Source organism: Escherichia sp. WS33 (assembly GCF_046486385.1).
Lineage (GTDB): Bacteria > Pseudomonadota > Gammaproteobacteria > Enterobacterales > Enterobacteriaceae > ECMA0423.
The window spans coordinates 1-115,343 of record NZ_JBJQLJ010000011.1 but is presented as its reverse complement, the minus strand read 5'-3'; the positions used below and the strand labels follow the sequence as shown (position 1 = coordinate 115,343).

The following is a 115,343-nucleotide window of genomic DNA, read 5'->3' as shown; positions in this document are numbered from 1 at the left end:
CTGGCAGTGGCTAAAAGGTTCGTCAGGCGAGCCACGGCAAGAGTGATTTTGATGCCAGATCGAAGTTGCGCCGACTAAATCGTCCGGTATTAACCAGTTGCGCAACTTCATCCCATAACACATACAACCAACGCCGCCAGATGAACGACTCCGCCACTGGCGCGCGTTGCAGGTAACTCCAGAGCAAATCTTCCGCCAGAGAATTATCCATTAGTCGGAACAGTTCGTATTCTCGCGGTGCCCAAAGCATTAGTCCCGGCCCGACCATCGCCAGTAACTGATCGCTGCGCGAATCTTTCAACATGCTGCGTAAACAGAAGTTACCGTGAATCAGCACACAATTGTCGTTAAAGCCTTCAAATAATGCCGGGAGACATTCGCGAGTGCGAAACAGGATCCGCTTATCCTGCATCGTCAGACCGGTGTTATTGAACTGATTGAGCGTGGTCCATAGCACTTCAACATGTTGCCGGTACCATGAGGGCCAGAAATTTTCCTGAGTATTGTCGACCGCGCCGACGCAACCGCGACTGTCCTGACGGTGCCAGGCCAGTAAGGCTTCAACGATTTGGTCTTTGAGTTGTTCCCAGCGTTCTGGTGTTCGGGCTGGTGCCTCCACCGAAACACCACGCATCCGCTCCAGTAGCAGGACATCGGGGCCGGGGTGTTCTTCATGCGTCATCACACCATAAATAGTCGGCATACGGACAGTCCCACTTCTTGCCAGCATGGTGGTTTTCCATGCCAGTTGTCGGGCTTTTCCGGGCGTACTAAAGCTTCTTGCCATTAACGGCATTGGGTTTCCCTGGCTGTCATACAAAGCCCACAACGCCGTATCCGCTTTTTCATTGACGCACTCAATACGACTGAGTTTTTCGCCCAGTAAATGGCTTAATTCGGCACGCAGCTGTTCCATTCAGATTACCCTCATAAAAGCTACTGCTTTCATAATGAGCGCCAATATAAAAGATGTCACCTGAATGAGATCAATTGTTGAAAAGAAAAATTGAGGAAAATCGTAACGGTACGACACTCCTCCCAAAATTGGCTGAAGTGTCGTGAAGTGAAATTAGCGCATTTCAGCGCGAACGCGCTCAAGATCTTCAGGGGTATCCACACCTGTGCCAGGAACTTCCTGAGCAACAGCAACATGGATTTTTTCGCCGTACCACAGAACACGAAGCTGCTCTAACATTTCGATGTGTTCTAACGGACTTGGCTGCCAGTTGACGTAACGACGGATAAAGCCTGCACGGTAGCCATAAATACCAAGATGACGCAGGAAGTTATCGCCAACGGTTTCAAGGCCTTCTGCAAAACGATCACGATCCCAAGGAATGGTGGCGCGAGAGAAGTACAGTGCATACCCTTCAGCGTCGAGAACCACTTTCACCGCATTCGGGTTAAACGCTTCTTCCGCATTGTGGATTGGCACCGCCAGAGTCGCCATACCCACCTGACGCTGAGCGAGGTTATCAGCAACCTGACGAATGATTGTCGCAGGGATCATCGGTTCATCACCCTGCACATTAACGATCACCGTGTCGTCGCTGAATGCGCATTTTTCGACAACTTCCGCCAGGCGTTCTGTCCCTGACTGGTGATCGGCGCGCGTCATACATACTTCACCGCCAGCGGCTTCAACGGCGCGGGCGACATCCTCATGATCGGTTGCCACGATGATGCGATCGGCACCTGATTCGCGAGCACGTTCAAGAACATGAACAATCATGGGTTTGCCATTAATATCAACCAATGGTTTACCGGGCAGACGCGTTGACGCGTAGCGCGCGGGAATAATGACCACAAAACTCATGATTTACTCTCATCAGCAGTCAGCACGCGGGCTTCCGTTTCCAGCAACACTGGAATGCCATCACGCAGCGGGAAAGCCAGGTTGTCCAGTTTGCAAATAAGTTCTTGTTTTTCTTGGTTATACCAAAGTTTTCCGTTGCAAACCGGGCAGGCAATGATTTCAAGCAGACGATGATCCATAGTTCCTCCAGATGGATCGGGTTATGAATGCATAAATCTTATCATAATCATTTATGCGACGGGGTCTATTTCCCAGCCAGTGCGGCAATCAGTAAAGAGACCTTGCGGGCAGCGTCCTAATGTCACCCGCGTTGCCTGCTGCCAGCTCGCGAAATCAGTAATCGCCTGACGTAACCCTTTTTGCAGCATTGTCGTTGGTTTAATGCCTTCCTGTAACCACAGAGAGATAACTTCAAGGATGCCTGTCTGGCGATGCATTTTGGCATCCATTCGCCCAACTAATTGCCCACGATGTAATAATGGCAGAACAAAATAGCCATACTGGCGTTTCGGCGCTGGGGTATAGCACTCCAGCCGGTAGCTAAAATCAAAAAGCTGCTCTGCGCGTTTGCGATCCCAGACAACAGGATCAAAAGGCGAAAGTACCGCGCTGTGCGTTGCAGTGAGCTTTCCGGCCAGCGCACGCTCGAGTAGCGGCAGCAAATCAGCATGCAGCCAAAGATTGCCCAATTTTTCAACATGCACAGCAATGATTTGCTGCTGTTCAGCCCTCGCTTCGCGCCACGCCGCCAGTGCCGGACGTTTCAGCCGATAGTAATCTGCCAGCCACTGTTCGCGGAATATTCCCAGGCTACGCGCACTGTTATCCAGCATGATGATTTCTGCTTCTGTTTGCGAAACGAGATCGCGCTCATCATCCCAGTCAGGCATGACACGGTGGGTTAAATCATAAACGCGCTGGAAGTTGCGCCGTTCAATCACCATCACCTTTCCGGCAGTAAATAAACCTTCCAGATGCCGTTTATGCGGCTTCCATTCCCACCAGCCGCTTGCACCTTTACGAGGATGCTCAAAATCGGCTGAATGTACCGGCCCCTTATCATGAATATGCTGAATTAACTGTGCAATTTCCGCCTCATGTTCCTGCATCCAGGCGTCTTTGTATTTCCAGCCCATTTTTTCAGGTGCCAGCATGCGGTGGCGAATAAGACGAAAGTCGCTACGCGGCATAAAGCAGGCTTCATGCGCCCAGTATTCCATTAATTCGCCACGCGCCAGAGACTCATCCAGCCACTGGGCAGGATAATTTCCCAGACGACTGAAAAGCACCAGATATGGACTACGGGCAACAATATTGATGGTATCGATTTGCAGCAAGGACATGCGGGAGATCGTTGCCGGAATATCCTCCAACGACGCTTGACGGCGGGGTTTGTTTAACAGGCCTTGTGCGGCAAGGTGAAGATTACGCGCATCAGCAAGGGAGAGGTGCGGCAGCGACATTCATGACTCCATCAATCGAACGCTGCCGCGGCGTAACTAGTTGCCAGAAGCCAGCGAGGTTAGTTGCGTAAGCAGTTTCGCTGGTTCATCACCTGAAAGCTGTGCGTCTACAGGCAAATACCACCAATTTTCTTCTGCAAAGGCCCGGCATTTCACCGCATCTTTTTCAGTCATTACCAGCGTTTGCCCGGCGCTTACCAACGCACTGACATCCGCATGGTTCAAAGACTGATGATCGGCCAGCGGTACACATTTTTCCGGTTGTACGCCACACATCTTCAGCGTGGCAAAAAAGCGCGGCGGATGCCCAATCCCCGCCATCGCCACTACATGTTCAAGCTGAGCAACGTCACAACGCGTACCGGTACGTAAATTCACCGCCTGACCCGGCAGCAGATGCATGGGGATTTCACCGCTGCGAGGGACACCACCGTTGACGATTACCGCATCAACCGACTTTAAGCGCCCCGCTCGCTCACGCATTGGCCCCGCCGGCAACCACCAGCCATTGCCAAAGCGACGCACACCATCAATAACGACAATTTCCACATCACGCGCCAGACGGTAATGCTGTAAACCGTCGTCGGTTACGATGATCTGCACATCAGGGTGTTGCGCCAGAATGGCTTTTACCGCATCAGAACGAACGGGAGAAACCGCAACAGGCGCATCAGTGCGTTGATAAATCAACACAGGTTCATCACCCGCCTGTGCTGTTGTGGTATCTGCCGACAATAACAGCGGATAAGATTCAGCCTTACCACCATATCCCCGCGATACGACCCCCACGCGAATACCGCGCTGTTGCAACTGTTCCACCAGCCAGACAACGACCGGGGTTTTTCCGTTGCCGCCTGCGGTGAGATTACCAACCACGACAACCGGTACGGGGGCACGCCAGGCGCGCTTCAGTTTTAGTTTATAGCAAAGACGGATCGCGCCACTTACCAGGCCATACAACCAGGAGAGTGGCAGCAATAGCCGCCACAAAGGGGATTCACCAGACCAGATTTTTTCGATCATTGGCCAAACTGCATTTTGTGAAGTTGCGCGTAAACGCCGCGGTGCTCAAGCAAATCGTTATGCGTACCGCGTTCCACAATGACACCATCCTCGACGACCACGATTTCGTCTGCCTTTTCAATGGTAGACAAGCGGTGGGCAATCACCAGAGAGGTACGGTTTTTCTGCAACTCATCCAGTGCCGCCTGAATCGCACGTTCGGATTCGGTATCCAGAGCCGAGGTAGCTTCATCCAGAATCAGAATCGGGCTATCACGCAGCAAGGCTCGAGCGATAGCAATACGCTGACGCTGACCGCCAGAGAGCAGCACGCCGTTTTCACCAATCACTGTATCGAGACCGTTATCCATCTTATTGATGAAGTCCATGGCGTAGGCCATACGCGCCGCTTCTTCAATTTGCTCACGGCTGTACTGTTCAGTCCGTGCGTAAGCAATGTTGTTAGCAACCGTATCGTTAAACAGATGGACATTCTGCGACACCAGAGCAACCTGGTTACGTAACGACGCCAGGGTATACTCGCGCAGATCGTGACCATCCATCAGGATTTCGCCTTCATCAATATCGTAAAAACGCGTGATCAGGCTGGCGATGGTTGATTTACCCGAACCAGAGCGTCCAACCAGAGCAACCGTCTTCCCTGCCGGAATTTTCAGGTTGATGTTACGCAATGCAGGTACGTCACGTCCCGGATAAGTAAAGGTGACATTGCGGAATTCCACGTCGCCAGTCGCACGCTCGATCACGCGCTTACCTTCATCTTTCTCCTGCTCACTGTCCAGAATGGTAAACAGCGTCTGACAAGCCGCCATACCGCGCTGGAACTGGGCGTTAACGTTGGTCAGCGATTTCAGCGGACGCATCAGTGCAATCATTGAAGAGAAAACAACGGTAATCGTACCGGCAGTCAGGCTATCCATGACACTTGGGAAGCTCGCCGCATACAGAACAAACGCCAGCGCCAAAGAGGCGATCAGCTGAATGATCGGATCAGAGATGGAAGAGGCTGAAACCATTTTCATCCCCTGAAGACGCATTCGGTTGCTGACTTTATCAAAGCGTTTCGTTTCCACTTCCTGACCACCGAAAATCAATACTTCTTTGTGGCCCTTCAGCATTTGTTCGGCGCTGGTGGTCACCTGCCCCATGGTGTTCTGCATGTTTTTACTGATGTTGCGAAAACGCTTCGATACTACGCGAATCGCAATCGAAACAATCGGTGCCAGCACAATCAAAATGATCGACAGTTGCCAACTGTAATAGAACATCATGATGAACAGGCCGATGATTGACGCACCTTCACGCACAACCGTTATCAGTGCGCCGGAAGAAGAAGAAGCAACCTGTTCGGAATCGTAGGTGATACGTGACAACAGCGTCCCCGTTGACTGTTTGTCAAAAAATGAAACCGGCATTCCCATCATGTGACCAAACAGGCGGCGACGCATGGTCATTACCACCTTTCCTGATACCCAGGAGATACAGTAGCTGGAGACATAGCTGGTGATACCACGTAAAATCATCAGCCCGATCACCACCAGCGGCATCCACACCAGCACGGAGCGATCTGTTTTACCAAAGCCATCATCAAGAAGTGGCTTAAGGAGCGATAACATGAAGGTATCGCTGGCTGCGTTGAGGATTAACGCTACGCCCGCCACGATCAGACCCGCTTTAAAAGGCGCAATGGTTGGCCACAGTCGGCGGAACGTCTGCCACGTAGAGAGATCTTTGTCGTTATGCATTCAAAAAACCAGCATTTGTTGAAATAGCCGCATATTCTACCCGTTATCCACTGGCACGCCAAACCACTGATGATACCAACGAGGTAAAATTTGCTCTCTGAGGCTGCTAATCCGCCAGCCTTGCGCTGAAAAATTGACCGTCACTTGACCCTGATGTGGAGTATCAAGCCATTGATATCCTTGCTGTTGATAGCGATGCTTAACTTTATTAGAGGGCAATCGCCATGCGTTATAGCGCGATGCCGATGCGAGTGCCACTTTTCCATTCACTCGCTGAATTAATGGCAACGATGATGAGGTATTACTGCCATGGTGAGGTACCTGAAGCAATGTTGTCTGCACTTGCTGCCAGTAACGGCTTAGCATCTTTTGTTCAGCGGGGACTTCAATATCACCGGTTAGAAGAATGCTATTCGTCCCGTCATCAACCTTAACCACACAGGAATGGTTATTTCCTTTATCGTTGCTAGCTTGTAAAGGCCAGTGCACGCTGAAACGCAATCCTTGCCATTGCCACGCTTCGCCACGCACACAGGGCTGATGATGTTCCCAGTTTAACGGACTTCTGATCCATAACATCGGCCATGTGTGCAATATTGAGTCCAGCCCTCCCCGGTGATCCAGATGTTCATGACTCAGAATAACGCCTTCCGGTTCAAGATTATGCCAGTGGAGCCAGGGGATAATCAGTTGTTGCCCACTATCCCCTTCGGGCCAGGCCAGTCCTGTGTCATAGAGAATCGCTTTGCCGTTTCTGGCTATCACCATTGCCAGCCCTTGCCCGACATCAAGCATGTACACCTGCCACTCGTCAGGTCGAGGTTTTTGCCACAGCGGCCAGCACATCAGCAAGCCTACAGCCACACACATTGCTGGCAACGTTCGCCAGGCGTTTAATCGCCATACCACCAGTAAGAACCATGGGGAAAATGATAGCCATTGCCAACGTTCAGCAATGTTGATCCACCCTTCTGGCAAACTCTTTAACCCCCAGAAAAGTAAAGCCAAAGACCGGTCGGCAAGAAACCATAACCCTTGCTCCAGGATTAACGGCCCGCTTAAATGCACAACCATCGCGGCGAGGATCAACGGAACCGTGATAAATGTCACCAAGGGAATTGCTAATAGATTTGCAATAAACGAGGTCAGACTAATGCCATGAAATATGACGATTTGCACAGGCATAAGCAGGAGTGTGATTCCCAGTTGCAAATGAATGAGGGAAACAACTGCACGCAATACCGGCGGCAGTTGCCACTCAGGACAGGGAAACCACTGGTACCAAAAAATCAGTGCCGCGACCGCAGCGGCAGAGAGCCATAAACTTTGCGAGAGAATGGCAACAGGATCCATCAGCAAAATTGCCGCCAGACAACATATCCATACATCCCAGCCACTCCACTGTCGCCCACTTAACTTAAGCATTCCCCACGTAGCAAGCGCCACCACGGTACGCAATGCAGGAGGTTGCATTCCCGTCAACCAGGCATAAAAAGCAGCACAGCAGATCCCACCAATTAATGGTATTTGCCAGTGGATCCAGCGCCCAGGCAGAAAAATTTGTCCACTGCGAATGAGTCCGGCAGCCAGCAACGCCGCAAAAGCGATGTGCAATCCCGATATCGCCATTAAATGCGCCGTTCCAGTATCGCGCATGATATTTTTGATTTCTTTGGGGACGGATAACCGTTCCCCCATACCTAAACCAAGAATAACCGCATTCCACGGATAGGGTTGCAGCGTTGTTTGTAGTGACGCCAGATACTGTGCACGCAGGCTACAATTCGGTTCAATAACACTTGCCTGCAGAAAGCGGCCGGTGAGCGGTTGATGCTGGGCAATGGCATAACGCTGGCTATCAAAGCCGCCATCATTAAGTTGGCCATGAACCGCACGAACTTTGAGTTTCATTGACCATTGTTGTCCAGCACAAACCGCTTGCGGAAGATATTCGCCATACAGCACAAGGCCTGGCGCAGGGAATATACGTCGACCTTGTAGATGAGTAATTTGACCGTAATGAGTGGTCATGCCGTCAGTTGCAGTGATCTCAACAATTGCATCCTGCGTCGCGCCAGTTAAGGTTTCTCCTGCCCACAAAATTTGCTTTGCTGATAATATGCCCCAAACGAAAAACAGCAACGTCAGCGCGATATAACGGACGGTTTTAACAGGGATAAATGCCAGTACGCAGGCGAAGAGAGTCAGAAACGCAAGGGTTAATGTCCCAGGCAATTGGGGCAAAATCAGCAACGGAAAAATTCCGCAAATTATGCATACGCCGACTGTCGTTATTTTCATGCCCCCCTCCCTGTTTATGGAAAGTGTGCAACTTTGTTGAGCGGTTGTCTGGTGGGAATTTTGCGTTCCCCGAGGCACATTCAGAAGAATTTAACGAAAGGGTGAAAACTGCTCAAAACTCTGCGAGGCAGCTTCCAGTTCCTGATTAGAGAAATGAAAAAAGCACCCGACAGGTGCTTTTCTCGCGTTCAAGTTTGAGTAAAAACTTAACCGTAAATATTGGCGCGATCGCGCAGTTCTTTACCAGGTTTAAAGTGAGGAACGTATTTTCCTTCCAGTTCTACTTTATCGCCAGTCTTCGGATTACGTCCGGTACGTGGTGCGCGGTAGTGCAAAGAGAAACTGCCGAAACCGCGGATTTCAATACGCTCGCCCTGCGCAAGAGTCGAGGCCATATGCTCCAGCATCTCTTTTACTGCATCTTCAACCGTCTTGGCGGGAATGTGCGATTGCTGGGTGGCAAGTCTTTCTATCAATTCTGACTTGGTCATGATTCCTCCGGTTCCTTAAAGGCAAATTAAGCGGCTGCTGTTGCTGCATTGATTAAGGGCGGCCGTAGCCGCCCTTAGTGCTTGATTACAGGACGAAACCTGCAATCTGTCAAGTAAACTCAACAAACTTCGGAATAAAAATCCCGAAGAGTCAGAGAATTACTCGCCTTTAGCTGCTTTGAAAGCTTCAGCCATTGCGTTGTTGGAGAAGTTTGCATCTTCCTGTTTGTTAACAGTTGCGATTGCATCTTTCTCGTCAGCTTCGTCTTTCGCACGAACAGACAGGCTGATTGCGCGGTTTTTACGATCAACGCCGGTGAATTTAGCTTCAACTTCGTCGCCAACGCTCAGAACCAGGGTAGCGTCTTCAACGCGGTCACGGGATGCTTCAGAAGCACGCAGGTAACCTTCAACGCCGTCAGCCAGTTCTACGGTTGCGCCTTTAGCGTCAACTGCAGTTACTTTACCGGTTACGATAGCGCCTTTCTTGTTCAGAGCAACCCAGTTGTTGAACGGATCTTCTGCGAGCTGTTTAACGCCCAGGGAGATACGTTCACGTTCTGCGTCAACCTGCAGAACAACTGCAGCGATTTCGTCGCCTTTTTTGTATTCACGAACTGCTTCTTCGCCTGCAACGTTCCAGGAGATGTCAGACAGGTGAACCAGGCCGTCGATGCCGCCGTCCAGGCCGATGAAGATACCGAAGTCAGTGATAGACTTGATTTTACCTTCAACACGGTCGCCCTTGTTGTGGGTTTCCGCGAACTGCTGCCACGGGTTAGCTTTGCACTGTTTCAGACCCAGGGAGATACGACGACGTTCTTCGTCGATATCCAGAACCATAACTTCCACTACATCGCCAACGTTAACAACTTTGGACGGGTGGATGTTTTTGTTGGTCCAATCCATTTCGGAAACGTGTACCAGGCCTTCAACGCCTTCTTCGATTTCAACGAAGCAGCCGTAGTCGGTCAGGTTGGTCACGCGACCAGTCAGTTTGGTACCTTCCGGATAACGTTTAGCGATAGCTACCCACGGATCTTCGCCCAACTGTTTCAGGCCCAGGGATACACGGGTACGTTCGCGGTCGAACTTCAGCACTTTAACAGTGATTTCGTCGCCCACGTTGACGATTTCGCTCGGATGCTTAACGCGTTTCCAGGCCATGTCAGTGATGTGCAGCAGGCCGTCAACGCCGCCCAGATCAACGAATGCACCGTAGTCAGTGAGGTTCTTAACGATACCTTTAACTTCCATGCCTTCCTGCAGGTTTTCCAGCAGCTGATCGCGCTCTGCGCTGTTTTCGGATTCGATAACGGCACGACGAGAAACAACAACGTTGTTGCGCTTCTGATCCAGCTTGATTACTTTAAATTCAAGCTCTTTGCCTTCCAGGTGCAGAGTGTCACGCACCGGACGAACGTCTACCAGAGAACCTGGCAGGAACGCACGAATACCGTTCAGCTCAACAGTGAAGCCGCCCTTAACTTTGCCGTTGATAACACCGGTAACAGTTTCAGCATCTTCGTAAGCTTTTTCCAGCGTGATCCAGGCTTCGTGACGTTTAGCTTTCTCACGGGACAGCAGAGTTTCACCGAAGCCGTCTTCTACTGCGTCCAGAGCAACGTCAACTTCGTCACCTACCTGGATTTCCAGCTCGCCCTGGGCGTTTTTGAACTGCTCAGCCGGGATGGCGGACTCAGATTTCAGACCAGCGTCAACCAGTACTACGTCTTTGTCGATAGCAACAACAACGCCACGAACGATAGAACCCGGGCGGGTTTCGATTTCTTTTAAGGACTCTTCAAAGAGTTGAGCAAAAGATTCAGTCATGTTTAATCTTCAGGTTTATATTTAACGTCCACCTGGCTCCATGCCGGATGGGGTTGTTTAACATACCCGCTGTCATTCCATTGCAACGGGGGTACTGCAAATTCGGTCGCTTATGCGAGAGCCAATTTCTGGCGCGCGTATTGTAGCGCTTTTTCAATCACTTGCTCAATGCTTAAGGTGGTGGAATCCAACACTAAAGCATCGGCTGCCGGAACCAGTGGCGCTACCGCTCGGTTACGATCGCGGTCGTCGCGTTCTTTGATCTCGGCCAAAAGGCGCTCAAAGTTAACACTAAAGCCCTTCTCCTGCAACTGTAGCATGCGGCGATGCGCACGTTCTTCCGAGGAGGCGTCAAGGAAAATTTTCACTGGCGCATCAGGGAATACCACCGTTCCCATGTCGCGGCCATCGGCAATCAGGCCTGGTAATTCGCGAAACGCGCGTTGGCGACGCAATAATGCTTCACGAACGCGTGGGAATGCCGCGACTTGTGAAGCTGCATTCGCCACTTCCTGAGTACGAATTTCGCCGCTGACATCTTCCCCTTCGAGGATCACTTCCAGATTGCCATTGGTTGACACAAAACGTACATCCAGATGGGATGCCAGCGGTACCAGCGCATCTTCTGACGCAACATCAACATGGTGATGTAATGCCGCCAATGCCAGTACGCGATAAATTGCACCCGAATCCAGCAGATGCCATTGCAATGCTTCCGCCATAGCCTTACACAAGGTGCCTTTCCCTGCACCGCTTGGGCCATCAATGGTAATAACCGGGGCAATTGCCGTCATCTTTATCTCCTTAAAACAGGCGTACCGTTAACATAACCGCGCGCATTATACGCGCCGACGCCACAAATCGTTAACGTTGTGTGCAAAAACCAGTTTTGTCTGTATTCAGATGGGGATTTATTGCGCAATTATAGCGGGCTGGCAGAAGACCAGCCCGAAAGATGACAATGATTTACTTACCAGAGGCGATACGATCACGGATGTGTTGCGCACGCTCTGTTGATGGTGGGTGAGAGTCAAACATGGACTGGGTGCGACCGCCATCCAGACTAGCCAGTTTTTCAAAGCTGCCAACCAGCCCCTGGGTGCTGATGCCACGTTTCTTCAACAGATCAAAGGAGAAATCATCTGCTTCGGACTCTTTATCACGGGAGTATTTAGCATTAATAGCGCCTTCTGCGATATCACCCAATTGTGAGCGGGAAAGCTGGGAAGCCACTCCGCTGGTAGCTGAAATGGCATCGCGTGCGGCAACGATCGCATAAGAAGCTTTCATTTCAGCCAGCGAGTGACCCAACGCGACGTGGCCCAGTTCATGGCCCAGAACACCTTCAATTTCGTTGTCATTCATCATGTCCATCAGGCCACTGTAGACACGGACACAGCCGTTCGCCATCGCCCATGCGTTGACGTCGCTGGTCATATAAACCTTATAGTTGACCGGCGTGCCATTAATATTGTTACCCAATGCTTTGGCGATTTTTGCCAGACGTTTACCGTACTTGCTGGATTTACTTGCGACTTGATTGCCGCTGTCCATTTCGGCACAGCCCTGATTGGCAATCGCTTTTGCATCGGCATCGCTTAATGTTGCTGCTTTATAGGCATTTAAACCGGAGCTGATAGCCATATTGGTATCAATACCGTGGGTATTTTGACACCCTGTCAGTAATGCTGCAGAGGTCGCAATCGCCAGCAGTAATTTAGTATTCTTCATGTGAATCATCCGTTGATTAATCATATATAAATATTATGTATCAACAACTTACATTGACAAGCGACGCTACCATTAATCAAAATGACTCACAAGGTCCGAAAAAAAACGCCGACAATGTGCCGACGTTTTGATAAAGAAAGATTTGGCTATTTATTGCCCGTTGTTCATTCAGGCTGCCTGGCTAATCCGCGCCAACTGCTCGAAATAATCCGGAAATGTTTTGGCCGTACATTTGGGATCAAGAATCGTCACTGGTGTATCTGACAACGCCACCAGCGAGAAACACATCGCCATCCGGTGATCATTGTATGTCGCGATCTCGGCAAAGTTCAGTTTTTCCGGTGGAGTGATACGAATGTAATCGTGCCCCTCTTCTACTTCCGCACCGACTTTACGCAGTTCTGTTGCCATCGCAAACAGGCGATCGGTCTCTTTAACACGCCAGTTATAGATATTGCGCAGCGTGGTGGTGCCTTTTGCAAATAACGCCGCCGTGGCAATGGTCATCGCCGCATCAGGAATATGGTTCATATCCATATCAATAGCGTTCAGTTCACCACGCGTGCAGGAAATATAATCATCGCCCCAGCAAATGGTCGCGCCCATTTTTTCCAGCACATCAGCAAAGCGAATATCACCCTGCATACTGTTACGTCCAATACCGGTCACTTTTACAGTGCCGCCTTTGATTGCTGCTGCTGCCAGAAAGTAAGAAGCCGAAGATGCATCGCCTTCGACCAAATAAGTACCCGGAGACTGATAAGACTGCCCGCCTTTTACGACAAATTGTTGATAGTGCTGATTTTCAATTTCAACACCAAACGTCTTCATCAGATTGAGTGTGATGTCGATATAAGGTTTAGAAACCAGATCGCCTTTAATACGAATCACCGTATCTTCCGGCGCAAGAGGCGCAGTCATTAACAGTGCGGTGAGGAATTGGCTGGAAACGGAGCCATCAACGTCAACGTTGCCGCCAGTAAAGCCGCCCTGTAAACGCAACGGCGGATAATTTTCTTGTTCCAGGTAAGTGATCTTCGCCCCGCCCAGGCGCAGCGCATCCACCAGATGACCAATCGGGCGTTCTTTCATACGCGGCTCACCGGTCAGCACAATATCATTGCTACCCAGACAAAGAGCTGCCGCCAGCGGACGCATTGCCGTTCCGGCGTTACCGAGGAACAACTCCAGGGCACCTTCTGCGTGTAATGGACCGCCGTTACCGATAATTTCGCAACGCGTACGATCGGCTGAAAGCGTATAGCTTACCCCTAACGCTGTTAATGCATTCAGCATATGGCGCACGTCATCGCTATCCAGCAGATTGGTTAATACTGTTTTGCCGTGTGCTAATGCCGCCAGCAATAAAGCGCGGTTAGAAACGCTCTTGGAACCGGGCAGATTAATAGTGCCATCGACACTAGCGATGGGTTGTAACGTCAGGGATTCCATGAACTCAACTCTCTACAACAGAAATAAAAACCCCACAGGCTGGCTGTGGGGATTAAGCAAAATTTCGGCATTAACCGTGACGGCGTTCGAACTCAACCATGAAGTCTGTCAGCGCTTTAACGCCTTCCAGCGGCATGGCGTTATAAATAGAAGCGCGCATTCCGCCGACCACACGGTGACCTTTCAGTGCATGAAGGCCAGCAGCAAAAGACTCTTCAAGGAACAATTTGTCAAGCGCACTGTCCGCCAACTGGAACGGCACGTTCATCCGCGAACGGTTAGCTTTCGCCACGTCATTGCGGTAGAAATCGCTGTTATCAATCACCCCATATAGCAGTTCTGCTTTTTGCTGATTGATTTTATCCATTTCAGCTACACCGCCGTTCGCTTTCAGCCATTTAAAGACCAGACCAGATAGATACCAGGCAAATGTCGGCGGCGTGTTAAACATGGAGCCGTTATCGTTGAGGATGGAATAATCCAGAATCGACGGACACGCGATATTCGCTTTGCCCAGCAAATCTTCACGAACGATGACGATTGTCAGGCCAGCCGGGCCGATATTTTTCTGCGCGCCAGCGTAAATCACGCCATAACGGCTGACGTCAATCGGACGGGAAAGAATGGTTGAAGAGAAGTCGGCGGCGACCACCACATCTTTGCCGAAGTCTGGCGTTTCGTCGATGGCGATACCGTCGATGGTTTCATTCGGGCAGTAATGCATATAAGCAGCATTATCAGAGAGTTGCCATTCACGCATTGGCTTAACCGCGCGCAGACCATCAACAGTCACTTTGGCGTCAAAGACATTAGGCGTGCAGTATTTTTTCGCTTCTTTAATGGCACTTGCCGCCCAGTAACCGGCATCAACATAATCTGCGGTGGTTTTATCACCGAGAATATTCAGCGGTACCGCAGCAAACTGACCGCGACCACCGCCATGGCAGAATAATACCTTGTAGTTGGAGGGGACATTAAGAAGATCGCGAAAATCCTTCTCGGCTTCCTCTGCAACCTGAATGAACTCTTTGCCACGGTGACTCACTTCCATCACCGACGTACCAAGACCGTTCCAGTCGCGCAGTTCCTGTTGAGCCTGTTTAAGCACCTCTGCCGGTAGCATTGCCGGACCAGAACTAAAATTGAAGATTTGAGCCATTTCCCCTCACCACGTTGCGTTGCTATTAACCCGCGGTCAATCGATTGCGACCACAGGTAATACATTATTCCTGTGGCTATCGGTTTTATCATTCAGTGACACACATCGCAATGAGTAAAACCGTTGAGGGCAAAAATGTGGCTTGCATCACACAAAAGAATCTCTCGGATTATTAGCAAAAAGCCGATGTTTTTACTGTCAGGTCACCCGTTTTGCCCGACTTGCCTTCGTCCATTCTGGATTTGCACAGCGCGGACATAATTGTTTTTCCCCCGCTTTCATATGAATGATTTCACTACAACGAATACAGGCATAGTCCGCCGACTCCGGCACCACTTTGTAACGCTGCGTACAATCACTGGGTAAAATAAGTAAACCCGGTTTCACCTTGTCATCTTCAAAGAAATAGACACTGATTTGCCCGTTGGTTTCGAGAATCGCCAGACGTACCTGCCCCAGCTGCTCCACGCCACGCAATCGTAGCTCCATAAAGAACTCAAATTCCGTCATGTTGGAGTTATTGAGTTTCGACCAGGCCAGCTCGCCATCTTCAATAATAACAACCGGCTTACCTTCCAGTAAATCTTCCAGTTTTTCACTGTGCGCCATCAACCACATTACCAGGCGGTATAACAACGCCAGAGTGATAAAGACGATAAGTACCGGCACCATCGGCACATCATCATAAAACGCCACATCTCCCGCCGCTGAACCCAGCGTGAGAATGATTAACACTTCAAACAGCGACATCTGTCGCACACCGCGTCTTCCGGTCATTTTGAGGAACAGAAAAACCAGTACAAAGGTATAAAGACTACGTAGTGCAACTTCGCCAAGGAAATCAAAAGGCACTTTATCAAATGCCATACGGTGGAGATCGAACGCCTTCATTTTTATGCTCTTATCGTGGTTTATCCGCTAAAAGCATAGTCAACAGTTCATCGGCATGGCGGCGGTGATAGCGCCTTTGAGATAAAACCCGTATTATTGCGCGCTTTCCGTACGACTAAAGTGATTTTCATGACGCAAACATTTATCCCCGGCAAAGATGCCGCTCTGGAAGATTCCATCGCTCGCTTCCAGCAAAAACTTTCAGACCTCGGCTTTCAGATTGAAGAGGCCTCCTGGCTGAATCCTGTGCCTAACGTCTGGTCTGTACATATTCGCGACAAAGAGTGCGCACTGTGTTTTACCAACGGTAAAGGCGCAACCAAAAAAGCGGCGCTGGCTTCTGCACTTGGTGAATATTTCGAGCGTCTCTCAACCAACTACTTTTTTGCTGATTTCTGGCTGGGCGAAACCATCGCCAACGGTCCGTTCGTGCATTATCCCAACGAAAAATGGTTCCCACTGACCGAAAATGACGATGTGCCAGAAGGACTACTCGATGACCGTCTGCGCGCGTTTTATGATCCGGAGAATGAACTGACCGGCAGCATGCTGATTGACCTACAATCCGGTAACGAAGATCGTGGTATTTGCGGCCTGCCGTTTACGCGTCAGTCCGACAATCAGACCGTTTATATTCCGATGAATATCATTGGTAACCTGTACGTCTCCAACGGTATGTCCGCAGGTAATACCCGCAACGAAGCACGCGTTCAGGGATTGTCTGAAGTTTTCGAACGCTACGTGAAAAACCGCATTATTGCTGAAAGCATCAGCCTGCCAGAGATCCCGGCAGACGTGCTGGCGCGTTACCCAGCAGTAGTTGAAGCCATCGAAACGCTGGAAGCGGAGGGTTTCCCAATCTTCGCTTATGACGGTTCGCTTGGCGGCCAGTATCCGGTGATTTGCGTGGTACTGTTCAATCCTGCTAACGGTACCTGCTTTGCCTCTTTCGGTGCGCATCCTGATTTTGGCGTAGCACTGGAACGTACCGTGACCGAGCTGCTGCAAGGTCGTGGCCTGAAAGATTTGGATGTGTTTACTCCGCCAACCTTCGATGATGAAGAAGTCGCTGAACATACCAACCTCGAAACGCACTTTATCGATTCCAGCGGTTTAATCTCCTGGGACCTGTTCAAGCAGGATGCCGATTATCCGTTTGTGGACTGGAATTTCTCCGGCACCACGGAAGAAGAGTTCGCCACACTGATGGCTATCTTCAACAAAGAAGATAAAGAAGTTTATATTGCCGATTACGAGCATCTGGGCGTTTATGCTTGCCGTATTATCGTGCCTGGCATGTCCGATATTTATCCGGCTGAAGATCTGTGGCTCGCGAATAACAGTATGGGCAGCCATTTACGTGAAACGATTCTTTCGCTACCAGGCAGCGAGTGGGAAAAAGAAGATTACCTGAACCTCATCGAGCAACTGGATGAAGAAGGTTTTGATGACTTTACCCGCGTGCGTGAGCTGTTGGGTCTGGCGACCGGGTCGGATAACGGTTGGTACACCCTGCGTATCGGTGAATTAAAAGCCATGCTGGCGCTGGCTGGTGGCGATCTGGAACAGGCTCTGGTCTGGACCGAATGGACGATGGAGTTTAACTCATCAGTATTTAGTCCGGAACGCGCCAACTATTATCGCTGCCTGCAAACGTTGTTATTACTGGCACAGGAAGAAGATCGCCAGCCGCTGCAATATCTGAATGCGTTTGTTCGCATGTACGGCGCAGATGCCGTAGAAGCCGCCAGTGCGGCAATGAGCGGCGAAGCGGCGTTTTACGGCCTGCAACCGGTAGATAGCGATCTGCACGCGTTTGCTGCACATCAGTCGTTGTTGAAGGCCTACGAAAAGCTGCAGCGCGCCAAAGCAGCATTCTGGGCAAAATAAAATCAAATAGCCTACGCAATGTAGGCTTAATGATTAGTCTGAGTTATATTACGGGGCGTTTTTTTAATGCCCCGCTTTACATATATTTGCATTAATAAAATAATTGTAATTATAAGGTTAAATATCGGTAATTTGTATTTAATAAATACGATCGATATTGTTACTTTATTCGCCTGATGCTCCCTTTTAATTAACTGTTTTAGCGGAGGATGCGGAAAAAATTCAACTCATTTGTTAATTTTTAAAATTTATTTTTATTTGGATAATCAAATATTTACTCCGTATTTGCATAAAAACCATGCGAGTTACGGGCCTATAAGCCAGGCGAGATATGATCTATATCAATTTCTCATCTATAATGCTTTGTTAGTATCTCGTCGCCGACTTAATAAAGAGAGAGTTAGTGTGAAAGCTGACAACCCTTTTGATCTTTTACTTCCTGCTGCAATGGCCAAAGTGGCCGAAGAGGCGGGTGTCTATAAAGCAACGAAACATCCGCTTAAGACTTTCTATCTGGCGATTACCGCCGGTGTTTTCATCTCAATCGCATTCGTCTTCTATATCACAGCAACCACTGGCACAGGCACAATGCCCTTCGGCATGGCAAAACTGGTTGGCGGCATTTGCTTCTCTCTGGGGCTGATTCTTTGTGTTGTCTGCGGAGCCGATCTCTTTACTTCCACAGTGTTGATTGTTGTTGCTAAGGCGAGTGGGCGCATCACCTGGGGTCAGTTGGCGAAAAACTGGCTAAATGTCTATTTTGGCAACCTGGTCGGCGCACTGCTGTTTGTACTTTTAATGTGGCTTTCCGGCGAGTATATGACCGCAAATGGTCAATGGGGACTAAACGTCCTACAAACCGCCGACCACAAAGTGCACCATACTTTTATTGAGGCCGTCTGCCTTGGTATCCTGGCAAACCTGATGGTATGTCTGGCAGTATGGATGAGTTATTCTGGCCGTAGCCTGATGGACAAAGCGTTCATTATGGTGCTGCCGGTCGCGATGTTTGTTGCCAGCGGTTTTGAGCACAGTATCGCAAACATGTTTATGATCCCGATGGGTATTGTAATCCGCGACTTCGCATCTCCGGAATTCTGGACCGCTGTCGGTTCTGCACCCGAAAATTTTTCTCACCTGACCGTGATGAACTTCATCACTGATAACCTGATTCCGGTTACGATCGGTAATATTATCGGCGGTGGTTTGTTGGTTGGGTTGACATACTGGGTCATTTACCTGCGTGAAAACGATCACCATTAATGGTTGTCGAAGTACGCAGTAAATAAAAAATCCACTTAAGAAGGTAGGTGTTACATGTCCGAGCTTAATGAAAAGTTAGCCACAGCCTGGGAAGGTTTTACCAAAGGTGACTGGCAGAATGAAGTAAACGTCCGTGACTTCATTCAGAAAAACTACACTCCGTACGAGGGTGACGAGTCCTTCCTGGCTGGCGCTACTGAAGCGACCACCACCCTGTGGGACAAAGTAATGGAAGGCGTTAAACTGGAAAACCGCACTCACGCGCCAGTTGACTTTGACACCGCTGTTGCTTCCACCATCACCTCTCACGACGCTGGCTACATCAACAAAGCGTTGGAAAAAGTTGTTGGTCTACAGACTGAAGCTCCGCTGAAACGTGCTCTTATCCCGTTCGGTGGTATCAAAATGATCGAAGGTTCCTGCAAAGCGTACAACCGCGAACTGGATCCGATGATCAAAAAAATCTTCACTGAATACCGTAAAACTCACAACCAGGGCGTGTTCGACGTTTACACTCCGGACATCCTGCGTTGCCGTAAATCTGGTGTTCTGACCGGTCTGCCAGATGCATATGGCCGTGGCCGTATCATCGGTGACTACCGTCGCGTTGCGCTGTACGGTATCGACTACCTGATGAAAGACAAACTGGCACAGTTCACTTCTCTGCAGGCTGATCTGGAAAACGGCGTAAACCTGGAACAGACTATCCGTCTGCGCGAAGAAATCGCTGAACAGCACCGCGCTCTGGGTCAGATGAAAGAAATGGCTGCGAAATACGGCTACGACATCTCTGGTCCGGCTACCAACGCTCAGGAAGCTATCCAGTGGACTTACTTCGGCTACCTGGCTGCTGTTAAGTCTCAGAACGGTGCTGCAATGTCCTTCGGTCGTACCTCCACCTTCCTGGATGTGTACATCGAACGTGACCTGAAAGCTGGCAAGATCACCGAACAAGAAGCGCAGGAAATGGTTGACCACCTGGTCATGAAACTGCGTATGGTTCGCTTCCTGCGTACTCCGGAATACGATGAACTGTTCTCTGGCGACCCGATCTGGGCAACCGAATCTATCGGTGGTATGGGCCTCGACGGTCGTACCCTGGTTACCAAAAACAGCTTCCGTTTCCTGAACACCCTGTACACCATGGGTCCGTCTCCGGAACCGAACATGACCATTCTGTGGTCTGAAAAACTGCCGCTGAACTTCAAGAAATTCGCCGCTAAAGTGTCCATCGACACCTCTTCTCTGCAGTATGAGAACGATGACCTGATGCGTCCGGACTTCAACAACGATGACTACGCTATTGCTTGCTGCGTAAGCCCGATGATCGTTGGTAAACAAATGCAGTTCTTCGGTGCGCGTGCAAACCTGGCGAAAACCATGCTGTACGCAATCAACGGCGGCGTTGACGAAAAACTGAAAATGCAGGTTGGTCCGAAGTCTGAACCGATCAAAGGCGATGTCCTGAACTATGATGAAGTGATGGAGCGCATGGATCACTTCATGGACTGGCTGGCTAAACAGTACATCACTGCACTGAACATCATCCACTACATGCACGACAAGTACAGCTACGAAGCCTCTCTGATGGCGCTGCACGACCGTGACGTTATCCGCACCATGGCGTGTGGTATCGCTGGTCTGTCCGTTGCTGCTGACTCCCTGTCTGCAATCAAATATGCGAAAGTTAAACCGATTCGTGACGAAGACGGTCTGGCTATCGACTTCGAAATCGAAGGCGAATACCCGCAGTTTGGTAACAATGATCCGCGTGTAGATGACCTGGCTGTTGACCTGGTAGAACGTTTCATGAAGAAAATTCAGAAACTGCACACCTACCGTGACGCTATCCCGACTCAGTCTGTTCTGACCATCACTTCTAACGTTGTGTATGGTAAGAAAACTGGTAACACCCCAGACGGTCGTCGTGCTGGCGCGCCGTTCGGACCGGGTGCTAACCCGATGCACGGTCGTGACCAGAAAGGTGCTGTAGCGTCTCTGACTTCCGTTGCTAAACTGCCGTTTGCTTACGCTAAAGATGGTATCTCCTACACCTTCTCTATCGTTCCGAACGCACTGGGTAAAGACGACGAAGTTCGTAAGACCAACCTGGCTGGTCTGATGGATGGTTACTTCCACCACGAAGCATCCATCGAAGGTGGTCAGCACCTGAACGTTAACGTGATGAACCGTGAAATGCTGCTCGACGCGATGGAAAACCCGGAAAAATATCCGCAGCTGACCATCCGTGTATCTGGCTACGCAGTACGTTTCAACTCGCTGACTAAAGAACAGCAGCAGGACGTTATTACTCGTACCTTCACTCAATCTATGTAATTAGATTTGACTGAAATCGTACAGTAAAAAGCGTACAATAAAGGCTCCACGAAAGTGGGGCCTTTTTTAGCACGAGAGCCTTTTTTGTCAGCTATCTATACTTTAAGGTGACTGCCAAAACAGACTCGACGTAGCCTTCGAGCTGCGCACCAACACGGCCTCAGATGGGCCACATCTGGAGAAACACCGCAATGTCAGTTATTGGTCGCATTCACTCCTTTGAATCCTGTGGAACCGTAGACGGCCCAGGTATTCGCTTTATCACCTTTTTCCAGGGCTGCCTGATGCGCTGCCTGTATTGTCATAACCGCGACACCTGGGATACGCATGGCGGTAAAGAAGTTACCGTTGAAGATTTAATGAAAGAGGTGGTGACCTATCGCCACTTTATGAACGCTTCCGGCGGCGGCGTTACCGCATCCGGCGGTGAGGCAATCCTACAAGCTGAGTTTGTTCGTGACTGGTTCCGCGCCTGCAAAAAAGAAGGCATTCATACCTGTCTGGACACCAACGGTTTTGTTCGTCGTTACGATCCGGTGATTGATGAACTGCTGGAAGTAACCGACCTGGTAATGCTCGATCTCAAACAGATGAACGACGAGATCCACCAAAATCTGGTTGGAGTTTCCAACCACCGCACGCTGGAGTTCGCCAAATATCTGGCGAACAAAAATGTGAAGGTGTGGATCCGCTACGTTGTTGTCCCAGGCTGGTCTGACGATGACGATTCAGCGCATCGCCTCGGTGAATTTACCCGTGATATGGGCAACGTTGAGAAAATCGAACTCCTCCCCTACCACGAGCTGGGCAAACACAAATGGGTGGCAATGGGTGAAGAGTACAAACTCGACGGTGTTAAACCACCTAAGAAAGAGACCATGGAACGCGTGAAAGGCATTCTTGAGCAGTACGGTCATAAGGTAATGTTCTAATTTCCCCGTAAAGCGGCAACTTTATTGAGTTGCCGCTTTTTTATTCCGCACTTCATTCTGCTACAGCGTTTTTAACACATCTTATAGTGCATCTACCATATCCCGTACCTGAGATAATAACGACTGATAATAGCTCGCGTGAAGTTCTTCCCCATCGAATACCACTGTATTACACAAGAAAGTGACATCGGCATCTTCAATACCAAGATAACTGCACATATTTTTTAAATAATCGCTTATATTTTTTTCCCAGCCTATCTGGACAAATGATTCTTTGTCTCCTCCAACCAGCGCCACCCAACGAACTTTATTGAATGGTAATTTGTGCCCATCTCCATAAGCCAGCCCATTATTCCATACTCTGTCAATATATCCTTTTAGCATTGCCGGGAAGCTGTACCACCAGAGAGGAAAAACCACCACTAACGTGTCATGCTCAAGCAGCTCTGAATAAAGCTGATGAACCTCTGGAGAATAACGTTTATCCATATTCTTCCAGTCTGGTTCATCTTCCGACGTCATCACCGGGTTGAAATTACGCCGATATAAATCGAGTTCCGTCACCTGTATTTTCCGCTCCATTGCCCGCTGATGGATCGCATCAGCAATATGTGCGGTCAATGAATCATGACGAGGATGGGCCCATACCAAATAAATACGTTCAGACTGCATAATTTTACCTCCACGTTAAGTTCTGGAGCGCACTTTACGCAGGCGGCATAATCCTGTAAACGTGATGATTCAGGATGAGTTAATGAAGGATTTTCACTAATGCGGATGAATATGTCTGACTTTGCCACTTTCTTTGCCGTGGCCCGTAATCAAAGCTTTCGTGCAGCGGGCGATGAATTAGGCTTATCCTCGTCCGCCATTAGCCATAGTATTAAAACACTGGAACAACGTCTTAAAATTCGCTTATTCAATCGGACAACCCGAAGCGTATCGTTAACGGAAGCGGGTTCTAATCTCTATGAACGATTGCGCCCAGCTTTCGACGAAATTCAGATCATGTTAGATGAGATGAATGATTTTCGTCTGACACCGACAGGAACGCTCAAAATCAATGCCGCCCGGGTAGCTGCACGTATATTTTTAATGCCTTTACTGGTTGGTTTCACACGTGAATATCCTGATATTAAAGTCGAGCTCACAACTGACGATTCTCTTGTCGATATCGTCCAACAGGGCTTTGACGCTGGCGTTCGACTTAGTGGCATCGTCGAAAAAGATATGATCAGCGTGGCGATCGGCCCACCAGTGAAATTATGTGTAGCAGCAACGCCAGAGTACTTTGCAAGATATGGCAAACCCCGCCATCCTCATGATCTGCTTAATCATCAATGTGTTGTTTTTCGTTATCCCAGCGGCAAACCTTTCCACTGGCAATTTGCAAAGGAGCTGGAAATTGCTGTCGCAGGAAATATCATTCTGGATGATGTTGATGCTGAACTGGAGGCCGTTTTGATGGGTGCTGGTATCGGGTATCTGCTCTATGAACAGATCAAGGAGTACCTTGATACTGGTCGTTTAGAATGTGTACTGGGAGACTGGAGCACAGAGCGTCCAGGCTTCCAGATCTATTATCCAAACCGCCAGTATATGTCCTGCGGCTTGCGCGCATTTCTCGATTATGTAAAAACGGGTCAGATCTGCCAGAGTCAGCGTCACCGACCACAATAATTATTTACTATTCGCTTTACGCGCCAGCAGCGGGAAAATCAGTCCTAATCCTACCAGCACAAACGGCGTTGCAACATTCAGCGCCAACTGGAAGGTCCACTCTGCAGTGAAGGCTTCCATTTTCGGGAAGATCCCCGTCAAACAGGCAAAGGCGGTAAAGGCAAAACACCAAATCCCGACGGTCATTGCCAGAGGCTTATTACGAATAAAGACATATTCTGGTTTATATTTCTGCGCCAGGCGAACGACTGCAATAAATGCAACAAATACCCATAAATAACGCAGCGGCATCACTACCGAGTTAAGATTCAACAGCCATTTATAGAGATTGTTCATATCACCGATGCCGAGAGTCGGCAGCATAATCAGAATTGCCACCAGCACCAGGGTCAGAAAATAGCCATTAACGGGCGTACCAGAAGCGTTGGTACGACATAAACTGGCTGGAATATATTTGCTGTCAGCATCACCTAATAGCACTTTAAGCGGGGCATCAATCGAGAATACCAGCGCAGCTACTTGTCCCAGGGTATTCGCAATGGCGTAAATCACCATTAAAGTATTACCTATGTTGTAATACTCGCCCAGCTTCTGAAAGGCGTAATATTGACCGTTAGTCATTAAGTCATCCGGGATATTACGCGAGTCAAACATCATCCCCATCGCCAGTGAGCCCAGAATGGCACAAACCGCAACCATCACCGCCAGGCATAGCATCCCTTTTGGAAATTCTTTTCCTGGGTTGCGCGTTTGATTAACGTAAGGAGAAATCTTCTCTGCTCCGCCAACCGCGAAAACCAGCATTGAAATAGTGGTAATGTAGGTAAAGTCGATATGAGGAATGAACGTTTCCCAGGTAATGTTTGTGGTCGCAATATGCACTTCAGTAATCGCAGGCGCGGTTACCGCCATTGCCACATACAGGAGCGACATAACAAACATCGCAATCCCTGCCACAGAACCGACGATTTTCAGCGATTTCATACCGCGTGAAGCAACCCACATAAAGAAGATAAACAGCACCAGCGTTAACCCCTGTAACGCTACGACTGAATATTCTTTGATTAGCGAACCGTCGCCTTTCATCGCCCAACCGAGCGCAATCAGAATTGCCTGGGGTTTTTGTGCCAGATAGGGAATATGCACCACCCAGTAGGTCCACGCGGCGAGATAAGCCAGTCCGGGTCCCATCGTGTGTTTAATCCAGGTACTGACCCCGCCCTTCCCATCTTTGAAGGTCGAGCCTAACTGACCAACAATTAGCGCATAAGGTGTGAAATAGAGTGCAAAGATAAACACCCATGAAAAAACAACCACCAGCCCCTGGTTGGCATAGTTATTAACAACGTTGCCAAAACCCCAGACAGTGATAAAAGACATCAGCGCAATGTTGTACCATCGCAGCTGTTTTTCCTGAACATTCCCAGCCATAGACAAATCCTTCGCCAAAATTAAAGGGGCATCTGTAAAACGTGGGATTATGCGCGGCAAATAAGAAGTGCGGAAATAGCGAAATGCAAAATTATAACCTGCTGCACATTTTATTTTTAAACGAATAAAATTTGGAATAAAGCAAGTCAGATAGAAGAAACAAAAAAGCAGAGTGTGAAACAGTAAGTTCACACTCTGCTTGAATTCATTTACACGTGAGCAACGGGTTTCGGCGTATGACCGGCGTTGCGCAGCAGCATCAGCAAATAGATAAACGATACGCTGGCGATCATGATAAACAATAAATTATCGGAGAAATTCTGCATTAGCATAGCGGTAAATGACGGGCCAAGCAGACTTCCCACGGTATAGCTCAACAGTAAGGCCTGGTTCATCGCCACCAGTTGATGATGTTCAACTTTCTCACAAGCCCAGGCCATCGCCACCGGATATAGCGTAAAGCCAGCGGCACCGAGGATGAATAACGCAGGGGCCATCGCCGCCTGGCTAAGCATCGCGATACTGCCGAGAATGACGACAAAGACCTGAACACGCAACACCAGCAGTCGACCAAACTTATCCGCCAGACGTCCAATCGGCCATTGTCCGAGGATACCCGCACTGACCAGTACCGCCATCCAGAAACCAATACTGGCATTGCTCACCCCTTTGTGATTGAGGTACAACGGCATCAGGCCATATAGAGATCCCAGAACGATTCCTGAGATAATGCAGCCATTCACGCCAAGCCGCGCCTGACGGAGTTTTAGCATTGCCGTAATTGACGTCGAATCATGGTTTTCAGCCTGCTGATTCAGCACACGCGTAAACAACAGCGGTAAGATCCCTGCCAATGTCAAACCTGTAACCCACGGCAATACGCTCATCAGCTCGGTTGAGACCTTGCTGACCAGTAACTGGCCTAAAAACGTTCCCACGTAATAAACCATCATGTATGCAGCAAGCAAACGCCCACGGTTACGTGACGTCCCACTGCACATCAGCGCGCTCTCAACAACCACCCAAATCATGGCACAGCCGACGCCAGCGACAAAACGCCACGCCAACCAGCTCCAGAAACCAATCATCAGGCCAAGGCCGGCACAGCCAGCGGCAAAAATGAAGGAGGCCAGATAATAGCTGCGGTTAAAGCCAATGCGTTTAATGACATACCCTGTCAGCAATGTACCGACAAGGTTGCCGGTAAAATAGGATGAGCTGACAACGCCTACCTGCCATGTGGACATGTGTTCCTGGGCGAGCCAAAGCGGCACGAGTGTATTTAACACCGCAATCGCCAGAGTCAACAAAAGCAGGCCAGACAGCAAAAGCATGACAGGCCGGGTATACGTGGACATGAATTAAAACCGTGAGGAAGTTCAAATTTCATGCGCATCATGCCACCGCCAAAAACATTGTCAATGGGTGAAAATACGCGATATCCCAGCGGCGGTATTATCGATTTATATTACTCATTCATAACGCTAATGCTGAAGAGATGATTAGTCTCATCTGATTGTTTTTATTGAACTAACACAAATTTCATACGCTTCGTTCAGTCGAAAAATTTCATGGTCACAGCAAACTCATATTTCCCGTCTATGCTTTCAGAGCAATGCATCGCATCTGATCGATTTCAGACGTACCACTGACTCTCGAAAGGAGAAGAGGATGACCAAACCGTATGTTCGTCTTGATAAAAATGATGCTGCCGTTTTGCTTGTTGATCACCAGGCTGGTTTACTTTCCCTTGTACGGGATATCGAACCTGATAAGTTTAAAAATAACGTGCTGGCGCTGGGTGACCTGGCTAAGTATTTCAACTTACCAACTATTCTTACCACCAGTTTTGAAACCGGTCCTAACGGCCCATTAGTTCCAGAACTGAAAGCACAATTCCCCGATACACCTTACATTGCTCGCCCGGGAAATATTAACGCCTGGGATAACGAAGATTTTGTAAAAGCTGTCAAAGCGACAGGTAAAAAACAGTTAATTATTGCCGGTGTGGTAACCGAAGTTTGCGTGGCATTCCCGGCGCTTTCAGCCATTGAAGAAGGGTTTGACGTCTTTGTCGTGACTGACGCGTCAGGGACCTTTAATGAAATTACCCGGCATTCGGCATGGGATCGCATGTCGCAAGCTGGTGCGCAATTGATGACATGGTTCGGCGTGGCGTGCGAGCTGCATCGCGACTGGCGTAATGATATTGAAGGACTGGCGACGTTGTTCTCTAACCACATTCCTGATTATCGTAATTTGATGACCAGTTATGACACGTTAACGAAGCAGAAATAAAAGAGAACCGGGGCCGAAACCCCGGTTGTTACTGATTAGCTTGCGACGGCCATCCCCACGGTCATATGCAAACCATAGAATACGCCGCGACCGATTAATTCCCCTGCCAGAAGCAGAATGAATGAGACGGATAGTAGCGGAACCGCAGGCTGATAACCTTTTAGCTGTGGTGCAATCCACAAGCACAGGGCAACGGCCAAAAGCACGATCCGCCAGGACATCAGCGCACCATAGTCCGGCACCAGCGCTGCGGCCTGCTGCACAGAACTATGAATAGTCGCCAGCTCTGCGCCCTGCATCACTGACACCACGCCACTCACTACCAGTGCCAGTACAGAAATTGCTGGCAGCAGACGCATCGCCCAGCCATCGACGCCAGCCAGACTCAACAACAGGTAACCCAGTAACGGGCCGCCCATAAACATCGTCAGGAAGAAGCCCATCGGCGTCCAGATGCTGTACCAGGTCGGAACGGTATCAATGCTGTTATACACACGCACCATCATCCAGACAAAGATGACGCCAAGAACCATCGTCACTATCAGCCACAGCGTACGCAATGCCGGTGACAGCTTTTTCAGCATTGCCAGCAACCAGCCGATGCCGCCTACGGCAAAAAAGATCGAACCGCTGGCGATTTCGTTACTGAGTGCTGAAGCCCCTACCCGGTTGAGCGAGTTAAAAGCGCGCATTGGTGAACCAAGATGGAGCATAGAGGCGATAAAGCCAATGCCCATCAGCACCCATAAACCAAACATGCAGGCGATAACACGCTGCTGGGCTTCTGCTCGCAGGTCGCCTTTGAGCAGCGCCAAAGCCAGAACGATAAAACCACCTGCTACACATTGCCCGAAGACCGTGAAGATCATCAGCGGCCATTCATGCCATCCACTTCCCATCTCACACCTCCTTCGGGTTTGCCAGATAGCCAGTGGTATCCCCGGTCGGGCGGCTATTGGCATTGGGTTTGATCACAATATTCGGTTTGGTAAAGTGAGCTCGCGGCAACGGCGCAACGGCCGCCAGATCGCCATGTTTTTTACGCAGCTCGTCGATAGGGCCGAAATCCAGCGCCCGCAGCGGACAAGATTCAACACAGATCGGCTTTTTACCCTCCGCAACACGGTCATAACAACCATCGCATTTGGTCATATGGCCTTTCGTTTCGTTATATTGCGGTGCGCCATACGGGCAAGCCATATGGCAGTAGCGGCAGCCAATGCACACATCTTCATCGACCACAACAAAACCATCTTCACGTTTATGCATCGCACCGCTCGGGCAGACTTTAGTACAAGCCGGATCTTCGCAGTGGTTACATGAAATCGACAGATAGTAGGCAAACACGTTCTGGTGCCAGACACCGTTATCTTCCTGCCAGTCGCCGCCAGCATATTCATAAATGCGGCGGAAGCTGACTTCTGGCGTCAAATCTTTGTAGTCTTTACAGGCCAGCTCGCAGGTTTTGCAACCGGTGCAACGGCTGGAATCAATAAAAAATCCATACTGGGTTGTCATCGGTTACTCCTTACACCTTTTCAACCTGAACAAGGTTTGTATGTGACGGATTCCCCTTAGCGAGAGGAGACGGACGTTGAGTGGTCAGTACGTTGATACAACCGCCCTTATCGACACGTTTTGTATCCGGGTCATACCAGGCACCTTCACCCAGTGCGACCACACCCGGCATCATTCGTGGCGTCACTTTCGCCTCAATATGAACCTCACCACGATCGTTAAAGATCCTGACTTTATCGCCGTTGTTGATACCGCGTTTTTGCGCATCAAGCGGGTTGATCCACATTTCCTGACGGCAAGCTGCTTTCAGCACATCAACGTTGCCGTAAGTTGAGTGAACGCGAGATTTATAGTGGAAACCCGTAAGCTGCAGCGGATACTGTTTGTTCAACGGATCCTGATAACTTTCAAAGCCCGGCGTGTAGATCGGCAGTGGATCGATTACATCGCCTTCTGGCAATTCCCAGGTAGCGGCAATGTCAGCCAGCGCCTGCGAATAAATCTCAATTTTGCCCGATGGCGTGGTCAGTGGATTTGCCTGAGGATCTTCACGGAAAGCTTTATAAGCAACGTGGTGCCCTTGTGGGTCGCGCTTTTTAAAGATCCCCTGCTTGCGGAACTCTTCAAACGTTGGCAGTTCAGGAATCGCTTCCCGCGACTGGGCATACAGATGCCGCATCCACTCTTCCTGTGTACGGCCTTCAGTAAACTGTTGCTCAACGCCAAGACGTTTTGCCAGTTCGCTGGTCATTTCATAGATGGTCTTACATTCAAAGCGCGGTTTAATCACCTGATCGTTGAAAATCACGTAAGACATATTCCCGCAGGATGCATCCAGTGCAAAGTCCATCTGTTCGGAAGCGGTGCAGTCAGGCAGCAGGATGTCAGCATATTTCGCCGATGAGGTCATGTGGCAGTCGATAACCACAATCAGCTCGCACTTCTTATCATCCTGAAGGATTTCATGGGTACGGTTGATTTCAGAATGCTGGTTAATCAGGCAGTTACCGGCATAGTTCCAGATCATTTTGATCGGCACATCCAGCTTATCTTTCCCGCGTACACCATCACGCAGCGCTGTCATTTCCGGGCCACGTTCAATGGCATCGGTCCACATAAACATCGAAATGCTGGTCTGGATCGGGTTTTCCAAGGTCGGCATACGGACAAACGGTAAGCTGTATGAACCTTCACGCGCGCCGCTGTTGCCTCCGTTAATACCAACGTTACCGGTCAGAATCGCCAGCATCGAGATAGCACGGGTTGCGATTTCACCGTTAGCGTGACGCTGCGGGCCCCATCCCTGGCTGATAAACGCCGGTTTGGTACTGCCGATTTCACGAGCCAGTTTGATGATTTTGTCTGCCGGAACACCGGTGATTTGTGAGGCCCATTGCGGTGTTTTAGCCACGCCATCTGGCCCTTCACCCAGAATATAAGCTTTATAGTGGCCATTTTTCGGCGCGCTAGCGGGCAGGGTTTTCTCATCGTAGCCAACGCAATATTTATCAAGGAATGCCTGATCCACCAGGTTTTCGGTGATCATGACATACGCCAGACCGTTAACCAGTGCGGCATCTGTTCCTGGACGAATAGGGATCCACTCATCTTCGCGCCCGGCACCGGTGTCGGTATAGCGCGGATCGATGATGATCATGCGGGCATTAGATTTCTGGCGTGCCTGTTCAAGATAGTAAGTCACCCCACCGCCACTCATTCGCGTTTCGCCTGGGTTATTACCAAACAGCACTACCAATTTACTGTTTTCGATATCCGACGGGCTGTTACCATCTGCCCAGCCGCCGTAGGTATAGTTCAAACCTTCCGCAATTTGCGCAGAAGAGTAGTCACCGTAATGGTTAAGATAACCGCCGCAGCAGTTCATCAGGCGCGCGACCAGGGTATTTCCCGGCGGCCAGGAGCGGGTCATGGTGCCGCCCAGCGTACCGGTGCCATAGTTCAGATAGATAGACTCGTTGCCGTACTCTTTGATCAGGCGCTGCATATTGGTCGCGATGATGTCGTAGGCTTCTTCCCAGCTAATGCGCTCGAATTTGCCTTCACCGCGCGCCCCGACTCGTTTCATCGGATATTTCAGGCGGTCCGGATTGTAGACACGGCGACGCATGGAACGCCCACGCAGACAGGCGCGAACCTGGTGCAGGCCGTCGTAATTGTCATCGCCGGTATTGTCCGTTTCGACATATTTGATTTCACCGTCCACGACGTGCATACGTAGCGGGCAGCGACTACCACAGTTAACTGTACAGGCGCTCCAGATAACCTTTTCGTCTGATTTTGTTGGAATGGCGCTATCGACAGCGTGCGCAATCCGACTAAAAGGTAATGTTAATGCGCTGCTGGCCATTGCCAGGCCGCCGATCGCTGTCGTTTTTACCAAACCACGGCGACTCACCTCAGCAGCCAATACCGCATCAGGGATTTTCGTTTTCATAATGGCTCACTCAAGCTTGCTCACGATTGATTCCAGTAACAAACCGTATTGTGTAATTATTTCTATAGCAGTTCGCTATATAGGCTTGTATACATCGAATAATTTGAAAATCAAAGAGATAGGTAGATTTTCACTCGAAAGTAGTATTACGTGTAAGTGAGGAGTAATTATTGTTCGGTATCAAAGGGAGACAAAAAAAGCGCCCGCAGGCGCTTTTTAGATTCAGAAAAATTGGGTATTAGCCAATATATTCCAGTCCGTTCATATACGGACGCAGAACTTCTGGTACTTCAATACGACCATCAGCCTGCTGATAGTTTTCCATAACCGCAACCAGCGTACGACCAACAGCCAGACCAGAACCGTTCAGGGTATGAACCAGACGGGTTTTCTTGTCCGACTTGCTGCGACAACGTGCCTGCATACGACGTGCCTGGAAATCCCAAACGTTGGAGCAGGAAGAGATCTCACGGTAGGTGTTCTGTGCCGGGATCCATACTTCCAGGTCGTAAGTTTTGCAAGCGCCAAAGCCCATGTCGCCAGTGCAAAGGATGATTTTACGGTACGGCAGGCCCAGCAACTGCAGGACTTTTTCTGCATGACCAGTCATCTCTTCCAGCGCCGCCATTGAGTCTTCCGGGCGCACGATCTGCACCATTTCAACTTTGTCGAACTGGTGCATACGGATCAGACCACGGGTGTCACGACCATATGAACCGGCTTCAGAACGGAAGCATGGGGTGTGGGCGGTCATCTTAATTGGCAGATCATCTTCATCGATGATTTCACCGCGCACCAGGTTAGTCAGCGGAACTTCTGCCGTTGGGATCAGCGCATAGTTACTGGTGTCTGCTTCTTCTTCCAGCGGACGAGTATGGAACAGATCGCCAGCAAATTTCGGCAGCTGACCCGTACCGTACAGCGTGTCCTGGTTAACCAGGTACGGAACATAGTTCTCACTGTAGCCATGCTGTTCGGTATGCAGATCCAGCATAAACTGCGACAGTGCGCGGTGCATGCGAGCAATCTGCCCTTTCATTACCACAAAGCGGGAACCGGTCAGCTTAACTGCGGCTGCAAAGTCGAGGCCAGAGTGCATTTCACCCAGCGTCACATGGTCACGAACTTCAAAGTCAAACTCACGCGGGGTGCCCCAGCGGCTGACTTCGACGTTGTCATTTTCGTCTTTACCTACCGGCACTTCATCTGCAGGCAGGTTAGGGATGGTCAGCGCGATATCGCGAATTTCAGCCTGTAAAGCATCCAGCTCGGCTTTTGCTGCATCCAGCTCTTCGCCCAGTTTGTTCACTTCCAGACGTAAAGGCTCGATATCTTCCCCGCGCGCTTTCGCCTGGCCAATGGATTTCGATCGGGAGTTACGCTCCGCTTGCAGGTTTTCCGTTTTGACCTGCAATACTTTACGACGCTCTTCAAGAGCGCCCAGCTTATCTACATCCAGCTTAAAGCCCCGGCGTGCCAGTTTTTCAGCGACTGCGTCTGGCTCATTACGCAGCAGATTGGGATCGAGCATGCTTATCCTGTGCTTATCGAATTAAATGGGAGATGTGGCCACAGCCTGCGACCACAGGGATACAGTAACAACATTACCGCAACGATAACATTAACGGTAGCGTTTTATGGGGCTATTTTGATCCTGTTCAGCCAGCCAGGCGAGCTTTTCGCCAATCTTGCCTTCAAGGCCCCTGTTTGTCGGGAAATAATAGCGTGTTTGTGCTATTTCCGGCGGGAAGTAAACCTCACCGGCAGCATAAGCGTTTGCTTCATCATGAGCGTAACGATATTCCTGCCCGTAGCCCATTTCCTTCATTAATTTCGTCGGCGCATTACGCAAATGAACCGGCACGTCATAATCCGGACGTTCGCGAGCATCCGCCAGCGCGGCTTTAAACGCAGTGTAGACAGCGTTGCTTTTTGGCGCGCAGGCTAGGTAAACAATCGCCTGAGCAATGGCGCGTTCACCTTCCGCCGGGCCAACGCGAGTAAAGCAATCCCAGGCCGCAATTGCCACCTGCATCGCCCGTGGGTCGGCATTGCCGACATCTTCGGAAGCAATTGCCAGGCAACGACGCGCGACATATAACGGATCGCCACCGGCGGTAATAATTCGCGCATACCAGTAGAGCGCCGCATCGGGTGCGCTACCACGTACCGACTTATGCAGTGCGGAAATCAGATCGTAAAAGCGATCGCCTTTGTTATCAAAGCGGGCGCTACGTTCACCTGCGATTTCGGTCAGTAATTCAGGCTTCAGGACCCGCTTACCGCTATCATCGACTTCGGCCATATCCGCCATCATTTCCAGCGTATTTAACGCCCGGCGCGCGTCGCCATTCACCAGTTCAGCAATGGCGCGTCGTGTTTCATCTGGCAGAACAATATCCTGACCACCATAGCCACGGGTTTTGTCTTCCATCGCCTGAGTTAGTACTTGCTCAATATCCTCTGTACTCAGGGATTTCAATAGATAGACACGGGCACGGGAAAGCAGTGCCGAATTAAGCTCAAACGACGGGTTTTCAGTGGTTGCGCCAATAAAAGTGATGGTGCCGTCTTCAATATGTGGCAGAAATGCATCCTGCTGGCTTTTGTTGAAACGGTGAACTTCATCAACAAAAAGAATAGTGCGGCGACCTGCATTGCGATTTTGCCGGGCGCGCTCGATCGCCTCGCGAATTTCTTTCACGCCAGAGGTGACGGCAGAAATACGTTCCACATCAGCGTTCGCATAGCGGGCAATCACTTCAGCGAGGGTTGTTTTGCCGGTACCCGGTGGCCCCCAGAGGATCATAGAATGTAAATGCCCGGCTTCGATAGCGCGCGGCAACGGCTTCCCCGCAGCCAGCAAATGTTGCTGGCCGATATACTGTGCTAAATTTTCTGGCCGCATACGCGCGGCCAGAGGTTGAAAAGTATTATCCGAAAAATCGAGCGACAGATTGCTCACTCAGGTGCCTCTACTTACGTTGATCATCTACCGTGACGCCTTGCGGCGGGGTGAAGGTAAATTTCGCTGCATCCACAGCCCCATTTTGCTGGGATTTCAGTTGATAACTGCTGCGCTGATCGTCCTGCTCCACCGCGCTAAACTGATGGATTGTGCCATCACGTCCCACGTTAATGGTGAACTGCTTCAGATTGCCATTGCTGGCTTTCGGCGTCAGGACAAAGTCATCGCCATTCTGTTTGATATTGTACTGCTGCCAGTCGCTGGACTGGTTGCGGGCAATCAGCATAAACGGCGTATTACCGGTGGCATCTTTCAGCCAGGTTGCCGTAGCTTGCTCAACGAACGGGTTATAGAACCACAGTGTTTTACCGTCAGAAACCAGAATGCTTTCATCAGGTTGTGTCATATGCCAGTTGAATAAGTTTGGACGTTTCACCCACAGATCGCCCTGACCTTCCTGCACCGCCGCGCCGCTACCGTCAGTCACTTTTTGTGTGAAGCTGGCGTGGAAGCTGCTGACTTTATCCAGGCGGCTTTTCAGATCGCTTGCGGCATCAGCCCAAACGCTGCTTGCTACTAAGCTTGAGAGTAATGCACAGGTGATGGCAATTTTTTTCATCATTATTCCTCAAATTACGTCACTCCCGATCGGGAGTTCCCTCTACTCTCTATTCCAGGCTAATAATCAGCTTGAGGAAAGAAGAAAATACTGAATTTTCAGTTGATAGAGTGCCGGATGCGACGCTACCGCGCCTTATCCGGCAATGCATTAATTAGTCAAACGGCGGTGGGGCCAGCACTTCACGATTACCGTTGTGCCCCTGTTCGCTGACAATCCCCTGCGCTTCCATCTGTTCGATAATACGCGCTGCACGGTTATAACCAATGCGGAACTGACGCTGTACGCCAGAAATTGACGCTTTGCGTTTTTCAGTGACAAACTGCACCGCCTGATCGAACAACGGATCCAGTTCTTCAGCGCCATCGAAACCGCCCGCGCCACCTTCGCTTTCACTGTCGGAAGTGATGCCATCAACATACTGTGGGCGACCACGCGCTTTCCAGTCCTGCACCACGGCATGAACTTCCTGATCGCGAACAAAAGCACCATGGACACGTACCGGCAACGTGGAGTTCGGCCCAGAGTAGAGCATATCCCCCATCCCCAGCAGTGATTCCGCGCCAGCCTGATCAAGAATGGTACGTGAGTCAATCTTACTGGATACGGTAAAGGCGATACGGGTCGGAATATTCGCTTTAATCAGACCAGTAATAACATCAACCGATGGACGCTGAGTTGCCAGTACGAGGTGGATACCCGCGGCACGGGCTTTTTGCGCCAGACGTGCTATCAGCTCTTCCACTTTTTTACCTACCGTCATCATCAGGTCGGCAAATTCGTCAACCAACACCACAATGTATGGTTCTTTTTTCAGCACCGGATGCTGGGCATCCATACTGTCACCCGGCTTCCAGTACGGGTCTGGAATCGGACGCATCATGCGATCGGCTTCAGCAATTTTTTCGTTATAACCCGCCAGATTACGCACACCCAGCGCAGACATCAGTTTATAACGACGCTCCATCTCGTTAACACACCAGCGCAGCGCGTTGGCGGCATCTTTCATATCAGTAACGACTTCCGTTAACAGATGCGGAATGCCTTCATAAACCGAAAGCTCCAGCATTTTCGGGTCGATCATGATGAAACGCACATCTTCTGGCTGTGCTTTATAAAGCATGCTCAGGATCATCGCGTTCACACCGACAGATTTACCGGAACCGGTAGTCCCCGCAACCAACAAGTGCGGCATTTTCGCCAGATCGGCAACCACCGGCTCACCGGCGATATCTTTACCCAGCACCACTGTTAATGGCGACGGATTATCGCGGAATTTGGCGTTATCCAAAACTTCGCGCAGATAAACGGTTTGTCGTTTTTTATTTGGTAACTCCAGACCTACATAGGGTTTGCCAGGAATAACTTCAACGACACGCACCGCCACCGTCGAAAGTGAACGGGCAAGGTCCCGTGACAAGTTAGAAATGCGCGCCGCTTTTACGCCAGGAGCCAGGTTAAGTTCAAAGCGAGTGATAACCGGCCCCGGAGAGTAATTGACGACATCGGCTTTAATACGGAAATCAGCCAGACGCGCTTCCACCAGGCGAGCCATTTGTTCAAGCGCAAAGGTATCTACCGGCTCCACTTCGCTCGGCGGCGGTGTCAGCAAATCCAGAGAAGGCAGCGGCGTCGTCGGTTTATGCAACGGACGGCTGTCGCCATTACGCATCAACAGCGGATGAAGCAGGGTATCCTGCTGCTGCGGTGCAACCGGTTGTTGCGGCTGTTGATACTGCGGCTGCGGCGCAACTGGTTGTTGCGGCTGCTGATATTGCGGCTGTGGCGCAACCGGTTGTTGCGGCTGCTGATATTGTGGCTGCGGCGCAACCTGCTGTTGTGGCTGCTGATACTGCGGCTGCGGCGCAACCGGCTGTTGCGGCTGCTGATATTGCTGCTGTGGCGGAACTGGTTGTTGCGGCTGCTGATACTGCTGCTGCGGTGCAACCGGTTGTTGCGGCTGCTGTACAGGTTCAACAATTGGCGTAAACAACGGTTCGTGTGGACCATCATCCAGCAACGCTTTCATTGGCGAAAATTCAAAATCATCCAGCGAGAACGGATTCGCCCCAGCCGGTTGTTCGCCGGAATAACGTTGTTGTTGAGTTTGCGCAAACTGACGAGCCAGTTCAGCCTCTGCCGCAGCATCTGCATCTTCTGCGTTTACGGGCACATCATGTTGATACTGTTCGCCATAGCGTTGCTGCTGTGTCTGGGCGAACTGACGTGCCAGTTCATCCTGCTGCATCGCATCGATTTCATCATCGTTATACTGATCGCCAGAATCATACTGATTGCGCTGGGCTTCACGGGCTTTCTCTTCCGCCGCACGCTGTGAGGGCAGCTTAATACCGTAAGACGCCAGTTCACGACGAGTTGGCACGCGGATACGTTTCGGTCGTGGCAACTGCGGGCCAATCCCCTCTTTGACTTGCGGACGCGGTCCACCGCTATTTGCCAGACTGAAGACTGGCGCGGCAACGGTTGCGGCAGCCCCCGTCGCCAGTGTCGCTTTTTTCACGCCAGATGCCAGCGGAGAAACAGCGGCAGCGGCTTCTACTGGAGGTACTGCTGCAACAGAAGGCGCTTTCAACGAAGATTTGATCGGTTCTGGTTCTTTAACCGGTTCTGGAATCGGTTGATACCAGGCCGCAAGTTGTTCACGTTCACGGGCTCGCTTCTCTTCCACTTCTTCAAAATAGTAAAGCGGCGGACGCGCGGGTTTTGTCTCTTCTACAACGGGTTCAGGCTCCACAACAGGCTGCTGTTCAACGGATTGCGGCTGTTGGTACAACGGCTCCTGAGCGGCTGGTTGCTGATAAGTTTGCTCAGTCTGGTATGTAGACTGTGGAGCAAAAGTGGATTGCTGCTCTTCGGCTTGCCAGGCGTTACCTGCCACCGGTTGTTCTGGCGCAGGGGCGTAATACGGCTGTTGTGCAGGCTGTTCCGGCGCAGTTGCGTAATACGGTTGCTGAACAGGTTGTTCCGCCGCAGGAGCGTAGTAAGGTTGTTGCGCAGGTTGTTCAGCTGCAGGTGCATAATACGGCTGCTGCGGCTGTACTGGTTGTTGCAGCGGCTCATTATATTGCACTGCAGGCTGCGCATATTGTGACTGCTGTGGGTAACCTTCCGGTGCAGGAGCAATAACCGGCTCTCCCGTTTGTGGACCCGGTACAGGCTGCCAGGCTACTGTAGGTTGCGAGGGTGGAACATCAACAGAGGCAACAGGCGGCGTCTGAGTCACAGGTTCAACCGGCGCAGCCCAGCTTTGTGTCGCCGTGGTAGCAGCAGCTGCTACAGCGACAGGTTCGGTAATTGGCGCACCGTTTAATAATGGATCGTATTCGTCATATTCTGGCTGCGTTGCACGATTGCCCGAAAATAGGACGTCGTCCGGGTCGGCAGCCACACCGCGTGCAGTGTAGGTAATCTCTTCGTCATCATCCATCCGCTTACCGGAGAACAACGCAGCGTCTGTTTGCCGCCCCATCGGATTAATGAATTTTTCCGCCAACCGTTTACGACGCGCTAGCGCGCCGCGAAGAATACGGGCACGGCGTGATTCATGCTGTTTGCCGTGGTTTTCATCTTCATACTCTTCGTCATCTTCATATTCATCTTCATCGACCCAGGTATCATCGCGACGGGTACGATTACTGGCGAAGGTGAGAATGTTTAAAATCCAGCCGCCGAGTTTTTCAGCAATGGTCACCCATGACCAACCGGTGAACAGCGTCAGGCCCGCAGCCCAAACGCAGAGCAGCGCAATAGTTCCCCCGCTACTGTGTAGCAGTGGTTGTAGCGTAGTACTTAGTAAGCTGCCAATGACGCCACCGGAGGCAAAATACCAGATATCGTCAGCGTTGATTGCCGCCAGACCACAGGAGGTAAGGATGAGCGCCAAAACGCCAATGATGCGTAGCGAAACGGCAAAATAATCAATGTATTCGTCGCTGGACTGATGACGCCAGGCAAACCAACAACCGCCGACAATAATGACGGGAATGGTGTAAGCCATCACGCCAAAAATAAAGAACAGCGTATCTGCCAACCACGCACCGGGCATCCCACCTAAATTATGGATAGGTTCATGCCAGGCCGTTTGCGACCAGCTGGGGTCCGAAGGGTTAAAGCTTAGTAAGGCAGCCATCAACCAGACGGCAAACAGGACAATAAGGATCAGCAACGCCTCCAGAAGGCGGCGGCCGCTACTTAACTTTGTCAATGTGACTTCTTTGTCTTCAGTGTATTCCTGGCTCAAGAAAGGCTCTCCAGGTTACAGGCTTTTCCTGCCCGATGCTAAAACGGACAACAGTACCAGGTTACCCCAGTACTGTTGCTGTATGGATTAACAGGAGTGTAATCAAAATACGCCGATTTTGCACCTGTTCCGTGTTAGCGCGTCTTAATAACCAGACGATTACTCTGCTTGACTTCTTCCATAACAACGTATGTCCGTGTGTCATTGACGCCAGGCAGACGCAGCAGGGTTTCCCCCAGCAACTTACGGTAAGCTGACATATCCGGCACGCGTGTTTTCAACAGGTAGTCGAAATCACCAGATACTAAATGACACTCCTGAATTTCTTCAAGTTTTTGTACAGCGGTATTGAATTGTTCAAACACATCCGGTGCGCCACGATTCAGAGTAATCTCAACGAATACCAGAAGTGATGCATCCAGATAATGGGGGTTAAGCAGCGCCGTATAGCCCTGAATAAACCCTTGTCTTTCCAGCCGACGCACACGCTCAAGGCACGGCGTTGGGGAAAGTCCCACACGTTTAGAAAGCTCGACGTTAGAAATACGCCCATCCTTTTGCAACTCATTAAGAATGTTACGATCGATACGGTCGAGATCTTTGCCAGGGCGCTTCTTGCTATCTACCATTATTATTGTCTCTCTGTATTCCTTCCCTACTCCTGTCTGACCCTGAAACATCACTGTTCAGAGTCGCTACCCGTCACGATAGACCGAAATCATGAAGATTCACGGCGCGCAATGCCTGGGTCTACGGTGAGAAGACCGTTGCCTTGTGGCAGCTATCGACATCACGAATGGCGTCTGTCCACGCCATACGTAGATTTCACTAGCACGGTAAACATGGTATTTACATGCATGGTTATGCGCATATAAGAATACTGTTTTTTTTCTTCCTCGAATGTTTTCGCAAAACACCAGGGGATTGTCAAAGCAAAACATCGATTTTTAGTACAACATGCCAGATATTCATTAACAGGGGCGTTTATTCATCATTTAATCGGCTTATAAAGCGGGAAATTTAAGTAGCAGAGGTGATAATGACGGGAGAATTTGACCTGCTTATCGATGCTGCCGATTGCACAAATTGTTAACAAAATCGTCATACTCTTTTTTTACGTCTGTAAATTCCCTACAATCCTGCCCATTGTCTGCCAACAACTATGGGGATCTCATGGGCACGACCAAACACAGTAAACTGCTTATCCTGGGTTCAGGCCCGGCGGGATACACCGCTGCTGTCTACGCGGCGCGCGCCAACCTGCAACCTGTGCTGATTACCGGCATGGAAAAAGGCGGCCAACTGACCACCACCACGGAAGTGGAAAACTGGCCTGGCGATCCAAACGATCTGACCGGTCCGTTATTAATGGAGCGCATGCACGAACATGCCACCAAGTTTGAAACTGAGATCATTTTTGATCATATCAACAAGGTGGATCTGCAAAACCGTCCGTTCCGTCTGAATGGCGATAACGGCGAATACACTTGCGACGCGCTGATTATTGCCACCGGAGCTTCTGCACGCTATCTCGGCCTGCCCTCTGAAGAAGCCTTTAAAGGCCGTGGGGTTTCTGCTTGTGCAACCTGCGACGGTTTCTTCTATCGCAACCAGAAAGTTGCGGTCATCGGCGGCGGCAATACCGCGGTTGAAGAGGCGCTGTATCTGTCTAACATCGCTTCGGAAGTGCATCTGATTCACCGCCGTGACGGTTTCCGCGCGGAAAAAATCCTTATTAAGCGTCTGATGGATAAAGTGGAGAACGGCAACATCATTCTGCACACCAACCGTACGCTGGAAGAAGTGACCGGCGATCAAATGGGTGTCACTGGCGTTCGTCTGCGCGATACGCAAAACAGCGATAACATCGAGTCACTCGACGTTGCTGGTCTGTTTGTTGCTATCGGTCACAGCCCGAATACTGCCATTTTCGAAGGGCAGCTGGAACTGGAAAACGGCTACATCAAAGTGCAGTCGGGTATTCATGGTAATGCCACCCAGACCAGCATCCCTGGCGTCTTTGCCGCGGGTGACGTGATGGATCATATTTATCGTCAGGCCATTACTTCGGCCGGTACAGGCTGCATGGCAGCACTTGATGCGGAACGCTACCTCGATGGTTTAGCTGACGCAAAATAATTTTACAAATCAGTAACAAAAGTAAAGAAGGTGACACCATGCGACTATGGGTCGCCTTTATTTTTTCCCCGTTGTAACATTGCTCTGCAAATAATTCTGATAACTCACCTGCTAAGCGTGCAATGAATAAATCCCGTCAAAAAGAGTTAACCCGCTGGTTAAAACAGCAAAGCGTCATCTCCCAACGTTGGCTGAATATTTCTCGTCTGCTGGGCTTTGTAAGCGGCATATTGATCATTGCCCAGGCCTGGTTCATGGCGCGAATTCTGCAACATATGATTATGGAGAATATTCCCCGTGAAGCCCTGCTGCTTCCCTTTACGTTACTGGTTCTGACCTTTGTACTGCGCGCATGGGTGGTCTGGTTACGCGAACGGGTGGGTTATCACGCCGGGCAGCATATCCGCTTTGCCATCCGCCGTCAGGTTCTCGACCGTCTGCAACAAGCAGGGCCAGCGTGGATTCAGGGTAAACCTGCGGGGAGCTGGGCGACGTTGGTACTCGAGCAAATTGACGATATGCATGATTACTATGCACGCTACCTGCCGCAAATGGCGCTGGCAGTGTCGGTGCCGTTGCTGATTGTGGTGGCGATCTTCCCCTCTAACTGGGCTGCGGCGCTCATTCTGCTGGGCACAGCACCGTTAATTCCGTTGTTTATGGCGCTGGTTGGGATGGGGGCTGCCGATGCTAACCGGCGTAACTTTCTCGCTCTTGCTCGCTTAAGTGGGCATTTCCTCGATCGCCTGCGCGGCATGGAAACATTGCGTATTTTTGGTCGTGGTGAAGCTGAAATTGAAAGTATTCGTTCTGCTTCGGAAGATTTCCGCCAACGGACAATGGAAGTGCTACGGCTGGCGTTTTTATCCTCCGGCATTCTCGAATTTTTTACCTCGCTGTCAATTGCTCTGGTGGCGGTCTACTTTGGTTTTTCCTATCTCGGCGAGCTGGATTTTGGTCACTACGATACCGGTGTGACGCTGGCTGCGGGTTTTCTGGCCCTGATCCTTGCGCCAGAGTTTTTCCAGCCATTGCGCGATCTCGGTACGTTTTATCATGCTAAAGCCCAGGCTGTTGGTGCAGCTGACAGTCTGAAAACGTTTATGGAAACCCCGCTCGCCCATCCGCAGCGCGGTGAGGCGGAATTAGCATCGACCGATCCGGTGACCATTGAGGCCGAGGATCTGTTTATCACGTCGCCGGAAGGTAAAACGCTGGCCGGACCGCTGAACTTTACTTTGCCAGCAGGCCAACGTGCAGTGTTGGTTGGTCGCAGCGGTTCAGGTAAAAGCTCACTGCTGAACGCGCTTTCTGGTTTTCTTTCATATCAGGGATCATTACGAATCAACGGGATAGAATTACGCGATTTATCACCAGAATCATGGCGTAAACATCTCTCCTGGGTTGGGCAAAACCCACAATTACCGGCAGCAACATTGCGGGATAACGTACTACTGGCGCGACCTGATGCCAGCGAACAAGAATTACAAGCAGCGCTGGATAACGCCTGGGTCAGCGAGTTTCTACCGCTCCTGCCACAAGGCGTTGATACGCCTGTTGGCGACCAGGCTGCCCGCCTTTCCGTGGGGCAGGCGCAGCGCGTGGCGGTGGCCCGTGCGTTACTAAATCCCTGTTCGCTATTACTGTTGGATGAACCCGCTGCCAGCCTTGATGCTCACAGTGAACAGCGCGTAATGGAGGCGCTGAATGCCGCCTCTCTGCGCCAGACAACGTTAATGGTCACCCACCAGTTAGAAGATCTTGCTGACTGGGATGTCATTTGGGTTATGCAGGATGGCCGGATTATTGAGCAAGGACGTTACGCGGAATTAAGTGTGGCTGGTGGCCCATTCGCCACATTACTGGCCCATCGTCAGGAGGAGATTTAAATGCGCGCTTTGCTACCCTATCTGGCACTGTATAAACGTCATAAATGGATGTTAAGTCTTGGTATCGTGCTGGCAATTGTCACGCTGCTCGCCAGTATCGGTCTGTTGACACTTTCCGGCTGGTTCCTCTCGGCCTCAGCGGTTGCGGGGGTTGCCGGACTGTACAGCTTCAACTATATGCTACCCGCTGCGGGCGTGCGTGGCGCAGCAATCACCCGTACTGCCGGGCGTTATTTTGAACGTCTGGTAAGTCACGACGCGACTTTCCGCGTGTTGCAGCATCTGCGCATTTACACCTTCAGCAAATTGCTGCCCCTCTCCCCTGCCGGACTGGCGCGCTATCGTCAGGGCGAATTGCTCAATCGCGTGGTGGCGGATGTTGATACGCTCGATCATCTTTATCTGCGCGTTATCTCGCCGCTGGTGGGCGCTTTTGTGGTGATTATGGTGGTGACAATCGGGTTAAGTTTCCTTGATTTCACCCTCGCCTTTACGCTGGGCGGCATTATGTTACTGACGCTTTTCCTGATGCCACCGCTGTTTTATCGTGCGGGAAAAAGCACCGGGCAAAATCTGACTCATCTTCGCGGACAGTATCGCCAACAACTGACGGCCTGGCTGCAAGGGCAAGCTGAGCTGACCATTTTTGGTGCCAGCGATCGTTATCGCACGCAACTAGAGAATACAGAAATTCAATGGCTGGAAGCGCAACGCCGTCAATCTGAACTGACCGCATTGTCGCAAGCGATAATGCTACTCATTGGCGCGTTAGCGGTGATCCTGATGCTGTGGATGGCGTCTGGCGGCGTTGGCGGCAATGCTCAACCCGGCGCGTTAATTGCCCTGTTTGTCTTCTGCGCGTTAGCCGCGTTTGAAGCACTGGCACCAGTAACGGGTGCATTTCAGCATCTGGGGCAAGTCATTGCCTCTGCCGTTCGGATCACTGATTTAACGGATCAAAAACCGGAAGTCACCTTCCCTGATACCCAAACTCGTGTTGCCGATCGCGTTTCGCTGACATTACGGGATGTTCAGTTCACTTATCCGGAGCAATCCCAACAGGCACTTAAAGGGATTTCTCTTCAGGTAAACGCCGGGGAACATATTGCGATTCTCGGGCGAACCGGATGCGGCAAATCAACACTGTTACAACTGCTGACCCGCGCTTGGGACCCGCAACAGGGCGAGATTTTGCTTAACGATAGCCCCATAGCCAGCCTGAATGAAGCGGCTCTACGACAGACCATCAGCGTTGTTCCTCAGCGAGTGCATCTGTTTAGCGCCACGCTGCGTGATAATCTGTTACTCGCCTCGCCTGGCAGTAGTGATGAGGCTCTGGCGGAGAGCTTGCGTCGCGTTGGCCTGGAGAAGCTGCTCGAGGATGCAGGTCTCAACAGTTGGTTAGGTGAAGGCGGACGCCAGCTCTCCGGTGGTGAACTGCGCCGTCTGGCTATCGCCCGTGCGCTGTTACATGATGCGCCACTGGTGTTGCTGGATGAACCTACCGAAGGCTTAGATGCCACAACCGAAAGCCAGATCCTTGAATTGCTTGCAGAAATGATGCGTGAGAAAACGGTGTTAATGGTCACCCATCGACTTCGCGGACTCTCTCGTTTCCAACAAATAATAGTGATGGACAACGGGCAAATTATTGAGCAAGGTACTCACGCAGAGCTGCTTGCCAGACAGGGGCGTTATTACCAGTTCAAGCAGGGTTTGTAAGCTATTATTGAACGATCCGACTTGCGTGGAGTTTTGCGGTCATGCGCCTGGTTCAGCTTTCTCGCCATTCAATAGCCTTCCCTTCCCCGGAAGGCGCATTACGTGAGCCTAACGGCCTGCTGGCACTTGGGGGCGATCTTAGCCCTGCGCGCCTGTTAATGGCTTACCAGCGTGGTATTTTTCCGTGGTTTTCTCCAGGCGACCCCATCCTCTGGTGGTCGCCCGATCCCCGCGCGGTGCTATGGCCAGAATCACTGCATATCAGCCGTAGTATGAAGCGATTTCATAAACGCTCGCCCTATCGTGTCACGATGAATTACGCTTTTGGTCAGGTCATTGAAGGCTGTGCCAGCGATCGCGAAGAAGGAACCTGGATCACGCGTGGCGTGGTCGAAGCCTACCATCGCCTTCACGAACTCGGCCATGCCCACTCCATTGAAGTCTGGCGTGAAGATGAGCTTGTCGGCGGTATGTACGGCGTGGCCCAGGGAACGCTATTTTGTGGCGAGTCCATGTTCAGCCGGATGGAAAATGCGTCTAAAACGGCGCTTCTGGTATTCTGTGAGGAATTTATCGGTCATGGCGGTAAGCTTATCGACTGCCAGGTCCTTAACGATCACACAGCATCGCTTGGTGCCTGCGAAATTCCCCGCCGGGATTACCTTAATTATCTCAATCAAATGCGCCTCGGACGATTGCCGAATAATTTCTGGGTACCACGATGCTTGTTTTCACCACAAGAATGAATGTTTTCGGCACATTTCTCCCCAGAGTGTTATAATTGCGGTCGCAGAGTTGGTTACGCTCATTACCCCGCTGCCGATAAGGAATTTTTCGCGTCAGGTAACGCCCATCGTTTATCTCACCGCTCCCTTATACGTTGCGCTTTTGGTGCGGCTTAGCCGTGTGTTTTCGGAGTAATGTGCCGAACCTGTTTGTTGCGATTTAGCGCGCAAATCTTTACTTATTTACAGAACTTCGGCATTATCTTGCCGGTTCAAATTACGGTAGTGATACCCCAGAGGATTAGATGGCCAAAGAAGACAATATTGAAATGCAAGGTACCGTTCTTGAAACGTTGCCTAATACCATGTTCCGCGTAGAGTTAGAAAACGGTCACGTGGTTACTGCACACATCTCCGGTAAAATGCGCAAAAACTACATCCGCATCCTGACGGGCGACAAAGTGACTGTTGAACTGACCCCGTACGACCTGAGCAAAGGCCGCATTGTCTTCCGTAGTCGCTGATTGTTTTACCGCCTGATGGGCGAAGAGAAAGAACGAGTAAAAGGTCGGTTTAACCGGCCTTTTTATTTTGTGATATGTATGAAGTACTTTGGAAGTATAAGTCCGTAACTTGTCTCGATGTAGATATACTGCACAACTTGTTTACAGTATGAGCAAACAATAATTATCATTAAAATTCTTCTTGACCGTTTTACTCCAACTCCCTATAGTAGCGCCCCGTTGCCACCCATGAGGTCAGGCGACAAAACAATTTGGTGAGGTGTCCGAGTGGCTGAAGGAGCACGCCTGGAAAGTGTGTATACGGCAACGTATCGGGGGTTCGAATCCCCCCCTCACCGCCATATTTAAAGAAGAGCTCGTACGAAAGTGCGAGCTTTTTTTTCGCATTTTATCTGTCTGTACGGCAGTGAACGCGTTCGCAAAGGTTTTACCGCACCCCGTCGATTTCTAAGCTGCCTGTACGGCAGTGAACTCAAATACTACACGTTTAGCCCGTTGTTAATAAAGCAAAACCATCCCATTCTCCTGCAGCACCCTTTTTTATCCTTACCTTCCCGCAGCACTAATTATCAACAACTTACCATCATCATTAAAAAAAGGGTCTGAACCTCCTCCACCCCATAAACAAAAAGTCCGTAACCTCTTTCGAGATTACGGACTTGACCAACCTACCTAACAATCAGATTAATGCGCTGCTTCCGCCTTGTGCTTTTGTGCACTCTGGAATCCGTAAGTCAGCTCATTTTTCTCTTTATCCAGCGCGACGGTGACCTGACCGCCGTCCACCAGCGAACCAAACAGCAGTTCGTTGGCGAGCGGTTTTTTCAGGTTGTCCTGGATGACACGCGCCATCGGACGTGCGCCCATTGCCCGGTCGTAACCTTTCTCGGCCAGCCAGTTACGCGCTTCCTGGCTCACTTCCAGAGAAACACCTTTCTGATCCAGCTGAACCTGCAACTCGACGATGAATTTATCCACCACCTGATGGATCACGTCGGTTGACAGATGATCAAACCAGATAATGTTGTCGAGACGGTTACGGAATTCCGGTGTAAAGATCTTCTTGATCTCCTCCATCGCATCGGTGCTGTTATCCTGGTGGATAAGACCAATGGATTTACGCTCAGTTTCACGTACCCCGGCGTTGGTGGTCATCACCAGCACCACGTTACGGAAGTCCGCTTTGCGTCCGTTGTTATCGGTCAGCGTACCGTTGTCCATCACCTGCAACAGAATATTGAACACGTCCGGATGCGCTTTCTCGATTTCGTCCAGCAACAGCACCGCATGTGGATGCTTGATGACCGCATCAGTCAGCAAACCTCCCTGATCAAAACCAACGTATCCCGGAGGCGCACCAATCAGACGGCTGACGGTATGGCGTTCCATATACTCGGACATATCAAAGCGCAGCAGCTCAATGCCCAACGCTTTCGAAAGCTGTACCGTCACCTCTGTTTTCCCGACCCCGGTAGGGCCGGCAAACAGGAACGAACCAACCGGTTTATGTTCGTGACCTAAACCTGCACGCGCCATCTTAATGGCTTCAGTCAGCGCCTCAATGGCTTTATCCTGACCGAAGACCAGCATTTTCAGGCGATCGCCGAGGTTTTTCAGGGTATCGCGGTCACTCTGAGAAACACTCTTCTCTGGAATGCGCGCAATACGGGCCACCACGGACTCAATATCCGCCACATTAACGGTTTTCTTGCGTTTGCTTACCGGCATCAGGCGTGCGCGAGCGCCCGCTTCGTCGATAACGTCAATGGCTTTATCCGGCAGATGACGATCGTTAATGTATTTCACCGCCAGCTCTACCGCTGCACGCACCGCTTTTGCGGTATAACGCACGTCGTGGTGCGCTTCATACTTCGGTTTCAGGCCATTGATGATTTGAACAGTTTCTTCGATCGACGGTTCAGTAATATCAATTTTCTGGAAGCGACGCGCCAGAGCACGGTCTTTCTCGAAAATGTTGCTGAACTCCTGATAGGTTGTCGAACCAATTACGCGAATTTTACCGCTGGAGAGCAACGGTTTGATCAGGTTAGCCGCATCGACCTGGCCACCAGACGCTGCCCCCGCACCGATAATGGTGTGGATCTCATCAATAAACAGGATGCTGTTAGTGTCCTGCTCCAGCTGCTTGAGCAACGCTTTAAAACGTTTTTCAAAGTCGCCGCGATATTTAGTGCCCGCTAACAGAGAACCGATATCGAGAGAGTAAATCGTACAGTCAGCCATCACTTCCGGCACATCGCCCTGAACAATTCGCCAGGCAAGACCTTCCGCAATCGCGGTTTTACCGACACCAGATTCCCCCACCAGCAGCGGGTTGTTTTTACGGCGACGGCAGAGAACCTGAATAGCACGCTCCAGCTCCTTCTCACGACCAATCAGTGGGTCGATTCCGCCCACGCGCGCAAGCTGATTCAGGTTCGTCGTGAAATTCTCCATACGTTCCTCCCCACCAGCTTGTTCTTCGCTGTTTGGCTGGCTGCCAGGATCAGAAGACTGTGTCGGCTCGTCTTTACGCGTGCCATGAGAGATAAAGTTCACCACATCGAGACGGCTGACTTCATGTTTACGCAACAGATATGCCGCCTGCGACTCCTGTTCGCTAAAGATAGCGACCAGAACGTTTGCACCGGTTACCTCATTGCGACCGGAGGATTGGACATGGAAGACCGCACGTTGCAGTACACGCTGAAAACTCAGCGTCGGCTGTGTGTCGCGCTCCTCTTCACTGGCAGGCAGAACGGGTGTGGTTTGTTCAATAAAGGCTTCCAGTTCCTGACGGAGCGCAACCAAATCCACAGAACACGCTTCCAGCGCCTCCCGGGCAGATGGGTTACTGAGCAGCGCCAGTAACAAGTGCTCGACGGTCATAAACTCATGACGGTGCTCGCGCGCTCTGGCGAAAGCCATATTTAAACTGAGTTCCAGTTCTTGATTGAGCATAGGCACCTCCCCCAATTTTTATGCCTGCATTCAGGCTTTTTCTAGCGTACACAGCAATGGATGCTCATTCTCCCTCGCGTACTTGTTCACCATCGCCACTTTGGTTTCTGCAACCTCGGCGGTAAAGACTCCGCAAATGGCCTTCCCCTGGTAGTGAACAGCGAGCATCAATTGCGTTGCACGTTCTACATCATAAGAAAAGAATTTTTGTAACACGTCAATAACAAACTCCATCGGAGTGTAATCATCATTGACTAATATCACTTTATACATAGATGGCGGTTTTAGCGCGTCGCGAACTTTTTCTTCCGCCAGTTGATCAAAGTCCAGCCAGTCGTTCGTTTTACCCATTGTCAGTTATCATCTTCGGTTACGGTTATCGGCAGAACGCCCTGCCGCTGACAAGAGCTTATTTGCCTGACCAATCTACTCCACATGATAGATAACTATCATCTATCGTTGGCATCAGCGACATCTGTCACATTCCTGTCAATAGCGTTAACTGCTTCAAATTTTTGATTCATACCTGCCCCCTGGCCCCTGTCAAACGCTTGACGGCTCGCCCTAATTCTCTAAATTGTATTTCTAGAGTTGGCGAGGTTTTGAACAGCCCCCTCTCTGACCCCGGTTTATTCCATCTTACTTGTATAAGATTTGCGAAGGATGTCGAAGCATGGAAAAGGGTACTGTTAAGTGGTTCAACAATGCCAAAGGGTTTGGTTTCATCTGCCCTGAAGGCGGCGGCGAAGATATTTTCGCTCATTATTCCACCATTCAGATGGATGGTTACAGAACGCTAAAAGCTGGACAATCCGTTCAGTTTGATGTCCACCAGGGGCCAAAAGGCAATCACGCCAGTGTTATTGTGCCCGTCGAAGTAGAAGCGGCAGTCGCATAGCTCTTCTGTCTCATTGTGTACATCCTAAAGGCAAAATGCCAGCCCGATCGGCTGGCATTTTTATCTCAAAAATTACTCTCGTGCCAGAGCATCTACTGGATCCAGTCGTGCCGCATTTCGTGCGGGTAACCATCCAAATAAAATCCCGGTGACCGTCGAGCAGAGAAACGCCAGCAGCAGTGCCAACGGTGAAAAACCAATCTCCCAGCCGGGTAAGAAAAGCTGCAAGGTGAAAGCAATTAACAGTGACAGTGTTATTCCCAACGCGCCACCGACCAGGCAAACCAGTACGGCTTCGATCAGGAACTGTTGCAAAACATCGCTTGCTCGCGCACCTACAGCCATGCGAATGCCAATTTCCCGCGTCCGCTCGGTCACTGACACCAGCATAATATTCATTACACCAATACCGCCCACCACCAGCGAAATCACCGCCACCAGCGTCAGAAACAGTTGTAAAGTACGTGTGGTCTTTTCAACAGTTTTCAAGACGCCGTCCATGTTCCAGGTAAAGAAATCCTTCTTTCCGTGGCGCAGTGAAAGTAAACGCGTGAGTTGCTGTTCCGCCTCGGCGCTGTCAAATCCTTCTTTTACCCTGACAGTAATGGAGTTCAGCCACGACTGGCCCATAACTCGCCCGGACATCGTGCTGTAAGGTAGCCAGACACGCAGCACTTTACTGCTACCAAACATCGACTGTTTTTCTTCCGCCACACCAATGACTCTGGCGGGCATATTGCCGACCAGAATCACCTCGCCAACCACATCTGCTTTATGGGGGAAAAGCTGGCGGCGAGTATTACTGTCGAGAACCACGACCTGCGCACGACCGTTCAGCTGCTCCTGATTAAAGGTGTTTCCTTCACTGAAGGTCATGCCATAGACATTAAAATAATCGCCGCTCACGCCATTGGCACTGGCAGCAACATCAACATTGTTATAACGCAGGCGCAGGTTTTGCGAGACGGCAGGTGTGGCTGAGGCGACCCACGGTTGTTTTTGGATGGCGATTAAGTCGTCGTACTTCAGCGCCTGCTGATATTGCGGATCGTCATCGCCAAAATCTTTCCCGGGATAGACATCAATAGTATTCGTACCAATAGAACGAATATCCGCCAGCACCATTTGTTTGGCGGCGTCACCCACCACGACAATGGAAACCACCGACGCAATACCGATAATAATCCCCAGCATGGTCAGTAAAGTACGCATTTTATTCGCTGCCAGCGCCCGCCATGCCATCGTCAGCGCCTCGTTAAAACCGCTGACAAACTGCCGCCAGCCAGACACCGTGTTGACAACAGGCTCCGTCCCGCCAGCAACATTCACTTTTTCAATGGCGGGAGGATTGCGCACAATTTCGCCGTCGCGAATTTCGATCACCCGCTCGGCCTGAGCAGCGACCTGCGGATCGTGGGTGACGATAATCACCGTATGCCCACGATCGCGCAGCTGATGCAGGATCGCCATCACCTCTTCGCCAGAATGGCTGTCCAGTGCGCCGGTTGGTTCATCGGCAAGAATTACCTGACCACCGTTCATCAATGCCCGCGCGATGCTGACGCGCTGTTGCTGACCACCCGAAAGCTGTGCCGGATAATACTCTGTACGGTCTTCCAGCCCCAGCCGTTGCAGCAACTCCTGGGCACGAAGCAGTCGCTGTTTCCGCTCAAGACCAGCATAGACGGCGGGTACTTCAACGTTCTGCTCGGCGGTTAAATGCGAAAGTAAATGGTAACGCTGGAAAATAAAGCCGAAATGCTCGCGGCGCAGTTGCGCCAGCGCATCGGCGTCCAGTGTGGCAACATCCTGACCGGCGACGCGATAGGTGCCGCTGGTGGCCTTATCCAGACAGCCGAGAATATTCATCAGGGTCGATTTACCGGAACCTGAAGCGCCAACAATCGCTACCATCTCACCGGCATAAATATCGAGGGTGATGCCCTTCAGCACCTCAACCTGCTCATCACCGGCAGGATAGCTGCGACGAATATCCTTTAATTCGAGCAAAGGCGTCATTGTGCAGCTCCTGGTTTGGCCTCACCAATCACCACTTCATCGCCCGCTTCAAGCCCTTTGACAATCTCAACATCGGTATCGTTACGTGCGCCAATCGTCACTTCACGCTCGCGTGTTTCACCATTACGCAACAATTTGACTTTATAACGATTATCGCCAACCGGATCGCCTAACGCCGACAGAGGGATCGTCAGCACATTTTTCACATCGGTGAGCTGAATATGCACTTGCGCAGTCATATCCAGCCGCAGCAAACCATTGGGGTTGGGGACTTCAAAACGGGCGTAATAGAAAATAGCGTCGTTAACCTTTTCCGGCGTCGGTAGTACATCCTTGATTTGCCCCTCGTAGCGCGTCAGTGGATCGCCAAGTACCGTAAACCAGGCTTTTTGCCCCGGCTTCAGGTGGATTACATCCGCTTCAGAAACCTGCGCTTTTACCAGCATGGTGCTCATATCTGCCAGCGTCAGAATGTTCGGTGCTTGTTGTGCGGCAATCACCGTCTGGCCTTGCAGAGTGGTGATTTGCGTGACTTCCCCGGCCATCGGGGCAACGATGCGAGTGTAATCGAGATTGGTTTTAGCCGTATCGAGAGAGGCCTGATTGCGCTTGATTTGCGCGTCAATGGTGCCAATTTGCGCCTGTTTCACAGCCATCTCCGTCGCGGCGGTGTCGAGATCCTGCTGTGAAACCGCCTGCGTTTGTGCCAGACGTTGCTGACGGGAATACGTCACCCGCGCCAGTTTCAGCTCCGCTTCCGCCTGCTGCCGCTGCGCACGTAGCTCCATCAGCGTTGCTTCGACCTCCTTAATCTGGTTTTCAGCCTGTTCAGGATCAATAACCCCTAAAAGCTGGTCTTTTTTTACTTTATCGCCAATCGCCACCGACAGAGTTTTCAACTGACCGCTGACCTGCGCGCCCACGTCAACCTTACGCAGCGCGTCCAGCTTTCCGGTCGCCAGCACGCTTTGCTGTAAATCACCGGGGCGCACAATCAGTGTCTGATAAGTCGGCACGGGTGCGTTAAGAATTCTCCATAACGTAATCAGTCCGGCGATGACTATCACCAGCGCAATAACGTAACGCTTCTTCACGGTTTTCCGCTTTTTCATAAATATTCTGAATACTCCATATGCCAATCCGGGTCATTAACTTCAACGAAATATCAACAAAACCCTAAAATTTACGTTAGTAATCACACTATTGATGTTTGGTTAAGATACGCAATGGTGAAATCGACGTCATGTATAACCATTGATTTCATGAATATGTCGCAGCTAACTGAACGGACCTTTACGCCATCTGAATCTCTCAGCAGCCTGTCACTTTTTCTTAGTCTGGCACGTGGACAGTGTCGGCCGGGTAAATTCTGGCATCGCCGTAGTTTTCGCCAGAAATTTTTGCTGCGCTCGTTGATTATGCCGCGTTTAAGCGTTGAGTGGATGAACGAACTTTCCCACTGGCCTAATCTCAATGTGTTGTTAACGCGCCAACCGCGACTGCCTGTGCGTCTGCATCGCCCTTACCTTGCGGCGAATCTTAGCCGTAAGCAATTGCTGGAGGCGTTACGTTACCATTATGCGTTACTCCGCGGATGTATGTCGGCGGAAGAATTCAGCTTATATTTGAATACCCCCGGGCTGCAACTGGCGAAGCTGGAAGGCAAAAACGGCGAGCAGTTCACGCTTGAGCTGACCATGATGATCTCAATGGATAAAGAAGGTGACAGCACAATCCTGTTTCGCAACAGCGAAGGTATTCCTCTGGCAGAGATCACGTTTACCCTGTGTGAATATCAGGGGAAAAGAACGATGTTTATTGGCGGACTGCAAGGCGCAAAATGGGAAATTCCACATCAGGAAATCCAGAATGCGACGAAAGCCTGCCACGGGCTATTTCCCAAACGCCTCGTGATGGAAGCGGCCTGTCTGTTTGCCCAACGTTTGCAGGTAGAGCAGATTATTGCCGTCAGCAATGAAACGCATATTTACCGCAGCCTGCGTTATCGTGATAAAGAAGGCAAGATCCATGCCGATTACAACGCTTTCTGGGAATCGGTTGGCGGCGTATGTGATGCTGAACGCCATTACCGCCTTCCAGCACAGATAGCACGAAAAGAGATTGCCGAAATCGCCAGTAAAAAACGGGCTGAATACCGTCGGCGCTATGAGATGCTCGACGCTATTCAGCCACAAATGGCCACGATGTTTCGCGGTTAATCCGCGCGACCGCGCGCCAGCCACAGCACGCGTGAGAACATTTTTTTCAGCAGCGTCGGTACGGAGTCCACACCACGACGTCCGGCCTCCATTGCCACTTCAATGGCAAGATCGGGTTTGGAAGAGCGATGGATCGCTTTCGAGATAATTTTGCGCAGATTCATCGGTACATTTTCCGGGATTTGCGCCACGCGGTGGAACACATCGGAAAATCCCTGGCGATACATAAAATGTTCCATATCCAGCGCCGGTAACGCCGTTAAATGTTCTCGTTCGGCTTCCCGATCGTTATTCAACAGGCTGCGTACCGTAGCGGCATATTTCTTCCCTGCTTCATCGCCATCGACCAGTACATGCCATTCAATCCCCATTCGGCGGGCAAATTTAACCAGTGGCTTTAGCCCGGACTGGGCAAACTCAATGACCTTGATCCCTTCGGCATCAAAATGATGTCCGCACTGACGCGCCAGTTCATTGATAACCCAGGTTTCCGTTTCCCCTTCCACCAGCAACCAGCAGCGAGCAAACAGCGATGACGGACGGTTAAAACGAATGTGAAAGGATATGCGTCGGCTATCTTCGGTACTCAAGCCACTCGGCCCCAGACGCCAGGCGGCAACGCGCGAGGACTCACGTACCAGTCGGCAAACATGCTCTACCGGCGTTAACGAAAGCAACTCACCCGAGTTGGTGGTGGCAATGCGCTGCAATGGCAGAAGATTCAACAGATGCCAGGCAACTGAAAGCATAATGGGGTGTAAACGGGTTTCTGGATCTTCGATCAGCAACAATGGACGCGCGTCTTTATCCAGTCTCAATGTGCCTTTTGCCTGCAATAAAGTAGCAAACAGGCCGAGCAAAATAACCCGATACGAGCGCCCTCCAGGTCGGTCAATCATCCGGTTGATGATGTCCAGATAGCGCCAGCTTCGTTGCTCATTGCTGGCCCGCCGCCGCATTAAACGATATCGCGCCTGTCCGGCCCCCTGCTCAGAGAAATAATGCTCAAGCAACTGCACCATTGCGGAAAGTCCCTGACGAATCTGTCCATCAGAGAGATTTTGCGGATGTGAGGACAACTCACGGGCGAGGAAATCGAGCTGGCGCGCGGTGACTTCCACATTGGGAACATTTGGCACCGTGCCGTTACGAATACGGCGCATAAAACGGGCATCACGCAAGCGCAGCACCGGCATTAAACGCACCAGATGGCGTGCCTGATCGTTAATATCCTCGACATCAATCGGATGTCCGTCTTTATCGAGAAAACTGCGCAGTGTCATCACGCTGCCGTCTTCCGCACTCTCCCCTTCCAGACGATAAAAAATACGGTGATAGCCATCGGTGCATGGCGTCCAGCACGCTTCCAGCGGCCGATAACGGCGAACCCGATGTCGGCCTGGCAGCGATTCGCGGAAGGTCAAAATAATATGCAGATGATGTTCTCGCCCGTTGATATCTCCCGGCGGGAACCAGAAATCGTCGCGCTCAAAATGGTAGAGATCTGATTCTGGCGATAGCAGCAGGGTTAAGGCGTCCAGCAAGCTGGATTTACCCCACGCGTTCTCCCCAATCAGGACGTTGTTTTGTTCGAGCATCAACGACAAACGGTTGATACCGCGAAAACCCACAATTTCAACGCGCTCAAGAATCATATCCCCTCCAGAAATATGTGACTTATCCTTTACGCTGGCAGTATAACGGGAAAGGCCTTGCTAATACGTGATGACATCACATTTAAGCATGGCAAATGTCTGAAAAATGAGCGAATAATCGCGTTATACTCCCTCTTGCTGATAAGTCTGCAAAAACAACAAAATCAAATAATTAGCATGATAAATTATTTTTTATTACGCCTAAAGGATTAAATCTTTTGCTTGCACTACACTGTCAATCAGACAAATGACTATATGGGGCAACCCGCTGTTGCCCTAAATCAAATTTACTGGATTTATTTATCTGGTGAATGACTCGCCTTCGTTTTTAAAATAGCCGCGCATTATTTCCGTCGTCACTTTTTTACGACGACCCTATAAAACGACCATATTTTTCACAGGGTCAATTTTTAATTGAGGTGGATATGTTCAGAAAATTAGCAGCTGAATGTTTTGGTACTTTCTGGCTTGTTTTTGGTGGCTGTGGTAGTGCTGTACTGGCCGCAGGCTTCCCGGAATTAGGCATTGGTTTTGCCGGCGTGGCGTTGGCGTTCGGTCTGACCGTTCTGACGATGGCCTTTGCTGTTGGTCATATTTCTGGTGGTCATTTTAACCCGGCGGTCACTATTGGTTTATGGGCTGGCGGACGTTTTCCGGCAAAAGAAGTCGTTGGCTACGTAATTGCCCAGGTTGTCGGCGGTATTGTTGCAGCGGCGCTGCTGTATTTAATTGCCAGTGGTAAAACGGGTTTTGACGCGGCAGCCAGCGGTTTTGCTTCTAACGGTTATGGCGAGCATTCACCAGGCGGTTATTCCATGCTTTCCGCGCTGGTAGTTGAACTGGTATTGAGTGCAGGTTTCCTGTTGGTGATCCACGGCACAACCGACAAATTCGCGCCGGCAGGTTTTGCGCCGATCGCTATTGGTCTGGCCTTAACCCTGATTCACTTAATTAGTATTCCGGTGACTAACACTTCTGTTAACCCGGCGCGCAGCACCGCGGTTGCTATCTTCCAGGGCGGCTGGGCATTAGAACAACTGTGGTTCTTCTGGGTGGTGCCAATTGTCGGCGGCATTATCGGTGGTCTGATTTACCGGACCCTGCTGGAAAAGCGTGATTAATTAACGCAGAAGGCCTGGCGTAATGTCAGGCCTTTTTTTAAGATGTTGTTATATGTTGATTCATCATCTTGTTGCGCTCCTTTCATGAGCTAAGCCACATATTGCCACTGGCGCAAGGAGCGCGCAGGGGGCGGCCAATCGCCGCCGCCCCCTGCACCCCCGGGCTCTGGCGAACAAAATCGCCGCTGCGCGGTGCCCTCGACTTATCCCTTACGGCTACCGGGTCGGGCGCGAGGTAACATCCCTGTAAAACGCGCCCTCAGCCCACATCCATGTGGGCTGCCCCGGCCTTCAGGGAACGCCTCGGCGATTTTGACGCCACCAACATCGGTGCAGTTTGTAATTAAAGCGCAAGAATATCTTTAAATGAAAACGAATACTCTACTGCTCCTTATGCATAACATTTCCTTTTAATTGCAACTTTACTCGTCCTTCCGCTTTCAGTAGTGTGTCATCGCGCATTTCGACTTCATCTTTGCAAGGACTGGGTTTTCATGTTTTCTGGGCTGTTAATCATTCTGGTTCCCCTGATTGTGGGTTACCTCATTCCGCTTCGCCAACAAGCTGCGTTAAAAGTTATTAATCAGCTATTAAGCTGGATGGTTTACCTTATTCTCTTTTTTATGGGTATCAGTCTGGCGTTTCTCGATAACCTCGCCAGTAACCTGTTGGCGATTCTGCATTATTCTGCCGTCAGTATTACCGTTATTTTACTGTGTAATATTGCCGCCCTGATGTGGCTGGAGCGAGGCCTGCCGTGGCGCAACCACCATCAGCAAGAAAAACTCCCGTCGCGTATTGCGATGGCGCTGGAGTCGCTAAAACTGTGCGGCGTAGTAGTGATTGGTTTTGCCATTGGTCTGAGTGGACTGGCTTTCTTACAACACGCGACCGAAGCCAGTGAATACACGTTAATTTTGCTACTTTTCCTCGTTGGTATTCAGTTGCGCAATAATGGCATGACCTTAAAGCAGATTGTCCTTAATCGCCGGGGAATGATTGTCGCCGTGGTGGTGGTTGTCAGTTCATTAATTGGTGGTTTAATTAACGCCTTTATTCTTGATCTCCCCATCAATACCGCGCTGGCAATGGCCTCCGGTTTCGGCTGGTATTCTCTTTCCGGTATTTTATTGACCGAATCTTTTGGTCCGGTAATCGGGAGCGCGGCGTTTTTTAATGATCTGGCCCGTGAACTGATTGCTATTATGTTGATCCCTGGGCTGATTCGCCGCAGCCGCTCTACTGCACTGGGCTTATGCGGTGCCACATCAATGGATTTCACCCTGCCCGTTCTTCAACGTACTGGCGGGCTGGATATGGTCCCGGCGGCAATTGTTCACGGTTTTATTCTTAGCCTGTTAGTGCCGATCCTCATCGCCTTTTTCTCTGCGTAATACCTCTCTGGCGGTAGATCCCTGCCGCCAAAATTGCGCTAAATCAATCTCCCTTAAAGTTGCATGAAAAATCCCTTTTATCCCCGCGTTAAGCGTCTTAACCTTAAACATGTATATTAAATATAACTTTAAAAGGTGTGATCATGTTTTGTGTGCAATGTGAACAAACTATCCGTACTCCGGCAGGAAACGGCTGCTCATACGCGCAGGGGATGTGTGGTAAAACGGCGGAAACTTCTGACCTTCAGGATTTACTCATCGCGGCGCTGCAAGGGCTTTCTGCCTGGGCGGTAAAAGCGCGTGAATACGGCATCATCAACCACGATGTTGACAGCTTCGCGCCACGTGCCTTTTTCTCAACCCTGACCAACGTTAACTTCGATTCTCCGCGTATTGTCGGCTACGCTCGTGAAGCGATTGCCCTGCGCGAGGCGCTGAAAGCGCAATGCCTGGCTGTAGATGCCAACGCGCGCGTCGATAACCCGATGGCTGACCTGCAACTGGTGAGCGACGATCTCGGCGAGCTGCAACGTCAGGCAGCAGAATTTACCCCTAACAAAGATAAAGCGGCGATTGGCGAAAACATTCTCGGCCTGCGTCTGCTGTGCCTGTATGGCCTGAAAGGTGCAGCGGCCTATATGGAACACGCGCATGTTCTCGGTCAATACGACAACGATATTTATGCCCAGTATCATAAAATCATGGCGTGGCTGGGGACCTGGCCTGCCGATATGAACGCGCTTCTTGAGTGTTCAATGGAAATCGGCCAGATGAACTTCAAAGTGATGAGCATTCTGGATGCAGGCGAAACCGGTAAATACGGTCACCCGACGCCAACCCAGGTCAACGTCAAAGCGACGGCGGGTAAATGCATCCTGATTTCCGGTCACGATCTCAAAGATCTCTACAACCTGCTGGAACAGACCGAAGGCACGGGCGTTAATGTTTACACCCACGGCGAAATGCTGCCTGCGCATGGCTACCCGGAGCTGCGTAAATTCAAGCATCTGGTCGGTAACTACGGCAGCGGCTGGCAGAATCAGCAAGTGGAGTTCGCTCGTTTCCCTGGCCCCATCGTGATGACCTCGAACTGCATCATCGACCCAACCGTAGGCGCTTATGACGATCGTATCTGGACCCGCAGCATCGTTGGCTGGCCGGGTGTGCGTCATCTGGATGGCGAAGATTTTTCTGCGGTCATCGCCCAGGCGCAACAAATGGCGGGCTTCCCGTACAGCGAAATTCCGCACCTGATCACCGTGGGCTTTGGCCGCCAGACGCTGCTTGGCGCAGCGGATACGCTGATTGATCTGGTGAGCCGTGAAAAACTGCGTCATATCTTCCTGCTTGGTGGCTGTGACGGCGCACGCGGCGAGCGCCACTACTTCACCGATTTCGCCACCAGCGTGCCGGATGACTGCCTGATCCTGACCCTCGCCTGTGGTAAATATCGCTTTAACAAACTTGAGTTTGGCGATATCGAAGGTCTGCCGCGTCTGGTAGATGCAGGTCAATGTAACGATGCTTACTCAGCGATTATTCTGGCTGTCACTCTGGCAGAGAAACTGGGCTGCGGTGTCAACGATCTGCCGCTGTCGCTGGTGCTCTCCTGGTTTGAACAGAAAGCGATCGTCATTCTGCTGACGCTGCTTTCTCTGGGCGTGAAAAATATCGTCACCGGCCCGACTGCACCTGGTTTCCTGACACCAGACCTGCTGGCGGTGCTGAACGAGAAATTTGGCCTGCGTTCTATCACCACTGTTGAAGAAGACATGAAGCAACTGTTGAGCGCGTAAGGAGTTTGTCGATGACGATGCCAACGAATCAATGCCCGTGGCGGATGCAGGTTCATCACATTACGCAAGAAACGCCGGATGTGTGGACGATTTCCCTGATTTGCCACGATTACTACCCATATCGCGCCGGGCAATATGCACTGGTCAGCGTGCGAAACTCAGCGGAAACGCTGCGTGCTTACACCATTTCCTCCACGCCAGGCGTGAGTGAATATATCACCCTGACCGTGCGGCGGATTGATGACGGTGTCGGCTCCCAGTGGCTGACGCGCGATGTAAAACGCGGTGATTATCTCTGGCTTTCGGACGCGATGGGGGAATTTACCTGCGACGATAAAGCAGAAGATAAATTCCTGTTGCTGGCGGCAGGCTGCGGCGTCACGCCGATTATGTCGATGCGTCGCTGGCTTGCGAAGAACCGTCCACAGGCCGATGTGCGGGTGATCTACAACGTGCGTACGCCGCAGGATGTTATTTTCGCCGATGAGTGGCGTAACTATCCGGTAACGCTGGTGGCAGAAAATAACGTTACCGAAGGCTTTATCGCTGGTCGTCTCACTCGCGAACTGCTGGCAGGTGTACCTGACTTAGCTTCACGTACCGTGATGACCTGCGGCCCGGCTCCGTATATGGATTGGGTAGAGCAGGAAGTGAAAGCGCTCGGCGTGACGCGTTTCTTTAAAGAGAAATTCTTCACCCCAGTAGCAGAAGCGGCGACCAGCGGTCTGAAATTCACCAAACTGCAACCGGCACGAGAATTTTACGCCCCGGTTGGCACCACGCTACTGGAGGCGCTGGAAAGCAATAACGTTCCGGTTGTCGCTGCCTGCCGTGCGGGTGTTTGCGGCTGCTGTAAGACAAAAGTGGTTTCCGGTGAATATACGGTGAGCAGTACAATGACGCTGACCGACGCCGAAATCGCTGAAGGTTACGTACTGGCCTGCTCCTGCCATCCGCAGGGGGATTTGGTTCTCGCATAATCGCCTTATGCCCGATGATATTCCTTTCATCGGGCTATTTAACCGTTAGTGCCTCCTTTCTCTCCCATCCCTTCCCCCTCCGTCAGATGAACTAAACTTGTTACCGTTATCACATTCAGGAGATGGAGAACCATGAAACAAACGGTTGCAGCTTATATCGCCAAAACACTCGAATCGGCAGGGGTGAAACGCATCTGGGGAGTCACAGGCGACTCTCTGAACGGTCTTAGTGACAGTCTTAATCGCATGGGCACCATCGAGTGGATGTCCACCCGCCACGAAGAAGTGGCGGCCTTTGCCGCTGGCGCTGAAGCACAACTTAGCGGAGAACTGGCGGTCTGTGCCGGATCGTGCGGCCCCGGCAACCTGCACTTAATCAACGGCCTGTTCGATTGCCACCGCAATCACGTTCCGGTACTGGCGATTGCCGCTCATATTCCCTCCAGCGAAATTGGCAGCGGCTATTTCCAGGAAACCCACCCACAAGAGCTATTCCGCGAATGTAGTCACTATTGCGAGCTGGTTTCCAGCCCGGAGCAGATTCCACAAGTACTGGCGATTGCCATGCGCAAAGCGGTGCTTAACCGTGGCGTTTCGGTTGTCGTGTTACCAGGCGACGTGGCGTTAAAACCTGCGCCAGAAGGGGCAACCACGCACTGGTATCATGCGCCACAACCAATCGTGACGCCGGAAGAAGAAGAGTTACGCAAACTGGCGCAACTGCTGCGTTATTCCAGCAATATCGCCCTGATGTGTGGCAGCGGCTGCGCGGGGGCGCATAAAGAGTTAGTTGAGTTTGCCGGGAAAATTAAAGCGCCTATTGTTCATGCCCTGCGCGGTAAAGAACATGTCGAATACGATAATCCGTATGATGTTGGAATGACCGGGTTAATCGGCTTCTCGTCAGGTTTCCATACCATGATGAACGCCGACACGTTAGTGCTACTCGGTACTCAGTTCCCCTACCGTGCGTTCTACCCGACCGATGCCAAAATTATTCAGATTGATATCAATCCAGCCAGCATCGGCGCGCATAGCAAGGTAGATATGGCGCTGGTCGGCGATATCAAATCAACCCTGCGCGCATTGCTGCCACTGGTGGAAGAAAAAACCGATCGCAAGTTTCTGGATAAAGCGCTGGAAGATTACCGCGATGCCCGCAAAGGGCTGGACGATTTAGCTAAACCGAGCGAGAAAGCCATTCACCCGCAATATCTGGCGCAGCAAATTAGTCATTTTGCCGCCGATGACGCCATCTTTACCTGTGACGTCGGCACGCCAACGGTATGGGCGGCACGTTATCTGAAAATGAACGGCAAGCGTCGCCTGTTAGGTTCGTTTAACCACGGTTCGATGGCTAACGCCATGCCGCAGGCGCTGGGTGCGCAGGCGACAGAGCCAGAACGTCAGGTGGTCGCCATGTGCGGCGATGGCGGTTTTAGCATGTTGATGGGCGATTTCCTCTCAGTAGTGCAGATGAAACTGCCAGTGAAAATTGTCGTCTTTAACAACAGCGTGCTGGGCTTTGTGGCGATGGAGATGAAAGCTGGTGGCTATTTGACTGACGGCACCGAACTACACGACACAAACTTTGCCCGCATTGCCGAAGCGTGCGGCATTACGGGTATCCGTGTAGAAAAAGCGTCTGAAGTTGATGAAGCCCTGCAACGCGCCTTCTCTATCGACGGTCCGGTGTTGGTGGATGTGGTGGTCGCCAAAGAAGAGTTAGCCATTCCACCGCAGATCAAACTCGAACAGGCCAAAGGTTTTAGCCTGTATATGTTGCGCGCAATTATCAGCGGACGCGGCGATGAAGTGATCGAACTGGCGAAAACGAACTGGCTAAGGTAAAAAGGGTGGCATTTCCCGTCATAATAAGGACATGCCATGATTGATTTACGCAGTGATACCGTTACCCGACCGAGCCGCGCCATGCTCGAAGCGATGATGGCCGCCCCGGTTGGGGACGACGTTTACGGAGACGACCCTACCGTTAATGCTCTGCAGGACTATGCAGCAGAGCTTTCCGGTAAAGAAGCCGCCATTTTTCTGCCTACCGGCACTCAGGCCAACCTGGTCGCTCTGCTCAGTCACTGCGAACGTGGCGAAGAGTATATTGTCGGTCAGGCCGCGCATAACTATCTGTTTGAAGCCGGTGGCGCAGCGGTGCTGGGCAGTATTCAGCCGCAACCCATCGACGCGGCTGCCGACGGCACGCTACCGCTGGATAAAGTGGCGATGAAAATCAAACCCGACGATATCCATTTCGCCCGCACCAAATTACTCAGTCTGGAAAACACCCACAACGGCAAAGTGCTGCCGCGTGAATACCTGAAAGAAGCATGGGAATTTACCCGCGAGCGCAATCTGGCGCTGCATGTTGACGGTGCGCGCATCTTTAATGCCGTGGTGGCTTACGGCTGCGAACTGAAAGAGATCACGCAATATTGTGATTCGTTCACCATTTGCCTGTCGAAAGGTCTTGGGACGCCAGTCGGTTCATTACTCGTCGGTAATCGTGATTACATTAAACGTGCCATCCGCTGGCGGAAAATGGCCGGTGGCGGGATGCGTCAGTCCGGGATTCTGGCTGCCGCCGGGATGTATGCCCTGAAAAATAACGTCGCACGGTTGCAGGAAGATCACGACAACGCCGCCTGGATGGCGGAGCAACTGCGTGAAGCAGGCGCGGATGTGATGCGTCAGGACACTAATATGCTGTTTGTTCGCGTCGGGGAAGAAAATGCTGCCGCGTTAGGCGAATACATGAAAGCGAGAAACGTGCTGATTAACGCCTCGCCGATTGTCCGCCTGGTGACGCATCTTGACGTCTCGCGCGAACAACTGGCGGAAGTCGCCGCCCACTGGCGCGCATTCCTGGCGCGTTAAGGAGAGAGACGTGCCGCAACGCATTTTAGTTCTCGGTGCCAGTGGCTACATTGGTCAGCATCTGGTGCGCACACTCAGCCAGCAAGGGCATCAGATCCTGGCGGCGGCACGTCATGTCGACAGGCTTGCAAAGCTGCAACTGGCAAACGTCAGTTGCCATAAAGTCGATCTCAGCTGGCCGGATAACCTTCCGGCCCTGTTGCAGGATATCGATACCGTCTATTTTCTGGTGCACAGCATGGGCGAAGGCGGCGATTTTATCGCTCAGGAGCGCCAGGTGGCTCTCAACGTCCGCGATGCGCTACGTGAAGTACCAGTTAAGCAATTAATCTTTCTCAGTTCGTTGCAGGCCCCGCCACATGAGCAGTCGGATCATCTGCGTGCTCGTCAGGCTACGGCGGACATTCTTCGTGAAGCGAATGTACCTGTGACCGAACTTCGGGCCGGAATTATCGTTGGCGCAGGTTCAGCGGCGTTCGAAGTCATGCGCGATATGGTCTACAACCTGCCAGTGTTAACGCCGCCACGCTGGGTACGTTCACGCACCACGCCCATCGCGCTGGAAAACTTGCTGCACTATCTGGTGGCGTTGTTAGATCATCCGGCCAGCGAACACCGCATCTTCGAAGCCGCCGGACCAGAGGTGCTCAGTTATCAGCAACAGTTTGAACATTTTATGGCGGTGAGCGGTAAGCGCCGCTGGTTGATCCCCATCCCCCTCCCCACCCGCTGGATTTCGGTGTGGTTTCTCAATGTGATTACTTCCGTACCGCCCACCACCGCCAGGGCGTTGATTCAGGGGCTGAAACACGATCTGCTGGCGGATGATACCGCGCTACGTGCACTCATCCCACAACGGCTGATCGCTTTCGATGACGCGGTACGTAGCACGTTGAAAGAGGAGGAAAAACTGGTCAACTCCAGCGACTGGGGCTACGACGCTCAGGCCTTTGCCCGCTGGCGACCGGAGTACGGTTATTTTGCCAAACAGGCGGGGTTTACCGTTAAAACGTCCGCCAGCCTTGCTGCTTTATGGCAGGTAGTGAACCAAATCGGCGGTAAAGAGCGTTATTTCTTTGGCAATATTTTGTGGCAGACACGGGCGTTGATGGACCGCGCGATCGGTCATAAGCTGGCGAAAGGCCGCCCGGAGCGCGAATATTTACAGACTGGCGATGCGGTAGATAGCTGGAAAGTGATTGTCGTTGAACCGGAAAAACAACTTACGTTGTTATTTGGCATGAAAGCGCCGGGGCTGGGACGACTGTGTTTTAGCCTGGAAGATAAAGGCGACTATCGTACTATCGATGTCCGCGCTTTCTGGCATCCGCACGGTATGCCGGGGCTGTTTTACTGGTTATTGATGATCCCCGCGCATCTGTTTATTTTTCGCGGAATGGCAAAACAAATCGCCAGACTGGCAGAACAAAGCACAGATTAATCGACAAAACCTGCGTTATTCTTTCATGTTTCCCATTGCATCATGGGGGAAATCACGGAAGAATGCGCACGTTATTTTCTCAACAACAGTGGATTGATATGAAGGTACTGGTTACCGGCGCCACCAGCGGCTTAGGTCGAAACGCGGTAGAGTTTTTATGCCAGAAAGGCATCAGCGTGCGAGCGACCGGTCGCAACGAGGCAATGGGCAAATTGCTGGAAAAAATGGGCGCAGAGTTTGTTCCGGCGGATCTGACCGAGCTGGTTTCATCACAAGCTAAAGTGATGCTCGCGGGCATTGATACGCTGTGGCACTGCTCCAGCTTTACCTCACCCTGGGGGACACAACAGGCTTTCGATCTGGCTAACGTTCGCGCCACTCGCCGCCTGGGTGAATGGGCTGTCGCCTGGGGTGTGCGTAACTTTATTCATATCTCTTCCCCCTCCCTGTACTTCGATTATCACCACCATCGCGATATTAAAGAAGATTTTCGCCCTCACCGCTTCGCCAACGAGTTTGCCCGCAGCAAAGCAGCCAGCGAAGAAGTGATCAATATGCTTTCGCAGGCGAATCCACAAACGCGCTTTACTATTCTGCGCCCACAAAGTCTGTTCGGACCGCACGATAAAGTCTTTATTCCCCGTCTGGCGCATATGATGCACCACTACGGCAGTATTCTGTTACCGCATGGCGGCAGTGCGCTGGTCGATATGACCTACTATGAAAATGCCGTGCACGCCATGTGGCTGGCAAGCCAGGAAGCCTGCGATAAGCTACCTTCCGGGCGTGTGTACAACATCACCAACGGCGAGCATCGCACACTGCGCAGCATCGTGCAGAAGCTGATCGACGAGTTGAATATTGACTGTCGTATTCGTTCCGTCCCCTACCCGATGCTGGATATGATCGCCCGCAGCATGGAGCGTTTAGGCCGCAAGTCAGCAAAAGAGCCGCCGCTGACCCACTACGGCGTCTCCAAGTTGAATTTTGACTTTACGCTGGATATTACGCGTGCGCAGGAAGAGTTAGGTTATCAGCCGGTCATCACCCTGGATGAAGGTATCGAGAAAACTGCCGCCTGGCTACGCGACCACGGAAAACTGCCGCGCTAATCCTGCCCGTATTTTTCCAGCAATGCTTCGGCAATCGCCTGAGTTTCTGCATCCGCTTCGCCGTTATATAACGTCGGGCGGAAATGCATCTGGAATGCCATAATCACGCGCCGCTGCTCGCGCGGTGTCATATCAGGTTTAACGTCATAACCGTAGCGCGCCAAAAGCTCCAGCAATGACGCGGTATCTACCGGTGTGTGCGGCGCGCGCCCGGCAAGGTAAAAGTTAACCCGCTGCGCATCCGGCCAGGCACCAATCCCCTGCTGCGCCAGTTGCTGCCAGGGAAATAATGGCCCCGGATCGTCTTTGCGCTGCGGTGCGATATCCGCATGTGCCACTACGTTTTCCGGCTTGATGTGATAACGGGCAATAATATCTTTCGCCAGTGGAATAAGCGCCTGAATCTGTGCCGGTTCAAACGGGGCAAAATATTTCACTCCGGCCGATTTTTGCCAGCCACGGTTTTCCAGCTCAATGCCAATAGAGGTGTCGTTAAGGCGCGTTGCCCCGCGCCAGGCGCTAATCCCCGCATGCCAGGCCAGTTCTTGTTCCGGCACCAGTTGCCAGATGCGCGGTTTACCGTTGTATCGCGGTGGTACCGCAGGGACCAGATAATGCGAGCTGACCTGCTTATCGGTCAGTGTCGCCAGCGAGCTATCAAAATCATCTGCGGTGTAGTGGATCACCAGCACTTTAATGCGCGGATACGCCGCCTGCGCCTGGCGTCGGGTATCAAGCTGATATCCCTCTTTCTCGACAATGCCTTTTTCGCCTGCACACCCTGCCAGTAACAGAGCGGCGGCAATCAGCCAGAAGACTCTTCTCATCGACGCGTTTTCACCGCCGTACCGCTGACGCTAACCATCAGCATACTGCCGTTTTGCCCAACCGTTTCGTAGTCGATATCAATACCGACTACGGCATCGGCCCCCAGCGCCCGCGCCTGGGAGCCGAGCTCCTCAAAGGCGATCTCCCGCGCTTTACGTAATTCTTTTTCGTAGGCACCGGAGCGTCCGCCAACGATATCGCGGATACCAGCAAAGAAATCACGGAAAATATTGGCACCTAAAATCGCTTCGCCGGTCACCACACCGCAATATTCAACGATGGTCTGGCCTTCCAGAGTTGGGGTTGTAGAAAATTGCATGATCGATCTCCTTGTTTGCTAAGCCTTCGATCTCAAAAGCATTATCAGACTGATACGCTATTATTGAAAGGATATCATTATTATCGTAGAACGCTTTCAGAGCGATCGCTTATAAGGAAATCATTATGCGCTACAGCAAATTGACAATGCTTATCCCCTGCGCACTGCTCCTCAGTGCCTGCACCACAGTCACTCCAGCTTATAAAGATAACGGCACACGCAGTGGTCCTTGCGTTGAAGGAGGCCCGGATAACGTGGCCCAGCAATTTTATGACTACCGCATTTTGCACCGCAGCAACGACATCACCGCCTTGCGCCCTTATCTGAGCGACAAACTGGCGACACTGCTTAGCGATGCCTCCCGGGATAATAACCATCGGGAACTACTGACCAACGATCCATTCTCCAGTCGCACAACCTTGCCAGAGAGCGCCCGTGTTGCCAGTGCCTCAACAATCCCGAATCGTGATGCGCGAAATATTCCTCTGCGTGTGGATCTAAAACAGGGTGATCAGAGCTGGCAGGATGAAGTGTTAATGATTCAGGAAGGCCAGTGTTGGGTGATCGACGATGTACGCTATTTAGGCGGCAGCGTTCATGCCACGGCGGGTACGCTCCGTCAGTCCATCGAGAATCGCTAACGCCTTGATCAACCAATAAACCCCGTAAATTGTCCGGCATTTCGTGAGGAATGCCGACATTTATGCTCGCCGACCACCGCCCCCGTTATTTTGTGCTATGTTTATTGAATAATGCGCTTTGCTTTTAACTTTTAAAGCAGAAATATTGCATAATTATTCTGTCAAAGGTACTATCTTCGACCTCAATAGCTATCAGACTGCCAGTATACGAGTGTCAATGAGTATTCAATTAAACGGCATTAATTGCTTCTACGGCGCGCATCAGGCGCTGTTCGATATCACGCTGGATTGCCCACAGGGCGAAACGCTGGTGTTACTTGGCCCCAGCGGCGCGGGTAAAAGCTCGCTGCTGCGTGTACTCAATCTGCTTGAGATGCCGCGCTCCGGTACGCTCAACATTGCAGGCAACCATTTCGATTTCACCAAAACACCCTCTGACAAAGCGATTCGCGATTTGCGTCGTAACGTTGGCATGGTGTTTCAGCAATACAACCTGTGGCCGCATCTGACCGTGCAGCAAAACCTGATTGAAGCGCCCTGCCGTGTACTGGGGTTGAGTAAAGATCAGGCGCTGGCCCGTGCAGAAAAACTGCTGGAACGTCTGCGTCTCAAACCTTATAGCGATCGTTACCCGCTGCATCTTTCTGGTGGTCAGCAGCAGCGTGTTGCTATTGCCCGTGCGTTGATGATGGAACCGCAGGTACTGCTGTTCGATGAACCGACCGCCGCACTGGACCCGGAAATTACGGCACAAATCGTCAGCATCATTCGTGAGCTGGCAGAAACGAATATTACCCAGGTGATCGTCACCCACGAAGTTGAAGTGGCGCGTAAAACCGCCAGCCGAGTGGTGTATATGGAAAATGGTCATATCGTAGAACAAGGCGACGCGAGCTGCTTTACCGAGCCGCAAACCGAAGCATTTAAAAACTATCTCTCTCACTAAGATTCGGGATAACAACAATGAAAAAAGTTCTGATTGCCGCGTTAATTGCAGGTTTTAGTCTTTCCGCCACAGCTGCCGAAACCATTCGTTTTGCTACCGAAGCCTCCTATCCTCCGTTTGAATCGATTGATGCAAACAACCAGATCGTTGGTTTTGACGTCGACCTGGCACAGGCACTGTGTAAAGAGATTGATGCAACCTGTACTTTCTCTAACCAGGCGTTTGACAGCCTGATCCCAAGCCTGAAATTCCGTCGCGTAGAAGCAGTGATGGCGGGCATGGATATCACTCCGGAGCGTGAAAAGCAGGTACTGTTTACCACCCCGTACTATGACAACTCTGCCCTGTTTGTGGGTCAGCAAGGCAAATACACCAGTGTTGATCAGCTGAAAGGCAAAAAAGTCGGCGTTCAGAACGGGACGACACACCAGAAATTCATTATGGATAAGCACCCGGAAATCACTACCGTTCCGTATGACAGCTACCAGAACGCAAAACTGGATCTGCAAAACGGGCGTATCGACGGCGTCTTCGGTGACACCGCAGTGGTCACTGAGTGGCTGAAAGATAACCCGAAACTGGCGGCGGTGGGCGACAAAGTGACCGATAAAGATTACTTCGGCACTGGCCTCGGCATCGCGGTACGTCAGGGCAACACTGAGCTGCAGCAGAAACTCAACACTGCGCTGGAAAAAGTGAAGAAAGATGGCACTTACGAAACCATCTACAACAAATGGTTCCAGAAGTAATTCCTGATGAATGAATTTTTTCCTTTAGCAAGCGCCGCCGGGATGACCGTCGGCCTTGCCGTTTGTGCATTGATTGTCGGGCTGGCGCTGGCGATGTTCTTTGCGGTATGGGAGTCGGCAAAATGGCGTCCTGTCGCGTGGGCAGGTTCAGCGCTGGTAACCATTCTGCGTGGCCTGCCAGAAATTCTGGTGGTGCTGTTTATCTATTTTGGCTCCTCGCAGCTGCTGCTGACGCTTTCGGATGGCTTCACTATCAATCTTGGGTTCGTGCAGATCCCAGTGCAGATGGACATTGAGAACTTCGACGTTAGCCCGTTCCTTTGTGGTGTCATCGCTCTGTCACTGCTGTATGCCGCCTATGCCTCGCAAACGCTTCGGGGCGCGTTGAAAGCGGTGCCGGTGGGTCAGTGGGAGTCTGGTCAGGCGCTGGGGCTGTCGAAATCGGCTATCTTTTTCCGTCTGGTGATGCCGCAGATGTGGCGTCATGCGCTGCCTGGCCTCGGTAACCAGTGGCTGGTGCTGCTGAAAGATACCGCGCTGGTCAGTTTGATTAGTGTGAATGATTTAATGCTGCAAACAAAAAGCATCGCTACTCGTACCCAGGAACCATTTACCTGGTACATTGTGGCGGCGGCGATTTACCTGGTGATCACCCTGCTCAGTCAGTACATTCTCAAACGCATTGACCTGCGCGCGACACGTTTTGAGCGGAGGCCCAGCTAATGTTTGAGTATTTACCCGAACTGATGAAAGGGCTACACACCAGCCTGACGCTAACCGTTGCCTCGCTGATTGTGGCACTGATTCTGGCATTGATTTTTACCATCATCCTGACGCTGAAAACGCCGGTGCTGGTGTGGCTGGTGCGGGGTTATATCACGCTGTTTACCGGTACGCCGCTGCTGGTGCAGATCTTCCTGATTTATTACGGGCCGGGCCAGTTTCCGACTTTGCAGGAGTATCCGGCACTGTGGCATTTGTTGTCAGAACCGTGGTTATGTGCGCTGATTGCGTTATCGCTGAACAGTGCGGCGTATACCACGCAGCTGTTTTACGGTGCAATTCGTGCGATCCCAGAAGGTCAGTGGCAGTCCTGTAGCGCCCTGGGAATGAGCAAAAAAGATACGCTGGCGATCCTGCTGCCGTATGCCTTTAAACGCTCGCTCTCTTCTTATTCCAACGAAGTGGTGCTGGTGTTCAAAAGTACCTCTCTGGCTTACACCATTACGCTGATGGAAGTGATGGGATACAGCCAGTTGTTGTACGGACGCACCTACGATGTAATGGTGTTCGGTGCGGCAGGGATTATTTACCTGGTCGTCAACGGCCTGCTGACGCTGATGATGCGTCTGATCGAGCGCAAAGCACTGGCATTCGAACGGCGGAATTAATGTAGCTGCGTACATTCGCCGGGGGGGTTTGTAGGTCTGATAAGACGCGCCAGCGTCGCATCAGACATCAGCACGGTGCCTGTGCCGGATGCGGCGTGGACGCCTTATCCGGCCTACATAGTGCATAAATTCTTATAATGAAGACGGACAACTCACTAAGTTATCCGTCTTTTTTTATTTCATTTAAATTATTTAATCATATTTATTGCATATAAATTCACTTGATGGCATTGTTATCCCATGCCGCAGACACGGCCAAAAATCATAAGATTGACAGACGGGAGTTCCATCATGAAAAAGTTAGTTCTTGCCGCTTTACTTGCTTCCTTTACTTTCGGTGCTTCTGCCGCAGAGAAAATCAATTTTGGCGTTTCAGCCACCTATCCACCCTTTGAATCTATAGGTGCTAATAATGAGATTGTCGGCTTTGATATCGATCTGGCAAAAGCCTTGTGCAAACAAATGCAGGCAGAATGTACTTTTACTAATCACGCGTTCGACAGCCTGATCCCGTCACTGAAATTCAGAAAATATGACGCCGTAATCTCCGGTATGGATATCACGCCCGAGCGTAGCAAGCAGGTATCGTTTACCACGCCCTACTATGAAAACTCAGCCGTCGTGATTGCCAAAAAAGATACCTACAAAACGTTTGCCGATCTGAAAGGCAAACGTATTGGGATGGAAAACGGCACCACGCACCAGAAATATATTCAGGATCAGCACCCCGAAGTGAAAACTGTCTCCTATGACAGTTATCAGAATGCCTTTATCGATCTGAAAAATGGTCGTATTGATGGGGTATTTGGTGACACAGCGGTGGTAAACGAATGGCTGAAAACCAATCCGCAACTGGGCGTTGCGACTGAAAAAGTGACCGATCCGCAATACTTCGGCACCGGCCTGGGTATCGCTGTACGTCCGGATAACAAAGCTCTGCTGGAAAAACTGAATAATGCGCTGGCAGCAATTAAAGCTGACGGTACATATCAGAAAATCAATGACCAGTGGTTCCCGCAGTAATTGAGACTGATGACAAAAGTAAGATTGCCTGATGCGCTGCGCTTATCTGGCCCACATCAACTCTGCAATGTATTGATTTAGCATGATTTTGTAGGCCGGATAAGGCGTACACGCCGCATCCGGCATGAACAAAGCGCACCTGATCAGCAATCTGAAGCCGCACCTGCGGCTTTTTTATTGCTTCACCAGCAGCGTCATCACTTCATAGTGCGCGGTGTGCGGGAACATATCAAAAAGCTGTACCCGTTCGATGCGGTAACCTGGCAGTTCGCGGATATCTTTCGCCATGGTTTGGGCGTTACAGCTGGAGTAGATAATAAAACGCGGTGCCATCGTTGAGAGATAATCACATAGCGGTTTACCAATGCCGCGGCGCGGCGGATTAACCAGCACCAGCTCCGGCACCTCCCCCTGAGCGGTGGCAAACTGAGTGGAGTCCAGCGCCTGAAATTGCAAACGCGTTAAGCCCAGTTCAGCGGCTGACTGCTTTGCACAGGCAATGGCCTCTGATGCAATTTCGATCCCGGTTAACTGCATGTCAGGCGTCGCGCAGTGTAAACCAAAGCCACCCACACCGCAGAACAGATCCCACATATGTTTAACTGGCAGCTGCCGTACCCAGTCGCGCGCGGTAGCGTACAGCTGGCTGGCGACCGCCGGATTAGTCTGGAAGAAACTTTGCGGACGGATCCACAGCGGTACGTCATTAAAACGCTCTGCCAGCGCCTGTTGTTCAGTAAGGTAGATCTCCGTCTCCCCTTCCATAATCGCCATATGTACCGGCTGAATATTGACGGTAATAACTTTCAGTTGCGGTAGTTGTTCCTGTAACCACGGCAGCGCCTTACGCAGTTGTGCCAGTTTGGTTTCAGAACGCAGTACAAAGCGCAGCATCATGCCGCCATCGCTCTGGCTTTCAGTCAGCAGAATGTATTTCAGTTCGCCACGCTTACGCGCCACGTTGTAGGGTGTCAGCCCCGCACGGGCGATAAACGGTTTTAGCGCCGCAAAAACGGGCGCAAATGAGGCAGGATAAAGCGGGCAGTCACAAAGGTCTTCTGGTGTGCCGTCGCGATGCAGCATACCGAGCAGTGGTTTTTCAACGCTACCACTCACCACCATTTTGGCTTTATTACGAAACCCTTGTTCCGGGCCTGACACCGGCGCGCACCATTCCTCAACCGGAAAATCGGCGAGCAGATTTTTAAGATCGGCGGTTTTAGCGGAGAGTTGCTCTGGAATCGGCTGCGTTATCCACTGACAGGAACGACAGCGACCCGCGTCGTAAAGTGCGCACTGCATACATTGACCTTCACATCATCAGGGGCGACGATTATACACATTATTGCAACTGGAAGAACCGCCGACTGGTCGAGGGAACGAACAGCAGCATCAGGATGAGCATATCCGGCAGCTTCTGCAGCATCAGGCTATGGAAGATTTCACGTTTTGATTCACCGGGAATGCTGAACAGCTCCGGATAACCGTACCCCAGCGAAGCCGCCCACAAGTAACTTGCGGCGGTGATTTGTGTCAGCAGATATAGCCAGCGCGCCCAGCGACGCCCTTTCACCAGTGAAAACGCACACCAGATCTCAATGAAAACCAGCACCAGACTGCTTAAAAAGACCAGCGTTAAACTCCAGGTTTGTACGCTGCGATGAATGAACTCGCCAATACCGCGCACGCCCAGCGTATTGAAAATCATCAGCACGTCGAGGCCACGGATCATAATAATGGCGAGCGCCGCCACCTGCACCAGCGCAGGCACATTCAGGCGAGCATGAGATGAAGATGTTTTCTTAAAAAATCCCAACGTTTCGTCTTCCATGAAAACAATGCCGCGGCATGCGCGGCATTATGTAGCCAGGTTGGCAAATTTTAGTGTCTTCAGCCATGTCTTGCACGCTGGATATCGCGTATCCGCTGTTTTTCTGCGCGAGCCATCAGATACCAGGCGATAAATCCGACAATTCCGACCGCACCGAGAATTAACGTTGCAAGGGCGTTGATTTCCGGATTCACCCCCATCCGCACGCTGGAAAAGACCAGCATCGGTAACGTGGTGGCTCCCGGCCCGGAAACAAAGCTGGCGATCACCAGATCATCAAGCGACAAAGTAAAAGCCAGTAACCAGCCAGAAATGATCGCGGGCATGATCATCGGTAGCGTAATGACGAAAAACACTTTCAGCGGCGTCGCACCGAGATCCATCGCTGCTTCTTCTATCGAGCGATCCAGTTCCCGCAATCTTGAAGAAATAACGACCGCCACATAAGCCGTACAAAAAGTGACATGCGCCAGCCAGATGGTGAGCATACCGCGGTCCGCAGGCCAGCCAATGGCATGAGCAAGCGCGACGAATAATAACAACAGCGACAAGCCCGTGATGACATCTGGCATCACCAGCGGCGCGGTGATCATAAAGGCAAAGCCATTTGATCCGCGAAACCTGCCAAAGCGCACCAGCACCACCGCCGCAATAGTCCCGAGGATCGCCGCCGCCGTTGCCGCACAGGCAGCAATTGTCAGGCTTAAACCAACCGCACTCATCATCGCGTCATCGCGCAATAACTCACCATACCAGCGCGTTGACCAGCCGGCCCACACCGTCACCAGCTTCGAGCTGTTAAACGAATAGATAACCAGCATCAGCATTGGCGCGTAGAGAAAGGTAAAGCCCAGCAGCAAAATCACAATCCGCCAGGGTGAACGAACTACCGGTAAATTATTCATCCGTGTTCTCCCACGCTTTTTTGCTGGTGTTTGTGGAACCACATTATCGGCACAATTAGCAGCAGCAACATGATGATCGCTACCGCCGAGGCCACCGGCCAGTCGCGGTTATTGAAAAACTCTTGCCATAGCACGCGCCCGATCATGATGCTGTCCGGGCCACCGAGCAGTTCCGGGATCACAAACTCGCCCACAGCCGGGATAAACACCAGCATCGATCCGGCAATAATCCCACCTTTAGTCAGCGGCACGATCACAGTAAAGAACGTTTTCAGCGGTCGTGCACCGAGATCCAGCGCTGCTTCCACCAGCGAATAATCAATACGAATCAACGCGGTATAAATCGGCAGTACCATAAACGGCACGTAAGCGTAAACAATGCCGATATAAACGGCCAGATTGGTATGCAGAATGGTCAGCGGCTGGTCTATAACCCCCAGCCACAGCAGAAAATTATTCAGCACACCGTTGTTTTTTAATATTCCCATCCAGGCATAAACGCGGATCAGAAACGAGGTCCACGACGGCAGGATCACCAGTAGTAATAAAATATTACGGGTCGAAGGCTTACTGTGCGCCACCGCCCACGCCAGCGGATAGCCGATCAGTAAACAGCAAAATGTCGAAATCGCAGCCACCTGTAGCGACTGGAGATAAGCATCGAAATAGAGCGGATCGTCGGTCAGTTGCAGAAAATTACCGAGATTAAGAGTGATGGACAGTTGCCCGTCAGCCCACTCCATCAGTTCGGTATAAGGTGGAATAGCGCGCGCCATCTCCGCCAGGCTTATTTTAAAGACAATCAGAAATGGCAGCAGAAACAGCAAGATCAACCAGATATATGGCAACGCAATGACCAGTTTGCGCCCATGCTTCATTTGCAGCTGCGACAACCACAGCTTAAATCCGCCCGGCGGTTTCGACTGGGCAGCAGGTTCAAGTGTACTCATCTTTGCTCCTTAAACCGTCAGCACCACACAGCTGTCCACTTCCCAGCACAAACGCACTTCGTCGCCCCAGGTTGGTAACCCTTTGCGATATCGATGAGCGTTTTGTAGCTGAGCGCTGATCATCTGTCCGCTCTTGAGACGAACGTGATACACCGAAAGATCGCCGAGATAGGCAATGTGCATCACCTCACCTACCGCAAAGTTAAAACCGTCAGCGGGAGGTTCCTCGCAAAGCATGATTTTTTCCGGGCGCAGCGCCACATGCACCGGCACATTATCGACCACCGAAGCATCTACATCGACTTTCAGTGGATGCACCAGCCCCGGCGAATAAAGCACCAGGCCATCTTCATGACGCTCTTTGAGTACACCTTCAAAGACATTAACCGAACCGATAAATTCAGCACTGTAGCGGGTGGTCGGATGTTCGTAGATCTCTTCTGGTTCGCCAATCTGGACAAATTTCCCACGATTCATAATGGCGATGCGCCCCGCCATGGTCATCGCCTCTTCCTGATCGTGGGTGACCATCACACAAGTCACACCGACGCGCTCCAGAATATCCACCACTTCAAGCTGCATCCGGTCACGCAGCTTTTTATCCAGCGCGCCCATCGGCTCATCGAGCAGTAATAGTTTCGGGCGCTTGGCAAGGCTTCGGGCCAGGGCCACACGCTGTCGCTGACCACCGGAAAGCTGATGCGGTTTGCGTTTGGCGAACTCCTGCATATGCACCAGGCCGAGCATCTCATTGACCCGGCTGACAATTTCCGCTTTCGGTAGTTTGTCCTGTTTCAGGCCAAAAGCGATGTTCTGTTCCACGGTCATATGCGGAAACAGCGCGTAAGACTGAAACATCATATTGATGGGGCGCAGGTAAGGCGGAACCTGTGACAAATCGACGCCATCAAGCATTATCTGTCCGGCAGAAGGTTGTTCAAAACCTGCCAGCATACGCAGCAGCGTGGACTTGCCACAGCCGGATGCGCCCAGTAGCGCGAAGATTTCACCTTTGTAGATGGTCAGGCTGACATCATCCACCGCATGTTGGCCATCGTAGGATTTGGTCAGGTTGCGGATTTCTAATAGCGGCGTCAGCGCCTTACGGGTTTTCGCCTGGGGGCGAGGGATAGCGTCATTCACGGCAGCTCTCCGGCATTGAATGTGTGCAAGCGCACCATGATGGTGCGAATTGCCGGCGGGTGTGGTGCGCCCGCCCGGCATCTAAGGCTGCGGATTATTTTCCGCTCTTCACTTTGGTCCACGCGCGGGTGCGCACACGGTCGATTTTCGGGTCCTGCACTTTCAGAGTGAACAGCTTCGCACGAACATCCGCAGGCGGATAAATACCCGGGTTCTCACGGACTTCCGCACTCACCAGCGGCGTGGCTGCTTTATTGGCGTTGGCATAGAACACATGGTCGGAAATATGCGCTACTACATCCGGGCGCAGCAGGTAATTCAGGAACTGATAGGCTTCGTCTTTGTTTTTGGCATCCGCAGGCATGGCGAAGACATCAAAGAACGCCATCGCCCCTTCTTTCGGAATCGAGAAAGAGACATTCACGCCATTCTTCGCTTCCTTCGCGCGGTTTGACGCCTGCCAGACATCGCCTGCCCAGCCGATAGCGACGCAAATATCGCCGTTTGCCAGGTCGTTAATGTATTGCGATGAATGGAAATAACGAATGTTCGGGCGCAGCTTTAACAGCAGATCGGTTGCCGGTCCGGTGTAATCATCTGCTTTAGTGCTGTTGGGATCTTTGCCGAGATAATTCAGCACGGTAGCAAAAACTTCTTCAGGCGCATCCAGGAAAGAGACGCCACAGCTTTTCAGTTTTTCCAGATTTTCAGGCTTGAGGATCAAGTCCCAGCTATCGACGGGCGCGTTTTCGCCCAGCACCGCTTTGACTTTATCGACGTTATAGCCAATCCCGGTCGTCGCCCACATATAGGGCATAGCAAATTTATTGTCGGGATCGTGTTTGGCGACCAGCTTCAGCAGCTCCGGGTCGAGATTCTTCCACTCCGGCAATTTGCTTTTGTCCAGCGGCTGGAAAACTCCCGCAGTCAACTGGCGTTCAAGAAAGCTTGCTGACGGCACCACCAGGTCAAAGCCGGTGCTACCCGCCATTAATTTGCCTTCCAGTACTTCGTTAGAGTCGAAAACATCGTAGACGACTTTAATACCGGTTTCTTTTTCAAAGTTAGCCACCGTGTCGGGGGCGATATAATCAGACCAGTTATAAATGTGGAGTGTTTTTTGTTCAGCCGCGAGCGTGCCGACAGAGACGGCCATCAGAGCACCCGCAACCAGACCCGATAGCCATTTTTTATTTAAGGCGGTCATATCTCTTTCCTTCTGAAAGTTCGTTAACAAACGAACAAAAGTTGTCACACTGAAAGATATGCAATAAACGTGCATATTTTTTTATCGGCGCGGTGTAAGAAAAGAGAACTCTCTCCCGGCCAGCACTGCTCGCTATATAAAAGCATCGCAAGAATAACTTTAGCCAGGGTTTGAGACTATAGCTCGGATTAAAAAACGGTATTTAACAAATTTTTATGCGTATTTGCTCTATGTGATAAAGCCAAATCGACACAAGATAAGTGAAATAATCTTTAAGAAAAGGTTAAAAACAGCAGATAATTTTGCAGCGCGCAGTCACTGCGGCAGCGACTGCGTGCTCGAAAGGAATTATCAGTGGAGAAAATAGTTTTCGGTAACGTTGTTTTGCCCTTCATCGTCAGTCGGTAACAGCAGTTGATGGGCATTAGCTTCAAGAATGACCATCGAAATCTGCTCTTCGCTCTGACGCACGAACCATGCAAACTGCTCATAGGTTACGCCCTGCATAACGGATAAAGACTGGCAAACCACCAGCTTTGGCAGATTATCATCCTGCATATCAAGAAATGCTTTCACGGTCAGCGAACTGGCATTGATGGCAGATAAATCCGCCGCCAGCGGCAATACGGCTGAAGGTCGGACTTCCGCCATGGCAGAAAACAGGATCGTGTTATCGATCAGATCGATTTTGGCATCAAAGACACCGTCGAAATTCTGCATATGGGGCAGATGCAGAGCCTGACAGTTATCACATTCAAAAAAACTCATCCCCAGGTCATCGAGCCATTGACGCAGCGTATCCAGACCAGGAACGACCAGCGATGTCATAATTTTGTACAACCTCTTTCGATAAAAAGACCGGCACAGCTTACGCAAAAAGCGCAGGCAAAACCATGATCAGTAATGTGATTGCGACTAACCACCCGTTTTCAGGCAATATTCTGTCGTAGCGTGGCGTTCGATCCAGCGGATCATTTTACCCGCGATGTCGATACCGGTGGTTTTTTCTATTCCTTCCAGCCCCGGCGACGCATTCACCTCCATCACCAACGGCCCGCGATTAGCACGCAGAATATCCACACCAGCAACGTCCAGCGCCATCGTTCGCGCGGCTTTTATCGCGATTTCACGCTCCTGTGGTGTGATACTGGCGACGCTTGCCGCGCCGCCACGATGCAAATTGGAACGAAAATCGCCCTCTTTCGCCCGCCGTTCAATCGCAGCGACCACTTCATCGCCAACAACCAGACAGCGGATATCGCACCCTTGCGCCTCTTTGATATATTCCTGCACCAGAATATGCGCGTTCAGACCGCGGAAAGCGTCAATCACGCTTTCCGCCGCCTGACGCGTCTCCGCCAGCACGACGCCAATTCCCTGCGTGCCTTCAACCAACTTGACCACCAGCGGCGCACCACCGACCATGTCGATTAAATCGCTGGTATCATCCGGCGAATGCGCAATGCCCGTGACAGGCAGGTCGATGCCCTGACGCGCCAGCAGTTGCATGGAACGCAATTTGTCACGCGCCCGGGCAATGGCGACCGACTCATTGAGCGGATAGCTCCCCAGCATCTCGAACTGGCGCAGTGCCGCCGTCCCATAAAAGGTAATGGCGGTGCCAATACGCGGGATCACTGCGTCAAAATGGGGTAACTTGCGGCCTTTGTAGTGAATAGAAGACGCCGCAGGATTTATGTTCATGTAGCAAGAAAGCGGATCAAGAATTTCAACCAGGTGACCGCGCTGTATAGCGGCTTCACGCAGCCGCTTACACGAATAGAGCGTTCCATCCCGGGACAATATGGCAATTTTCACCCTGCACCTCTCTGTCAGACCTGGTCAAAAGCCCGCGTATCATACATCGACGTGGCGGTTTTAGCGCGTCGCCCAACCCTGTTTGTGCAAATAATCCAGAATAAATGGGCGGCTTTCTTTAATGATTGTTCGGCGGATATGATCGCTCCAGGTATCCCGGCGATTATTGCTGCCACGGGTGAGGTAATATTCCGCCAGTTGCTCGTCATACTGCGCCAGTGCGCCTTTATCCAGCGGTTGATAGCTGTTTTCATGCACCAAAATGGAGGCCGGTAAACGCGGCTTAAGATCCGGATTATCCGCAGGCCAGCCAAGGCACAGCCCAAACAGCGGCAGAACATGCTGCGGTAATTTAAGCAGTTTCGTCACCGCTTCAATATTATTGCGCAGGCCGCCGATATATACCCCGCCCAATCCCAGCGATTCCGCTGCGATTAATGCATTCTGCGCCATCATTGCCGTATCAACGACACCGAGCAACAGTTGTTCCGCCAGGCCGAGCTGAGCATCCGGACAGATCTGTAAATGGCGGTTAAAGTCGGCACAGAACACCCAGAACTCCGCCGCTTGCGCTACGTGTTTTTGCCCGCCGGTCAGCGTCACCAGTTCTTCACGTAACGCTTTGTCGGTAATGCGAATAATGCTACTGCACTGCAAAAAACTGGAACTGGACGTCGCACGGGCGCTGTTAATAATCGCCTCACGCTGCGCTTCGGAAATGGGTTCATCAGTGAAATGGCGAATGGAGCGATGGCCACAAATAAGTTCAATGGTTGGCGTCATTATCTTTTTCTCTTTCTGAACGTGAATATTGCGGTGGACGGTTCATCAGCTGTGGGGCAAGACGTTTTGCCACCTGAAGAATAACCACCACCGCAGCGGGAAACATGAGCAAAACACCGAGAAAAATCATCAGAATCTGCACTTCTGGCCGAGAAAATGGCTCAGGCAGCGACAGGGAGTCGCTTACCGACAGCAGCGCCACCGCCAGTAGCATCATTCCGATAAATTCCAGTATCAACACGCCTTTAGGCAATTTACCGATCGCGCGCATACGCTTCCCTCTGCAAAGTGAGCCTTCAGTCTAAAACTTTTCACTGTATTGTGTTTAACAGTTATAGCTTTTAGCAATTAATGCAACAGGTTAAACCTACTTTCAGCGAATACATTTTAGCGTGATCATTACAGGCATAAATCTATGAGGAGAGAAATAATGCAAACCGTTATTTTTGGTCGTTCGGGTTGCCCTTACTGTGTGCGTGCAAAAGATCTGGCTGAGAAATTGAGCAATGAACGCGATGATTTTCAGTATCAGTATGTAGATATTCGTGCGGAAGGGATCACTAAAGAAGATCTACAACAAAAGGCAGGTAAACCCGTAGAAACCGTGCCGCAGATTTTTGTCGATCAGCAACATATCGGCGGCTATACCGATTTTGCTGCATGGGTGAAAGAAAATCTGGACGCCTGATCGTCTGACAAGCCCTCGCGTTGAGGGCTTTACTGATTTTTTCTGTGCTGTGGTTTAAACAAACTACTGATAAATAAGAAACACAGTGCCCCCAGCGCACACCAGAACACCGCGCTTAGTAACCATGCCAGCTCTTGCCAGAATGAGCGCGTCGGTGAAAAAAACAGCCGCATAATGAGCATTGAACAGGGTGCCGCCAGCATTGCGCCAAATAGAGGTTTCAGGACTTCTCTACGCTGTGAAAAGAAACTGGCAACTGCTCCAGGAAGAATGAAAAATAGCAAGCCGATTTCAGGATGCCCGGCAGCCCGAAAAGCGCCTTTCATGTGCGTCGCCAGAAAAAGGCACACCACAATGAAGAGGACAAAACAGCAGATTGCCCCCGCCCAACGTTGTTTATGTTTCACTCGTTCCTCCTGACACTGCGTCTATCGAACACATTTTTCGCCAGTGTGGCGTTCAGTAAGATAAAGCCGCTTCGCATTCCATGCTAATATAGGCCAACGCAATTCATATAGCCGTTGATACCTAATGTGATTACACTAGTAAAATATATTGTTACTTTACTATCGTTTAGGTGCGCTGAATGAATCTGCGCCCTGAATTCTGGTAAAAAACATTATCGTAAATTACCATTTCTTTCAACAGCTTACTAGTAAACAAGAAGTTAGCCTCCGTGAATATAAACGTCGCCGAATTGTTAAATGGGAATTACATTCTGTTATTATTTGTGGTCCTCGCGCTTGGGCTATGTCTCGGAAAGTTACGACTTGGTTCGATCCAACTGGGTAATTCCATTGGCGTTTTAGTCGTATCGCTGTTATTAGGCCAACAACATTTCAGCATTAACACCGATGCGCTTAATCTTGGCTTTATGCTGTTTATTTTCTGCGTCGGGGTCGAAGCCGGACCGAACTTTTTTTCCATTTTTTTTCGCGATGGGAAAAATTACCTAATGTTAGCACTGGTGATGGTTGGCAGTGCGCTGGTGATCGCCTTAGGGTTAGGTAAGCTGTTTGGCTGGGATATTGGCCTGACGGCCGGTATGTTAGCAGGCTCTATGACGTCGACACCGGTTCTGGTCGGTGCTGGCGATACACTGCGTCATTTCGGCATGGAAAGCAGGCAGCTCTCACTGGCACTGGATAATCTGAGCCTCGGGTATGCCTTAACCTATTTAATCGGTCTGGTGAGTTTGATTGTTGGTGCGCGTTACTTGCCGAAATTGCAGCATCAGGACTTACAGACCAGCGCCCAGCAAATCGCCCGCGAACGTGGCCTGGACACTGATGCCAACCGTAAGGTTTATTTACCGGTGATCCGCGCCTATCGCGTCGGCCCGGAGCTGGTGGCCTGGACCGACGGCAAAAATCTGCGTGAACTGGGTATTTATCGACAAACCGGCTGCTACATTGAACGTATTCGACGTAACGGGATTCTGGCAAATCCAGACGGTGATGCCGTGCTACAAATGGGCGATGAAATAGCGTTGGTAGGCTATCCCGACGCCCATGCCCGACTCGATCCCAGCTTCCGTAACGGTAAAGAAGTTTTCGATCGTGACCTTCTCGACATGCGTATCGTCACTGAAGAAGTGGTCGTTAAAAACCATAACGCTGTAGGTAAACGTCTCGCACAACTGAAGTTGACCGATCACGGTTGCTTCCTTAACCGCGTCATTCGTAGCCAGATTGAGATGCCGATAGATGACAACGTCGTGCTTAACAAAGGTGACGTTTTACAAGTCAGCGGTGATGCCCGTCGCGTAAAAACCATCGCCGATCGCATCGGCTTTATCTCGATTCACAGCCAGGTCACTGACCTGCTGGCATTTTGCGCCTTCTTTGTTATTGGGCTGATGATCGGGATGATCACCTTCCAGTTCAGCACATTCAGTTTCGGCATGGGGAACGCTGCCGGGTTGTTATTCGCCGGAATTATGCTGGGCTTTATGCGTGCTAACCACCCGACCTTCGGTTACATTCCGCAAGGTGCATTAAGCATGGTGAAAGAGTTCGGCTTGATGGTGTTTATGGCAGGCGTTGGTCTGAGCGCCGGTAGCGGTATTAATAACGGCCTGGGCGCGATTGGCGGTCAGATGTTGATTGCCGGATTAATTGTCAGTCTTGTGCCCGTGGTTATCTGTTTCTTGTTCGGTGCTTATGTATTGCGAATGAACCGCGCACTGTTGTTCGGCGCAATGATGGGCGCACGCACCTGCGCGCCGGCAATGGAGATCATCAGTGATACAGCTCGCAGTAACATCCCTGCGCTGGGCTATGCGGGCACCTACGCAATCGCCAACGTCCTGCTGACGCTGGCAGGGACAATCATCGTCATGGTATGGCCAGGATTAGGATAAAACTGAAGTTGCCCTGAAAATGAAATTTTTTTGCACAACCGCAGAACTTTTCCGCAGGGCATCAGTCTTAATTAGTGCCACTGCTTTTCTTTGATGTCCCCATTTTGTGGAGCCCATCAACCCCGCCATTTCGGTTCAAGGTTGATGGGTTTTTTGTTATCTAAAATTTATCTACTACCCTGCAACCCTCTCAACCATCCTCAAAATCTCCTCGCGCGATAGCGGCTTACGGTCGGTGACAAAATGCAGCGTCATCCCCTCAATAAACGCATCAAGCGCGCGGGCGGTTCCGGGTTCAAACCATTGTTCGAGCGTTTGCTGACTGCGCTGCATCCAGTTTTGCATTACCGTTTTTAATAGCGGTTTTCGGCTAGCCAGCGCGTAGAGCTGGTACATCAGCTCCATATTATCCGGCGTTGCAACCTGTGAGCTGTAGATCATATCGGTGATAGCCTGGCATGCGCCTTGAGCATCACTAACATCGCTAAAAAATGCCTGATATTGCCGGGACATAATCTCAGTAAAACTGCTGAACGCCTCCAGCAACAACTCATCAATTCCTGAAAAATAGTAGGTCATCGATCCCAACGGTACCCCGGCAAGGGTAGCAATTTTGCGGTGCGTAACAGCATGTATTCCGTAAAGTTTCACCGCCTCCAGCGTGGCCTGGATAATTTTTTCTCGCCGTTGCGGATCGTTAGCGCGACGCATGTCATTTCCTCTCTCTGCAATTGTGTACAAATGTACACAACCTTGCTAATGTTGTCTTCCCTCTTCTTATTTTGACGTGATCTATGACCGTAAATTCTTCACGTAATGCATTGAAACGCCGAACCTGGGCGCTGTTTATGTTCTTCTTTTTGCCAGGCCTGTTAATGGCGTCCTGGGCAACCCGTACGCCTGCTATCCGCGATATTCTCTCTGTCTCGATCGCTGAAATGGGCGGTGTTCTCTTTGGTCTGTCGATCGGTTCGATGAGCGGTATTCTCTGCTCGGCGTGGTTAGTGAAACGCTTTGGCACGCGTAATGTCATCCTGGTCACGATGTCCTGCGCATTGATCGGGATGATGATATTAAGTCTGGCACTCTGGCTGACATCGCCCCTGCTCTTTGCCGTTGGTCTCGGCGTCTTTGGGGCAAGTTTTGGTTCTGCGGAAGTGGCGATAAACGTTGAAGGTGCCGCCGTTGAGCGAGAAATGAATAAAACGGTTTTGCCAATGATGCACGGTTTTTATAGCCTGGGCACGCTGGCAGGCGCTGGTGTCGGGATGGCACTGACGGCCTTTGGCGTTCCGGCAACGGTGCACATTTTATTGGCGGCGCTGGTAGGTATCGCGCCTATTTATATCGCCATTCAGGCAATCCCTGACGGTACGGGCAAAAATGCTGCCGATGGCACCCAGCATGGCGAAAAAGGCATTCCTTTTTATCGCGATATCCAGTTGCTGCTGATAGGTGTTGTGGTGCTGGCGATGGCCTTTGCCGAAGGTTCTGCCAACGACTGGTTACCCTTATTAATGGTTGACGGTCACGGTTTTAGCCCTACTTCCGGCTCGCTGATTTATGCCGGTTTTACCCTGGGGATGACCGTTGGACGCTTCACCGGCGGTTGGTTCATCGACCGTTACAGTCGCGTTGCCGTGGTTCGGGCCAGTGCACTAATGGGGGCGTTGGGTATTGGGCTGATTATTTTTGTCGATAGCGCCTGGGTCGCTGGGGTGTCTGTTGTACTCTGGGGACTGGGTGCCTCGCTGGGCTTCCCGCTGACCATTTCTGCCGCCAGCGATACCGGCCCCGATGCACCAACCCGCGTCAGTGTGGTAGCAACGACCGGTTATCTGGCTTTCCTCGTCGGGCCGCCGCTGCTGGGCTATCTCGGCGAACATTATGGATTACGTAGTGCAATGCTGGTTGTACTGGCGCTGGTTATTCTCGCGGCTATTGTCGCGAAAGCCGTCGCCAAACCCGATACCAAAACGCAGACGGCGATGGAGAATAGTTGATGAGCATTAAATTAATTGCGGTAGACATGGATGGTACTTTCTTAAGCGATCAAAAAACCTATAACCGTGAGCGGTTTATGGCTCAGTATCAGCAAATGAAAGCACAAGGAATTCGCTTTGTAGTCGCCAGCGGGAATCAATATTATCAGTTGATCTCTTTCTTCCCTGAAATTGCTAATGAAATTGCCTTTGTGGCTGAAAACGGCGGCTGGGTAGTGAGCGAAGGCAAAGATGTTTTTAATGGCGAGCTGTCGAAGGATGCGTTTACTACTGTCGTGGAACATTTGCTGACGCGCCCGGAAGTGGAAATTATTGCCTGCGGAAAAAATAGCGCCTATACGCTCAAAAAATATGACGATGCCATGAAAACGGTGGCGGAAATGTATTATCACCGTCTGGAATACGTCGATAACTTTGACAACTTAGAGGATATCTTCTTTAAGTTTGGCCTGAATCTTTCCGATGAACTGATTCCACAAGTACAAAAAGCATTACATGAGGCCATCGGCGATATTATGGTGCCGGTCCACACCGGCAACGGCAGCATCGATCTGATTATCCCCGGCGTACATAAAGCCAATGGCCTTCGCCAACTGCAGAAATTATGGGGAATAGACGACAGCGAAGTGGTGGTCTTTGGCGATGGCGGTAACGATATTGAGATGCTGCGTCAGGCAGGCTTTAGTTTTGCAATGGAAAATGCCGGCAATGCGGTCGTCGCAGCGGCAAAATACCGGGCAGGCTCCAATAACCGTGAAGGCGTACTGGATGTGATCGATAAAGTGCTTAAACACGAAGCGCCATTTGACCAATAAAAACGGCAGCACGCCCGGCAACACAATACCTGAATGAAGGCTGCATAATTCGCGGAAATTAACCCGCTGCATTATTTCAGGCGAAATGTTTATGAAAAATTGTCTACTGTTGGGCGCGCTTTTAATGGGCTTTACTGGTGTGGCGATGGCGCAAAGTGTCACCGTCGATGTGCCGAGTGGATACAAAGTGGTTGTGGTTCCTGATTCAGTCAGCGTTCCACAAGCGGTCAGCGTCGCGACTGTGCCGCAAACCGTCTATGTGGCTCCTGCGCCAGCTCCGGCTTACCGCCCGCATCCTTATGTTCGCCATCTTGCCAGCGTAGGTGAAGGGATGGTTATCGAACACCAGATTGACGACCATCACCATTAATTCGAGAATGCCTGATCGCACAAAGCAATCAGGCATTTTTTTACCCTTCGTGAGAATTTCCCATCTGTTTATCTTTTAAAAAGATAACCATCAGCGACAGCCACAAAATTCCGTTGACAAGGTTGAAGAGATTAAACAGTCCGTTGCCCCCGTTCAGCCAGGCATGTTTGCTGATTTCAATACCGACGGTAAAGATCAGCATTTGCAGCATTCCCATCGCCGCAGAAACCGTACCTTTACTCATATCGCTGGCAAACAGGGTTAATCGCACCAGTCCCGCATTCGCCAGACCAATGCCGAAAGCATAAATACTTAACCCGGCGGTCATCCATAAATACGCGTGCGATGAGATAACCGTTGCCGCAGCAGCGACCAACAGACCAATAATAATCGGCCAGCCGCCCATAATAATCAGCGAACGTACGGTGCGGCGCGAGGTCAGACGCGCTAACAGCAAGTTACCCGCAATTAACGCCCCGAAAATAGGCACTTGCAGCAAGCCATATTCATAGCTGCTCAACTGCTCGCCGGTAATGATGATAATCGGCGACTGGGCGATCCACGCCAGCAATGGCAGGCTAACGAATCCCAGCGCCAGCGCCCCCGCCACAAAGCGGCCGTTCTTCAGCACCAGCTTATAGTCACGACCGAGTTCTTTCAGTGACAGTTTCTCGCCTATACGCGTGGCGGTTTCAGGCATGGCTTGTTGCAGACCGAAAAAGGAGATCGCTGCCAATGCGGCAAACAAGACAAACATCCCTTCCCAGGGCAGCACATGGATCCACGCCGCGCCCACCAGCGGACCAAGTAGCGGAGCAATCAGCGCCACGTTCGCCATCAGCGCGGTGATCTTGATACAAACCGCCTCTTCGAAGGATTCCTGAATTGCGGCGTATCCCACAGCGCCAATGAAACAGAGGCTTATGCCCTGCAAGAAGCGCAACAGAGTGAATTGTTCAATGTTTTGCGCCAGTAATATTGCCAGACAGGTGATGATAAACCACACCACCCCCGCCAGCATCACCGGACGGCGACCAATACGATCCGACAGCGGCCCCAGGAGCCATTGTAAAAACATCCCGCCCGCCAGATATGCGGTCATTGAAGTAGGAACCCAATCAATGCCCGCCTGATATTGTTCCACCACGGCCAACATACCGGGTTGAATCATATCGTTGCCGATATAGGTTGAAAATTCGTAAAGCACCAGACAGAGAGGGAAAAGTAACGCCTGACGTCCAAGCCTGGCACCGGAAGCTAATTTATTTTGCATGCAATTTCTTCGCCAATAATAATCGCGCAGAGTTTAATAAAAGCACAGCTAACGAGAAAGCGAATTTTGTAGCTGAAACCACGGTTAAGCACATTCTTACATTATTGCGAGTATAGCTACGCTTTCTTTAAGTTTTATTTAACCTATGCCCGTTACAATTACCCACCGTAAACAGGCCGCTTGAGGGAAATAAGACGATGCCGCTTTACCCAGTTTAACCTGCACTTTATTCTCAACGACTTGCCTGTATTGGCTCCCTTTTAATCACTTTGCGTCGGGAAGTTATGCTGGAAAATTTGAATCTCTCTCTATTCTCTCTTATTAACGCGACGCCAGACTCGGCTCCGTGGATGATCTCGTTGGCGATTTTTATTGCTAAAGATTTGATTACCGTGGTACCGCTGCTGGCCGCGGTGCTTTGGTTGTGGGGGCTTACAGCACAACGGCAACTGGTGATAAAAATCGCTATCGCGCTGGCGGTCAGCCTGTTTGTGTCCTGGACGATGGGACATCTTTTTCCGCACGACCGACCCTTTGTCGAAAATATCGGCTATAACTTCCTGCATCATGCGGCGGATGACTCATTCCCAAGCGACCACGGTACGGTGATTTTCACCTTTGCACTGGCATTTTTATGCTGGCATCGCCTGTGGTCCGGCTCACTTTTAATGGTGCTGGCCGTCGTCATTGCCTGGTCGCGCGTTTATCTTGGCGTGCACTGGCCGCTGGATATGCTCGGTGGATTGCTGGCAGGTATGATTGGCTGCCTTAGCGCTCAGATTATCTGGCAAGCGATGGGGCATAAACTCTATCAACGTCTGCAATCGTGGTATCGCTTCTGTTTTGCATTACCGATCCGCAAAGGCTGGGTGCGTGACTGATCTCTGCTAAAAAGTGTAGTATTGAGCGGCTCGCTTCAATAACTATTCAGAGGGATTATGGAAACACGTCGCGAAGAGCGTATCGGGCAGCTGCTGCAAGAATTAAAACGCAGCGATAAGTTACATCTTAAAGACGCCGCCGCCCTGCTTGGGGTTTCGGAGATGACGATTCGTCGCGATCTGAACAACCACAGTGCGCCCGTCGTTTTGCTCGGCGGCTATATTGTTCTGGAACCGCGCAGTGCCAGCCATTACCTGTTAAGCGATCAAAAATCCCGCCTGGTGGAAGAAAAACGCCGGGCGGCAAAAATGGCTGCGACACTGGTAGAACCCGATCAGACTCTCTTTTTTGACTGTGGCACCACCACGCCGTGGATTATTGAAGCGATTGATAATGAAATCCCTTTTACCGCCGTTTGTTATTCGCTAAATACCTTTCTGGCGCTGAAAGAGAAACCCCATTGCCGCGCATTTCTGTGCGGTGGTGAATTTCACGCCAGCAACGCCATTTTCAAACCCATCGATTTTCAGCAAACGTTGAATAATTTTTGCCCGGATATCGCTTTTTATTCCGCGGCGGGCGTGCATGTCAGTAAAGGCGCTACCTGTTTTAATCTTGAAGAGTTGCCGGTAAAACACTGGGCCATGTCGATGGCGCAAAAGCATGTGCTGGTTGTCGACCACAGTAAATTTGGCAAGGTGCGTCCGGCGCGCATGGGTGACCTGAAACGCTTTGATATTGTGGTGAGTGATTGTTGCCCGGAAGATGAGTATGTGAAGTACGCGCAGACGCACCGTATTAAGTTGATGTATTAATGACGTATAACCGGATGACGTTTCGCGCCATCCGGTTATCAGAAGATTAAGAGAACCAGCTGCCGAACCACTGATGGAATTTCATCATCACGAAATCCCACATCCGACCAAAGAATCCGCCCTCTTCCACATTTTCCATCACGATCAGCGGACGCTGCTCAATGGATTTACCGTTAAGCTGGAAATCAATGGTCCCGACAACCTGACCTTTTTTCAGCGGTGCGGTAAGCTGCGGTTCCGTTAACGTGTAGCTCGCCTTCAGGTTTTTCAGCTGCCCACGCGGTATGGTCACTGAGCCCGCTTCACCTGCCCCAAGATTCACTTCGCTCTTATCACCAAACCAGACGCGCTGAGTCACAAAGGTGGCATCAGGTTTAATTGGCGTCACGGTTTCAAAGAAGCGGAAACCCCAGGTCAATAATTTCTCAGACTCATTAAAACGGATACGGTCAGTTTTCGCCCCCAGCACTACGGAGATTAAACGCATATCGCCCTGGGTAGCCGAAGCAACCAGATTATATCCCGCGCCTGCCGTGGTTCCTGTCTTCATGCCATCAACATTCAGATTGCTGCTCCACAGCAGACGGTTACGGTTAGGCTGACGAATTTTGTTGAAGGTGAACTCTTTCTCTTTATGAATGGCGTACTCTTCCGGCACATCGTGGATCAATGCTTTACCCAGCAATGCCATATCGCGCGCGGTACTGAACTGCCCCGGCGCATCCAGACCGTGCACCGTCTGGAAGGTAGTGTTGGTCAGACCCAGTTTTTTGGCATAACCATTCATCAAACCAATAAATGACTCCTGGCTCCCGGCAACGTAATCGGCCAGCGCAATACAGGCGTCATTACCGGACTGGATAATCACACCTTTGTTCAAGTCTGCCACCGAAACCTGATCGCCCGGTTTGAGGAACATTACCGATGAACCACGCAGTGCCGGATTTCCCGTCGCCCAGGCATCTTTACCGACCGTCACCATATCGGTGAGTTTAATCTTATCGGCCTTAAGCGCCTGCCCAACCACATAGCTGGTCATGATTTTAGTCAGGCTCGCGGGATCCAGTTTCTCATCCGCGTTGCCTTCTGCCAGCACTTTACCGCTGGCGTAATCCATTAAAATCCATGCACGCGCATCCACGCTCGGCGCTTCAACGGTTTGTTCCGCCGCGAATGCCGTTGGGGCAAAAAGGAATAAAAATGCAGAACCCGCTGCAAGACCACGAAGGAGAGAGGAGTATTGCGTCATAAATGCCACCCGAGTATCCATTCAAAAAAATACGTTATATCGCCGTATGATAAGTTCGGTGATTAATAACGCACACACAAACTTAAAGAAACCGTAAGTTGGTAAAGTTTTTAAAGTTTATGCAATATCCTGCCGCTTCGCTGCTTCTGGTGTCATTTTTTTGCCAGCTGTTGCTTAAAAGTTAACTTTACTTCACCATCGGAGTCCTGTTCAGCCTGTGGCTGCCTGTCGGAAAAGGGGTGAGTATGATTACGCTGTGGGGTCGGAATAATTCAACTAACGTAAAAAAAGTATTGCTGACGCTCGAAGAACTGGAACTACCTTATGAGCAAATTCTCGCGGGCCGTGAGTTTGGGATAAATCACGATGCTGATTTTCTGGCGATGAACCCTAACGGGCTGGTGCCGTTGTTGCGTGACGACGAAAGTGATCTCATTCTTTGGGAATCAAACGCCATTGTCCGCTATCTGGCGGCACAGTACGGGCAAAAACGTCTGTGGATCGACTCACCGGCACGTCGTGCGGAAGCGGAAAAATGGATGGACTGGGCAAACCAGACGCTCAGTAATGCTCATCGCGGGATCCTGATGGGATTAGTCAGAACACCACCGGAAGAGCGCGATCAGGCCGCCATTGATGCCAGTTGCAAAGAGTGCGACGCCCTGTTTGCCCTGCTCGATGCGGAACTGGCAAAAGTAAAATGGTTCTCTGGCGACGAGTTTGGTGTGGGCGATATCGCTATCGCACCGTTCATCTACAATTTGTTTAACGTTGGCCTGACCTGGACACCGCGTCCAAATCTGCAACGCTGGTATCAGCAACTCACTGAACGCCCCGCAGTGCGCAAAGTGGTGATGATTCCCGTTAGCTAATTGCGTGGGCTAACTTTAAGTAATTCCCCACTGGACTCGTCGGTGAGAACGTATAAATAACCGTCGGGTCCAGTGCGAACATCACGAATTCGCTGCCCTCTGTCCGTTAAAATACGGCCATCTTCTGTCACTTTGTCGCCGTTGACGCTCATCACAATGACATCTTTATCTTTCAGCGCGCCAATAAATAATTTTTGCTGCCACTGGGGGAATTTATCGCTGTTATAGAAGGCCATGCCGCTCACAGCGGGCGAATCTTTCCAGTAAAAAACAGGTTGCTCGGTCCCGGCGACGATCTCCCCTTTCGCTTCCGGTATCTTAAAGCCTGAATAGTTGATTCCCCAGGTTGCCAGCGGCCAGCCGTAGTTTTTGCCTTTTTGCGGGATATTAATTTCATCACCACCGCGCGGGCCATGTTCATTCAGCCACAGTGCATTACTCCACGGATTCATCGCCATTCCTTGCGGATTACGAATGCCATAAGACCAGATCTCGGCGCGCACACCGGATTCCTTTATAAAAGGATTATCATCCGGGATTTCGCCCTGGTCGGTCAGACGCACCAGTTTGCCCTGTAATTTATCCAGATCCTGCGCCGTCGGGCGCTGATTGTTTTCGCCCAGAGCAATAAAAAGATAACCTTTACCGTCGAATACCAGCCGCCCGCCAAAATGGTTGCCGGTAGACAGTTTTGGCATCTGGCGGAAGACGGTGCGGAAGTCGGTCACTTTTGAGAGATCATCACTTAAGCGGCCATAACCCACAGCAGTTCCGGCTTTGCCATCATCGCCAACTTCGGAATAACTTAACCAGATGCGGCGAGACTGAGCAAAATCAGGCGCTAAAACCACGTCCAGCAGGCCGCCCTGCCCGTGCGCCCAAACGTCCGGAACTCCGGAAAGCGGCGCAGATAATCCTTTTCCTGCTTGCCAGTGACGCAACTCGCCGCCGCGCAGAGTGATTAACATACCGTGATTATCGGGTAAAAAGGCCAGTGCCCAGGGATGGTCGAGTTTGTCTTGCAGTACTTCGACATTTACCGTTGCAGGAGCCGCCCAGAGAGCGGAAGAAAGACAAATAAGGGGCACAAGGAAAAAGGATTGTCGATGCATAACGCCTCCGGATTGACTCTGGCTTAAAGCGTAGTCAGTGGAGGAGATAACAAATTCATTTTTACAAAAACTTAAACATGAAGGGGGAGACGCTTTCTCCCCCTTAGTTTTCAGGCCTTCTCAAGCATGGCGTGCTTCTGCAGGCTCTGGATACTCAGCGTTAAGCTCATCAGACAATTTTCAAGCTTATCGGCGTTGACGGTAATAACAGTCGGGCAATCATGGTGCCCACTCATCAAACATACTGCGGCTGTCGCTAATGCTTCTTCAGCATGATGAAGAGCACTCCACTCTTCCTGATCCAGATGAAGATTCAACCGCAGCGATTTATCGTGCAGTTCGCGATTCAGTTTAAAAAAGTTATCTCGTAGATGATTGCTTTCGCTGACGGACATGTATCCTTTTGCCTTCCTCAGTTGCACGTATGCGGCGAGGTCAACGCGTGCGTCGATCAACCGGTTCAGCAGATCGATTCGCTGTCTGTCAACGAACATACTTCGATCCTCCTCTTTCCAGCCTTGTTGCAATTAAATAGTATGGCTATTTTTTGAGCAAAATGCTGTCCAGGATCAATTCTTCACGCCGAATTAACAAAATTTACATTTCCTTCGCCTCCGCCAGCGAATGAGATTGCGATACAAATTTTATGCAGAACTCTGTAGAATCCCTGCCCTGACCTTTCCTGTAACTGAATATTTTTTAAGCTATGAGCAAAGTAACTCCCCAGCCGAAAATCGGCTTTGTTTCCCTTGGCTGTCCAAAAAACCTTGTTGATTCAGAGCGTATTCTCACCGAACTCCGCACTGAAGGTTATGACGTGGTACCGAGCTATGACGATGCGGACATGGTGATCGTCAACACCTGCGGCTTTATTGACAGCGCGGTACAAGAATCACTGGAAGCCATTGGTGAAGCGTTGAATGAAAACGGCAAGGTAATTGTGACCGGTTGTCTGGGGGCAAAAGAAGATCAGATCCGCGAAGTCCACCCGAAAGTGCTGGAAATCACCGGGCCTCATAGCTATGAGCAGGTTCTGGAGCACGTTCATCACTACGTGCCAAAACCGAAACACAACCCATTCCTGAGCCTGGTGCCAGAACAAGGTGTGAAACTGACGCCGCGTCATTATGCCTATCTGAAAATTTCGGAAGGCTGTAATCACCGCTGCACCTTCTGCATTATTCCGTCTATGCGCGGCGACCTGGTGAGCCGTCCGATTGGCGAAGTGTTAAGTGAAGCGAAACGTCTGGTAGATGCGGGCGTTAAAGAGATTCTGGTGATCTCGCAGGATACTTCCGCCTATGGCGTTGATGTTAAACATCGTACTGGCTTCCACAACGGCGAGCCGGTAAAAACCAGCATGGTCAGCCTGTGCGAACAGTTATCGAAACTGGGGATCTGGACACGTCTGCACTACGTTTACCCTTATCCGCATGTGGACGACGTCATCCCACTGATGGCAGAAGGCAAAATCCTGCCGTATCTGGACATTCCGTTGCAGCACGCCAGCCCGCGCATTCTCAAACTGATGAAGCGTCCGGGTTCTGTAGATCGCCAACTGGCGCGCATCAAACAGTGGCGCGAAATCTGCCCGGAACTGACCCTACGCTCAACCTTTATTGTCGGCTTCCCTGGCGAGACAGAAGAAGATTTCCAGATGCTACTCGACTTCCTGAAAGAAGCGCGTCTGGATCGCGTTGGCTGCTTTAAATACAGCCCGGTTGAAGGTGCAGACGCCAATGCCCTGCCTGACCAGGTTCCGGAAGAAGTTAAAGAAGAACGCTGGAACCGTTTCATGCAGCTGCAGCAGCAGATTTCCGCCGAGCGCCTGCAAGAGAAAGTGGGCCGTGAAATTCTGGTGATTATCGACGAAGTGGACGAAGAAGGCGCGATTGGTCGCAGCATGGCAGATGCACCGGAAATCGACGGCGCGGTTTATCTCAATGGTGAAACCAACGTTAAGCCGGGTGATATCCTGCGTGTGAAAGTCGAGCACGCCGATGAGTACGATTTGTGGGGTAGCCGGGTTTAATTAATTCAGGCCGGGCAAAATCATTTGTCCGGCCTGCGAATAATGATTACTGCCAGCTTATCTGAGCCCTGCCGTTTTTCTTACTCTTATACAGCCGCTCATCCGCCAGCATTTTCAAGCGTTCGACGGTGGTACATTCATTTGAATGCGCTACACCGATACTGGTACTTAAATTAATGCTTCCCACCTGGAAATGAACGATTTCTTTTAGAATCGATAGCAACTCTTCCAGCGTTCCACCCGTATAAATCACCGCAAATTCGTCACCGCCGAAGCGGTAGATTTTACCTTTATCTACCGGGATCTGTGATTTAAGGATTTTCACCACTTTCATCAACACTTCATCGCCCAGCAAATGACCGAAGGTGTCGTTAATGTTTTTGAATTTATCGACGTCAAACAGGCACAAATAACCGCCTTTTTCCGGCAGCGCTTTTAAATCTTCGTCAAAGGATTTTCTGCCCATTGCTTTGGTCAGGTCGTCCAGGAACGCCGAGTTATACATACTGTAGAGTTTTTTGACATCGGCAGCCGAAAAGAAAAGCCCGCCATCCAGTACGCGTTCAAAATGGTTATTAATGATGGCTTCTTTCTCCACAATACCACGATTAATCACTCTGCGTACCAGATAGAGGCAACTGGTACCCGATATCACTGCCACCAATGCGGCAAAGAAAATAATCAATGTACAGACCCGCAAATAAACATCTTTTTTATACGCAAATACGTACAATCCGGTCGGCAAATAGGCGAAGTGCTCCATCGCTTCCGAAACGGTGAAGATGGCGTTTTTAGCATTATATTCATCACCGGTCACCGGTTTACCGTTCTTAAATAGAGAGAACATCAGGTTCTCGCTGTCCATCGCCAGCGATTTTGACAGTAAAGAAAAACGCTCCAGACCAAGCAAAAATATCAGACTACGATTGTGAGTTACCGGATAGAGGTAATAGACGAAGGTTTTACCGTCAAAAGAGATAAACCCTGTATTTTTGACATGTCGATACTTCACAACCTGCATAATATCTGCACAATAATTTTTCTCGAACTCCTTTACCTGAATACATTCGTCACTGGAAATCAGATAAGGACCGACATCGTACAAATAAGAGGGGGAAACCGAGTCGGCGTAAGCTGTGCGCAAACCAACCAACAGCTGTTCCTCCGTGGGATTTAGCGTGTTGATAAGATCAATTGCCACGCTACGCCGATATTCAGCAATATTTGCCACCGCAAAAGCAGTATCAATAACGGACTGTTTCAGGCTATACACCCGTTCCTTTACCATTTGAGTGTAGATCCCGCAGGCAACTGCTGAAATCATGATAAAAATCAGCAGACTGACTGTAAGTACGAACTTATTGATTCTGGACATACGTAAACTACTCTTTTACTAATTTTCCACTTTTATCCCAGGCGGAGAATGGCATGGGTTTCTGGTACAGATACCCCTGAGCCTGAACACATCCTAATTTAATTAATTCGCGCGCAACGTCTTCGCTCTCTACGCCTTCCGCAATCACCGGGATCCGGTTATAGCGTGCCAGATCGAAAATAATGCGCACAATTTTTCCCGCAGTACCGAAAATATCGCCGGTAAATTGCGAGTCCACCTTTATGCTGTCTGGATTAATTTCATAAAAACGTTTCAGGTTTGACAAACCGGTGCCAAAGTCATCAATCGATATCCGTACCCCTTGTTTACGCAGTTGTTCAATATTGAGATAAAAATGTTCATTAATTCGCTCAATCACGGTTTCAGTGATCTCAACACAGAGGCTGTTCGCCTTCAGGCCAGTTTCTTTCATGATGGTGGTAAAACGCTCATGAAAGTGCGGTTCGTTTAACTGCCAGGGCGAAACATTAATATGCAGTAAGAAATCATCCTTCAGCGACGCACGCTGACTAAAATGTCTGAATTCACCCATTGCCGTTTTAATAATCTGATAACCCAGCTCATTGATAAACCCGATATCTTCAGCAATGGTAATGAACTTCAGCGGTGAAATGATCCCCCGCTCCGCAGAAACCCAACGGCACAACGCCTCCGCGCCCAGAATGGCGCGGGTGTTAATATCAACGATCGGTTGATAGACGAGGAATAGTTCGCCAATTTCCATTGCATGGCGAATATTACGCGCAATCCAGATATTCTCTTCTATTTCGTTGAGTTTCGCGTCATCACAGAAAATAAACTCGGAGAACATATGGTCACGGATACTGGAAATCGCCAGTTTCAGTTTTTCTGCGTAACTCCAGGCGTTTTCCCCCTGCAAAGGTTCACAAATGGCAGACTTATGGATGCGCAGATTGCGGTAGCCAAAGCTGCTGTCAAAATCGTTTACCATCGCTATTTTACGGGTAAATGTCTGTACATTTTCCCGACACAGAAGTAAATAGAGATCGGCATTGAATGTCACGATATCGCAGCATTGCGCATATTTCTCGGCAATTCGCTGACACAATTTCCTGACGATTTTATTGCGTTCATCAACACCAAACACCGCTTCCACGGCTTCCAGACCACACAGTTTGATGATCCCCACAGCCAGATACTGATTATTGTTGGACTCAATAATCGCCATATTTTTAATAAAACCGCTTTCCTGATCGTAAGAGATCAGTGAGAGCAATTTATTTGACCGTTCAATTTCGGCATCTTTCATTTCCGCGATCGAATTTTTGATGCTGATAATCTCTTTCGCATCGCCTTCGCGAATTTTCAGAGCCTCGATCTGATCCGTTGAGTCGGGCAAAAACGCCAGCGTATTAACCAGCTCGGTCATTTCAGAAAATTGCCGACGGAACACACGAGTGGTCATGAAATATACCACCAGCAACACGATAATAATGAACGCAAACGGTAGATAAAAAAGTTTATCTGATGCGTTCAATAAATTACCGCCAGGATAATAAAAATAGATTTCGAACAATGCATTATTTGGCACTGCTGATGTCTTTGCAATATACTCCGTATCGACAGAATCAATAATATTATAATTACCTTCGCTATTATAAATAATCAGTTTTTCACGAGCGAGTTGATTCTTGGCAATGATCTCATGACCTTGTTTCAAAAATAGAACTTCATCATTAGCGCTGATTTGATCAAGATACTCGTTCAGATACCGCCAGTTTAAATCGACATGAATTTTATCTACCGCTAACAAATCGTGATCTTTGCCGTTGATACGTAGCGTAAAAGAGATACATTTTTTACCCGGACGATCAAAGCAATTGTATGCCGGATTCCAGCTGTTGTTAGAGTCATCTGAAGCCACCGACCACGGTCGTTTCGATGGGTTAAAATCGGCAAAAATAACCCGCCCTGACTCGTCGACAAGCGGTCCATTTACTTGTTCCTGATGATAAACAACGATTTTATCATTCGCCCTCCGCGAAAAGAGATAATATTTATTATCATCAAGTACCAGTCCCACCGAGTCTAAAAATGGCATCATTTCCATTTTCAGAATCACGGCGCGTTGAATCTCCTCTGTATTTTTTAATAAATACAGTGAGTCCTTTAATGTCAGGGCCGAACGTTCAATATCTTTAAAGAAATAGCCAACGTTTTTCTGAATAAGTTCAAAGCGGCTATCGGCACGTTTTACCGCGCGTTCCGATACCAGTTGATAGTTAATGATGAAAAAAAGACCAATAAATGACAGTGCTGCCAATAAAAATAAAATTATCAGCCTTATCTTTATCTTTTCGTATAAACTCAGCATGTTAATACATTTAACAAAATAACTATCTGAACGCTGTGCCGCTGCAAAAATAGTCCCTTGCTGCGGCTTTTTAACCAAATTACCCGATTCTACAAAATCAGCAGAAAGTTACAACACTTGCTTAGGGCAATAATTGCCTGTGAGGTGATTACCCTTTCAAGCAATATTCAAACGTAACTATCCTTTAATTTTCGGATCCAGCGCATCGCGTAAACCATCGCCCAACAAATTGAACGCCAGTACGGTCAGAAAAATAGCCAGGGCCGGAAAAACAGCGACATGCGGCGCGATAACCATATCCGCTCGTGCCTCATTGAGCATTGCTCCCCACTCTGGTGTCGGCGGCTGCGCACCGAGGCCGAGAAATGACAGGCTGGCGGCAGAGATAATCGAGGTGCCAATGCGCATGGTGAAAAACACCACGATAGACGAGACGGTCCCAGGCAAGATATGACGCAATAAAATGGTCATATCGCTGGCACCAATACTGCGTGCTGACTCAATAAAGGTTTGCTGTTTCAACACCAGCGTGTTGCCGCGCACCAGGCGGGCAAACGCGGGGATGGAAAAAATGGCGACTGCGATAATCACGTTAGCAATGCCGCTTCCCAACACCGCAACAACAGCGATCGCCAGTAAAATACCCGGGAAGGCAAACAGCACATCGCAAATGCGCATGATCAACCGATCCCACCAGCCTTCATAATATCCAGCCAACAAGCCCAGCAACGTCCCGATCGCCGCACCGATAAACACGGCAAACACGCCCGCCGCCAGCGAGATTTGCGCACCAACCAGGACACGGCTGAAAATGTCGCGCCCCAGTGAATCGACGCCAAACCAGTGCTGCAAAGAAGGTCCGTTATTCAGATTGTCATAATCAAAATAATTTTCGGCGTCATAGGGAGCGATCCAGCGTGCAAAAATGGCCACCACAATCAATAAAATAACGAATAATGCGGCGGTCATCGCCATATGCTGACGGCGAAATCGTCGCCAGAATTCATGCCACGGTGTACGCACCTGGTCAGGTTTGACCAGTGGCATGGCGTTTAACACCGCCTGACGTCGCCAGTTAAATAGTCGCATCCTTACTTGTACCTGATAGCCGGGTTAATGGCGGCGTAAAGCACATCCACCACTAAGTTGATAAGAATAAATTCCAGCGAGAAAAGCAGAATTTCCGCCTGAATCACCGGGTAATCGCGCATTTCTACGGAGTCAACGAGTAAGCGTCCAAGTCCGGGCCAGTTGAAAACTTTCTCCACCACGATAGAACCACCGAGCAAAAAGCCAAACTGTAAGCCCATCATGGTCACTACCGGGATCATCGCGTTACGTAGCCCGTGTTTGAGGACAACCCAGGTTTCGCTCACCCCTTTCGCCCTCGCGGTACGCATATAATCTTCGCTTAAAACATCGACAAACGACGCGCGGGTAAAGCGCGCCATCACGGCTGCCACTGCCGCGCCGAGCGTCAGGGAGGGTAAAATGTAGTGCTGCCAACTGTCTGCTCCCACGGTAGGCAGCCAGCCCAGTTCAACGGAGAATACCTGAATTAAAAGCATCCCCAGCGCAAATGCCGGAAACGAGATCCCCGACACCGCAATGGTCATACTCAATCGATCCGGCCAACGATTACGCCAGACGGCGGCGATAATTCCCGCCGCCATACCAAATATCACCGCCCAGACCATACTGGTTATGGTCAGCCACAGCGTTGGCATAAAGCGGCTGGCAATCTCATCGGCAACCGGACGACGCGACACCATCGACAGGCCAAAATCCCCCTGCACAGCATTGCTGATATAGTGCCAGAACTGGTGATACAGCGGCTGATCCAACCCCAGCTGCTGACGCACCAGTTCTATAACCTGCGCATCAGCTTCGGGCCCGGCAATCAATCGCGCCGGATCGCCGGGCAGCATATGCACAAATAAAAACACCAGCACCGAGACGATAAACAGCGTCGGAATCAACCCCAGTAAGCGTTTGATAACGTAATTAAGCATTCCACTCCCTGCGTTGCTTATTGCAAATCCGCGTCTTCAAAGCTGAAGCCGGTGTCTGGCATGATCCAAAAACCGGTCAGGTTTTTACTGTGTGCCGACACCAGTTTTTCTACCACCAGCGGGATCCACGGCGACTCTTGCCAGATGATATCCTGCGCCGCCTTATACAAGCGGGTCTTTTCCGCCGGATCATTAGTTTTCAGTGCCTGAGCCAGGAAGTCGTCCACCTGTTTATTGCTGTAAAATGCGGTATTAAACAGCGTCGGTGGCCAGTTTTGCGAGGCGAACAGTGGCGATAGCGCCCAGTCCGCTTCGCCGGTTGAAGCCGACCAGCCAGTGTAGAACATCCGCACGCCGCTCTCTTTTTGCCCTTTACCTTCAACTTCTGCCGCCCGCTGTCCGGCATCCATCGCGGTCACCTGGGCTTTAATCCCGACCTGCGCTAACTGCTGCTGGGTAAATTGCAGCACTTTCTGCGCGGTGCTGTGGTTATGTGACGACCACAGCGTGGTACTGAAACCGTTGGGATATCCCGCCTCTTTCAGTAATTCGCGCGCTTTCACTGGATCGTAAGGCCACGGTTTATAACTTTGCGCGTAGGCGATACTTGGCGGTACCACACCAGTAGCTGGCGTTGCATAGCCCGCAAAGGCAACTTTCACCAGCGCCGGACGGTTAATGGCGTAATTCAGCGCCTCACGGACCTTCGGGTTATCGAACGGCTTTTGCGTCACGTTCATACTGATATAACGCTGCATAATTGACGGACTGGCCATCAACTCGATATTTTTGTTTTTCTCCAGCAGTGTGGCCTGCTCGTAGGGAATGGGGAAAGCAAACTGCGCTTCACCGGTTTGCAGCATTGCCGCGCGGGTGTTGTTATCCGCCACCGGACGCCAGGTTATGCTGTCCAGTTTGGGCAATCCTGGCTGCCAGTAACCCGCGAATTTTTTCACCTTCACAAAATCGGTCTGATTCCAGGTATCCAGTTCATACGGTCCGGTTCCCACCGGATGAAAACCAATCTCCTTGCCATATTTTTCCAGCGCTGCCGGTGAAATCATCGCGGTCGCCGGATGGGCAAGAATATTAATAAACGCTGAGAACGGCTGTTTGAGGGTAATCTTTACTGTTGTTGGATCGATCGCCTCCGTTTTGGCAATATTCTTATACAGGTTATAGCGTTTAAGATGATTCGCCGGATCGCTGGCCCGGTCCAGATTCGCTTTCACCGCCGCGGCGTTGAAATCGGTGCCATCCTGGAATTTAATGCCTTCCCGCAATTTCACGGTGTAAGTAATGCCGTCATCGGAAACGGTATAACTCTCCGCCAGCACGTTTTTCAGTTTCATCTCTTTATCCAGACCGAACAGCCCCTGGTAAAACGATTTCGCTACGGCCTGAGATAACGTGTCATTCGCGTCATACGGATCGAGCGTGGTGAAATTCGATCCTACCGCCACCACCACATCTTTGGCAGCGAATGCACAAGATGCCATCAACGCTGTCGCAATGCCCAGCGCCACTAACCCACTACGGTGTACAGCTCTTGCCATTTTATTCTCCGCCTGAATGTTATCTACGCATGAATGCGTATTCTGATTGTGGTTGTGCGACGTAATGCCCCGGCCCGACGCATTGCAACGAGACGGCTGCCACCTCTTCGCCACGCAGATGAATATTGCTGGGAAGATCGTCCGACAGCAGTACACGCTGCGGTCGTTGTCGGGACGGTTCAGCGACCGGAACTGCCGCCAGTAATTTACGCGTATAAGGATGCTGCGGGTTTTCGAAGACCGCGCGCCGTGGACCAATTTCAACAATTTGCCCGAGATACATCACCGCCACACGATGACTAATCCGCTCTACCACGGCCATATCGTGGGAGATAAACAGATACGCAATGCCGAAATCACGCTGGAGATCGAGCAACAAGTTGATAATCTGCCCGCGAATAGAAACATCCAGCGCCGAGACGGCTTCGTCGGCAATGATCACTTTCGGATTCAATGCCAACGCGCGAGCAATGCAGATGCGCTGGCGCTGACCGCCGGAAAACTCATGCGGGTAACGCCAGGCATGTTCAGGTAACAGGCCCACGCGCTCCAGCAACCACGCAACGCGTGCAGCCGCTTCTTTACCTGGCAATAAACCGTGTACACGCAGCGGTTCGATAATCGAATCACCGATGGTCTGACGTGGGTCCAGCGAAGCGTAAGGGTCCTGAAAAATAAACTGAATATCCCGGCGCAATGCCTGAAGTTTGCCGGGTGACAAGGTATCGATTCTCTGACCGTTAAAGATAATTTCGCCGCCCTGCGATTCGACCAGGCGCAGCAACGCCCGCCCGGTAGTGGATTTACCGCTGCCAGACTCGCCCACCAGCGATAGCGTTTCGCCAGGCCAGAGATCAAAACTGACTTTCTCAACGGCATGCACTTCCCGCGTTACGCGATTCAACAAACCGCTGCGCAAAGGGAAACGGGTGACAAGATTACGCACTCGTAAAACAGGTTCGCCATCCACCACCGTTTTCTGCTCGATGGGGGGGGCCTGTTTCGCTGGATGTTCAAGCGATATCAACGGGAAACGTCGGGGATAATCTAACCCTTTCATCGCACCAAGTTGCGGAACAGCAGCTAACAGCGCACGGGTGTAAGGATGTTGCGGTGCATGAAAAATCTGTTCGACGGTACCCGTTTCCACCGCCTCGCCCTGATACATCACCAGTACCCGATCGGCAATCTCTGCCACCACGCCCATATCGTGAGTGATAAAGATAACGCCCATCGACATCTCTTTTTGCAATACTTTGATTAATTGCAGGATCTGCGCCTGAATAGTGACATCCAGCGCGGTGGTTGGCTCATCGGCAATCAGCACCGCCGGGCGGCATGACAGCGCCATCGCAATCATCACTCGCTGGCGCATCCCGCCAGAGAGTTGATGCGGATAACGTGAAAGAATGGTTTGTGCCTCAGGAATGCGTACCTGATCCAGCATCCGCTTCGCCTCGACCATCGCTTCTTCACGACTGGCGTTCTGATGCAGACGAATTGATTCGGCAATCTGTTCACCCACAGTAAATACCGGGTTCAGCGATGTCATCGGTTCCTGAAATATCATCGCCATATCCGCACCGCGAACATGGCGCATTTGTGCAGCGCTCTGCTCGCTAAGTTCAATCACTTCGCGACTGCGCCGCTGCAACAGCATTTTATCGCACTGTACTAAACCGCCCGCCTGTTTCAACAGGCGCATCAATGCCAACGCAGTCACTGACTTACCGGAGCCGGATTCGCCAACAATTGCCAGCGTCTCACCGCGTTGCAGACTAAAAGAGAGATTGCGGACCGCAGCTATTTTCTGCTGGTCCTGCATAAAGGCAATATTCAGATTTTCAACCGCCAGCACATTACCGGCATCAAGTTCATCACTGTGTGGCAACGGTGTCCCCTTTTTCACGGTAGATACCGGTGGTTGGCGTATCGCCTGCGTAGCCCCAGGCGCGATACATTCCTTCGGTGTTAAACGGTAGCGCGACATTCCCTTCATGGTCGATAGCGATTAAGCCACCGCTACCTCCAAGCGCAGGGAGTTTTTCCATTACTACCCGCTCGCAGGCTTCCGCGAGACTTAATCCGCCGTAATCCATTAACGCGGCGATGTCATATGCCGCCAGCGCGCGGATGAAGACTTCGCCCGTGCCGGTACAAGAAACCGCCACACTGGCGTTATTGGCGTAGCATCCGGCACCCACTAAGGGACTATCGCCAACTCGTCCGGGTAATTTATTGGTCATTCCGCCTGTGGACGTGGCTGCCGCCAAATTGCCGTCTAAATCCAACGCCACGGCCCCCACGGTGCCCATTTTCTGTTTTTCATCCAGTGGCGCACCGCTATGGTCGAGGACGGTTGCCCCTTCCTTGCGCGCTGCCAGTAGTTGTTCATAACGCAAAGGCGTGGAGAAAATCTCCGGCGAGACGCGCTCCATGCCACGAGCAAACGCAAAATTTTCTGCCCCTTCGCCAATCATCATCACATGCGGGCTTTGCTCCATCACCAGCCGGGCGGCAAGAACCGGATTACGCAGATGACTAACGCCCGCCACCGCACCGGCTTTCAGGGTGTTACCATCCATCACACAGGCGTCCAGTTCATGGGTTTCATCACGCGTAAAGACAGCGCCAATTCCGGCGTTAAACAGTGGACACTCTTCCAGCAGACGCACCGCTTCCGTCACCACATCCAGCGCACTTTCGCCCGCTTCCAGCATTTTCTGCCCGGTTTCAACAATGGCAGACAACGCCTCAATGTAGCGTAATTCCTGTTGCAGACTCATCTGCGCGCGGCTAATTGCACCTGCGCCACCATGAATTGCAATGACTGCTTTGCCCATAGTATTCGTCCATTAAGGGTGGCTCGCCACTTTTGCTATAAATATCAGAATTTTTATGAATTACTCATTCAATTTTTGAATATAGAAAGATGGATATGGCATGTAAAGGCAGGAGCCAACGCTACGCCCGAGGTGGCATACAGTCTGTGGCGTTTTTCTGACATAATAGGCAAATTCGATTTTGCCTCCGCAGGAGTGTTTTCATGGAATTTACCACCGGATTGATGTCGCTCGACACCGCGCTTAATGAGATGCTTTCTCGCGTCACCCCACTGACCGCCCAGGAAACGCTGCCACTGGTACAGTGTTTTGGTCGTATTCTGGCGAGCGATGTCGTTTCGCCGCTTGATGTTCCGGGGTTTGATAACTCCGCAATGGACGGCTACGCGGTGCGTTTAGCCGATATTGCCTCCAGGCAACCGCTGCCCGTTGCCGGTAAATCCTTTGCCGGTCAGCCGTACCATGGTGAATGGCCTGCGGGTACCTGCATTCGTATTATGACCGGTGCGCCGGTGCCGGAAGGCTGCGAAGCAGTGGTGATGCAGGAGCAGACTGAACAAACGGACAATGGCGTGCGTTTTACTGCTGAAGTGCGTAGCGGGCAAAATATTCGCCGTCGCGGTGAAGATATCTCTGCAGGTGCGGTTGTTTTCCCGGCGGGAACTCGCCTGACTACCGCTGAACTGCCAGTGATTGCTTCACTGGGGATTGCCGAAGTTCCGGTGATTCGTAAAGTGCGTGTAGCGCTTTTTTCTACCGGTGATGAACTCCAGTTGCCCGGTCAGCCACTGGGCGATGGCCAAATCTACGATACCAACCGTCTCGCCGTACACCTGATGTTAGAACAGTTGGGATGCGAGGTAATCAACTTAGGGATTATCCGCGACGATCCACATGCCCTGCGCGCCGCATTTATTGAAGCCGACAGCCAGGCGGATGTGGTGATCAGTTCCGGCGGTGTTTCAGTGGGTGAAGCGGATTACACCAAAACCATTCTTGAAGAGCTGGGGGAGATCGCCTTCTGGAAGCTGGCGATTAAACCGGGTAAACCGTTCGCGTTCGGTAAACTTTCTAATAGCTGGTTCTGCGGCCTGCCGGGCAACCCGGTTTCAGCGACGCTGACCTTCTATCAACTGGTACAGCCTTTGCTGGCAAAACTAAGCGGCAACACCGCCAGCGGCCTGCCCGCGCGCCAGCGCGTACGCACAGCGTCCCGCCTGAAAAAAACGCCAGGACGTCTTGATTTCCAGCGCGGCGTGCTGCAACGCAACGCCGACGGTGAACTTGAAGTGACGACCACCGGACATCAGGGTTCACATATATTTAGCTCCTTTAGTCTCGGCAACTGCTTTATCGTGCTGGAACGCGATCGCGGCAATGTGGACGTGGGCGAATGGGTGGAAGTAGAACCGTTTAACGCGTTGTTCGGAGGCCTGTAATGGCGGAACTCAGCGATCAGGAGATGCTGCGCTACAACCGGCAAATCATTCTGCGCGGTTTTGATTTTGACGGTCAGGAGGCGCTAAAAGATTCTCGTGTGCTGGTAGTCGGCCTCGGTGGACTCGGCTGCGCAGCTTCGCAGTATCTGGCAAGCGCCGGTGTCGGCAACCTGACGCTGCTCGACTTCGACACGGTTTCGCTCTCGAATCTGCAACGCCAGACACTGCACAGTGATGCCACGGTCGGGCAACCGAAGGTGGAATCCGCCCGTTACGCCCTGACGCGGATCAACCCACATATCGCGATTACGCCAGTCAATGCACTGCTAGATGACGCAGAACTTGCAGCATTGATTGCTGAACACGATCTGGTGCTCGACTGTACGGATAACGTTGCGGTACGTAATCAACTGAACGCAGGCTGTTTTGCCGCGAAGGTGCCGCTGGTTTCCGGCGCGGCAATTCGTATGGAAGGGCAAATCACGGTCTTCACTTATCAGGACGGCGAACCGTGCTATCGCTGCCTTAGCCGTTTGTTTGGCGAGAACGCATTAACCTGCGTAGAAGCAGGCGTGATGGCACCGTTGATCGGCGTAATTGGTTCGTTGCAGGCAATGGAAGCGATCAAACTGCTGGCAGGTTATGGCAAACCGGCCAGCGGGAAAATCGTCATGTACGATGCGATGACCTGTCAGTTTCGCGAAATGAAACTGATGCGCAATCCGGGGTGTGAGGTGTGCGGGCAGTAATTGCCACCTCCAGGCCTGATAAGACGCGACAAGCGTCGCATCAGGCATTTGCTCCAGACGCCAGATGCGGCGTGAACGCCTTATCTGGCCTACGGTTCGGGCACAGATTTCCAAGCGCGGCAGGCATCGGTGCACTCCGCCACGTCATCAGCAATTTATGAGGATGCAGAACGTCCGGTTAAATCGACGTTCTGCCAAACGCTCCCAGCCAGTCCTGTTCAAACTTCGCCACAGCGGCATCAACCGCCGGATAGCTAATCATCTGTTGTGCCACATCCAGTGGCAGCGTAATTGATTCACATCCTGCCAGTAAGCAGTCCAGCGCCTGACGCGGGGTTTTGAAACTCGCTGCCAGCACTTTCGCCTGCGGCGCATGCATTTTCAATAACTGGTGTAAGTCGGTCACAGCCTGAATGCCGCTACCGCCCTGAGCATCAATACGATTAACGTAAGGCGCAACATATTCCGCACCTGCCAGCGCCGACAGCAGCCCTTGTGCTGCGCCATATACCGCGGTTCCCAGCGTTGGAATCCCTTCCGCTTTTAACATCTTAATAGCTGCCAGCCCCTCGGCGGTCACCGGAACTTTCACCACGATATCCGCAATAATAGAACGCAATTTACGTGCGTCATTCACCATCCCTTCAGCAGTGGTAGCCATTACCTGGGCAAACAGACGCCCCTGACCGCCCATCGCTTCATGAAGTTGCGGAAGCACAACATCCAGCGGTTTTTTACCCGCGGCGATAATGCTTGGGTTAGTGGTCACACCCGCCAGCGGAAAAATACGTGACAGCGCCTTCACCGCAACAACGTCTGAAGTATCCAGATACAGTTCCATAACCATCCTCAAAATGTACTTTTTGTCTGAATGTAGACTATCACGGGAAAACTCTCTGAACAGTTGACGCACATCAATCTAACTTTCATTCGAAAGTATTTTAATGTTTGAACGAAACAGAGAGGCAACTATGATTTTCAATATTCAGCGCTACTCGACCCATGATGGCCCCGGTATCCGCACGGTCGTATTTCTTAAAGGCTGTTCGCTGGGCTGCCGCTGGTGTCAGAACCCGGAAAGCCGCGCCCGCACGCAGGATCTGCTGTATGACGCACGACTGTGTCTGGAAGGCTGCGAGCTGTGCGCTAAGGCCGCGCCGGAAGTGATTGAGCGCGCGCTGAATGGTTTGCTTATTCATCGGGAAAAGTTAACCCCGGAGCATCTGACGGCGTTAACCGACTGCTGTCCGACACAGGCATTAACCGTGTGTGGTGAAGTGAAAAGCGTTGAGGAGATCATGACGACCGTTCTGCGCGATAAACCGTTTTATGATCGCAGCGGCGGCGGTTTAACGCTTTCGGGTGGTGAACCCTTTATGCAGCCGGAAATGGCGATGGCGCTACTGCAAGCCAGCCACGAGGCCGGCATTCATACTGCGGTAGAAACCTGTCTGCATGTGCCGTGGAAATATATCGCCCCTTCTCTGCCCTATATCGATCTGTTTCTTGCCGATTTAAAACACGTTGCCGACGCGCCGTTTAAACAGTGGACCGACGGTAACGCCGCCAGGGTGCTGGATAACCTGAAAAAACTCGCCGCAGCGGGCAAAAAAATCATTATCCGCGTGCCGCTGATTCAGGGCTTTAATGCCGACGAAACCTCTGTAAAAGCCATTACCGATTTTGCCGCCGACGAGCTGCACGTTGGCGAAATTCATTTTCTGCCCTACCACACGCTGGGCATCAACAAATATCACTTACTTAATCTGCCCTATGACGCCCCGGAAAAACCGCTTGATGCGCCAGAACTGCTCGACTTTGCCCAGCAGTATGCCTGCCAGAAAGGGTTAACCGCGACCTTACGAGGATAACAACCATGACCACACTGAAACTGGACACGCTCAGCGACCGCATTAAAGCGCACAAAAATGCGCTGGTGCATATTGTGAAACCGCCAGTCTGTACCGAGCGCGCGCAGCACTATACCGAGATGTATCAACAACATCTCGATAAGCCGATCCCGGTACGTCGCGCGCTGGCACTGGCGCATCACCTGGCGAATCGCACCATCTGGATCAAACACGATGAGTTGATCATTGGCAACCAGGCAAGCGAAGTTCGCGCCGCGCCGATCTTCCCGGAATATACTGTCTCGTGGATCGAAAAAGAGATTGATGATCTGGCAGATCGTCCCGGTGCTGGCTTTGCGGTGAGCGAAGAGAACAAACGCGTTCTGCATGAAGTGTGCCCGTGGTGGCGCGGTCAGACCGTACAGGATCGCTGCTACGGCATGTTTACCGATGAGCAAAAAGGTCTGCTGGCGACCGGAATCATTAAAGCGGAAGGCAATATGACCTCCGGCGATGCGCACCTGGCGGTGAATTTCCCGCTGCTGCTGGAAAAAGGTCTTGATGGTCTGCGTGAGAAAGTAGCGGAACGTCGCTCGCGCATCAATCTGACGGTGCTGGAAGATTTACATGGCGAACAATTCCTGAAAGCGATTGATATCGTGCTGGTGGCAGTCAGTGAACACATTGAACGTTTCGCTGCCCTGGCGCGTGAAATGGCTGCTACCGAAACTCGCGAAAGCCGTCGCGATGAACTGCTGACGATGGCAGAAAACTGCGATCTTATCGCCCACCAGCCGCCGCAGACTTTCTGGCAGGCGCTGCAACTGTGTTACTTCATCCAATTGATTTTGCAGATCGAATCTAACGGTCACTCGGTATCGTTTGGTCGTATGGACCAGTATCTCTACCCGTACTATCGCCGCGACGTTGAACTCAACCAGACGCTGGATCGCGAACACGCCATCGAGATGCTACATAGCTGCTGGCTGAAACTGCTGGAAGTGAACAAGATCCGCTCCGGCTCACACTCAAAAGCCTCTGCGGGAAGTCCGCTGTATCAGAACGTTACCATTGGCGGACAAAATCTGGTTGATGGTCAACCAATGGATGCAGTGAATCCCCTCTCTTACGCGATCCTCGAATCCTGCGGTCGCCTGCGTTCCACTCAGCCTAACCTCAGCGTGCGTTACCATGCAGGAATGAGTAATGATTTCCTCGACGCCTGCGTACAGGTGATCCGTTGCGGCTTCGGGATGCCGGCGTTCAACAACGACGAAATCGTGATCCCGGAATTTATTAAACTCGGTATTGAACCGCAGGACGCTTACGACTACGCAGCGATTGGTTGTATCGAAACCGCCGTCGGTGGCAAATGGGGCTATCGCTGTACCGGCATGAGCTTTATCAACTTCGCCCGCGTGATGCTGGCGGCGCTGGAAGGCGGGCGTGATGCCACCAGCGGCAAAGTGTTCCTGCCACAAGAAAAAGCGTTGTCGGCAGGCAACTTTAACAATTTCGATGAAGTAATGGACGCGTGGGATACGCAAATCCGTTATTACACGCGTAAATCAATCGAAATCGAATATGTCGTCGACACCATGCTGGAAGAGAACGTGCACGATATTCTCTGCTCGGCGCTGGTGGATGACTGTATTGAGCGAGCGAAAAGTATCAAGCAAGGCGGCGCGAAATATGACTGGGTTTCTGGCCTGCAGGTTGGCATTGCCAACCTCGGCAACAGCCTGGCGGCAGTGAAGAAACTGGTATTTGAACAGGGCGCGATTGGTCAGCAACAGCTGGCTGCCGCACTGGCGGATGACTTCGATGGCCTGACTCATGAGCAACTGCGTCAGCGGCTGATTAACGGTGCGCCGAAGTACGGCAACGACGATGATACTGTCGATACGCTGCTGGCTCGCGCTTATCAGACCTATATCGACGAACTGAAACAGTACCATAATCCGCGCTACGGTCGTGGTCCGGTTGGCGGCAACTATTACGCGGGTACGTCATCTATCTCCGCTAACGTACCGTTTGGCGCGCAAACTATGGCAACGCCGGACGGGCGTAAAGCCCACACCCCGCTGGCAGAAGGCGCTAGTCCGGCCTCTGGTACTGACCATCTCGGCCCTACTGCGGTCATTGGCTCGGTGGGTAAACTGCCTACGGCAGCGATTCTCGGCGGCGTGTTGCTCAACCAGAAACTGAATCCGGCAACGCTGGAGAACGAATCTGACAAGCAGAAGCTGATGATCCTGCTGCGCACCTTCTTCGAGGTGCATAAAGGCTGGCATATTCAGTACAACATCGTTTCCCGCGAAACGCTGCTGGAGGCGAAAAAACATCCGGATCAGTACCGCGATCTGGTAGTGCGTGTCGCGGGTTATTCCGCCTTCTTCACCGCGCTCTCTCCAGACGCTCAGGACGATATCATCGCTCGTACTGAACATATGCTGTAATCTCTTCGGCCCGGCTGCGGCGTCGCCGGGCTAAATCATTCACATCATCAATTTCATCCTTACTTTCATTCGAAATATAATTTGTGCTCTGCGTCACATTGTTATTACACTGTTACGGTTTCATTTTCGAGCCAGGAGCACACCTATGAGCGTAAAAGTTATCGTCACAGACATGGACGGTACTTTTCTTAACGACGCCAAAACGTACAACCAACCACGTTTTATGGCGCAATATCAGGAACTGAAAAAGCGCGGCATTGAGTTCGTTGTCGCCAGCGGTAATCAGTATTACCAGCTTATTTCGTTCTTTCCTGAGCTAAAGGATGAGATCTCTTTTGTCGCGGAAAACGGCGCACTGGTTTACGAACATGGCAAGCAACTGTTCCACGGCGAACTGACCCGACATGAATCGCGGATTGTTATTGGCGAGTTGCTAAAAGATAAGCAACTCAATTTTGTCGCCTGCGGTCTGCAAAGTGCATATGTCAGCGAAAATGCCCCCGAAGCATTTGTCGCACTGATGGCAAAACACTACCATCGCCTGAAAGCTGTAAAAGATTATCAGGAGATTGACGACGTACTGTTCAAGTTTTCGCTCAACCTGCCAGATGAACAAATCCCGTTAGTGATCGACAAACTGCACATAGCGCTCGATGGCATTATGAAACCCGTCACCAGTGGTTTTGGCTTTATCGACCTGATTATTCCCGGTCTACATAAAGCAAACGGTATTTCGCGGTTACTGAAACGCTGGGATCTGTCACCGCAAAATGTGGTAGCGATTGGCGACAGCGGTAACGATGCGGAGATGCTGAAAATGGCGCGTTATTCCTTTGCGATGGGCAATGCTGCGGAAAACATTAAACAAATCGCCCGTTACGCTACCGATGATAATAATCATGAAGGCGCGCTGAATGTGATTCAGGCGGTGCTGGATAACACATCCCCTTTTAACAGCTGACCTCTCTACCGGAGCCGTGCGCTCCGGTTTTCCCTTCTTTTTACATCCTGTACATCACATCAAATCATTAAACTTGCATTAACTTATTTATAACTTATATTGTCACATGCAAATCAGAATGGTTTCGAATGAAAGTTAATGAGAGGTGGTTATGGCTTCTACTTTTACCAGCGACACATTGCCTGCCGATCACAAAGCAGCTATCCGTCAGATGAAGCACGCGCTGCGGGCGCAGCTTGGCGACGTCCAGCAGATCTTTAATCAGCTAAGCGATGACATTGCCACGCGAGTGGCTGAAATCAACGCACTCAAAGCACAGGGCGATGCCGTCTGGCCGGTGCTGTCTTATGCCGATATCAAAGCAGGTCATGTTACTGCAGATCAGCGCGAACAGATTAAACGTCGCGGTTGTGCGGTGATAAAAGGCCATTTCCCCCGCGAACAAGCGCTAGGCTGGGATCAGTCGATGCTGGACTATCTGGACCGCAACCGCTTTGACGAGGTCTACAAAGGCCCCGGCGATAATTTCTTCGGGACGCTCAGCGCTTCACGTCCCGAGATTTACCCCATCTACTGGTCGCAGGCGCAAATGCAGGCCCGCCAGAGTGAAGAAATGGCGAATGCGCAGTCGTTTCTCAATCGTCTGTGGACATTTGAAAGTGATGGAAAGCAATGGTTTAACCCGGATGTGAGCGTCATCTACCCTGACCGTATCCGCCGCCGTCCGCCCGGAACGACCTCCAAAGGTCTTGGAGCGCATACCGACTCCGGGGCGCTGGAACGCTGGCTGCTTCCAGCGTATCAGCGCGTTTTCGCCAACGTCTTTAATGGCAATCTGGCGCAATATGATCCCTGGCATGCGGCACATCGTACGGAAGTTGAAGAGTACACGGTGGACAACACCACCAAATGTTCCGTGTTTCGGACATTCCAGGGCTGGACAGCGCTCTCTGATATGCTGCCTGGTCAGGGGCTGCTGCACGTCGTGCCCATTCCTGAAGCCATGGCGTACGTACTGTTACGTCCGCTGCTTGATGATGTGCCGGAGGATGAACTGTGCGGCGTAGCGCCCGGAAGAGTATTGCCGGTATCAGAGCAATGGCATCCACTGTTGATTGAGGCGTTAACCAGCATTCCAAAACTCGAAGCCGGAGACTCCGTCTGGTGGCACTGCGACGTCATCCATTCCGTTGCCCCCGTTGAAAATCAACAGGGCTGGGGCAACGTGATGTACATTCCTGCGGCACCGATGTGCGAGAAAAATCTTGCCTACGCGCACAAGGTGAAGGCCGCACTGGAAAAAGGCGCATCGCCGGGCGACTTCCCGCGCGAGGACTATGAAACAAACTGGGAAGGACGCTTTACGCTTGCCGACCTCAACATTCACGGTAAGCGAGCGTTGGGCATGGATGTTTGAGAGTTAATGGAAGTGAATTGATGTGGGATTAAGAAAATCGATTCGACGTTACTCAGATTGCTGACAAGTGCGCTTTCTTAATGCCTGATGCGGCATTAACGCCTTATCCAGCCTACAAAATTGTGCAAAATCAATGGATTGCACAGCTAGCGTAGATACTGTTATGGCCTGCAAGTTTTTTCCTGGTCCGGTTTCCCGGATTGCAGGCATGCCAGACACAGCGCCGTCAGGCGCTGTTTTTTTCATCCCTTCCGCGATTTTTACGCCGCTACCGGATT

At 51.0% G+C, this 115,343-nt stretch carries 100 protein-coding genes, 1 tRNA gene and 3 pseudogenes (1 of these 104 running past the window's edge); 46 read left to right on the top strand and 58 right to left on the bottom strand.

The genetic code is table 11. The features are described from left to right. Window positions 1-46, top strand: the final stretch of a protein-coding gene (gene elyC, locus ACJHXA_RS11580) for an envelope biogenesis factor ElyC (protein ID WP_000899591.1). 734 nt of this gene lie to the left of the window's left edge; 46 of the gene's 780 nt are visible here — the last part of the coding sequence; the start codon falls outside the window, past its left edge; it ends in the stop codon at window positions 44-46. On the opposite strand, the gene ACJHXA_RS11575 is transcribed toward elyC, so the two are convergent. The 14 genes from ACJHXA_RS11575 to ACJHXA_RS11510 form a co-directional block, all read right to left on the bottom strand. Beyond that, a complete protein-coding gene (locus ACJHXA_RS11575) occupies window positions 23-916 on the bottom strand; it encodes a YcbJ family phosphotransferase (protein WP_000436922.1) in 894 nt (297 codons plus the stop codon). The genes elyC and ACJHXA_RS11575 overlap by 24 nt on opposite strands. A gap of 153 nt (window positions 917-1,069) precedes the next feature. Beyond that, window positions 1,070-1,816, bottom strand: coding sequence for a 3-deoxy-manno-octulosonate cytidylyltransferase (gene kdsB, locus ACJHXA_RS11570; RefSeq protein WP_000011590.1), 747 nt, complete (start codon window positions 1,814-1,816; stop codon window positions 1,070-1,072). Continuing rightward, entirely contained in the window at window positions 1,813-1,995 is a 183-nt protein-coding gene (gene ycaR / locus ACJHXA_RS11565) for a protein YcaR (RefSeq protein WP_000350058.1), read from the bottom strand. Before ycaR ends, kdsB begins: the two co-directional genes overlap by 4 nt. Before the next feature lie 51 nt (window positions 1,996-2,046). Beyond that, on the bottom strand, window positions 2,047-3,279 hold the full coding sequence (ycaQ, locus tag ACJHXA_RS11560) for a crosslink repair DNA glycosylase YcaQ (RefSeq protein ID WP_103262036.1): 1,233 nt from the start codon (window positions 3,277-3,279) through the stop codon (window positions 2,047-2,049). Between the two features lie 36 nt (window positions 3,280-3,315). Beyond that, complete coding sequence (gene lpxK, locus ACJHXA_RS11555; protein ID WP_000570540.1) at window positions 3,316-4,302, bottom strand: tetraacyldisaccharide 4'-kinase; 987 nt, start codon at window positions 4,300-4,302, stop codon at window positions 3,316-3,318. Then, window positions 4,299-6,047 (bottom strand): lipid A ABC transporter ATP-binding protein/permease MsbA, encoded by a 1,749-nt coding sequence (gene msbA, locus ACJHXA_RS11550; protein WP_000551270.1) that lies wholly within the window; start codon window positions 6,045-6,047, stop codon window positions 4,299-4,301. Before msbA ends, lpxK begins: the two co-directional genes overlap by 4 nt. 36 nt (window positions 6,048-6,083) lie before the next feature. Then, complete coding sequence (locus ACJHXA_RS11545) at window positions 6,084-8,348, bottom strand: ComEC family protein (protein ID WP_000705706.1); 2,265 nt, start codon at window positions 8,346-8,348, stop codon at window positions 6,084-6,086. A 206-nt stretch (window positions 8,349-8,554) separates the two neighbouring features. Then, a complete protein-coding gene (gene ihfB, locus ACJHXA_RS11540) occupies window positions 8,555-8,839 on the bottom strand; it encodes an integration host factor subunit beta (protein ID WP_000167336.1) in 285 nt (94 codons plus the stop codon). Between the two features lie 159 nt (window positions 8,840-8,998). Beyond that, window positions 8,999-10,672 carry a 30S ribosomal protein S1 gene (gene rpsA / locus ACJHXA_RS11535; RefSeq protein WP_000140327.1) on the bottom strand — a complete coding sequence of 558 codons (1,674 nt, stop codon included), beginning with the start codon at window positions 10,670-10,672 and terminating at the stop codon, window positions 8,999-9,001. A 110-nt stretch (window positions 10,673-10,782) separates the two neighbouring features. After that, window positions 10,783-11,466 (bottom strand): (d)CMP kinase, encoded by a 684-nt coding sequence (gene cmk, locus ACJHXA_RS11530; protein WP_000125016.1) that lies wholly within the window; start codon window positions 11,464-11,466, stop codon window positions 10,783-10,785. A gap of 172 nt (window positions 11,467-11,638) precedes the next feature. Further along, window positions 11,639-12,403: a metallopeptidase YcaL gene (gene ycaL / locus ACJHXA_RS11525; protein ID WP_001295345.1), complete on the bottom strand. Its 765-nt coding sequence runs from the start codon at window positions 12,401-12,403 to the stop codon at window positions 11,639-11,641. Between the two features lie 168 nt (window positions 12,404-12,571). Further along, entirely contained in the window at window positions 12,572-13,855 is a 1,284-nt protein-coding gene (aroA, locus tag ACJHXA_RS11520) for a 3-phosphoshikimate 1-carboxyvinyltransferase (protein WP_000445253.1), read from the bottom strand. Window positions 13,856-13,925: 70 nt separating this feature from the next. Then, a complete protein-coding gene (gene serC, locus ACJHXA_RS11515) occupies window positions 13,926-15,014 on the bottom strand; it encodes a 3-phosphoserine/phosphohydroxythreonine transaminase (protein WP_000057149.1) in 1,089 nt (362 codons plus the stop codon). A gap of 198 nt (window positions 15,015-15,212) precedes the next feature. Continuing rightward, on the bottom strand, window positions 15,213-15,905 hold the full coding sequence (locus ACJHXA_RS11510) for a DUF421 domain-containing protein (protein ID WP_000642849.1): 693 nt from the start codon (window positions 15,903-15,905) through the stop codon (window positions 15,213-15,215). A gap of 129 nt (window positions 15,906-16,034) precedes the next feature. Between ACJHXA_RS11510 and ycaO the strand changes: the two genes are divergently transcribed. The 4 genes from ycaO to pflA all read left to right on the top strand — a co-directional run bounded on the left by ycaO (window position 16,035) and on the right by pflA (window position 22,327). Then, window positions 16,035-17,795: a 30S ribosomal protein S12 methylthiotransferase accessory factor YcaO gene (ycaO, locus tag ACJHXA_RS11505; RefSeq protein WP_001295344.1), complete on the top strand. Its 1,761-nt coding sequence runs from the start codon at window positions 16,035-16,037 to the stop codon at window positions 17,793-17,795. Between the two features lie 405 nt (window positions 17,796-18,200). Continuing rightward, a complete protein-coding gene (gene focA / locus ACJHXA_RS11500; RefSeq protein WP_000642546.1) occupies window positions 18,201-19,058 on the top strand; it encodes a formate transporter FocA in 858 nt (285 codons plus the stop codon). Window positions 19,059-19,112: 54 nt separating this feature from the next. Then, window positions 19,113-21,395 carry a formate C-acetyltransferase gene (gene pflB / locus ACJHXA_RS11495; RefSeq protein ID WP_001292810.1) on the top strand — a complete coding sequence of 761 codons (2,283 nt, stop codon included), beginning with the start codon at window positions 19,113-19,115 and terminating at the stop codon, window positions 21,393-21,395. 191 nt (window positions 21,396-21,586) lie between these two features. Continuing rightward, entirely contained in the window at window positions 21,587-22,327 is a 741-nt protein-coding gene (gene pflA, locus ACJHXA_RS11490) for a pyruvate formate lyase 1-activating protein (RefSeq protein ID WP_000111043.1), read from the top strand. 81 nt (window positions 22,328-22,408) lie between these two features. Here pflA and ACJHXA_RS11485 read toward each other — a convergent pair whose 3' ends face one another. Beyond that, window positions 22,409-22,999 (bottom strand): NAD(P)H oxidoreductase, encoded by a 591-nt coding sequence (locus ACJHXA_RS11485; RefSeq protein ID WP_001190374.1) that lies wholly within the window; start codon window positions 22,997-22,999, stop codon window positions 22,409-22,411. Between the two features lie 99 nt (window positions 23,000-23,098). On the opposite strand from ACJHXA_RS11485, the gene ACJHXA_RS11480 reads away from it, so the two are divergent. Next, window positions 23,099-24,007 carry a LysR family transcriptional regulator gene (locus ACJHXA_RS11480; protein WP_001242678.1) on the top strand — a complete coding sequence of 303 codons (909 nt, stop codon included), beginning with the start codon at window positions 23,099-23,101 and terminating at the stop codon, window positions 24,005-24,007. Here the strand turns inward: ACJHXA_RS11480 and ACJHXA_RS11475 are convergent, their stop codons facing one another. Both ACJHXA_RS11475 and ACJHXA_RS11470 read right to left on the bottom strand, forming a co-directional pair. Next, entirely contained in the window at window positions 24,008-25,438 is a 1,431-nt protein-coding gene (locus ACJHXA_RS11475; protein ID WP_000918501.1) for an APC family permease, read from the bottom strand. It abuts the gene before it with no gap. Window positions 25,439-25,647: 209 nt separating this feature from the next. Then, window positions 25,648-26,796 (bottom strand): MFS transporter, encoded by a 1,149-nt coding sequence (locus ACJHXA_RS11470; protein ID WP_000109289.1) that lies wholly within the window; start codon window positions 26,794-26,796, stop codon window positions 25,648-25,650. A gap of 313 nt (window positions 26,797-27,109) precedes the next feature. On the opposite strand from ACJHXA_RS11470, the gene ycaC reads away from it, so the two are divergent. Then, entirely contained in the window at window positions 27,110-27,736 is a 627-nt protein-coding gene (gene ycaC, locus ACJHXA_RS11465) for an isochorismate family cysteine hydrolase YcaC (protein WP_000165880.1), read from the top strand. A gap of 35 nt (window positions 27,737-27,771) precedes the next feature. Here ycaC and dmsC read toward each other — a convergent pair whose 3' ends face one another. The 8 genes from dmsC to lrp all read right to left on the bottom strand — a co-directional run bounded on the left by dmsC (window position 27,772) and on the right by lrp (window position 40,186). Further along, window positions 27,772-28,635, bottom strand: coding sequence for a dimethyl sulfoxide reductase anchor subunit DmsC (gene dmsC / locus ACJHXA_RS11460; protein WP_000534637.1), 864 nt, complete (start codon window positions 28,633-28,635; stop codon window positions 27,772-27,774). Between the two features lies 1 nt (window position 28,636). Further along, window positions 28,637-29,254: a dimethylsulfoxide reductase iron-sulfur subunit DmsB gene (dmsB, locus tag ACJHXA_RS11455; RefSeq protein ID WP_000213098.1), complete on the bottom strand. Its 618-nt coding sequence runs from the start codon at window positions 29,252-29,254 to the stop codon at window positions 28,637-28,639. A 10-nt stretch (window positions 29,255-29,264) separates the two neighbouring features. Beyond that, complete coding sequence (dmsA, locus tag ACJHXA_RS11450) at window positions 29,265-31,709, bottom strand: dimethylsulfoxide reductase subunit A (protein ID WP_000850317.1); 2,445 nt, start codon at window positions 31,707-31,709, stop codon at window positions 29,265-29,267. A gap of 238 nt (window positions 31,710-31,947) precedes the next feature. Continuing rightward, entirely contained in the window at window positions 31,948-33,240 is a 1,293-nt protein-coding gene (serS, locus tag ACJHXA_RS11445) for a serine--tRNA ligase (protein ID WP_000886683.1), read from the bottom strand. A 90-nt stretch (window positions 33,241-33,330) separates the two neighbouring features. Then, window positions 33,331-34,674, bottom strand: coding sequence for a replication-associated recombination protein RarA (gene rarA / locus ACJHXA_RS11440; protein ID WP_000067755.1), 1,344 nt, complete (start codon window positions 34,672-34,674; stop codon window positions 33,331-33,333). Window positions 34,675-34,684: 10 nt separating this feature from the next. Further along, complete coding sequence (lolA, locus tag ACJHXA_RS11435; RefSeq protein ID WP_001295343.1) at window positions 34,685-35,296, bottom strand: outer membrane lipoprotein chaperone LolA; 612 nt, start codon at window positions 35,294-35,296, stop codon at window positions 34,685-34,687. A 154-nt stretch (window positions 35,297-35,450) separates the two neighbouring features. Further along, window positions 35,451-39,557: a DNA translocase FtsK gene (gene ftsK, locus ACJHXA_RS11430; RefSeq protein WP_000077063.1), complete on the bottom strand. Its 4,107-nt coding sequence runs from the start codon at window positions 39,555-39,557 to the stop codon at window positions 35,451-35,453. Window positions 39,558-39,691: 134 nt separating this feature from the next. After that, window positions 39,692-40,186, bottom strand: a complete 495-nt coding sequence (lrp, locus tag ACJHXA_RS11425) for a leucine-responsive transcriptional regulator Lrp (protein ID WP_000228473.1) — start codon at window positions 40,184-40,186, stop codon at window positions 39,692-39,694. Window positions 40,187-40,730: 544 nt separating this feature from the next. Between lrp and trxB the strand changes: the two genes are divergently transcribed. The 8 genes and pseudogenes from trxB to ACJHXA_RS11385 all read left to right on the top strand — a co-directional run bounded on the left by trxB (window position 40,731) and on the right by ACJHXA_RS11385 (window position 46,897). Next, window positions 40,731-41,696 (top strand): thioredoxin-disulfide reductase, encoded by a 966-nt coding sequence (gene trxB, locus ACJHXA_RS11420; protein ID WP_000537418.1) that lies wholly within the window; start codon window positions 40,731-40,733, stop codon window positions 41,694-41,696. A 122-nt stretch (window positions 41,697-41,818) separates the two neighbouring features. After that, complete coding sequence (gene cydD / locus ACJHXA_RS11415; RefSeq protein WP_001043587.1) at window positions 41,819-43,585, top strand: heme ABC transporter permease/ATP-binding protein CydD; 1,767 nt, start codon at window positions 41,819-41,821, stop codon at window positions 43,583-43,585. Beyond that, entirely contained in the window at window positions 43,586-45,307 is a 1,722-nt protein-coding gene (gene cydC, locus ACJHXA_RS11410) for a heme ABC transporter ATP-binding protein/permease CydC (RefSeq protein ID WP_001202188.1), read from the top strand. 41 nt (window positions 45,308-45,348) lie between these two features. Further along, a complete protein-coding gene (gene aat / locus ACJHXA_RS11405) occupies window positions 45,349-46,053 on the top strand; it encodes a leucyl/phenylalanyl-tRNA--protein transferase (protein ID WP_001241678.1) in 705 nt (234 codons plus the stop codon). After that, window positions 46,054-46,198: pseudogene (locus ACJHXA_RS11400) on the top strand (hypothetical protein); the annotation flags it as partial. Window positions 46,199-46,257: 59 nt separating this feature from the next. Then, window positions 46,258-46,410 (top strand): annotated as a pseudogene (locus tag ACJHXA_RS11395) (hypothetical protein); the annotation flags it as partial. Continuing rightward, window positions 46,338-46,556, top strand: coding sequence for a translation initiation factor IF-1 (infA, locus tag ACJHXA_RS11390; RefSeq protein ID WP_001040187.1), 219 nt, complete (start codon window positions 46,338-46,340; stop codon window positions 46,554-46,556). The pseudogene ACJHXA_RS11395 and the gene infA, both read left to right, overlap by 73 nt. 253 nt (window positions 46,557-46,809) lie before the next feature. Further along, window positions 46,810-46,897: transfer RNA gene (locus ACJHXA_RS11385), tRNA-Ser, on the top strand. Window positions 46,898-47,240: 343 nt separating this feature from the next. Here ACJHXA_RS11385 and clpA read toward each other — a convergent pair. From clpA to yljB, 3 genes are all read right to left on the bottom strand, one after another. Then, complete coding sequence (gene clpA, locus ACJHXA_RS11380) at window positions 47,241-49,517, bottom strand: ATP-dependent Clp protease ATP-binding subunit ClpA (protein ID WP_000934041.1); 2,277 nt, start codon at window positions 49,515-49,517, stop codon at window positions 47,241-47,243. 30 nt (window positions 49,518-49,547) lie between these two features. Next, window positions 49,548-49,868, bottom strand: coding sequence for an ATP-dependent Clp protease adapter ClpS (gene clpS / locus ACJHXA_RS11375; RefSeq protein ID WP_000520781.1), 321 nt, complete (start codon window positions 49,866-49,868; stop codon window positions 49,548-49,550). Window positions 49,869-49,966: 98 nt separating this feature from the next. Next, the gene (yljB, locus tag ACJHXA_RS11370) at window positions 49,967-50,041 is read right to left on the bottom strand and encodes a protein YljB (RefSeq protein ID WP_001406719.1); all 75 of its coding nucleotides are present in this window, start codon (window positions 50,039-50,041) and stop codon (window positions 49,967-49,969) included. A 149-nt stretch (window positions 50,042-50,190) separates the two neighbouring features. Here yljB and cspD point away from each other — a divergent pair, with 149 nt between their 5' ends. Next, window positions 50,191-50,415, top strand: coding sequence for a cold shock-like protein CspD (gene cspD / locus ACJHXA_RS11365; RefSeq protein ID WP_000410785.1), 225 nt, complete (start codon window positions 50,191-50,193; stop codon window positions 50,413-50,415). A 72-nt stretch (window positions 50,416-50,487) separates the two neighbouring features. Here cspD and macB read toward each other — a convergent pair whose 3' ends face one another. Beyond that, window positions 50,488-52,434 carry a macrolide ABC transporter ATP-binding protein/permease MacB gene (macB, locus tag ACJHXA_RS11360; protein ID WP_000188180.1) on the bottom strand — a complete coding sequence of 649 codons (1,947 nt, stop codon included), beginning with the start codon at window positions 52,432-52,434 and terminating at the stop codon, window positions 50,488-50,490. Beyond that, entirely contained in the window at window positions 52,431-53,546 is a 1,116-nt protein-coding gene (gene macA, locus ACJHXA_RS11355) for a macrolide transporter subunit MacA (RefSeq protein WP_000746460.1), read from the bottom strand. The genes macB and macA overlap by 4 nt, the downstream gene beginning before the upstream one ends. Window positions 53,547-53,696: 150 nt before the next feature. Between macA and ACJHXA_RS11350 the strand changes: the two genes are divergently transcribed. Beyond that, window positions 53,697-54,653: a VirK/YbjX family protein gene (locus tag ACJHXA_RS11350; protein ID WP_001355621.1), complete on the top strand. Its 957-nt coding sequence runs from the start codon at window positions 53,697-53,699 to the stop codon at window positions 54,651-54,653. Here ACJHXA_RS11350 and ACJHXA_RS11345 read toward each other — a convergent pair. Next, the gene (locus tag ACJHXA_RS11345) at window positions 54,650-56,308 is read right to left on the bottom strand and encodes an ATP-dependent endonuclease (RefSeq protein ID WP_000599806.1); all 1,659 of its coding nucleotides are present in this window, start codon (window positions 56,306-56,308) and stop codon (window positions 54,650-54,652) included. The genes ACJHXA_RS11350 and ACJHXA_RS11345 overlap by 4 nt on opposite strands. Window positions 56,309-56,733: 425 nt before the next feature. On the opposite strand from ACJHXA_RS11345, the gene aqpZ reads away from it, so the two are divergent. From aqpZ to ACJHXA_RS11305, 8 genes are all read left to right on the top strand, one after another. Further along, window positions 56,734-57,429, top strand: coding sequence for an aquaporin Z (aqpZ, locus tag ACJHXA_RS11340; protein WP_001297311.1), 696 nt, complete (start codon window positions 56,734-56,736; stop codon window positions 57,427-57,429). A gap of 494 nt (window positions 57,430-57,923) precedes the next feature. After that, the gene (lysO, locus tag ACJHXA_RS11335) at window positions 57,924-58,823 is read left to right on the top strand and encodes an L-lysine exporter LysO (protein WP_000491142.1); all 900 of its coding nucleotides are present in this window, start codon (window positions 57,924-57,926) and stop codon (window positions 58,821-58,823) included. Window positions 58,824-58,966: 143 nt separating this feature from the next. Beyond that, on the top strand, window positions 58,967-60,619 hold the full coding sequence (hcp, locus tag ACJHXA_RS11330) for a hydroxylamine reductase (RefSeq protein ID WP_000458817.1): 1,653 nt from the start codon (window positions 58,967-58,969) through the stop codon (window positions 60,617-60,619). A gap of 11 nt (window positions 60,620-60,630) precedes the next feature. After that, the gene (gene hcr / locus ACJHXA_RS11325) at window positions 60,631-61,599 is read left to right on the top strand and encodes an NADH oxidoreductase (RefSeq protein WP_000178677.1); all 969 of its coding nucleotides are present in this window, start codon (window positions 60,631-60,633) and stop codon (window positions 61,597-61,599) included. A 132-nt stretch (window positions 61,600-61,731) separates the two neighbouring features. Then, the gene (poxB, locus tag ACJHXA_RS11320) at window positions 61,732-63,450 is read left to right on the top strand and encodes a ubiquinone-dependent pyruvate dehydrogenase (RefSeq protein WP_000815350.1); all 1,719 of its coding nucleotides are present in this window, start codon (window positions 61,732-61,734) and stop codon (window positions 63,448-63,450) included. A 36-nt stretch (window positions 63,451-63,486) separates the two neighbouring features. Then, complete coding sequence (gene ltaE, locus ACJHXA_RS11315) at window positions 63,487-64,488, top strand: low-specificity L-threonine aldolase (RefSeq protein ID WP_000566372.1); 1,002 nt, start codon at window positions 63,487-63,489, stop codon at window positions 64,486-64,488. Window positions 64,489-64,498: 10 nt separating this feature from the next. After that, window positions 64,499-65,929 (top strand): SDR family oxidoreductase, encoded by a 1,431-nt coding sequence (locus ACJHXA_RS11310; RefSeq protein WP_001136554.1) that lies wholly within the window; start codon window positions 64,499-64,501, stop codon window positions 65,927-65,929. Window positions 65,930-66,027: 98 nt separating this feature from the next. Continuing rightward, on the top strand, window positions 66,028-67,041 hold the full coding sequence (locus ACJHXA_RS11305) for an NAD-dependent epimerase/dehydratase family protein (RefSeq protein WP_001338420.1): 1,014 nt from the start codon (window positions 66,028-66,030) through the stop codon (window positions 67,039-67,041). Here ACJHXA_RS11305 and amiD read toward each other — a convergent pair. Then, window positions 67,038-67,868 (bottom strand): N-acetylmuramoyl-L-alanine amidase AmiD, encoded by an 831-nt coding sequence (gene amiD / locus ACJHXA_RS11300; protein WP_001255144.1) that lies wholly within the window; start codon window positions 67,866-67,868, stop codon window positions 67,038-67,040. The two genes, ACJHXA_RS11305 and amiD, sit on opposite strands and share 4 nt — an antisense overlap. After that, a complete protein-coding gene (locus tag ACJHXA_RS11295) occupies window positions 67,865-68,188 on the bottom strand; it encodes a heavy metal-binding domain-containing protein (protein WP_001160737.1) in 324 nt (107 codons plus the stop codon). The genes amiD and ACJHXA_RS11295 overlap by 4 nt, the downstream gene beginning before the upstream one ends. A gap of 125 nt (window positions 68,189-68,313) precedes the next feature. Here ACJHXA_RS11295 and ACJHXA_RS11290 point away from each other — a divergent pair, with 125 nt between their 5' ends. The 6 genes from ACJHXA_RS11290 to artJ all read left to right on the top strand — a co-directional run bounded on the left by ACJHXA_RS11290 (window position 68,314) and on the right by artJ (window position 72,938). Continuing rightward, window positions 68,314-68,829: a lipoprotein gene (locus ACJHXA_RS11290; RefSeq protein WP_001270740.1), complete on the top strand. Its 516-nt coding sequence runs from the start codon at window positions 68,314-68,316 to the stop codon at window positions 68,827-68,829. A gap of 217 nt (window positions 68,830-69,046) precedes the next feature. Further along, a complete protein-coding gene (gene artP / locus ACJHXA_RS11285) occupies window positions 69,047-69,775 on the top strand; it encodes an arginine ABC transporter ATP-binding protein ArtP (RefSeq protein WP_000027205.1) in 729 nt (242 codons plus the stop codon). 17 nt (window positions 69,776-69,792) lie between these two features. Then, complete coding sequence (gene artI, locus ACJHXA_RS11280; protein ID WP_000756569.1) at window positions 69,793-70,524, top strand: arginine ABC transporter substrate-binding protein ArtI; 732 nt, start codon at window positions 69,793-69,795, stop codon at window positions 70,522-70,524. 6 nt (window positions 70,525-70,530) lie between these two features. Next, on the top strand, window positions 70,531-71,247 hold the full coding sequence (gene artQ, locus ACJHXA_RS11275; protein WP_001001691.1) for an arginine ABC transporter permease ArtQ: 717 nt from the start codon (window positions 70,531-70,533) through the stop codon (window positions 71,245-71,247). Next, window positions 71,247-71,915, top strand: a complete 669-nt coding sequence (gene artM / locus ACJHXA_RS11270; protein WP_000464491.1) for an arginine ABC transporter permease ArtM — start codon at window positions 71,247-71,249, stop codon at window positions 71,913-71,915. The genes artQ and artM overlap by 1 nt, the downstream gene beginning before the upstream one ends. Before the next feature lie 291 nt (window positions 71,916-72,206). Further along, entirely contained in the window at window positions 72,207-72,938 is a 732-nt protein-coding gene (gene artJ / locus ACJHXA_RS11265; protein ID WP_001295905.1) for an arginine ABC transporter substrate-binding protein ArtJ, read from the top strand. A gap of 174 nt (window positions 72,939-73,112) precedes the next feature. On the opposite strand, the gene rlmC is transcribed toward artJ, so the two are convergent. The 10 genes from rlmC to ACJHXA_RS11215 all read right to left on the bottom strand — a co-directional run bounded on the left by rlmC (window position 73,113) and on the right by ACJHXA_RS11215 (window position 81,846). Next, on the bottom strand, window positions 73,113-74,240 hold the full coding sequence (rlmC, locus tag ACJHXA_RS11260) for a 23S rRNA (uracil(747)-C(5))-methyltransferase RlmC (protein WP_001149733.1): 1,128 nt from the start codon (window positions 74,238-74,240) through the stop codon (window positions 73,113-73,115). Window positions 74,241-74,280: 40 nt separating this feature from the next. Next, entirely contained in the window at window positions 74,281-74,769 is a 489-nt protein-coding gene (locus ACJHXA_RS11255; protein ID WP_000389260.1) for a YbjO family protein, read from the bottom strand. 59 nt (window positions 74,770-74,828) lie between these two features. After that, the gene (gene potI / locus ACJHXA_RS11250; RefSeq protein ID WP_001061657.1) at window positions 74,829-75,674 is read right to left on the bottom strand and encodes a putrescine ABC transporter permease PotI; all 846 of its coding nucleotides are present in this window, start codon (window positions 75,672-75,674) and stop codon (window positions 74,829-74,831) included. Then, window positions 75,671-76,624, bottom strand: coding sequence for a putrescine ABC transporter permease PotH (gene potH, locus ACJHXA_RS11245; protein ID WP_000105430.1), 954 nt, complete (start codon window positions 76,622-76,624; stop codon window positions 75,671-75,673). The genes potI and potH overlap by 4 nt, the downstream gene beginning before the upstream one ends. A gap of 9 nt (window positions 76,625-76,633) precedes the next feature. Then, window positions 76,634-77,767 carry a putrescine ABC transporter ATP-binding subunit PotG gene (gene potG / locus ACJHXA_RS11240; RefSeq protein ID WP_000996025.1) on the bottom strand — a complete coding sequence of 378 codons (1,134 nt, stop codon included), beginning with the start codon at window positions 77,765-77,767 and terminating at the stop codon, window positions 76,634-76,636. A gap of 94 nt (window positions 77,768-77,861) precedes the next feature. Continuing rightward, the gene (gene potF / locus ACJHXA_RS11235) at window positions 77,862-78,974 is read right to left on the bottom strand and encodes a spermidine/putrescine ABC transporter substrate-binding protein PotF (protein WP_000126072.1); all 1,113 of its coding nucleotides are present in this window, start codon (window positions 78,972-78,974) and stop codon (window positions 77,862-77,864) included. A 351-nt stretch (window positions 78,975-79,325) separates the two neighbouring features. Continuing rightward, window positions 79,326-79,802, bottom strand: coding sequence for a YbjN domain-containing protein (locus tag ACJHXA_RS11230; RefSeq protein WP_000203025.1), 477 nt, complete (start codon window positions 79,800-79,802; stop codon window positions 79,326-79,328). A gap of 87 nt (window positions 79,803-79,889) precedes the next feature. After that, window positions 79,890-80,792, bottom strand: a complete 903-nt coding sequence (rimK, locus tag ACJHXA_RS11225) for a 30S ribosomal protein S6--L-glutamate ligase (protein WP_000684321.1) — start codon at window positions 80,790-80,792, stop codon at window positions 79,890-79,892. Between the two features lie 60 nt (window positions 80,793-80,852). Beyond that, a complete protein-coding gene (nfsA, locus tag ACJHXA_RS11220) occupies window positions 80,853-81,575 on the bottom strand; it encodes a nitroreductase NfsA (protein ID WP_000189159.1) in 723 nt (240 codons plus the stop codon). Beyond that, complete coding sequence (locus ACJHXA_RS11215) at window positions 81,559-81,846, bottom strand: DUF1418 family protein (RefSeq protein ID WP_001201554.1); 288 nt, start codon at window positions 81,844-81,846, stop codon at window positions 81,559-81,561. The genes nfsA and ACJHXA_RS11215 overlap by 17 nt, the downstream gene beginning before the upstream one ends. 159 nt (window positions 81,847-82,005) lie before the next feature. Here ACJHXA_RS11215 and grxA point away from each other — a divergent pair, with 159 nt between their 5' ends. Beyond that, entirely contained in the window at window positions 82,006-82,263 is a 258-nt protein-coding gene (grxA, locus tag ACJHXA_RS11210) for a glutaredoxin 1 (protein ID WP_001195240.1), read from the top strand. 29 nt (window positions 82,264-82,292) lie between these two features. Here grxA and ACJHXA_RS11205 read toward each other — a convergent pair whose 3' ends face one another. Continuing rightward, a complete protein-coding gene (locus ACJHXA_RS11205; RefSeq protein ID WP_000681108.1) occupies window positions 82,293-82,670 on the bottom strand; it encodes an inner membrane protein YbjM in 378 nt (125 codons plus the stop codon). 269 nt (window positions 82,671-82,939) lie between these two features. Here ACJHXA_RS11205 and ACJHXA_RS11200 point away from each other — a divergent pair, with 269 nt between their 5' ends. After that, complete coding sequence (locus ACJHXA_RS11200) at window positions 82,940-84,625, top strand: aspartate:alanine antiporter (protein WP_001024867.1); 1,686 nt, start codon at window positions 82,940-82,942, stop codon at window positions 84,623-84,625. 174 nt (window positions 84,626-84,799) lie between these two features. On the opposite strand, the gene rcdA is transcribed toward ACJHXA_RS11200, so the two are convergent. Next, the gene (gene rcdA, locus ACJHXA_RS11195) at window positions 84,800-85,336 is read right to left on the bottom strand and encodes a DNA-binding transcriptional regulator RcdA (RefSeq protein ID WP_001297003.1); all 537 of its coding nucleotides are present in this window, start codon (window positions 85,334-85,336) and stop codon (window positions 84,800-84,802) included. A gap of 83 nt (window positions 85,337-85,419) precedes the next feature. Here rcdA and ACJHXA_RS11190 point away from each other — a divergent pair, with 83 nt between their 5' ends. The 3 genes from ACJHXA_RS11190 to ybjH all read left to right on the top strand — a co-directional run bounded on the left by ACJHXA_RS11190 (window position 85,420) and on the right by ybjH (window position 87,813). After that, a complete protein-coding gene (locus ACJHXA_RS11190; RefSeq protein ID WP_000217848.1) occupies window positions 85,420-86,628 on the top strand; it encodes an MFS transporter in 1,209 nt (402 codons plus the stop codon). Beyond that, window positions 86,628-87,443 (top strand): 5-amino-6-(5-phospho-D-ribitylamino)uracil phosphatase, encoded by an 816-nt coding sequence (ybjI, locus tag ACJHXA_RS11185; protein ID WP_001297001.1) that lies wholly within the window; start codon window positions 86,628-86,630, stop codon window positions 87,441-87,443. Before ACJHXA_RS11190 ends, ybjI begins: the two co-directional genes overlap by 1 nt. Window positions 87,444-87,528: 85 nt before the next feature. After that, complete coding sequence (gene ybjH, locus ACJHXA_RS11180) at window positions 87,529-87,813, top strand: protein YbjH (RefSeq protein WP_000480892.1); 285 nt, start codon at window positions 87,529-87,531, stop codon at window positions 87,811-87,813. Between the two features lie 40 nt (window positions 87,814-87,853). Here ybjH and mdfA read toward each other — a convergent pair whose 3' ends face one another. Further along, window positions 87,854-89,086 carry a multidrug efflux MFS transporter MdfA gene (gene mdfA, locus ACJHXA_RS11175; RefSeq protein WP_001180076.1) on the bottom strand — a complete coding sequence of 411 codons (1,233 nt, stop codon included), beginning with the start codon at window positions 89,084-89,086 and terminating at the stop codon, window positions 87,854-87,856. A 284-nt stretch (window positions 89,087-89,370) separates the two neighbouring features. Here mdfA and ybjG point away from each other — a divergent pair, with 284 nt between their 5' ends. Then, window positions 89,371-89,967: an undecaprenyl-diphosphate phosphatase gene (gene ybjG / locus ACJHXA_RS11170; RefSeq protein WP_000892317.1), complete on the top strand. Its 597-nt coding sequence runs from the start codon at window positions 89,371-89,373 to the stop codon at window positions 89,965-89,967. 57 nt (window positions 89,968-90,024) lie between these two features. After that, window positions 90,025-90,783: a DNA-binding transcriptional repressor DeoR gene (gene deoR, locus ACJHXA_RS11165; protein WP_000450133.1), complete on the top strand. Its 759-nt coding sequence runs from the start codon at window positions 90,025-90,027 to the stop codon at window positions 90,781-90,783. A gap of 46 nt (window positions 90,784-90,829) precedes the next feature. Here deoR and dacC read toward each other — a convergent pair whose 3' ends face one another. Further along, a complete protein-coding gene (gene dacC / locus ACJHXA_RS11160) occupies window positions 90,830-92,032 on the bottom strand; it encodes a serine-type D-Ala-D-Ala carboxypeptidase (protein WP_000195961.1) in 1,203 nt (400 codons plus the stop codon). A gap of 245 nt (window positions 92,033-92,277) precedes the next feature. Here dacC and gstB point away from each other — a divergent pair, with 245 nt between their 5' ends. Beyond that, window positions 92,278-92,904: a glutathione S-transferase GstB gene (gstB, locus tag ACJHXA_RS11155; protein ID WP_001295292.1), complete on the top strand. Its 627-nt coding sequence runs from the start codon at window positions 92,278-92,280 to the stop codon at window positions 92,902-92,904. Here the strand turns inward: gstB and yliI are convergent. Together yliI and bssR are read right to left on the bottom strand one after the other, a co-directional pair. Continuing rightward, complete coding sequence (gene yliI / locus ACJHXA_RS11150) at window positions 92,901-94,016, bottom strand: aldose sugar dehydrogenase YliI (RefSeq protein ID WP_000555035.1); 1,116 nt, start codon at window positions 94,014-94,016, stop codon at window positions 92,901-92,903. The two genes, gstB and yliI, sit on opposite strands and share 4 nt — an antisense overlap. 110 nt (window positions 94,017-94,126) lie before the next feature. Further along, entirely contained in the window at window positions 94,127-94,510 is a 384-nt protein-coding gene (gene bssR, locus ACJHXA_RS11145) for a biofilm formation regulator BssR (RefSeq protein WP_000497137.1), read from the bottom strand. Window positions 94,511-94,722: 212 nt separating this feature from the next. Here bssR and rimO point away from each other — a divergent pair, with 212 nt between their 5' ends. Continuing rightward, complete coding sequence (gene rimO, locus ACJHXA_RS11140; RefSeq protein WP_000049367.1) at window positions 94,723-96,048, top strand: 30S ribosomal protein S12 methylthiotransferase RimO; 1,326 nt, start codon at window positions 94,723-94,725, stop codon at window positions 96,046-96,048. Window positions 96,049-96,094: 46 nt separating this feature from the next. Here the strand turns inward: rimO and ACJHXA_RS11135 are convergent, their stop codons facing one another. The 7 genes from ACJHXA_RS11135 to iaaA form a co-directional block, all read right to left on the bottom strand. After that, a complete protein-coding gene (locus tag ACJHXA_RS11135; protein ID WP_000086910.1) occupies window positions 96,095-97,423 on the bottom strand; it encodes a GGDEF domain-containing protein in 1,329 nt (442 codons plus the stop codon). A gap of 7 nt (window positions 97,424-97,430) precedes the next feature. Next, window positions 97,431-99,779: an EAL domain-containing protein gene (locus tag ACJHXA_RS11130; RefSeq protein ID WP_001349442.1), complete on the bottom strand. Its 2,349-nt coding sequence runs from the start codon at window positions 99,777-99,779 to the stop codon at window positions 97,431-97,433. A gap of 177 nt (window positions 99,780-99,956) precedes the next feature. Further along, window positions 99,957-100,868 (bottom strand): glutathione ABC transporter permease GsiD, encoded by a 912-nt coding sequence (gsiD, locus tag ACJHXA_RS11125; RefSeq protein ID WP_001236044.1) that lies wholly within the window; start codon window positions 100,866-100,868, stop codon window positions 99,957-99,959. Window positions 100,869-100,870: 2 nt separating this feature from the next. Continuing rightward, a complete protein-coding gene (gsiC, locus tag ACJHXA_RS11120) occupies window positions 100,871-101,791 on the bottom strand; it encodes a glutathione ABC transporter permease GsiC (protein WP_000936043.1) in 921 nt (306 codons plus the stop codon). Between the two features lie 17 nt (window positions 101,792-101,808). Next, the gene (gsiB, locus tag ACJHXA_RS11115) at window positions 101,809-103,347 is read right to left on the bottom strand and encodes a glutathione ABC transporter substrate-binding protein GsiB (protein WP_000090136.1); all 1,539 of its coding nucleotides are present in this window, start codon (window positions 103,345-103,347) and stop codon (window positions 101,809-101,811) included. A 19-nt stretch (window positions 103,348-103,366) separates the two neighbouring features. Further along, window positions 103,367-105,238, bottom strand: a complete 1,872-nt coding sequence (gene gsiA / locus ACJHXA_RS11110) for a glutathione ABC transporter ATP-binding protein GsiA (protein ID WP_103262035.1) — start codon at window positions 105,236-105,238, stop codon at window positions 103,367-103,369. Beyond that, window positions 105,225-106,190, bottom strand: coding sequence for a beta-aspartyl-peptidase (iaaA, locus tag ACJHXA_RS11105; RefSeq protein ID WP_000513775.1), 966 nt, complete (start codon window positions 106,188-106,190; stop codon window positions 105,225-105,227). Before iaaA ends, gsiA begins: the two co-directional genes overlap by 14 nt. Before the next feature lie 203 nt (window positions 106,191-106,393). Between iaaA and moeA the strand changes: the two genes are divergently transcribed. Both moeA and moeB read left to right on the top strand, forming a co-directional pair. Then, window positions 106,394-107,629 carry a molybdopterin molybdotransferase MoeA gene (gene moeA, locus ACJHXA_RS11100; protein WP_000397381.1) on the top strand — a complete coding sequence of 412 codons (1,236 nt, stop codon included), beginning with the start codon at window positions 106,394-106,396 and terminating at the stop codon, window positions 107,627-107,629. After that, window positions 107,629-108,378, top strand: a complete 750-nt coding sequence (moeB, locus tag ACJHXA_RS11095; RefSeq protein WP_000829261.1) for a molybdopterin-synthase adenylyltransferase MoeB — start codon at window positions 107,629-107,631, stop codon at window positions 108,376-108,378. Before moeA ends, moeB begins: the two co-directional genes overlap by 1 nt. Window positions 108,379-108,556: 178 nt before the next feature. Here the strand turns inward: moeB and fsa are convergent, their stop codons facing one another. After that, the gene (fsa, locus tag ACJHXA_RS11090; protein WP_000424889.1) at window positions 108,557-109,219 is read right to left on the bottom strand and encodes a fructose-6-phosphate aldolase; all 663 of its coding nucleotides are present in this window, start codon (window positions 109,217-109,219) and stop codon (window positions 108,557-108,559) included. Between the two features lie 130 nt (window positions 109,220-109,349). Between fsa and ACJHXA_RS11085 the strand changes: the two genes are divergently transcribed. The 4 genes from ACJHXA_RS11085 (at window position 109,350) to ACJHXA_RS11070 (ending at window position 115,065) form a co-directional block, all read left to right on the top strand. Then, a complete protein-coding gene (locus tag ACJHXA_RS11085; RefSeq protein ID WP_001295295.1) occupies window positions 109,350-110,249 on the top strand; it encodes a glycyl-radical enzyme activating protein in 900 nt (299 codons plus the stop codon). A 5-nt stretch (window positions 110,250-110,254) separates the two neighbouring features. Further along, a complete protein-coding gene (locus ACJHXA_RS11080) occupies window positions 110,255-112,687 on the top strand; it encodes a glycyl radical protein (protein WP_000209359.1) in 2,433 nt (810 codons plus the stop codon). Between the two features lie 145 nt (window positions 112,688-112,832). Continuing rightward, on the top strand, window positions 112,833-113,648 hold the full coding sequence (ybiV, locus tag ACJHXA_RS11075) for a sugar-phosphatase YbiV (protein WP_000114244.1): 816 nt from the start codon (window positions 112,833-112,835) through the stop codon (window positions 113,646-113,648). 151 nt (window positions 113,649-113,799) lie between these two features. Further along, the gene (locus ACJHXA_RS11070) at window positions 113,800-115,065 is read left to right on the top strand and encodes a DUF1479 domain-containing protein (RefSeq protein WP_000168779.1); all 1,266 of its coding nucleotides are present in this window, start codon (window positions 113,800-113,802) and stop codon (window positions 115,063-115,065) included. A 48-nt stretch (window positions 115,066-115,113) separates the two neighbouring features. Here the strand turns inward: ACJHXA_RS11070 and ACJHXA_RS11065 are convergent. Beyond that, window positions 115,114-115,343 (bottom strand): annotated as a pseudogene (locus tag ACJHXA_RS11065) (hypothetical protein); the annotation flags it as partial.

Excerpts from the sequence above, each read along its gene's own strand:
- ACJHXA_RS11575 (WP_000436922.1), bottom strand. The coding sequence starts at position 916 with ATGGAACAGCTGCGTGCCGAATTAAGCCATTTACTGGGCGAAAAACTC.
- kdsB (WP_000011590.1), bottom strand. The coding sequence starts at position 1,816 with ATGAGTTTTGTGGTCATTATTCCCGCGCGCTACGCGTCAACGCGTCTG.
- ycaR (WP_000350058.1), bottom strand. The coding sequence starts at position 1,995 with ATGGATCATCGTCTGCTTGAAATCATTGCCTGCCCGGTTTGCAACGGA.
- ycaQ (WP_103262036.1), bottom strand. The coding sequence starts at position 3,279 with ATGTCGCTGCCGCACCTCTCCCTTGCTGATGCGCGTAATCTTCACCTT.
- lpxK (WP_000570540.1), bottom strand. The coding sequence starts at position 4,302 with ATGATCGAAAAAATCTGGTCTGGTGAATCCCCTTTGTGGCGGCTATTG.
- msbA (WP_000551270.1), bottom strand. The coding sequence starts at position 6,047 with ATGCATAACGACAAAGATCTCTCTACGTGGCAGACGTTCCGCCGACTG.
- ACJHXA_RS11545 (WP_000705706.1), bottom strand. The coding sequence starts at position 8,348 with ATGAAAATAACGACAGTCGGCGTATGCATAATTTGCGGAATTTTTCCG.
- ihfB (WP_000167336.1), bottom strand. The coding sequence starts at position 8,839 with ATGACCAAGTCAGAATTGATAGAAAGACTTGCCACCCAGCAATCGCAC.
- rpsA (WP_000140327.1), bottom strand. The coding sequence starts at position 10,672 with ATGACTGAATCTTTTGCTCAACTCTTTGAAGAGTCCTTAAAAGAAATC.
- cmk (WP_000125016.1), bottom strand. The coding sequence starts at position 11,466 with ATGACGGCAATTGCCCCGGTTATTACCATTGATGGCCCAAGCGGTGCA.
- ycaL (WP_001295345.1), bottom strand. The coding sequence starts at position 12,403 with ATGAAGAATACTAAATTACTGCTGGCGATTGCGACCTCTGCAGCATTA.
- aroA (WP_000445253.1), bottom strand. The coding sequence starts at position 13,855 with ATGGAATCCCTGACGTTACAACCCATCGCTAGTGTCGATGGCACTATT.
- serC (WP_000057149.1), bottom strand. The coding sequence starts at position 15,014 with ATGGCTCAAATCTTCAATTTTAGTTCTGGTCCGGCAATGCTACCGGCA.
- ACJHXA_RS11510 (WP_000642849.1), bottom strand. The coding sequence starts at position 15,905 with ATGAAGGCGTTCGATCTCCACCGTATGGCATTTGATAAAGTGCCTTTT.
- ycaO (WP_001295344.1), top strand. The coding sequence starts at position 16,035 with ATGACGCAAACATTTATCCCCGGCAAAGATGCCGCTCTGGAAGATTCC.
- pflB (WP_001292810.1), top strand. The coding sequence starts at position 19,113 with ATGTCCGAGCTTAATGAAAAGTTAGCCACAGCCTGGGAAGGTTTTACC.
- pflA (WP_000111043.1), top strand. The coding sequence starts at position 21,587 with ATGTCAGTTATTGGTCGCATTCACTCCTTTGAATCCTGTGGAACCGTA.
- ACJHXA_RS11485 (WP_001190374.1), bottom strand. The coding sequence starts at position 22,999 with ATGCAGTCTGAACGTATTTATTTGGTATGGGCCCATCCTCGTCATGAT.
- ACJHXA_RS11480 (WP_001242678.1), top strand. The coding sequence starts at position 23,099 with ATGCGGATGAATATGTCTGACTTTGCCACTTTCTTTGCCGTGGCCCGT.
- ACJHXA_RS11475 (WP_000918501.1), bottom strand. The coding sequence starts at position 25,438 with ATGGCTGGGAATGTTCAGGAAAAACAGCTGCGATGGTACAACATTGCG.
- ACJHXA_RS11470 (WP_000109289.1), bottom strand. The coding sequence starts at position 26,796 with ATGTCCACGTATACCCGGCCTGTCATGCTTTTGCTGTCTGGCCTGCTT.
- ycaC (WP_000165880.1), top strand. The coding sequence starts at position 27,110 with ATGACCAAACCGTATGTTCGTCTTGATAAAAATGATGCTGCCGTTTTG.
- dmsC (WP_000534637.1), bottom strand. The coding sequence starts at position 28,635 with ATGGGAAGTGGATGGCATGAATGGCCGCTGATGATCTTCACGGTCTTC.
- dmsB (WP_000213098.1), bottom strand. The coding sequence starts at position 29,254 with ATGACAACCCAGTATGGATTTTTTATTGATTCCAGCCGTTGCACCGGT.
- dmsA (WP_000850317.1), bottom strand. The coding sequence starts at position 31,709 with ATGAAAACGAAAATCCCTGATGCGGTATTGGCTGCTGAGGTGAGTCGC.
- serS (WP_000886683.1), bottom strand. The coding sequence starts at position 33,240 with ATGCTCGATCCCAATCTGCTGCGTAATGAGCCAGACGCAGTCGCTGAA.
- lolA (WP_001295343.1), bottom strand. The coding sequence starts at position 35,296 with ATGAAAAAAATTGCCATCACCTGTGCATTACTCTCAAGCTTAGTAGCA.
- lrp (WP_000228473.1), bottom strand. The coding sequence starts at position 40,186 with ATGGTAGATAGCAAGAAGCGCCCTGGCAAAGATCTCGACCGTATCGAT.
- trxB (WP_000537418.1), top strand. The coding sequence starts at position 40,731 with ATGGGCACGACCAAACACAGTAAACTGCTTATCCTGGGTTCAGGCCCG.
- cydD (WP_001043587.1), top strand. The coding sequence starts at position 41,819 with ATGAATAAATCCCGTCAAAAAGAGTTAACCCGCTGGTTAAAACAGCAA.
- cydC (WP_001202188.1), top strand. The coding sequence starts at position 43,586 with ATGCGCGCTTTGCTACCCTATCTGGCACTGTATAAACGTCATAAATGG.
- aat (WP_001241678.1), top strand. The coding sequence starts at position 45,349 with ATGCGCCTGGTTCAGCTTTCTCGCCATTCAATAGCCTTCCCTTCCCCG.
- infA (WP_001040187.1), top strand. The coding sequence starts at position 46,338 with ATGGCCAAAGAAGACAATATTGAAATGCAAGGTACCGTTCTTGAAACG.
- clpA (WP_000934041.1), bottom strand. The coding sequence starts at position 49,517 with ATGCTCAATCAAGAACTGGAACTCAGTTTAAATATGGCTTTCGCCAGA.
- clpS (WP_000520781.1), bottom strand. The coding sequence starts at position 49,868 with ATGGGTAAAACGAACGACTGGCTGGACTTTGATCAACTGGCGGAAGAA.
- cspD (WP_000410785.1), top strand. The coding sequence starts at position 50,191 with ATGGAAAAGGGTACTGTTAAGTGGTTCAACAATGCCAAAGGGTTTGGT.
- macB (WP_000188180.1), bottom strand. The coding sequence starts at position 52,434 with ATGACGCCTTTGCTCGAATTAAAGGATATTCGTCGCAGCTATCCTGCC.
- macA (WP_000746460.1), bottom strand. The coding sequence starts at position 53,546 with ATGAAAAAGCGGAAAACCGTGAAGAAGCGTTACGTTATTGCGCTGGTG.
- ACJHXA_RS11350 (WP_001355621.1), top strand. The coding sequence starts at position 53,697 with ATGAATATGTCGCAGCTAACTGAACGGACCTTTACGCCATCTGAATCT.
- ACJHXA_RS11345 (WP_000599806.1), bottom strand. The coding sequence starts at position 56,308 with ATGATTCTTGAGCGCGTTGAAATTGTGGGTTTTCGCGGTATCAACCGT.
- aqpZ (WP_001297311.1), top strand. The coding sequence starts at position 56,734 with ATGTTCAGAAAATTAGCAGCTGAATGTTTTGGTACTTTCTGGCTTGTT.
- lysO (WP_000491142.1), top strand. The coding sequence starts at position 57,924 with ATGTTTTCTGGGCTGTTAATCATTCTGGTTCCCCTGATTGTGGGTTAC.
- hcp (WP_000458817.1), top strand. The coding sequence starts at position 58,967 with ATGTTTTGTGTGCAATGTGAACAAACTATCCGTACTCCGGCAGGAAAC.
- hcr (WP_000178677.1), top strand. The coding sequence starts at position 60,631 with ATGACGATGCCAACGAATCAATGCCCGTGGCGGATGCAGGTTCATCAC.
- poxB (WP_000815350.1), top strand. The coding sequence starts at position 61,732 with ATGAAACAAACGGTTGCAGCTTATATCGCCAAAACACTCGAATCGGCA.
- ltaE (WP_000566372.1), top strand. The coding sequence starts at position 63,487 with ATGATTGATTTACGCAGTGATACCGTTACCCGACCGAGCCGCGCCATG.
- ACJHXA_RS11305 (WP_001338420.1), top strand. The coding sequence starts at position 66,028 with ATGAAGGTACTGGTTACCGGCGCCACCAGCGGCTTAGGTCGAAACGCG.
- amiD (WP_001255144.1), bottom strand. The coding sequence starts at position 67,868 with ATGAGAAGAGTCTTCTGGCTGATTGCCGCCGCTCTGTTACTGGCAGGG.
- ACJHXA_RS11295 (WP_001160737.1), bottom strand. The coding sequence starts at position 68,188 with ATGCAATTTTCTACAACCCCAACTCTGGAAGGCCAGACCATCGTTGAA.
- ACJHXA_RS11290 (WP_001270740.1), top strand. The coding sequence starts at position 68,314 with ATGCGCTACAGCAAATTGACAATGCTTATCCCCTGCGCACTGCTCCTC.
- artP (WP_000027205.1), top strand. The coding sequence starts at position 69,047 with ATGAGTATTCAATTAAACGGCATTAATTGCTTCTACGGCGCGCATCAG.
- artI (WP_000756569.1), top strand. The coding sequence starts at position 69,793 with ATGAAAAAAGTTCTGATTGCCGCGTTAATTGCAGGTTTTAGTCTTTCC.
- artQ (WP_001001691.1), top strand. The coding sequence starts at position 70,531 with ATGAATGAATTTTTTCCTTTAGCAAGCGCCGCCGGGATGACCGTCGGC.
- artM (WP_000464491.1), top strand. The coding sequence starts at position 71,247 with ATGTTTGAGTATTTACCCGAACTGATGAAAGGGCTACACACCAGCCTG.
- artJ (WP_001295905.1), top strand. The coding sequence starts at position 72,207 with ATGAAAAAGTTAGTTCTTGCCGCTTTACTTGCTTCCTTTACTTTCGGT.
- rlmC (WP_001149733.1), bottom strand. The coding sequence starts at position 74,240 with ATGCAGTGCGCACTTTACGACGCGGGTCGCTGTCGTTCCTGTCAGTGG.
- ACJHXA_RS11255 (WP_000389260.1), bottom strand. The coding sequence starts at position 74,769 with ATGGAAGACGAAACGTTGGGATTTTTTAAGAAAACATCTTCATCTCAT.
- potI (WP_001061657.1), bottom strand. The coding sequence starts at position 75,674 with ATGAATAATTTACCGGTAGTTCGTTCACCCTGGCGGATTGTGATTTTG.
- potH (WP_000105430.1), bottom strand. The coding sequence starts at position 76,624 with ATGAGTACACTTGAACCTGCTGCCCAGTCGAAACCGCCGGGCGGATTT.
- potF (WP_000126072.1), bottom strand. The coding sequence starts at position 78,974 with ATGACCGCCTTAAATAAAAAATGGCTATCGGGTCTGGTTGCGGGTGCT.
- ACJHXA_RS11230 (WP_000203025.1), bottom strand. The coding sequence starts at position 79,802 with ATGACATCGCTGGTCGTTCCTGGTCTGGATACGCTGCGTCAATGGCTC.
- nfsA (WP_000189159.1), bottom strand. The coding sequence starts at position 81,575 with ATGACGCCAACCATTGAACTTATTTGTGGCCATCGCTCCATTCGCCAT.
- ACJHXA_RS11215 (WP_001201554.1), bottom strand. The coding sequence starts at position 81,846 with ATGCGCGCGATCGGTAAATTGCCTAAAGGCGTGTTGATACTGGAATTT.
- grxA (WP_001195240.1), top strand. The coding sequence starts at position 82,006 with ATGCAAACCGTTATTTTTGGTCGTTCGGGTTGCCCTTACTGTGTGCGT.
- rcdA (WP_001297003.1), bottom strand. The coding sequence starts at position 85,336 with ATGCGTCGCGCTAACGATCCGCAACGGCGAGAAAAAATTATCCAGGCC.
- ACJHXA_RS11190 (WP_000217848.1), top strand. The coding sequence starts at position 85,420 with ATGACCGTAAATTCTTCACGTAATGCATTGAAACGCCGAACCTGGGCG.
- ybjI (WP_001297001.1), top strand. The coding sequence starts at position 86,628 with ATGAGCATTAAATTAATTGCGGTAGACATGGATGGTACTTTCTTAAGC.
- ybjH (WP_000480892.1), top strand. The coding sequence starts at position 87,529 with ATGTTTATGAAAAATTGTCTACTGTTGGGCGCGCTTTTAATGGGCTTT.
- mdfA (WP_001180076.1), bottom strand. The coding sequence starts at position 89,086 with ATGCAAAATAAATTAGCTTCCGGTGCCAGGCTTGGACGTCAGGCGTTA.
- ybjG (WP_000892317.1), top strand. The coding sequence starts at position 89,371 with ATGCTGGAAAATTTGAATCTCTCTCTATTCTCTCTTATTAACGCGACG.
- deoR (WP_000450133.1), top strand. The coding sequence starts at position 90,025 with ATGGAAACACGTCGCGAAGAGCGTATCGGGCAGCTGCTGCAAGAATTA.
- dacC (WP_000195961.1), bottom strand. The coding sequence starts at position 92,032 with ATGACGCAATACTCCTCTCTCCTTCGTGGTCTTGCAGCGGGTTCTGCA.
- gstB (WP_001295292.1), top strand. The coding sequence starts at position 92,278 with ATGATTACGCTGTGGGGTCGGAATAATTCAACTAACGTAAAAAAAGTA.
- yliI (WP_000555035.1), bottom strand. The coding sequence starts at position 94,016 with ATGCATCGACAATCCTTTTTCCTTGTGCCCCTTATTTGTCTTTCTTCC.
- bssR (WP_000497137.1), bottom strand. The coding sequence starts at position 94,510 with ATGTTCGTTGACAGACAGCGAATCGATCTGCTGAACCGGTTGATCGAC.
- rimO (WP_000049367.1), top strand. The coding sequence starts at position 94,723 with ATGAGCAAAGTAACTCCCCAGCCGAAAATCGGCTTTGTTTCCCTTGGC.
- ACJHXA_RS11135 (WP_000086910.1), bottom strand. The coding sequence starts at position 97,423 with ATGTCCAGAATCAATAAGTTCGTACTTACAGTCAGTCTGCTGATTTTT.
- ACJHXA_RS11130 (WP_001349442.1), bottom strand. The coding sequence starts at position 99,779 with ATGCTGAGTTTATACGAAAAGATAAAGATAAGGCTGATAATTTTATTT.
- gsiD (WP_001236044.1), bottom strand. The coding sequence starts at position 100,868 with ATGCGACTATTTAACTGGCGACGTCAGGCGGTGTTAAACGCCATGCCA.
- gsiC (WP_000936043.1), bottom strand. The coding sequence starts at position 101,791 with ATGCTTAATTACGTTATCAAACGCTTACTGGGGTTGATTCCGACGCTG.
- gsiB (WP_000090136.1), bottom strand. The coding sequence starts at position 103,347 with ATGGCAAGAGCTGTACACCGTAGTGGGTTAGTGGCGCTGGGCATTGCG.
- iaaA (WP_000513775.1), bottom strand. The coding sequence starts at position 106,190 with ATGGGCAAAGCAGTCATTGCAATTCATGGTGGCGCAGGTGCAATTAGC.
- moeA (WP_000397381.1), top strand. The coding sequence starts at position 106,394 with ATGGAATTTACCACCGGATTGATGTCGCTCGACACCGCGCTTAATGAG.
- moeB (WP_000829261.1), top strand. The coding sequence starts at position 107,629 with ATGGCGGAACTCAGCGATCAGGAGATGCTGCGCTACAACCGGCAAATC.
- fsa (WP_000424889.1), bottom strand. The coding sequence starts at position 109,219 with ATGGAACTGTATCTGGATACTTCAGACGTTGTTGCGGTGAAGGCGCTG.
- ACJHXA_RS11085 (WP_001295295.1), top strand. The coding sequence starts at position 109,350 with ATGATTTTCAATATTCAGCGCTACTCGACCCATGATGGCCCCGGTATC.
- ACJHXA_RS11080 (WP_000209359.1), top strand. The coding sequence starts at position 110,255 with ATGACCACACTGAAACTGGACACGCTCAGCGACCGCATTAAAGCGCAC.
- ybiV (WP_000114244.1), top strand. The coding sequence starts at position 112,833 with ATGAGCGTAAAAGTTATCGTCACAGACATGGACGGTACTTTTCTTAAC.
- ACJHXA_RS11070 (WP_000168779.1), top strand. The coding sequence starts at position 113,800 with ATGGCTTCTACTTTTACCAGCGACACATTGCCTGCCGATCACAAAGCA.